At 71.4% G+C, this 113,021-nt stretch carries 107 protein-coding genes and 1 pseudogene (2 of these 108 only partly in view); 56 read left to right on the top strand and 52 right to left on the bottom strand.

The window, feature by feature from the left end:
* Both ABGA98_RS32045 and ABGA98_RS32040 read right to left on the bottom strand, forming a co-directional pair.
* Positions 1–946 carry the 5' portion of a sensor histidine kinase gene (locus tag ABGA98_RS32045; protein ID WP_347622142.1) on the bottom strand. It extends 230 nt beyond the left edge of the window, so 946 of the gene's 1,176 nt are visible here — the first part of the coding sequence; the start codon lies at positions 944–946; its stop codon lies off the left edge, out of view.
* A gap of 187 nt (positions 947–1,133) precedes the next feature.
* Positions 1,134–1,994 carry a RecB family exonuclease gene (locus tag ABGA98_RS32040; RefSeq protein ID WP_347622141.1) on the bottom strand — a complete coding sequence of 287 codons (861 nt, stop codon included), beginning with the start codon at positions 1,992–1,994 and terminating at the stop codon, positions 1,134–1,136.
* A gap of 184 nt (positions 1,995–2,178) precedes the next feature.
* On the opposite strand from ABGA98_RS32040, the gene ABGA98_RS32035 reads away from it, so the two are divergent.
* The gene (locus ABGA98_RS32035) at positions 2,179–3,315 is read left to right on the top strand and encodes a site-2 protease family protein (RefSeq protein ID WP_347622140.1); all 1,137 of its coding nucleotides are present in this window, start codon (positions 2,179–2,181) and stop codon (positions 3,313–3,315) included.
* Positions 3,316–3,655: 340 nt separating this feature from the next.
* The gene (locus ABGA98_RS32030; RefSeq protein WP_347622139.1) at positions 3,656–5,170 is read left to right on the top strand and encodes an FHA domain-containing protein; all 1,515 of its coding nucleotides are present in this window, start codon (positions 3,656–3,658) and stop codon (positions 5,168–5,170) included.
* 381 nt (positions 5,171–5,551) lie between these two features.
* Here the strand turns inward: ABGA98_RS32030 and ABGA98_RS32025 are convergent, their stop codons facing one another.
* The gene (locus ABGA98_RS32025) at positions 5,552–6,049 is read right to left on the bottom strand and encodes a hypothetical protein (RefSeq protein WP_347622138.1); all 498 of its coding nucleotides are present in this window, start codon (positions 6,047–6,049) and stop codon (positions 5,552–5,554) included.
* Positions 6,050–6,166: 117 nt separating this feature from the next.
* The gene (locus ABGA98_RS32020; protein ID WP_347622137.1) at positions 6,167–7,279 is read right to left on the bottom strand and encodes a GNAT family protein; all 1,113 of its coding nucleotides are present in this window, start codon (positions 7,277–7,279) and stop codon (positions 6,167–6,169) included.
* A gap of 55 nt (positions 7,280–7,334) precedes the next feature.
* Here ABGA98_RS32020 and ABGA98_RS32015 point away from each other — a divergent pair, with 55 nt between their 5' ends.
* From ABGA98_RS32015 to dop, 5 genes are all read left to right on the top strand, one after another.
* Positions 7,335–8,186, top strand: a complete 852-nt coding sequence (locus ABGA98_RS32015; protein WP_347622136.1) for a tRNA (adenine-N1)-methyltransferase — start codon at positions 7,335–7,337, stop codon at positions 8,184–8,186.
* Between the two features lie 204 nt (positions 8,187–8,390).
* A complete protein-coding gene (arc, locus tag ABGA98_RS32010) occupies positions 8,391–10,154 on the top strand; it encodes a proteasome ATPase (protein ID WP_347622135.1) in 1,764 nt (587 codons plus the stop codon).
* A 194-nt stretch (positions 10,155–10,348) separates the two neighbouring features.
* Positions 10,349–11,428: a pyridoxal-phosphate dependent enzyme gene (locus tag ABGA98_RS32005; RefSeq protein ID WP_347622134.1), complete on the top strand. Its 1,080-nt coding sequence runs from the start codon at positions 10,349–10,351 to the stop codon at positions 11,426–11,428.
* A gap of 67 nt (positions 11,429–11,495) precedes the next feature.
* Positions 11,496–12,575 carry an acyltransferase gene (locus ABGA98_RS32000; RefSeq protein ID WP_347622133.1) on the top strand — a complete coding sequence of 360 codons (1,080 nt, stop codon included), beginning with the start codon at positions 11,496–11,498 and terminating at the stop codon, positions 12,573–12,575.
* Between the two features lie 86 nt (positions 12,576–12,661).
* Complete coding sequence (gene dop, locus ABGA98_RS31995; protein WP_347622132.1) at positions 12,662–14,176, top strand: depupylase/deamidase Dop; 1,515 nt, start codon at positions 12,662–12,664, stop codon at positions 14,174–14,176.
* Positions 14,177–14,271: 95 nt separating this feature from the next.
* On the opposite strand, the gene ABGA98_RS31990 is transcribed toward dop, so the two are convergent.
* Positions 14,272–14,676 carry a hypothetical protein gene (locus ABGA98_RS31990; protein ID WP_347622131.1) on the bottom strand — a complete coding sequence of 135 codons (405 nt, stop codon included), beginning with the start codon at positions 14,674–14,676 and terminating at the stop codon, positions 14,272–14,274.
* Between the two features lie 147 nt (positions 14,677–14,823).
* On the opposite strand from ABGA98_RS31990, the gene ABGA98_RS31985 reads away from it, so the two are divergent.
* Entirely contained in the window at positions 14,824–15,033 is a 210-nt protein-coding gene (locus tag ABGA98_RS31985; protein WP_347622130.1) for a ubiquitin-like protein Pup, read from the top strand.
* Between the two features lie 280 nt (positions 15,034–15,313).
* Here the strand turns inward: ABGA98_RS31985 and ABGA98_RS31980 are convergent, their stop codons facing one another.
* The gene (locus ABGA98_RS31980) at positions 15,314–16,387 is read right to left on the bottom strand and encodes a DNA polymerase IV (RefSeq protein WP_347622129.1); all 1,074 of its coding nucleotides are present in this window, start codon (positions 16,385–16,387) and stop codon (positions 15,314–15,316) included.
* A gap of 308 nt (positions 16,388–16,695) precedes the next feature.
* On the opposite strand from ABGA98_RS31980, the gene prcB reads away from it, so the two are divergent.
* From prcB to ABGA98_RS31955, 5 genes are all read left to right on the top strand, one after another.
* On the top strand, positions 16,696–17,442 hold the full coding sequence (gene prcB / locus ABGA98_RS31975; RefSeq protein ID WP_347622128.1) for a proteasome subunit beta: 747 nt from the start codon (positions 16,696–16,698) through the stop codon (positions 17,440–17,442).
* A 21-nt stretch (positions 17,443–17,463) separates the two neighbouring features.
* Entirely contained in the window at positions 17,464–18,252 is a 789-nt protein-coding gene (gene prcA / locus ABGA98_RS31970) for a proteasome subunit alpha (RefSeq protein ID WP_347622315.1), read from the top strand.
* Positions 18,253–18,528: 276 nt separating this feature from the next.
* A complete protein-coding gene (locus ABGA98_RS31965) occupies positions 18,529–19,050 on the top strand; it encodes a hypothetical protein (protein ID WP_347622127.1) in 522 nt (173 codons plus the stop codon).
* Positions 19,051–19,199: 149 nt separating this feature from the next.
* Positions 19,200–20,558 (top strand): Pup--protein ligase, encoded by a 1,359-nt coding sequence (gene pafA / locus ABGA98_RS31960; protein ID WP_103962987.1) that lies wholly within the window; start codon positions 19,200–19,202, stop codon positions 20,556–20,558.
* Positions 20,559–20,680: 122 nt separating this feature from the next.
* Positions 20,681–21,610 carry an FKBP-type peptidyl-prolyl cis-trans isomerase gene (locus tag ABGA98_RS31955; protein ID WP_347622126.1) on the top strand — a complete coding sequence of 310 codons (930 nt, stop codon included), beginning with the start codon at positions 20,681–20,683 and terminating at the stop codon, positions 21,608–21,610.
* A gap of 70 nt (positions 21,611–21,680) precedes the next feature.
* Here the strand turns inward: ABGA98_RS31955 and ABGA98_RS31950 are convergent, their stop codons facing one another.
* Both ABGA98_RS31950 and ABGA98_RS31945 read right to left on the bottom strand, forming a co-directional pair.
* Positions 21,681–23,147, bottom strand: a complete 1,467-nt coding sequence (locus ABGA98_RS31950; protein WP_347622125.1) for a sulfatase-like hydrolase/transferase — start codon at positions 23,145–23,147, stop codon at positions 21,681–21,683.
* A gap of 17 nt (positions 23,148–23,164) precedes the next feature.
* The gene (locus ABGA98_RS31945) at positions 23,165–24,616 is read right to left on the bottom strand and encodes an extracellular solute-binding protein (protein ID WP_347622124.1); all 1,452 of its coding nucleotides are present in this window, start codon (positions 24,614–24,616) and stop codon (positions 23,165–23,167) included.
* A gap of 139 nt (positions 24,617–24,755) precedes the next feature.
* On the opposite strand from ABGA98_RS31945, the gene ABGA98_RS31940 reads away from it, so the two are divergent.
* The 5 genes from ABGA98_RS31940 to ABGA98_RS31920 all read left to right on the top strand — a co-directional run bounded on the left by ABGA98_RS31940 (position 24,756) and on the right by ABGA98_RS31920 (position 33,467).
* Positions 24,756–25,763 (top strand): LacI family DNA-binding transcriptional regulator, encoded by a 1,008-nt coding sequence (locus tag ABGA98_RS31940; RefSeq protein ID WP_347622123.1) that lies wholly within the window; start codon positions 24,756–24,758, stop codon positions 25,761–25,763.
* Complete coding sequence (locus tag ABGA98_RS31935; RefSeq protein ID WP_347622122.1) at positions 25,760–26,695, top strand: sugar ABC transporter permease; 936 nt, start codon at positions 25,760–25,762, stop codon at positions 26,693–26,695. Before ABGA98_RS31940 ends, ABGA98_RS31935 begins: the two co-directional genes overlap by 4 nt.
* Positions 26,692–27,534 (top strand): carbohydrate ABC transporter permease, encoded by an 843-nt coding sequence (locus ABGA98_RS31930; protein ID WP_347622121.1) that lies wholly within the window; start codon positions 26,692–26,694, stop codon positions 27,532–27,534. The genes ABGA98_RS31935 and ABGA98_RS31930 overlap by 4 nt, the downstream gene beginning before the upstream one ends.
* A gap of 19 nt (positions 27,535–27,553) precedes the next feature.
* Positions 27,554–29,389: a sugar-binding domain-containing protein gene (locus tag ABGA98_RS31925; RefSeq protein WP_347622120.1), complete on the top strand. Its 1,836-nt coding sequence runs from the start codon at positions 27,554–27,556 to the stop codon at positions 29,387–29,389.
* Positions 29,390–29,462: 73 nt separating this feature from the next.
* Positions 29,463–33,467 (top strand): sugar-binding domain-containing protein, encoded by a 4,005-nt coding sequence (locus tag ABGA98_RS31920; protein WP_347622119.1) that lies wholly within the window; start codon positions 29,463–29,465, stop codon positions 33,465–33,467.
* Between the two features lie 61 nt (positions 33,468–33,528).
* On the opposite strand, the gene ABGA98_RS31915 is transcribed toward ABGA98_RS31920, so the two are convergent.
* Positions 33,529–34,674, bottom strand: coding sequence for a DUF6596 domain-containing protein (locus ABGA98_RS31915; protein WP_347622118.1), 1,146 nt, complete (start codon positions 34,672–34,674; stop codon positions 33,529–33,531).
* Positions 34,671–35,078 (bottom strand): YciI family protein, encoded by a 408-nt coding sequence (locus tag ABGA98_RS31910; protein WP_347622117.1) that lies wholly within the window; start codon positions 35,076–35,078, stop codon positions 34,671–34,673. The genes ABGA98_RS31915 and ABGA98_RS31910 overlap by 4 nt, the downstream gene beginning before the upstream one ends.
* A 355-nt stretch (positions 35,079–35,433) precedes the next feature.
* On the opposite strand from ABGA98_RS31910, the gene ABGA98_RS31905 reads away from it, so the two are divergent.
* The 3 genes from ABGA98_RS31905 to ABGA98_RS31895 are packed head-to-tail and all read left to right on the top strand — an operon-like array spanning position 35,434 to position 37,569.
* Positions 35,434–36,345: an FKBP-type peptidyl-prolyl cis-trans isomerase gene (locus tag ABGA98_RS31905; protein WP_347622116.1), complete on the top strand. Its 912-nt coding sequence runs from the start codon at positions 35,434–35,436 to the stop codon at positions 36,343–36,345.
* Positions 36,346–36,405: 60 nt separating this feature from the next.
* Positions 36,406–37,056 (top strand): transcriptional regulator, encoded by a 651-nt coding sequence (locus ABGA98_RS31900; protein ID WP_347622115.1) that lies wholly within the window; start codon positions 36,406–36,408, stop codon positions 37,054–37,056.
* Positions 37,057–37,089: 33 nt separating this feature from the next.
* Positions 37,090–37,569 carry a DUF3291 domain-containing protein gene (locus tag ABGA98_RS31895; protein ID WP_347622114.1) on the top strand — a complete coding sequence of 160 codons (480 nt, stop codon included), beginning with the start codon at positions 37,090–37,092 and terminating at the stop codon, positions 37,567–37,569.
* Here ABGA98_RS31895 and ABGA98_RS31890 read toward each other — a convergent pair.
* On the bottom strand, positions 37,515–38,588 hold the full coding sequence (locus ABGA98_RS31890) for a DUF3866 family protein (protein WP_347622113.1): 1,074 nt from the start codon (positions 38,586–38,588) through the stop codon (positions 37,515–37,517). The genes ABGA98_RS31895 and ABGA98_RS31890 overlap by 55 nt on opposite strands.
* 39 nt (positions 38,589–38,627) lie before the next feature.
* Here ABGA98_RS31890 and ABGA98_RS31885 point away from each other — a divergent pair, with 39 nt between their 5' ends.
* The 7 genes from ABGA98_RS31885 to ABGA98_RS31855 all read left to right on the top strand — a co-directional run bounded on the left by ABGA98_RS31885 (position 38,628) and on the right by ABGA98_RS31855 (position 45,769).
* Positions 38,628–39,590 carry a WYL domain-containing protein gene (locus ABGA98_RS31885; protein ID WP_347622112.1) on the top strand — a complete coding sequence of 321 codons (963 nt, stop codon included), beginning with the start codon at positions 38,628–38,630 and terminating at the stop codon, positions 39,588–39,590.
* Positions 39,587–40,558, top strand: a complete 972-nt coding sequence (locus tag ABGA98_RS31880) for a WYL domain-containing protein (protein ID WP_347622111.1) — start codon at positions 39,587–39,589, stop codon at positions 40,556–40,558. Before ABGA98_RS31885 ends, ABGA98_RS31880 begins: the two co-directional genes overlap by 4 nt.
* Entirely contained in the window at positions 40,555–40,710 is a 156-nt protein-coding gene (locus tag ABGA98_RS31875) for a hypothetical protein (RefSeq protein ID WP_347622110.1), read from the top strand. The genes ABGA98_RS31880 and ABGA98_RS31875 overlap by 4 nt, the downstream gene beginning before the upstream one ends.
* 67 nt (positions 40,711–40,777) lie before the next feature.
* Entirely contained in the window at positions 40,778–41,101 is a 324-nt protein-coding gene (gene tatA / locus ABGA98_RS31870; RefSeq protein WP_347622109.1) for a Sec-independent protein translocase subunit TatA, read from the top strand.
* A gap of 30 nt (positions 41,102–41,131) precedes the next feature.
* Positions 41,132–42,031 (top strand): twin-arginine translocase subunit TatC, encoded by a 900-nt coding sequence (gene tatC / locus ABGA98_RS31865; RefSeq protein WP_347622108.1) that lies wholly within the window; start codon positions 41,132–41,134, stop codon positions 42,029–42,031.
* Positions 42,032–42,047: 16 nt separating this feature from the next.
* Positions 42,048–42,935, top strand: coding sequence for a YegS/Rv2252/BmrU family lipid kinase (locus ABGA98_RS31860; RefSeq protein WP_347622107.1), 888 nt, complete (start codon positions 42,048–42,050; stop codon positions 42,933–42,935).
* Positions 42,936–43,033: 98 nt separating this feature from the next.
* Positions 43,034–45,769 carry a DEAD/DEAH box helicase gene (locus ABGA98_RS31855; RefSeq protein ID WP_347622106.1) on the top strand — a complete coding sequence of 912 codons (2,736 nt, stop codon included), beginning with the start codon at positions 43,034–43,036 and terminating at the stop codon, positions 45,767–45,769.
* 104 nt (positions 45,770–45,873) lie between these two features.
* Here the strand turns inward: ABGA98_RS31855 and ABGA98_RS31850 are convergent, their stop codons facing one another.
* A complete protein-coding gene (locus ABGA98_RS31850) occupies positions 45,874–46,059 on the bottom strand; it encodes a hypothetical protein (RefSeq protein ID WP_347622105.1) in 186 nt (61 codons plus the stop codon).
* 514 nt (positions 46,060–46,573) lie between these two features.
* Between ABGA98_RS31850 and ABGA98_RS31845 the strand changes: the two genes are divergently transcribed.
* Positions 46,574–48,241, top strand: coding sequence for an ABC transporter ATP-binding protein (locus ABGA98_RS31845; RefSeq protein ID WP_347622104.1), 1,668 nt, complete (start codon positions 46,574–46,576; stop codon positions 48,239–48,241).
* Positions 48,242–48,570: 329 nt separating this feature from the next.
* Positions 48,571–49,149 carry a TetR/AcrR family transcriptional regulator gene (locus ABGA98_RS31840; protein WP_347622103.1) on the top strand — a complete coding sequence of 193 codons (579 nt, stop codon included), beginning with the start codon at positions 48,571–48,573 and terminating at the stop codon, positions 49,147–49,149.
* A gap of 19 nt (positions 49,150–49,168) precedes the next feature.
* Here the strand turns inward: ABGA98_RS31840 and ABGA98_RS31835 are convergent, their stop codons facing one another.
* Positions 49,169–49,498 (bottom strand): STAS domain-containing protein, encoded by a 330-nt coding sequence (locus ABGA98_RS31835; protein WP_347622102.1) that lies wholly within the window; start codon positions 49,496–49,498, stop codon positions 49,169–49,171.
* A gap of 587 nt (positions 49,499–50,085) precedes the next feature.
* Between ABGA98_RS31835 and ABGA98_RS31830 the strand changes: the two genes are divergently transcribed.
* Positions 50,086–51,024, top strand: coding sequence for a hypothetical protein (locus ABGA98_RS31830; RefSeq protein WP_347622101.1), 939 nt, complete (start codon positions 50,086–50,088; stop codon positions 51,022–51,024).
* Positions 51,025–51,183: 159 nt separating this feature from the next.
* Here ABGA98_RS31830 and ABGA98_RS31825 read toward each other — a convergent pair whose 3' ends face one another.
* Positions 51,184–52,074: a siderophore-interacting protein gene (locus ABGA98_RS31825; RefSeq protein WP_347622100.1), complete on the bottom strand. Its 891-nt coding sequence runs from the start codon at positions 52,072–52,074 to the stop codon at positions 51,184–51,186.
* Between the two features lie 238 nt (positions 52,075–52,312).
* On the opposite strand from ABGA98_RS31825, the gene ABGA98_RS31820 reads away from it, so the two are divergent.
* Complete coding sequence (locus ABGA98_RS31820) at positions 52,313–54,385, top strand: alpha-galactosidase (RefSeq protein ID WP_347622099.1); 2,073 nt, start codon at positions 52,313–52,315, stop codon at positions 54,383–54,385.
* A gap of 129 nt (positions 54,386–54,514) precedes the next feature.
* Here the strand turns inward: ABGA98_RS31820 and ABGA98_RS31815 are convergent, their stop codons facing one another.
* The 5 genes from ABGA98_RS31815 to ABGA98_RS31795 all read right to left on the bottom strand — a co-directional run bounded on the left by ABGA98_RS31815 (position 54,515) and on the right by ABGA98_RS31795 (position 58,878).
* On the bottom strand, positions 54,515–55,876 hold the full coding sequence (locus tag ABGA98_RS31815) for a DUF2254 domain-containing protein (protein WP_347622098.1): 1,362 nt from the start codon (positions 55,874–55,876) through the stop codon (positions 54,515–54,517).
* A 265-nt stretch (positions 55,877–56,141) separates the two neighbouring features.
* Positions 56,142–57,032, bottom strand: a complete 891-nt coding sequence (locus ABGA98_RS31810; RefSeq protein ID WP_347622097.1) for a dihydrodipicolinate synthase family protein — start codon at positions 57,030–57,032, stop codon at positions 56,142–56,144.
* Entirely contained in the window at positions 57,029–57,313 is a 285-nt protein-coding gene (locus ABGA98_RS31805; RefSeq protein ID WP_347622314.1) for a M24 family metallopeptidase, read from the bottom strand. Before ABGA98_RS31805 ends, ABGA98_RS31810 begins: the two co-directional genes overlap by 4 nt.
* 389 nt (positions 57,314–57,702) lie before the next feature.
* The gene (locus ABGA98_RS31800) at positions 57,703–57,990 is read right to left on the bottom strand and encodes a hypothetical protein (RefSeq protein ID WP_347622096.1); all 288 of its coding nucleotides are present in this window, start codon (positions 57,988–57,990) and stop codon (positions 57,703–57,705) included.
* 147 nt (positions 57,991–58,137) lie between these two features.
* Positions 58,138–58,878: a GntR family transcriptional regulator gene (locus ABGA98_RS31795; protein WP_347622095.1), complete on the bottom strand. Its 741-nt coding sequence runs from the start codon at positions 58,876–58,878 to the stop codon at positions 58,138–58,140.
* Positions 58,879–59,000: 122 nt separating this feature from the next.
* On the opposite strand from ABGA98_RS31795, the gene ABGA98_RS31790 reads away from it, so the two are divergent.
* On the top strand, positions 59,001–59,792 hold the full coding sequence (locus ABGA98_RS31790; protein ID WP_347622094.1) for an inositol monophosphatase family protein: 792 nt from the start codon (positions 59,001–59,003) through the stop codon (positions 59,790–59,792).
* Here ABGA98_RS31790 and ABGA98_RS31785 read toward each other — a convergent pair.
* Positions 59,736–60,449 carry an HAD family hydrolase gene (locus tag ABGA98_RS31785; RefSeq protein WP_347622093.1) on the bottom strand — a complete coding sequence of 238 codons (714 nt, stop codon included), beginning with the start codon at positions 60,447–60,449 and terminating at the stop codon, positions 59,736–59,738. The two genes, ABGA98_RS31790 and ABGA98_RS31785, sit on opposite strands and share 57 nt — an antisense overlap.
* Positions 60,446–61,120 (bottom strand): GntR family transcriptional regulator, encoded by a 675-nt coding sequence (locus ABGA98_RS31780; RefSeq protein ID WP_347622092.1) that lies wholly within the window; start codon positions 61,118–61,120, stop codon positions 60,446–60,448. Before ABGA98_RS31780 ends, ABGA98_RS31785 begins: the two co-directional genes overlap by 4 nt.
* 75 nt (positions 61,121–61,195) lie before the next feature.
* Here ABGA98_RS31780 and ABGA98_RS31775 point away from each other — a divergent pair, with 75 nt between their 5' ends.
* The 4 genes from ABGA98_RS31775 (at position 61,196) to ABGA98_RS31760 (ending at position 64,887) form a co-directional block, all read left to right on the top strand.
* A complete protein-coding gene (locus ABGA98_RS31775; RefSeq protein ID WP_347622091.1) occupies positions 61,196–62,383 on the top strand; it encodes a CoA transferase in 1,188 nt (395 codons plus the stop codon).
* Positions 62,380–63,219 (top strand): CoA ester lyase, encoded by an 840-nt coding sequence (locus ABGA98_RS31770; protein ID WP_347622090.1) that lies wholly within the window; start codon positions 62,380–62,382, stop codon positions 63,217–63,219. The genes ABGA98_RS31775 and ABGA98_RS31770 overlap by 4 nt, the downstream gene beginning before the upstream one ends.
* Before the next feature lie 79 nt (positions 63,220–63,298).
* Positions 63,299–64,636, top strand: a complete 1,338-nt coding sequence (locus ABGA98_RS31765; RefSeq protein WP_347622089.1) for a TRAP transporter large permease subunit — start codon at positions 63,299–63,301, stop codon at positions 64,634–64,636.
* A gap of 14 nt (positions 64,637–64,650) precedes the next feature.
* Positions 64,651–64,887, top strand: coding sequence for a hypothetical protein (locus ABGA98_RS31760; protein WP_347622088.1), 237 nt, complete (start codon positions 64,651–64,653; stop codon positions 64,885–64,887).
* On the opposite strand, the gene ABGA98_RS31755 is transcribed toward ABGA98_RS31760, so the two are convergent.
* Complete coding sequence (locus ABGA98_RS31755) at positions 64,884–65,522, bottom strand: TetR/AcrR family transcriptional regulator (protein ID WP_347622087.1); 639 nt, start codon at positions 65,520–65,522, stop codon at positions 64,884–64,886. The genes ABGA98_RS31760 and ABGA98_RS31755 overlap by 4 nt on opposite strands.
* A 197-nt stretch (positions 65,523–65,719) precedes the next feature.
* On the opposite strand from ABGA98_RS31755, the gene ABGA98_RS31750 reads away from it, so the two are divergent.
* The 4 genes from ABGA98_RS31750 to ABGA98_RS31735 all read left to right on the top strand — a co-directional run bounded on the left by ABGA98_RS31750 (position 65,720) and on the right by ABGA98_RS31735 (position 69,398).
* A complete protein-coding gene (locus ABGA98_RS31750) occupies positions 65,720–66,700 on the top strand; it encodes a sugar ABC transporter substrate-binding protein (RefSeq protein ID WP_347622086.1) in 981 nt (326 codons plus the stop codon).
* A 22-nt stretch (positions 66,701–66,722) separates the two neighbouring features.
* Positions 66,723–67,763, top strand: a complete 1,041-nt coding sequence (locus tag ABGA98_RS31745) for an ABC transporter permease (RefSeq protein WP_347622085.1) — start codon at positions 66,723–66,725, stop codon at positions 67,761–67,763.
* Positions 67,760–68,515, top strand: coding sequence for an ATP-binding cassette domain-containing protein (locus ABGA98_RS31740; protein WP_347622084.1), 756 nt, complete (start codon positions 67,760–67,762; stop codon positions 68,513–68,515). The genes ABGA98_RS31745 and ABGA98_RS31740 overlap by 4 nt, the downstream gene beginning before the upstream one ends.
* Positions 68,516–68,768: 253 nt before the next feature.
* Positions 68,769–69,398, top strand: a complete 630-nt coding sequence (locus tag ABGA98_RS31735; RefSeq protein WP_347622083.1) for a YigZ family protein — start codon at positions 68,769–68,771, stop codon at positions 69,396–69,398.
* A 228-nt stretch (positions 69,399–69,626) separates the two neighbouring features.
* Here ABGA98_RS31735 and ABGA98_RS31730 read toward each other — a convergent pair whose 3' ends face one another.
* From ABGA98_RS31730 to ABGA98_RS31715, 4 genes are all read right to left on the bottom strand, one after another.
* Entirely contained in the window at positions 69,627–70,610 is a 984-nt protein-coding gene (locus ABGA98_RS31730) for a hypothetical protein (protein ID WP_347622082.1), read from the bottom strand.
* 21 nt (positions 70,611–70,631) lie between these two features.
* Complete coding sequence (locus tag ABGA98_RS31725; protein WP_347622081.1) at positions 70,632–73,151, bottom strand: excinuclease ABC subunit UvrA; 2,520 nt, start codon at positions 73,149–73,151, stop codon at positions 70,632–70,634.
* Positions 73,152–73,316: 165 nt separating this feature from the next.
* Positions 73,317–73,844: a pyridoxamine 5'-phosphate oxidase family protein gene (locus ABGA98_RS31720; protein WP_347622080.1), complete on the bottom strand. Its 528-nt coding sequence runs from the start codon at positions 73,842–73,844 to the stop codon at positions 73,317–73,319.
* Positions 73,845–74,818: 974 nt separating this feature from the next.
* On the bottom strand, positions 74,819–76,048 hold the full coding sequence (locus ABGA98_RS31715; RefSeq protein WP_347622079.1) for an isochorismate synthase: 1,230 nt from the start codon (positions 76,046–76,048) through the stop codon (positions 74,819–74,821).
* A 218-nt stretch (positions 76,049–76,266) separates the two neighbouring features.
* Between ABGA98_RS31715 and ABGA98_RS31710 the strand changes: the two genes are divergently transcribed.
* Positions 76,267–77,103 (top strand): SGNH/GDSL hydrolase family protein, encoded by an 837-nt coding sequence (locus ABGA98_RS31710; RefSeq protein ID WP_347622078.1) that lies wholly within the window; start codon positions 76,267–76,269, stop codon positions 77,101–77,103.
* Between the two features lie 3 nt (positions 77,104–77,106).
* Here ABGA98_RS31710 and ABGA98_RS31705 read toward each other — a convergent pair whose 3' ends face one another.
* Complete coding sequence (locus tag ABGA98_RS31705; protein ID WP_347622077.1) at positions 77,107–77,820, bottom strand: HNH endonuclease family protein; 714 nt, start codon at positions 77,818–77,820, stop codon at positions 77,107–77,109.
* A gap of 75 nt (positions 77,821–77,895) precedes the next feature.
* On the opposite strand from ABGA98_RS31705, the gene ABGA98_RS31700 reads away from it, so the two are divergent.
* Both ABGA98_RS31700 and crcB read left to right on the top strand, forming a co-directional pair.
* Positions 77,896–78,360 (top strand): CrcB family protein, encoded by a 465-nt coding sequence (locus tag ABGA98_RS31700; RefSeq protein ID WP_347622076.1) that lies wholly within the window; start codon positions 77,896–77,898, stop codon positions 78,358–78,360.
* 94 nt (positions 78,361–78,454) lie between these two features.
* Entirely contained in the window at positions 78,455–78,814 is a 360-nt protein-coding gene (gene crcB, locus ABGA98_RS31695; protein ID WP_347622075.1) for a fluoride efflux transporter CrcB, read from the top strand.
* Between the two features lie 128 nt (positions 78,815–78,942).
* Here crcB and ABGA98_RS31690 read toward each other — a convergent pair whose 3' ends face one another.
* The 5 genes from ABGA98_RS31690 to ABGA98_RS31670 form a co-directional block, all read right to left on the bottom strand.
* Positions 78,943–80,391, bottom strand: coding sequence for a glycosyltransferase family 4 protein (locus tag ABGA98_RS31690; protein ID WP_347622074.1), 1,449 nt, complete (start codon positions 80,389–80,391; stop codon positions 78,943–78,945).
* A 357-nt stretch (positions 80,392–80,748) separates the two neighbouring features.
* The gene (locus ABGA98_RS31685) at positions 80,749–80,871 is read right to left on the bottom strand and encodes a hypothetical protein (protein ID WP_347622073.1); all 123 of its coding nucleotides are present in this window, start codon (positions 80,869–80,871) and stop codon (positions 80,749–80,751) included.
* A 90-nt stretch (positions 80,872–80,961) separates the two neighbouring features.
* Positions 80,962–81,201, bottom strand: coding sequence for a hypothetical protein (locus ABGA98_RS31680; RefSeq protein ID WP_347622072.1), 240 nt, complete (start codon positions 81,199–81,201; stop codon positions 80,962–80,964).
* Positions 81,202–81,456: 255 nt separating this feature from the next.
* The gene (locus tag ABGA98_RS31675) at positions 81,457–81,957 is read right to left on the bottom strand and encodes a DinB family protein (RefSeq protein WP_347622071.1); all 501 of its coding nucleotides are present in this window, start codon (positions 81,955–81,957) and stop codon (positions 81,457–81,459) included.
* A gap of 4 nt (positions 81,958–81,961) precedes the next feature.
* Positions 81,962–82,648: a class I SAM-dependent methyltransferase gene (locus ABGA98_RS31670; RefSeq protein ID WP_347622070.1), complete on the bottom strand. Its 687-nt coding sequence runs from the start codon at positions 82,646–82,648 to the stop codon at positions 81,962–81,964.
* A 133-nt stretch (positions 82,649–82,781) separates the two neighbouring features.
* Here ABGA98_RS31670 and ABGA98_RS31665 point away from each other — a divergent pair, with 133 nt between their 5' ends.
* Positions 82,782–83,360 (top strand): XRE family transcriptional regulator, encoded by a 579-nt coding sequence (locus tag ABGA98_RS31665; RefSeq protein ID WP_347622069.1) that lies wholly within the window; start codon positions 82,782–82,784, stop codon positions 83,358–83,360.
* A 50-nt stretch (positions 83,361–83,410) separates the two neighbouring features.
* Here ABGA98_RS31665 and ABGA98_RS31660 read toward each other — a convergent pair whose 3' ends face one another.
* Complete coding sequence (locus tag ABGA98_RS31660; RefSeq protein ID WP_347622068.1) at positions 83,411–84,442, bottom strand: Rv2578c family radical SAM protein; 1,032 nt, start codon at positions 84,440–84,442, stop codon at positions 83,411–83,413.
* A gap of 134 nt (positions 84,443–84,576) precedes the next feature.
* On the opposite strand from ABGA98_RS31660, the gene ABGA98_RS31655 reads away from it, so the two are divergent.
* The 3 genes from ABGA98_RS31655 (at position 84,577) to ABGA98_RS31645 (ending at position 86,772) form a co-directional block, all read left to right on the top strand.
* Complete coding sequence (locus ABGA98_RS31655; protein WP_347622067.1) at positions 84,577–84,858, top strand: DUF3040 domain-containing protein; 282 nt, start codon at positions 84,577–84,579, stop codon at positions 84,856–84,858.
* 187 nt (positions 84,859–85,045) lie between these two features.
* Positions 85,046–85,690: a PadR family transcriptional regulator gene (locus ABGA98_RS31650; RefSeq protein WP_347622066.1), complete on the top strand. Its 645-nt coding sequence runs from the start codon at positions 85,046–85,048 to the stop codon at positions 85,688–85,690.
* A gap of 218 nt (positions 85,691–85,908) precedes the next feature.
* Positions 85,909–86,772, top strand: a complete 864-nt coding sequence (locus ABGA98_RS31645) for an alpha/beta hydrolase (RefSeq protein WP_347622065.1) — start codon at positions 85,909–85,911, stop codon at positions 86,770–86,772.
* 7 nt (positions 86,773–86,779) lie between these two features.
* Here ABGA98_RS31645 and ABGA98_RS31640 read toward each other — a convergent pair whose 3' ends face one another.
* The 5 genes from ABGA98_RS31640 to ABGA98_RS31620 form a co-directional block, all read right to left on the bottom strand.
* Positions 86,780–88,354 carry a penicillin-binding transpeptidase domain-containing protein gene (locus ABGA98_RS31640; RefSeq protein WP_347622064.1) on the bottom strand — a complete coding sequence of 525 codons (1,575 nt, stop codon included), beginning with the start codon at positions 88,352–88,354 and terminating at the stop codon, positions 86,780–86,782.
* A 65-nt stretch (positions 88,355–88,419) separates the two neighbouring features.
* Entirely contained in the window at positions 88,420–89,082 is a 663-nt protein-coding gene (locus tag ABGA98_RS31635) for a lysophospholipid acyltransferase family protein (protein WP_347622063.1), read from the bottom strand.
* A gap of 252 nt (positions 89,083–89,334) precedes the next feature.
* Entirely contained in the window at positions 89,335–89,931 is a 597-nt protein-coding gene (locus ABGA98_RS31630) for a CoA pyrophosphatase (protein WP_347622062.1), read from the bottom strand.
* Between the two features lie 71 nt (positions 89,932–90,002).
* Positions 90,003–90,311, bottom strand: coding sequence for a hypothetical protein (locus ABGA98_RS31625; protein ID WP_347622061.1), 309 nt, complete (start codon positions 90,309–90,311; stop codon positions 90,003–90,005).
* 91 nt (positions 90,312–90,402) lie between these two features.
* The gene (locus ABGA98_RS31620) at positions 90,403–92,382 is read right to left on the bottom strand and encodes an ATP-binding domain-containing protein (protein ID WP_347622060.1); all 1,980 of its coding nucleotides are present in this window, start codon (positions 92,380–92,382) and stop codon (positions 90,403–90,405) included.
* Between the two features lie 64 nt (positions 92,383–92,446).
* Here ABGA98_RS31620 and ABGA98_RS31615 point away from each other — a divergent pair, with 64 nt between their 5' ends.
* A complete protein-coding gene (locus ABGA98_RS31615) occupies positions 92,447–93,049 on the top strand; it encodes a TetR family transcriptional regulator (protein WP_347622059.1) in 603 nt (200 codons plus the stop codon).
* A 13-nt stretch (positions 93,050–93,062) separates the two neighbouring features.
* Here the strand turns inward: ABGA98_RS31615 and ABGA98_RS31610 are convergent, their stop codons facing one another.
* Positions 93,063–93,485, bottom strand: a complete 423-nt coding sequence (locus ABGA98_RS31610) for a nuclear transport factor 2 family protein (RefSeq protein WP_347622058.1) — start codon at positions 93,483–93,485, stop codon at positions 93,063–93,065.
* The gene (locus ABGA98_RS31605; protein WP_347622057.1) at positions 93,482–94,327 is read right to left on the bottom strand and encodes an NmrA family NAD(P)-binding protein; all 846 of its coding nucleotides are present in this window, start codon (positions 94,325–94,327) and stop codon (positions 93,482–93,484) included. The genes ABGA98_RS31610 and ABGA98_RS31605 overlap by 4 nt, the downstream gene beginning before the upstream one ends.
* Before the next feature lie 71 nt (positions 94,328–94,398).
* On the opposite strand from ABGA98_RS31605, the gene ABGA98_RS31600 reads away from it, so the two are divergent.
* Positions 94,399–95,343 (top strand): AraC family transcriptional regulator, encoded by a 945-nt coding sequence (locus tag ABGA98_RS31600; protein ID WP_347622056.1) that lies wholly within the window; start codon positions 94,399–94,401, stop codon positions 95,341–95,343.
* Positions 95,344–95,366: 23 nt separating this feature from the next.
* Here ABGA98_RS31600 and ABGA98_RS31595 read toward each other — a convergent pair whose 3' ends face one another.
* The 3 genes from ABGA98_RS31595 to ABGA98_RS31585 all read right to left on the bottom strand — a co-directional run bounded on the left by ABGA98_RS31595 (position 95,367) and on the right by ABGA98_RS31585 (position 99,296).
* Positions 95,367–96,338 (bottom strand): tyrosine-type recombinase/integrase, encoded by a 972-nt coding sequence (locus ABGA98_RS31595; RefSeq protein ID WP_347622055.1) that lies wholly within the window; start codon positions 96,336–96,338, stop codon positions 95,367–95,369.
* Between the two features lie 65 nt (positions 96,339–96,403).
* Complete coding sequence (locus tag ABGA98_RS31590) at positions 96,404–98,059, bottom strand: acetolactate synthase large subunit (RefSeq protein ID WP_347622054.1); 1,656 nt, start codon at positions 98,057–98,059, stop codon at positions 96,404–96,406.
* 58 nt (positions 98,060–98,117) lie between these two features.
* Positions 98,118–99,296: a cysteine desulfurase-like protein gene (locus ABGA98_RS31585; protein ID WP_347622053.1), complete on the bottom strand. Its 1,179-nt coding sequence runs from the start codon at positions 99,294–99,296 to the stop codon at positions 98,118–98,120.
* A gap of 218 nt (positions 99,297–99,514) precedes the next feature.
* On the opposite strand from ABGA98_RS31585, the gene ABGA98_RS31580 reads away from it, so the two are divergent.
* Positions 99,515–100,945 carry a wax ester/triacylglycerol synthase family O-acyltransferase gene (locus tag ABGA98_RS31580; protein ID WP_347622052.1) on the top strand — a complete coding sequence of 477 codons (1,431 nt, stop codon included), beginning with the start codon at positions 99,515–99,517 and terminating at the stop codon, positions 100,943–100,945.
* Between the two features lie 77 nt (positions 100,946–101,022).
* Here the strand turns inward: ABGA98_RS31580 and ABGA98_RS31575 are convergent, their stop codons facing one another.
* From ABGA98_RS31575 to ABGA98_RS31565, 3 genes are all read right to left on the bottom strand, one after another.
* Positions 101,023–101,523: a GNAT family N-acetyltransferase gene (locus ABGA98_RS31575; RefSeq protein WP_347622051.1), complete on the bottom strand. Its 501-nt coding sequence runs from the start codon at positions 101,521–101,523 to the stop codon at positions 101,023–101,025.
* A gap of 111 nt (positions 101,524–101,634) precedes the next feature.
* A complete protein-coding gene (locus ABGA98_RS31570; RefSeq protein WP_347622050.1) occupies positions 101,635–103,053 on the bottom strand; it encodes an MFS transporter in 1,419 nt (472 codons plus the stop codon).
* Between the two features lie 11 nt (positions 103,054–103,064).
* On the bottom strand, positions 103,065–103,280 hold the full coding sequence (locus ABGA98_RS31565) for a hypothetical protein (RefSeq protein ID WP_347622049.1): 216 nt from the start codon (positions 103,278–103,280) through the stop codon (positions 103,065–103,067).
* Positions 103,281–103,358: 78 nt separating this feature from the next.
* Here ABGA98_RS31565 and ABGA98_RS31560 point away from each other — a divergent pair, with 78 nt between their 5' ends.
* On the top strand, positions 103,359–103,820 hold the full coding sequence (locus ABGA98_RS31560) for a MarR family winged helix-turn-helix transcriptional regulator (protein WP_347622048.1): 462 nt from the start codon (positions 103,359–103,361) through the stop codon (positions 103,818–103,820).
* A 30-nt stretch (positions 103,821–103,850) separates the two neighbouring features.
* On the opposite strand, the gene ABGA98_RS31555 is transcribed toward ABGA98_RS31560, so the two are convergent.
* A complete protein-coding gene (locus tag ABGA98_RS31555) occupies positions 103,851–104,534 on the bottom strand; it encodes a TetR family transcriptional regulator (protein WP_347622047.1) in 684 nt (227 codons plus the stop codon).
* A gap of 196 nt (positions 104,535–104,730) precedes the next feature.
* Here ABGA98_RS31555 and ABGA98_RS31550 point away from each other — a divergent pair.
* The 4 genes and pseudogenes from ABGA98_RS31550 to ABGA98_RS31535 all read left to right on the top strand — a co-directional run.
* Positions 104,731–105,636, top strand: a pseudogene (locus ABGA98_RS31550) (RNA polymerase sigma factor); the annotation flags it as partial.
* Between the two features lie 109 nt (positions 105,637–105,745).
* Positions 105,746–106,516 (top strand): class I SAM-dependent methyltransferase, encoded by a 771-nt coding sequence (locus tag ABGA98_RS31545; RefSeq protein ID WP_347622046.1) that lies wholly within the window; start codon positions 105,746–105,748, stop codon positions 106,514–106,516.
* A 57-nt stretch (positions 106,517–106,573) separates the two neighbouring features.
* Positions 106,574–107,521 carry an adenosine deaminase gene (gene add, locus ABGA98_RS31540; RefSeq protein WP_347622045.1) on the top strand — a complete coding sequence of 316 codons (948 nt, stop codon included), beginning with the start codon at positions 106,574–106,576 and terminating at the stop codon, positions 107,519–107,521.
* A 255-nt stretch (positions 107,522–107,776) separates the two neighbouring features.
* Positions 107,777–108,208, top strand: coding sequence for a VOC family protein (locus tag ABGA98_RS31535; RefSeq protein WP_347622044.1), 432 nt, complete (start codon positions 107,777–107,779; stop codon positions 108,206–108,208).
* Between the two features lie 10 nt (positions 108,209–108,218).
* On the opposite strand, the gene ABGA98_RS31530 is transcribed toward ABGA98_RS31535, so the two are convergent.
* The 5 genes from ABGA98_RS31530 to ABGA98_RS31510 form a co-directional block, all read right to left on the bottom strand.
* Positions 108,219–108,674 carry an NUDIX hydrolase gene (locus ABGA98_RS31530; protein WP_347622313.1) on the bottom strand — a complete coding sequence of 152 codons (456 nt, stop codon included), beginning with the start codon at positions 108,672–108,674 and terminating at the stop codon, positions 108,219–108,221.
* 147 nt (positions 108,675–108,821) lie between these two features.
* Positions 108,822–110,834: a beta-galactosidase gene (locus ABGA98_RS31525; RefSeq protein ID WP_347622043.1), complete on the bottom strand. Its 2,013-nt coding sequence runs from the start codon at positions 110,832–110,834 to the stop codon at positions 108,822–108,824.
* Positions 110,835–110,857: 23 nt separating this feature from the next.
* The gene (locus tag ABGA98_RS31520; RefSeq protein WP_347622042.1) at positions 110,858–111,817 is read right to left on the bottom strand and encodes a PmoA family protein; all 960 of its coding nucleotides are present in this window, start codon (positions 111,815–111,817) and stop codon (positions 110,858–110,860) included.
* A complete protein-coding gene (locus tag ABGA98_RS31515) occupies positions 111,817–112,905 on the bottom strand; it encodes a Gfo/Idh/MocA family oxidoreductase (protein WP_347622041.1) in 1,089 nt (362 codons plus the stop codon). The genes ABGA98_RS31520 and ABGA98_RS31515 overlap by 1 nt, the downstream gene beginning before the upstream one ends.
* Positions 112,902–113,021 carry the end of a glycoside hydrolase family 3 N-terminal domain-containing protein gene (locus ABGA98_RS31510; RefSeq protein ID WP_347622040.1) on the bottom strand. The gene runs 2,190 nt beyond the window's last position, so the window shows 120 of its 2,310 coding nt (coding positions 2,191–2,310); its start codon lies beyond the right edge, outside the window; its stop codon occupies positions 112,902–112,904. Before ABGA98_RS31510 ends, ABGA98_RS31515 begins: the two co-directional genes overlap by 4 nt.

Below are 113,021 nucleotides of genomic sequence, written 5' to 3'. Positions count from 1 at the left end.
CGTGCCGCATGCTGTTCGTCAGCCCTTCCTGGACCAGCCGGTAGGCGGCCAGGTCGACCCCCGCTGGCAGCGGCGGCGGCTCGCCCTCGACGATCAGCCGCGTGGGCAGCCCGGCCTCACGCATCTGCTCGACCAGCGCGGGCAGGTCGTCCATGCCCGGCTGCGGGCCCAGCTCGGCGCGGGCGTCGGTGCGCAGCACGCCGACGATGTTGCGCATCTCGGACATGGCCATCCGGCCGGTGTGCTCGATCGCCGTCAGCGCCTCGCGGGCCAGGGCGGGATCGGAGGACAGCACCTTGCGCGCCGCGGCCGCCTGCACGGTCATCACGCTGACGTGGTGGGCGACGACGTCGTGGAGCTCGCGGGCGATCCTCGACCGCTCTTCGGCCCGTGCGGCCCGCGTGTCGGCCGCGCGCGCCCGCTCCAGCCGCGCCGCACGGCCTCTCAGCTCCTCCCTGTAGGCCCGGCGCAACCGCAGGCTCCGGCCCGCGCCCCACACCGAGACCAGCACCATGGCCACCACCACGTGGTCGCTCAGGCTCGTGGCCATGGGCGGGCCCGCCGCGGCGCCCAGGGTGTAACCCAGCGCCGAGATGAGCAGCCCGCCCAGCGCCATCGCCAGGCCCCGGTTGGAGGCCACGGAATAGAGCAGCACCAGCCCGGACAGGCCCGGCACCCCGGTGCTGTAGCCGAACGCGGTCAGCAGCGTCTCCGGCACCAGCCCTCCGCACAACGCCGCCAGCGGCCACCGCCTGCGCACGGTCACGGGGGCGCACGCCAGCAGCACCAGCAGCACACCGAACGGATCGGGCTCGCGCATGCCGTCGACCGCCAGGCCCCCGGACGGCAGCCGTCCGGGGTCGTAGAGAACGAACAGCGCCACCGAGGCCGCGGCCACCACCCCGGCGAGCACCGTGTCGTGGAGCCTGGTCCGGTCTATCCGCACCGCTTCACTGTAGGCCCAGGCCAGAGCACGCAACCTCCTCCCTCGGGAGGATTAGCGCGCACGCCCCGGCCACGCCGCGCCCCAGGACGCGCGCTCAGAGCCCGCCGGCGACCGAGCGCGGTGTCGTGGTGGCTCGCGCGTCCACAGCTCGCCGGCGGCCGAGCGGCGGTGTCGTGGACCCGCGCGCTCAGAGCTCGTCGGTGGCCGAGCGGCGGCTGCTGCGGACCGTGTCGCCGGGCTTGCGCTCGGGAACCGGCGGCGGGGTGCCGCCGAACTCCGGGCACAGCGCCTGGTGGTCGCACCAGTCGCACAACCGGCTCCTGCGCGCTCGCCACTCGCCCGACTGCAGGGACCGCTCGATCGCCGCCCACAACGCCATGACCTTGCGCTCGGTGGCCAGCAGGTCGGCCTCGTCGGGCGCGTAGCGCAGCACCTCGCCCTTGCCCCCCAGGTAGACCAGCTGCAGCAGCCGCGGCACCTGCCCGCGCAGCCGCCACAGCACCAGGGCGTAGAACTTCATCTGAAATAACGCCTTGGCCTCGAAATCGGGCCCCGGCGCGCTGCCCGTCTTGTAGTCGACCACCCTGACCTCGCCGGTCGGCGCCACGTCGAGCCGGTCGACGTAGCCCCGCAGCATCAGCCCGCCGTCGAGCACCGCCTCGACGTAGAGCTCCCGCTCGGCGGGCTCCAGCCGCGTAGGGTCCTCCAGCGTGAAATAGCGCTCCAGCATGCCGCGCGCCTGCGCCAGCCACTCGCCCTGCTCGGCCTCGTCGGCGAACATCTCGCCGTATTGCGGGTCGTCGTCGAGCAGCCGGCGCCACTGCGGCTCCAGCAGCTCCAGCGCCGCGCTGACCGAACGCCGCGGCGCCGGCAGGTCGTAGAGGCGCTCGAGGACGGCGTGCACCACCGTGCCCCGCACCGCGGCCTGCGACGGCTTCTCGGGCAGCTGGTCGATCACCCGGAAACGGTAGAGCAGCGGACATGTCATGAAATCGCCCGCCCGGGACGGGGAGAGAGCTCCGATGATCGCCGGCTCGGTCAAGGTCATGCACCGCACTCTAGGTCAAGAGCCCGACAGAATAACGCCCGCGGAACGAGGATCACGTGATCCGGCGCGTAGCATCAAGGCAGCAACAGCACGTGCCAACGGGAAATCCGCGACACGGACCGTCGCCCGGCCCCCGGCCGGGCGCGGCGACGGGTTCCCCGCGGCGAGGATGTCAAGGAGTGCGGTGAGCGAGCAGAGCCCGCGACAGGAGTTCTCCGGCCTTCGGATGGGAAAGCCGTTCGGCATTCCGGTTTACGTCTCGTGGACATGGTTCATCGTGGCGGCCTTCATCACCATGCTCGTCGGGCCGAGAATGCAGATCATGCTGCCCGACCTGAACAGCACGGCCGCGTACGCCGTCGCGTTCGTGTTCGCGGTGCTGCTGTACGTCTCGGTGCTGCTGCACGAGCTCGCGCACAGCGTGCTGGCCAAGGCCTACGGCCTGCCGGTCCGGCGGATCACCCTCTACTTCCTCGGCGGCGTGTCGGAGATCGAGAAGGAGCCGCCGACGCCGGGCAAGGAGTTCCTGGTGGCCGCCGCGGGCCCCGCGCTCTCGCTGGGCCTGGGCGGGCTCGGACTGGCCGCCGACATCTACGTGATCAACGACGGCGGCATCCCCGAGGCGCTCGTCTGGCAGCTGTGGGTGGCCAACCTCATCGTCGGCGTGTTCAACCTGCTGCCCGGCCTGCCGCTCGACGGCGGCAGGATGTTGCGTGCCGGCGTCTGGAAGCTCACCAAGAACCCCGGCTCCGGCACCATCGTGGCCGCGTGGGGCGGCCGGGTGCTGGCCGTGCTCCTCGTCGTCGTGCCGGTCGCGACGGCGCTGTCCGACGGGCGCGAGCTCGATCTCACCGACCTGCTGTGGCCGATCGTGCTGGCCATGTTCATCTGGCTCGGCGCCAGCCAGTCTCTGCGCGTGGCCAAGATCCGGGCCAGGATCCCGCAGGTCAACGCCCGCACCCTGGCGCGCAGGGCCGTTCCCGTGGTCGCCGAGACGCCGCTGGCCGAGGCGCTGCGGCAGGCGGGCGAACGCCGGGCCGGGGCCATCGTCGTGGTCGACCACGACGGCCAACCCGTCGCCATCGTCAGTGAGGCCGCCGTCCAGGCCACGCCCGAGCACCGCCGCCCCTGGGTGAACGTCGCCTCCCTCGCCAAGTCGCTCGAGCCCGACATGGTGCTCGCCGCCGACCTGGAGGGCGAGCCCCTCATCGACGCCATGCGCGAGGCCCCGGGCAGCGAATATCTGCTCGTGGAGCGCGGCGGCGAGATCTACGGCGTGCTGGCCACGGCCGACGTGAACCGGGTCTTCTCCGGCGTCTGATTTGTCCCACTCGTTTAAGCGGCAGCCCCCGGCTAGGGTCGTGTCCAGCAGTTTCGGGGTGGGCCGGAGCCGACTCTGGCGATTTCTGCGATGTGACGACTGGCCGATAGTGTGCTGGTTGGCCAGACTTGCACAGTTGAGGGGTTTGCCGCGGTCGACCGGTTCACCGAATCGAGACGAGGTGGCCGCGACGTGGCCTCGTCGTCGGGGTACGTATGGCTGGTGACCAGCACGGCAGTGCGGGTGTCGTAACACCGCCGGCTTCCGGGGAGGAGAGTTGAGTGACCGAGCGCAGCGAGGGCACCAATGAGCGCAGCACGGTCGGCATGAGGGAGGACGCATGACCGGCCAAGGCTTCGGAGTGGTGCGTCCGCTTCCTGGAAATGGGCTGGTCGCCTACGAGGGCGGGCTGCTGCTCGTGTGCGACGCCGGCGAGTCCGCGGCCGACGACCTGCTCGAGGCGCTGCGCGCGACGGCCTCGTCCGGCGGGGACGGCCGGGCGCTGGCCCGGCGCGCCGCCCAGGTGCTGGCGGCCAACATGGCGGGCGACCCGGCCACCTGCGCGGTGGCGGGCTCCGTCGGCGACGGCGTGGCGGTCCTGGTCAGCGGCTCCGCGGCGGCCACCATCGCCACCCCATCAGGAGAGACGCGGCTGGCCGGGAGCGACTCCCTGACGTGGGCCGACCGGCTCGTCACCGGCACCGTCGAGCGCGTCGAGCTGAGCCTGCCCGGCGCCGGCAGCCCGCACCCCGCGGTCCGCTTCGACGGAGGCGTCGTGCACGGCGGCGGTCTGGTGGGCGACTTCTCCGAGCAGTCCTCGGCGCCCGCCGTGTCCAGGCCGCTCACCAGCGAGATGCCCGCCACCGGCCTCCACGTCGAGCCCGACCTCATCCAGCCGCCCCCGCAGCAGCCCGTCGAGCGCCCTCCCTACCCGCTGGCCGACCAGCCGTCGGCCGCCTCCGGCCCGCAGCCGGGCCCCCACTCGGGTCCGCAGCCGGTCGAGCAGCCGTCCTACCTGACGCCCCCGGACCAGCAGTCGCCCTACGGCCCGCCGCAGGACCAGCCCCCCTACGGCCCGCCCCCGGAGCAACATCCCCCTTACGGCCCGCCGCAGGACCAGCCTCCCTACGGCCCGCCCCACGAGCAGCAGTCGCCCTACGGCCCGCCGCAGGAGCAGCCGCCGCCCCTGCCCGAGCCGCAGCAGCAGTTCTCCTCCTTCGACGAGCCCGCGCACTCGGGCAACGGAGAGCAGCAGGCCCAGCAGCACATGGGGCCGCCCGACCACTATGACCAGCCCGGTCCGCCCGGGCCCGGCCCGCAGGAGCACTACGACCAGCCCGGCCCGCCCCAGCAGCAGGATCAGCAGGCCGACCACGGCGACCGGCCGCTGGTCTACGGGGTCGACTGCAAGAACGACCACTTCAACGATCCCCGCGTCCCCTACTGCGCCGTCTGCGGCATCGCCCTGGTCCAGCGCACCCTCGTGCCCTACAAAGGGCCGCGTCCCCCGCTCGGGGTCCTCGTCCTCGACGACGGCACGGCACTGCCGCTGGAGGCCGACTACCTCCTCGGCCGTGACCCGGAGCGTGCGCCCGAGGTGGCCGGCGGCAGCGCGAGGCCGGCCAAGGTGACCAGCCCCGACGGCTCGGTCTCGCGCCGCCACCTGCGCGTGGCGCTGGACGGCTGGGACGTCAACCTGGTGGATCTGGGCTCGGTCAACGGCACCCAGATCCAGCCGCCCGGCGACCCCAACTTCTACGACATCCCGCCCAACGAGCCGGTCACCATCGCCCCGGGCACGACCGTCCGGGTGGGCGTGTCCCGCACGCTCCGCTTCGAAGCCCACAGGGGCTGACACCGCGCCGCCCGACGCTCGCGCCCTCGCCGGGGGCGCGAGCGTCCACGCGTTCTCGCACAAGGGCCGTACGCCCTTCAGAGGGTGGCCTCCGGCGCGTGGAACGACACCGCGTGTGGCTCGCCTCGCGCGGCTGGATTCCGGGGGCGCGCACGACGGGATCGGCGGCCACGCCGGGGATCCCGGCCGCGGAGCGCAGAATTTCTAGAGCTATATCCCGAAAAATCGTCAGTCTGGATAAGAGTCGCGAAATAGGCGAAGGATCTTCATGAGTGACGGGCCGGAGAAGCCGCCGGGGCACGCTTTCCCGCCTCATTCGGGCCCGCTACCGGTCGTCCGCAACCCCGGATTCCACCCGCGCGAAAGCGGGGCCCACCCCCGCTAGACGGGACGGAAGGACCGCACTCCGCGCAACATGCGCACCGCGGCCTCCAGGCCCCCGGCGGCCTCCAGCGCCCGCCCCGCCACCGCGGCGAACCGGCTCACCAGGTGCTCGTCACCGTCGCCGAACCCGCGCCCCGCCACCCACAGGTGCGTGGAGTCCCGCGTCGCCATCGGCACGGGCATGGAAAGGAAACCCGGCTCGCCCACCGACACGTCGCGCGCCAGCCGTACCGTCGCCTGCGACGCCACGAGTTCCTTCATCACCCCCGACTCCGCCAGCCACCGCCGCACGTTCAGCGGATCGCCTGGCGGCGTGTGCACGTGGATCGAGCACGCGTGCCGGCGCAGGACGTCCACCCGGACGAATCCGGCGTTCCCGGTGCCCGCCACGGCCGCGGCGGCACGAGCGAGCCGGTCGATCAGGTTCGCCGCCTCCAGGCAGGAGAACACGGCGATGAGTTCGCGCATGGCGACGTCGGCACGGTCGTATGGCATCGCGGCACCCCTCAGGGGGGAGAGGGTGAGATCGCGTACCCCGATCACGCGACGCTTACGTGCGGGTGCCCCGACTATCGTCCTGGACGGCGCCCTTGACCAGCCCTCAACAGGAAATCAGGATTTCCGGCCCGCGGGCTGGTCCTGCCGCAGGCGCGCCCACGCCACGTCGTCGGCCCAGGTGCCGTCCGGCTGCGGGAACAGCTCGCGGTGCACGCCCTCCCGGCTGAACCCCGCCCGTTCCAGCACCGTCTGCGAGGCCGTGTTGCGCGCGTCGGTGCCCGCCACGATCCGGTGCAGGGGCGTGCTCGCGAACGCCCAGTCGACCAGCAGCCGCACCGCCCGCGTCATGAGCCCCTTCCCCCGGTGCGGCGGCACCAGCGAGTAGCCGATCATCGCCTGCCCCAGGGTCGGGACCACCTGTGTCAGCTGCAGGTGCCCCGCGAACGCCCGCGAGGCCGCGTCCCTGATCGCCAGCTCGACGCGCTGGCCCGACGCCCACCAGTAGCCGGTGTAGCGGCAGCGCCGCTCGTTGTCCTCCAGCGTGGCCGGCGGCCCCACGGAGTAGACCGCCACGCTCGGCTCGGCCATCATCCGGTGGAAGTCCATGGCGTCCTCGGCGGCCAGCGGCTCCAGCACCACGACTCCGTCGGTGAGCTCCCCGCCCTTGAAGAACGGGAGGTACGGCTCCGCCACCGCCACGGCGTCGCCCGCCAGCCGGCCGAACGTGACGAAGTCGGCGTACCGGCCGTCGCGCACCTGCTTGGCGTCCCGCCTGCGCCCCTCCTCGCGGAAACCCGCCTTGTACGCCGCGCGCAGGCTCGCCACGTTCTCCACCTCGGTCTGCAGCTCGACCCGGCGCACCCCGTGGTCGAACAGCCAGTCGGTGACCGCCCTGGCCGCCGTGGCCGCGACGTTCTTGCCCCGGGCCCACGGCGCCACCAGGTAGCCGATCTCGGTCACGCCCCAGCGGTCCGGCGGCCTGACGCCGATGGAGCCGGCGTAGCGGCCGTTCTCGGTGATCGAGAACTCCGCCCCGCCGTCCCGCCACCTGGCCGCGGACCTGCCGAGGTAATCGAGCGCGTCGCCGGCCCCGTACGGCGACGGCAGGAGCGGCAGGAATCTGGCCGACACCGGGTCGTCGCAGGTCGTGACGATCGCCTCGGCGTCGGACTCCACGGGTGGCCGCAGGATGAGGGAGCCGGTGGCGATCACGTCGTGCGGGAGCATCACCCATACTTATCGCGCGTCCTGACCCGCTCGAAAGCCCTATAACCTTGCCGCCATGGGTTTCCGCAGGCATGGGCCTTTCCAGGCGGGGGATCAGGTGCAGCTCACCGACCCCAAGAACAAGCGCCACACGATCACGCTCAAGGAGGACGGCGTCTTCCACACCCACAAGGGCGCCATCCCGCACAGCGATCTGATCGGGCAGCCTGAAGGCTCCGTCGTGCGTTCCTCGGGCGGCACCGCCTACCTCGCCTTCCGCCACCTGCTGCAGGACTACACGCTGGCCATGCCGCGCGGCGCGGCCGTCATCTACCCGAAAGACGCTTCCATGATCGTCGGCATGGCCGACATCTTTCCCGGCGCCCGGGTCGTCGAGGCGGGTGTCGGCTCCGGCGCGCTGACCTGCTTCCTGCTGCGCGCGGTCGGCCCGGAGGGGCACGTCACGTCCTACGAGCGGCGCCAGGAGTTCGCCGACGTGGCGCGCAAGAACGTGGAGAAGTTCTACGGCGGTCCCATGGAGGGCAACTGGCGCCTGGTCACCGGCGACCTGGTGTCCTCGATCGACGAGGTCGACGTCGACCGCGTCATCCTCGACATGCTCGCCCCCTGGGAGTGCGTCGACGCGGTCGCCAAGGCGCTGACGCCGGGGGGCGTGATCTGCTGTTACGTGGCCACGACGACCCAGCTGTCCAAGACGGTCGAGGTCATTCGCGATCATGGGTGTTTCACCGAGCCGCATGCGTGGGAGACCCTGGTTCGCGACTGGCACGTCGAAGGACTCGCGGTGAGACCGGATCATCGGATGATCGGCCACACCGGGTTCCTCGTCACCGCCCGCCGCATGGCCGACGGCGTGACTCCGCCGCCGCGCCGTCGACGACCGAAGGGGACGACCGAAGAACTATGACAATTTGGCCACGAGGGTGCGTTGGTGCGTGACACGGGAACAGATGGCCGTGTTCATATGCTGGGAGTATTAAACGCACTATTAGGGATTAATCACCGAATACTGAATGTCACACGACGAACACTGCCCGGCCAGGTTACGGAGGGGCCCGAGATAGGTAAGGTCCTTAGTAGTCGCCCTCGACTGGGAAGGAGGTGACGGGGCGTGGCAGCTCGCGATGATGCTGAGGCTCGAGCCGCGCAGCGCGAACGGGAGGTCGCTGATCTTTCAACACAGGTCTCCTTCCTCCAGGAGGAGATCACCGCGCTGAGGAGGAAGCTGGCCGAGTCACCCCGTCAGGCCAGGGTCCTCGAAGAGCGTCTCCATGAGGCACAGGCCAATCTGGCGGCCGTGACCGGCCAGAACGAACGCCTGGTGGCCACACTCAAGGAGGCCAGGGACCAGATCGTCGCCCTCAAGGAGGAGGTCGACCGGCTGGCGCAGCCGCCATCCGGCTTCGGCACCTTCCTGGAGGCCCGAGAAGACGGCACGATCGAGGTGTTCACCGGAGGTCGCAAGCTCCGGGTGAACGTGAGCCCCGCCGTCGACGTCGCTTCGCTGCGGCGTGGCCAGGAGGTCATGCTCAACGAGGCGCTCAACGTGGTCGAAGCCCTCGGCTACGAAGAGGTCGGCGAGATCGTGATGCTCAAAGAACTGCTCGACGAGGGACGGCGGGCCCTGGTCATCTCGCACGCCGACGAAGAGCGCGTCGTGCGACTGGCCGAGTCGCTGGTCGGCCAGCCCATCAGGGCGGGCGACTCGCTCCTGCTCGAACCTCGCTCCGGCTACGTCTACGAGCGCATACCCAAGTCCGAAGTCGAAGAGCTCGTGCTCGAAGAGGTCCCCGACATCTCCTACGAGGAGATCGGCGGTCTCATGCGGCAGATCGAGCAGATCAGGGACGCGATCGAGCTGCCCTACCTGCACGCCGACCTGTTCCGCGAGCACAAACTCCGTCCCCCGAAGGGCGTGCTGCTGTACGGCCCGCCCGGTTGCGGCAAGACGCTCATCGCCAAGGCCGTCGCCAACTCCCTGGCCAAGCAGGTCGCGGAGAAGACCGGCCAGTCCGGCAAGAGCTTCTTCCTCAACATCAAGGGCCCGGAGCTGCTCAACAAGTACGTCGGTGAGACCGAGCGGCACATCCGCCTCGTCTTCCAGCGAGCCCGCGAGAAGGCCTCAGAGGGCACCCCGGTGATCGTGTTCTTCGACGAGATGGACTCGATCTTCCGCACCCGAGGCTCGGGCGTGTCCTCCGACGTCGAGAACACCATCGTCCCTCAGCTGCTGTCGGAGATCGACGGCGTCGAGGGGCTCGAAAACGTCATCGTCATCGGCGCCTCCAACCGCGAGGACATGATCGACCCGGCGATCCTGCGGCCCGGCCGCCTGGACGTCAAGATCAAGATCGAGCGGCCGGACGCCGAGGCGGCCAAGGACATCTTCTCGAAATACCTCATCTCTGACCTGCCCCTGCATCCCGATGACCTGACGGAGCACTCCGGCTCCCGTGAGGCCACCATCCAGGGCATGATCCAGAGCGTCGTCGAGCGCATGTACACCGAGAGCGAGGAGAACCGCTTCCTCGAGGTGACCTACGCCAACGGCGACAAGGAGGTCCTCTACTTCAAGGACTTCAACTCCGGCGCGATGATCCAGAACATCGTCGACCGGGGCAAGAAGATGGCCATCAAGCAGTTCCTCGAATCCGGCCAGAAGGGCCTGCGGGTGCAGCACCTGCTCACGGCCTGCGTGGACGAGTTCTCCGAGAACGAAGACCTGCCCAACACCACCAACCCCGACGACTGGGCCCGCATCTCCGGCAAGAAGGGCGAGCGGATCGTCTACATCCGCACGCTCGTCTCCGGCAAGCAGGGCACCGAAGCCGGCCGGTCCATCGACACCGTCGCCAACACCGGCCAGTACCTGTAACACCCCTTGATCGGGAGGGCCGCGCGGGAGACCGCGCGGCCCTCCCGCATCTGGAAGGCGTCCCTGGAAGGGCCGTCCAGGCCGTCGTCCAGGACCGCCGCCTGGGGTCGCCGCCGGGGGGCACGGCATGCCGGGGCGCGTCCGTGGCGGGTCGCCCGCCGGGGAAGGCGGCGGCCGCGCCTAGCATGGCGATCGTGGAGTACCTCAACCCCGGCCGCGGCCCGTACACCGCGCAGGACCGCGCGCTCATCGGAGTCGAGCACGCCCGCCAGGCCCGCGCCCGCTTCGCCGGGCACCGCGGCTACCGGCCCACGCCCGTCCACACCCTCCGCGGGTTCGCGGGCACGTACGCCGTGCACATCAAGGACGAGAGCCTGCGCATGGGGCTGGGCAGCTTCAAGGCGCTCGGCGGCGCCTACGCCGTGCGCCTGATGGCCGAACGCGAGCCAGGAGGCCCGCCCTTCGTGTGCGCCAGCGCCGGCAACCACGGCATCTCCGTCGCCGCGGGAGCCGCGGAGGCAGGTGTGCCGTGCGTGGTATATCTGAGCGAGGACGTTCCCGAGGCGTTCGAGCGGCGGCTGCGCGCCCTCGGCGCGGAGGTGCGGCGCAGCGGCCGGCACTACGACGACAGTATGGCCGCCGCGCTCCGCACGGCCGAGGAGCGGGGGTGGCGGCTGGTCTCCGACAGTTCGTGGGAGGGCTACACCGCCGTCCCGCTCGACGTCATGCGCGGCTACACGGTCCTGTTCGACGAAGTCTCCGGCCTCGGTGAGTCCTCTTCCGCGGCTGAGCCCGCCGGAGACGGCCCGGACGAGGGCCCCGGCGCGCCCACGCACGTGTTCGTGCAGGCGGGGGTCGGCGGGCTGGCCGCGGCGGCGGCCGGATACGTACGGGACCGCTGGGGTGAGCAGCCCAAGATGATCGTCGTCGAGCCCGAGGGCGCGCCCTGCCTGCTCGAAAGCGCCCGCGCCGGCAAGCCCGTCCGCATCAGAGGCGGACACACCACGCTCGGCCGGCTCGACTGCCTCGAACCCTCCCTCATCGCCCATCGCCTCCTGTCCCACCTCGCCGACCTCTACATGACGATCACCGACGAGGAGGCGGACGCCGCGGTCCGGCTCCTGTCCGGGCACGGCGTGGCGCTGTCACCGTGCGGAGCCGCCGGAGCCGCCGGGCTGCTCGAACTGAGCGACGCCTCCCGGCGTGCGCTCGGCGTTGACGAGCGTTCACGCGTGTTGCTCGTGGGAACAGAGGGACCGGTGGAACCAAAATGATCGACGTCTACGTCAAAGGGGCGTGCATTCACCCAACCGGCCGAAGCATGTCCGGGGGGACGGCCGGTTGGCCGAGCTCGACCTCCTGCGATTCATCGCCGCCCTCGCCGTCGTCGCCTTCCACTATCTGGTCGCGTACGCCTCCGTCTGGGGGGACAGGCCCGCCGAGCTGTTCCCGGTGCTGGCGCCCATCGCGGGGTTAGGCATCCTCGGCGTGGAGCTGTTCTTCATCATCAGCGGGTTCGTCATCCTGATGACCGTCTGGGGCCGAGGGCTCGGCGGCTTCGCCCGGTCCCGGTTCGTGCGTCTCTATCCCGCGTACTGGCTCAGCCTCGGCGCGGTCGCCGCCCTCTACGCGATCACGGGCGCCAAGGCGCTCAACCCAAAACTTTCACCAGGCGAATACCTGGTGAACGCCACCATGCTCCAGCGGCTGTTCAAGGTCACCGACGCCAGCGGCGTCTACTGGTCGCTCTGGGCAGAGCTCCGCTTCTACCTGCTGATGGCCGTCCTCGTGATCATCGGCGTGACGTACCGGCGCGTGCTGGTCTTCGCGGGCGTCTGGCTGGTCGCCGCGCTCGGCGCGGAGCTGCTCGGCAACGACCTGCTCGACGAGATCGTCATGCCGCGGTACGCCCCCTATTTCGTGGCCGGCATGTCCCTGTACCTCATCCACAAACACGGCAGCGCCTGGCTGCCCTGGTTGTACGTGGCCGGCGGGTACGGCCTGTCGATCAACGCCGCGCTCGGCCGGGTGCACAGCCGTGTCGAGGCCGCGGGCTTCAAGAACATGCCCGTCACCGACGTCAGCGTCATCATCACCATCACCCTGATCTTCACCGTGATGGCCCTGGTCGCCCTCGGCCTGCTCAGGCTCAGGGCGTCGAAGACGCTCACCGCGCTCGGCGGGGTCACGTACCCGCTTTACCTGTTCCATGGCGTGGTCGCGGTGGCGCTCATCCCCGTGCTCGTCGAGGACCTGCCCGCTTGGGCGGTCGCCGTCACCGCGACGCTGGTCGCGATTCTGCTGTCCTATCTTGTCCATGCCTTTGCTGAACGTCCTATCCAGCGACTTCTCAAGCCGCGCAAGGCACCGCAAAGCACGTCAGGTCCCGCCGTACAGGTTGAAAAGGCGTCGGTGCCATAACCTTGTGGCCTTGGGGCACTGTGAAGGGCATAGGCTCGGGCATATAAACGGCGGATAGACAGACCCGGACGAACAGAGGGTGTTGCATGACGGTGCGTCGGGTGGTGGGCATTGAGACCGAGTACGGCATCTCCGTACCTGGTCAGCCAGGCGCCAACGCGATGGTGACCTCCTCGCAGGTCGTGAACGCCTACCTGGCCGCCTCGGCGGCCCGCGCGCGCAGGGCACGGTGGGACTTCGAGGAGGAAAACCCGCTGCGCGACGCGCGCGGGTTCGACCTTGCCCGGGAGGTGGCCGACCCCACCCAGCTCACCGACGAGGACCTCGGCCTCGCCAACGTCATCCTCACCAACGGCGCCCGGCTCTACGTCGACCACGCCCACCCCGAGTACAGCGCGCCCGAGTGCACCAACCCCCGGGCCGCCGTCATCTGGGACAAAGCGGGCGAGCGAGTCATGTACGACGCGGCAACCCGAGCCTCCGCCATCCCGTCCAACGCCCCCATCCAGCTCTACAAGAACAACACCGACGCCAAAGGCGCCTCCTACGGTTGCCACGAGAACTACCTGATGCGGCGCGCCACCCCCTTCGCCGACATCGTCCGGCACCTCACCCCGTTCTTCGTCTCCCGTCAGGTCGTCGTCGGCGCCGGCAAGGTCGGCATCGGCCAGGACTCCCGCGGCGAAGGGTTCCAGATCAGCCAGCGGGCCGACTTCTTCGAGGTCGAGGTCGGGCTCGAGACCACGCTCAAGCGGCCCATCATCAACACCCGTGACGAACCGCACGCCGACCCCGAGAAATACCGCAGGCTGCACGTCATCATCGGCGACGCCAACATGTCGGAGATCTCGACCTATCTCAAGCTCGGGTCCACCGCGCTCGTCCTCGCCATGATCGAGGACGGCTTCCTCACCCGCGACCTCGCCGTCGACAACCCCGTGCAGGCCCTGCGGGCCGTCTCCCACGACCCCTCCTGCCGCTACGAGATCCCCATGCGCGACGGGCGCAAGCTCACCGCCGTCCAGCTCCAGATGGAATATCTCGAGCAGGCCCGCAAATACGTCGAGGAGCGCGGCACAGCCCACGACGAGATGAACAAGGACATCCTCGACCGCTGGGAGTCCGTGCTCACCCGCCTCGCGGAAGATCCGATGCAGCTCGCCCGCGAGCTCGACTGGGTCGCCAAGCTCGAACTGCTCGAGGGCTATCGCAGCCGTGACGGCCTGGCCTGGTCCCACCCCCGGCTCCAGCTCGTCGACCTGCAATATTCCGACATCCGCCCCGACCGGGGCCTCTACAACCGCCTCGTCGCCCGCGGACGCATGCAGCGCCTCGTCAGCGAGGAAGAGGTCCAGCGTGCCGTCGAACACCCGCCCACCGACACCCGCGCCTACTTCCGCGGCCGTTGCCTGAGCCAGTACAGCGAGGCCGTCGCAGCGGCCTCCTGGGATTCCGTCATCTTCGACATCCCCGGCAGGGAGTCCCTGCAGCGCGTGCCGACCCTCGAGCCGCTGCGCGGCACCAAGGCCCACGTCGGGGAGCTCTTCGACCGCTGCCGCACCGCCGCGGACCTGGTGGCCGCGCTCACCGGCGGCGACTGACCACACGCCGGTGGCCGCGTCCACCGCGGCGACCGGCCACGTGCCGGAGGCCGCGCGTACGGCGGCGACCGGCACACGCCGCGCGCGGCCCCGCCTCACAGCAGGCTCACGCCGAGCGTCAGCGTGCCCGCCGCCAGGCTCACACCGCCCGCCACGGTCAGCCAGATCAGCCTGCTCGGCTTGGTGTCGCTCGGGCGCACCACCGACAGGAAGAACCCCAGCGGCATCAGGATCGGCGCGGCCACGATCAGCGTGCGCACCACGGCCTTGGCGCCTTCCGGCAGGCTCGCCTGATCCACGTACACCATCGCCACCAGGGCGAAGAGCACCAGCACGCCCGCGTGCGCGTGACCCGCCCGCCACAGGCCGCGGCGCACCGGATTGTCGAGGTAGCCTGGAACGTTCCGCATCAGGAACGACAACAACGAGACACCGCCGAAGGCGACCAGGGGAACTGTGATGAGGAGCACACCGGCAGTGCTCAGGGACGAAGGGGACATCGCGACCTCCTGTGTGTTCAGGGGTCCCATTATTGGATAGCTCTACTATCTGGTCAACCCCGCAAGATCACTGGGTGATCGGCGCGCAATGTCGCCCGGTTCGGGGAAGATATGCAGGAGAGGCAGTCCCCCAGACGGAGGTAGGACATGGCAACCAAGGACACCGGCGGCCAGAAGCAGACCGGTCGGCGCGAGTCCGAAGTCGAGGAGACCGAGGCCTCGGCGGCGCCGGACGTTCAGGAGCGGCAGGAGAAGCTCACGGACGATGTCGACTCGATTCTGGATGAGATAGACGAAGTTCTCGAGGAGAACGCAGAGGAGTTCGTGCGCAGCTATGTCCAAAAGGGCGGAGAGTAGGGCAAAAACCAACTAAAGGGATGATTCGGGTGGGAACGCCGGGCCGACTGACCTGCCCGGACCGCGGTGAGGCCACGGCCATCACCCGGTCCGGGCCCATCTAGCGCACGCCCGATGGGCGAGCGCGCGTCGGCGGGGTCTTCCTCCAGACCATCCGTTCGCCTGCCGTTACGGCATCACCAGGACGACGTCGCGCGCATGCTCGCCCACGAGGGCGGGCTCAGGCGCCTTTTCTGCGGGGCATGGGGAGCCGGCGAAGGGCCGGGCTCCCGGCTGATCTCTAGTCCAGGTGGTCGAGGGCGGGTTGGTCGTCGGGCATGGCATAGTCGACCGCGACGCCGAGAAGGCGCACGGGGCGGTCGAGATCGAAGCGGCCGAGGACGGTGAGGGCCGTCCGGATGATGGCCGCCGGGTCGGCCGTGGCGGCGGGGAGCCTGGCCTGGCGGGTGCGGGTGAGGAAAGGCGTGTAGCGCACCTTGACGGTGACGCGGGTCGCCTCGCGGCCGGCGTCGATGGTGTCCTGCGCCACGCGCCCGGCGAGTTTCGTGACGTGGCGGGCGATGCCGTCCTTGTCGGTGAGATCGTGCTCGAAGGTCGTCTCGCGGCTGTGGCCGCGGGCGATCCAGGGTGTGGTGACGACCTCGGCCTCGCCCTTGCCGAGGGCGAGATACCGATACCACGGGCCGTTGGTGGGGCCGAAATGGCGGGCGAGATCGGCGGGGTCGGCGGCCGCGAGCTGGGCGACGGTGTGCAGGCCGTGGGCGGCGAGCTTTCTCGCGGTCTTGGCGCCGATGCCCCAGAGCGCGTCGGTGGGGCGGTGGTTCATGGTCTCGGCCCAGTTGTCGCCGGTGAGCCGGTGCACGCCCCCCGGTTTGGCGAAGTCCGAGGCGAGCTTGGCCTGGTGCTTGTTGTCGCCGATGCCGACGGAGCAGGTCAGCCCGGTGCGGGCGCGTACGGCCCGCTGGAGGCCGGCGGCGAGTGCCTCAGGGTCGTCGGTGGTGGCGCCGACGAAGGCCTCGTCCCAGCCCCAGATCTCCACGCGCACGGGAAACTCGCGGAGGACGGCCATGACCTCTTGCGAGGCGGCCTCGTAGGCGGGCGGGTCGCTGGGCAGGAAGACCGCTTCCGGGCATCGTTTGTACGCCGTGCGCAGCGGCATGCCGGAATGGATGCCGTGGGCGCGGGCTTCGTAGGTCGCGGTGGCGGCCACGGTGCGGGGGCGGGTGGGATCGCCGGTGCCGCCCACGACGACGGGTCTGCCGCGGAGCTCGGGGCGGCGGAGCAGCTCGACCGCGGCGATGAACTGATCGAGGTCGACGTGCAGGATCCAGTCCCGGGCGGACCTGGTGGCCATGGTGTCCAGTATGGCCGGTGGGCTCGTGACGGGCCCCGCACAGGGAGCGCGCAGTTCGCGGGCGTGGTGTCTGGTTCGGGGGTTTCAACGGGTGCGGCGGTGGAGCCGTGCACAATGGTTCGCCGTGAGCTGATCGTGGGAAGTGCAGACAGCAACCCAACATGAGTAGGGTCGCCCTAGGAACACTGACGTTTGGAGGGAGTCGCGTGGCATCGCACAGGGATCTGCCCGTCGGCTTGGTGAACCATCTTTTCCGGAACACGGGAAACTCGTCGTTCTCGGAGTTTGTCAGTTCATATGCGCCCGAGTTGCTGCCACAGCGGGATGAGGTTCTGGCCACCCCGATCGGCGATCAGGTCCCGCACGCGACCACGATCGTGGCCGCCACCTTCGCCGGTGGCGTGATCATGGCCGGCGACCGGCGGGCGACGTCGGGCAACATCATCTCCCAGCGCGACGTGGAGAAGGTGTTCCGCGCCGACGACTACTCGTGCATGGGCATCGCCGGCACGGCCAGCACGGGCCTCGAGTTCGCCCGCCTCTACCGCGTCGAGCTGGAGCACTACGAGAAGCTCGAGGGCCGCACGATGTCGGTGGCCGGCAAGGCCAACCGGCTGGCGACCATGATCAGGGGCAACCTCGCCATGGCGATGCAGGGGCTGGTGGTGGTGCCGCTGTTCGCCGCCTACGACCCCGACAAGGACGAAGGCCGCATCTTCAGCTACGACGTCGCGGGCGGCCCCTACGAGCGGGAGCGGTTCGACGCGATCGGGTCGGGTTCGATCTTCGCTCGCGGGTCGCTGAAGAAGCTCTACCGCGACGGCGCCTCCTCCGACGACATGGTGATGACCCTCATCCAGGCCCTCTACGACGCGGCCGACGACGACTCGGCCACCGGCGGGCCCGACGTGAGCAGGAAGATCTGGCCGGTCGTCGCGGTGATCGACGCCGACGGTTTCCGCCGGCTGACCGACGAGCAGGTCTCCTCCTACGTGGAGCAGATGCTCGAAGCCCGCCTGATCTCGCCCGACGGCCCCATCGCCCCGCTGCGCTAGAAAGGACCACCGCACGTGTCCATGCCTTTTGGATATGCGTCCCCTGAGCAGATCATGCGGGACAAGGCCGACTACGCGCGCAAGGGCATCGCGCGGGGCCGGTCCGTCGTCGTGCTCCAGTACGTCGACGGCATCCTGTTCGTGGCGCCCAACCCGTCGCGGGCGCTGCACAAGATCAGCGAGATCTACGACCGCATCGGGTTCGCCGCCGTCGGGCGCTACAACGAGTTCGAGGAGCTGCGGCTCGGCGGCATCCGCTACGCCGACATCAACGGCTACACCTACGACCGCTCCGACGTGACCGGACGCGGCCTGGCCAACCTCTACGCCTCCAACCTGGGCCGCATCTTCACCGAGTCGATCAAGTCGCTCGAGGTGGAGGTCGTCGTCGCCGAGGTGGGCGAGACCAAGGACGGCGACGCGATCTACCGGCTGACGTTCGACGGGTCGGTCTTCGACGAGCACGGCTTCGCGGCGATGGGCGGCCAGGCCGAGGCGGTGGCGACCCGGCTGAAGGAGCGCTACCGCGAGTCGATGTCGCTGGCCGACGCGCTGGAGGTGGCGCTGACGGCGCTCACCGAGCCGGGCGGCGAGCGGCCGCCGGTGGCGCAGCTGGAGGTGGCGGTGCTCGACCGCAACCGCGAGCACCGCAAGTTCCTCCGGCTGACGGGGGCGCGGCTGGAGCGGCTGCTCGCCCAGACGACCACCCCACCGGCCTCCCAGTCCACGCCTCCCGCCGGCGAGGGCAAGGACACACCGCCGCCCACGGGTCCGGACGGCGACGTGGACGACGGCTCCTCGCCGCTGTAGCCGAGGTTTCCGCGGGGACCTGCCCACGGGCGGTCCCCGCGGCCGCAGCCGGGCATCCGGTGGTTTCCTGTGCGGCCTGATGCCTGTGGCGCGGGACGGCGCCTGTAGTACGGCTCGATGTCCGTGGTGGTGGAGACGCCGGTGCGGCCGGCGTTTGTGGTGGGCCGATGTCCGTGGTGCGGGGTGGCGTCCGTGGCTCGGGTGGCCCTCCGGAGTGTGACCTGTTTCACAATGGTTCGGGCGAACTTCGGAGGGCCGTCGAAGATCTCAGGTTCCATGAACACTTCCCTGCGCGGCATCCTCGCGGCCGGAGCGGCCGGGGCCGTGGTGCTGATATCCGGCGGCGCCGCCGACGCGGCCGCCTACCCGAAGTACAACGCGCCCAAGACCTTCGGTACGACCTTCCAGGCCGACCCGGGGCACGATTTCACCAAGGGGATCCACTCCCGCCACAACGGCATTCTGCGCGGCCGGATCACCCACGTGCGCGGCGGCGTGGCCGAGTACGAGCCCATCAAGTGGAAGAAGGGCGCCCACACCGAAGGGCGGTTCGTCGGCCCGCGCGAGGGGAACCTCGGCGCGTACGCCTCGCCGATCGCGAAGAACGTGGTGTTCCTGTCGGCGTACGGGTGCAGGTCCACGCTGTCGGATATGACGGTCAGCAGGAAGACCGGGCTCGGCGCGAAGCGCTGTTCCAGGGCCGCACTCATCAAGCGGCACGGCGCTCGCCCGTACCCCGCGTTGATCACCGTCTACAAGGGGCGCATCGTCAAGGTGCAGGAGATCTACACCCCTTGACCCGCGCCGTGTGACCCGCGCCCCGAGGGGGCGGGCGCGGGACGAACGCCCGTAAACGCCCGGTCAACGGGACGCCCGATGGTGCGGGTGCGGGAAAACACCTGCGAAGATCTCTCCCGCATGCCGATCCGTGGGCATAGTGTGAGGTGATGGATCGTCGCATCTTCGGGCTGGAGAACGAGTACGGCGTGACCTGCACGTTCAGGGGGCAGCGCAGGTTGTCGCCCGACGAGGTCGCGCGCTACTTGTTCCGGCGGGTCGTGTCCTGGGGCCGATCGAGCAACGTCTTCCTCCGCAACGGCGCACGTCTCTACCTCGACGTGGGCAGCCACCCTGAATACGCAACACCTGAGTGTGACAACGTCATCGAGCTCGTCACCCACGACAAGGCGGGCGAGCGCATTCTCGAGGGCCTGCTCGTGGACGCCGAGAAGCGGCTGCGCGAAGAGGGCATCGCCGGTGACATCTATCTGTTCAAGAACAACACCGACTCGGCCGGCAACTCCTACGGCTGCCACGAGAACTATCTCGTGGGCAGGCACGGGGAGTTCGGGCGGCTGGCCGACGTGCTGATCCCGTTCCTGGTGACGCGGCAGATCGTGTGCGGGGCCGGCAAGGTGCTGCAGACGCCACGCGGCGCCGTCTACTGCGTCTCGCAGCGGGCCGAGCACATCTGGGAGGGCGTCTCCAGCGCCACCACCCGGTCGAGGCCCATCATCAACACCCGCGACGAGCCGCACGCCGACGCCGAGCGGTTCCGCCGCCTGCACGTCATCGTGGGCGACTCCAACATGAGCGAGACCACGATGTTGCTCAAGGTCGGCGCCACCGACCTGGTGCTGCGCATGATCGAGTCGGGCACGGTGATGCGTGACCTGTCGCTGGAAAACCCGATCAGGGCGATCCGCGAGGTCTCTCACGACATGACGGGCAGGCGCAGGGTGCGCCTGGCCAACGGCCGCGAGGCCTCCAGCCTGGAGATCCAGCAGGAATACCTGTCGAAGGCGAAGGACTTCGTCGACCGCCGCGGCGGCGACGCCATCGCCCACCGGGTGCTGGAGCTGTGGGAGCGCACGCTGCACGCGGTCGACACGGGCAACCTCGACCTGGTTTCGCGGGAGATCGACTGGGTGACGAAATACCAGCTGATCGAGCGCTACAGGAAGAAGTACGACCTGCCGCTGTCCTCGCCGCGGGTGGCCCAGCTCGACCTGGCCTATCACGACGTGCACCGCAAGCGCGGCCTGTTCTACCTGCTGCAGAAGCGCGGGTCGGTGGAGCGGGTGGCGTCCGACCTGAAGATCTTCGAGGCCAAGTCGGTGCCGCCGCAGACGACGCGGGCGCGGCTGCGCGGTGAGTTCATCCGCAAGGCGCAGGAGAAGCGGCGCGACTTCACCGTCGACTGGGTGCATCTCAAGCTCAACGATCAGGCGCAGCGCACGGTGTTGTGCAAGGACCCGTTCCGCAGCGTGGACGAGCGGGTCGACAAGCTCATCGCCGGCATGTGACCCGTGCCAGAGCGTGGTGTCGCGTTTACCCCGGCCCTACCTGAATGTCGGGTAGTGTGACGCGAATCTGACGTCTTTTCCGAGGGACATTCATGCGCCGCGCTCTGGCCGTTTCGGCCGCTGTGCCTTTGCTCTTGTTCGCCGCCGCGTGCGGTTCCGATGACGGCGCGAACCCGGGCGCCACGTCCAGCGCCGGCGCCACCTCCGGCGCCGCGCCGGCCGACGGAACCAAGGTGGGGGTCGCGGGCAACGTGGGGGCCAAGCCCACGGTGACCTTCCCGTCCGGCTCGCCCGCCACCACGTCGTCGTACAAGGTGATCCATCCCGGCGACGGCGACGCCATCAAGGCGGGCGACCGGGTGGTCGTCAACCTGACCGTCTACAACTGGGACGGCCAGGGCAACGCCGTGCAGGGCTCCTCCTACGACACCAAGGCGCCCGAGGCCATCCCGGTCAACGAGCAGCTGCCGAAGGTGCTGCAGGAGGGCTTCACCAAGGTCAAGAAGGGCGGCCGGCTGCTGGCCGTGCTGGCCAACGACGCCGCTCCCCAGCAGCAGACGGCGCCCGCCCAGCCGACCAAGGTGTTCGTGTTCGACGTGGTCGGCACCCAGCCGCCGGCGCTCAAGGTGGCCGAGGGCAAGGAGACCGGCGACAGCATCAAGGGCGTCAAGGTCGACAACCCCGGCGGCGAGAAGGCTCCCGGGCTGACCACGAAGACCGACGCCAAGCCGCCGGCGAAGCTCGAGGTCAAGACGGTCATCAAGGGCACCGGTGAGAAGGTGAAGGCCAACCAGACGCTCACCGTCCACTACACGGGCAAGATCTGGGGCACCGACAAGAAGTTCGACTCCAGCTGGGATCGCGGCCAGCCGGCCGAGTTCCCGCTCGGCCAGGTGATTAAGGGCTGGCAGCAGGGCCTGGCCGGGGTGCCGGTCGGCAGCCGGGTCGTGATGAGCATCCCGCCCGACCTCGGCTACGGCGACCAGGAGCAGCAGGGCATCCCCGCGAAGAGCACCCTGGTGTTCGTGGTGGACGTCCTGGGCGCCTACTGATCAGCGCCACGGCGCCGGACGGACCCGCGTGATCGGCAGGCGTTCGTCCGGCGCCAGGACGGGAGGCCGGCTACGCCTGACTCCAGTTGTGCGGTGCGCGTTTGAGCGTGTAGACCGCCTGGGGCAGGTCGTCCCTGACGCGGATCATCCAGCGTGCGAGATCGGTGGTGAGGTCGGCGCGGACCCCGGCGAGCGCGGGGTCGTCGTAGCGGTTGTCCAGCTCGGCGGGGTCGGCGTCCAGGTCGTAGAGCTCGCCGGCCCCGCGCTCGTCCAGCAGCAGCTTCCACCGCGCGCGCCGGAGCATCACCGTCGTCCCGGACTGGGTGACGGTGTTGAGTTCGTCGAAGGTGCGCCCTTCGTAGGGGAAGTGCAACGGGGGGCGCTCGTCGACGGTGTACGACAGCCCGCCGAACCCGCGTTCCCCGTAGCCGCTCGCGAACTCCTCGGCCGGGTAGGGCTCCCCGGTGAGCATGGGCCACAGGCTGCGGCCCTGGACACCGGGGGGGATCTCGGCGCCGAGGGTGTCGCAGACGGTCGGGAACAGGTCGGCGAGCGAGACGAAGTCGGTGCCGTTGACCATGGGCCGCACGCCCGGCCCCGCCACGGCGAACGGGATGCGCATCAGGCACTCCGGCATGCCCGCGCCCTTGCGCTGCAGGCCGTAGTCGCCGGTGTAGTCGCCGTGGTCGGCGACGAAGAACACCAGCGTGTCCGCGTCCCGCCCGGTCTCGCGCAGGTGCGTGAAGAACCGGCGCAGCTGGTCGTCGATGAGCCGGAGCATGCCGCAGTAGTTGGCGCGGTAGCGCCGCCATTCGGCGTCGTAGCCGGGCCGTTTCTCCTCGGTCAGCCGGCGCAGCCACGTGTACATGCCGCCCTTGCGTTCGGCGCCTTCGGGTCCGGCCTGCCGGTCGGGCACCTCGTCCGCTGCGAACATGCTGAAGTACGGCTCGGGGACCTGGTAGGGGTTGTGCGGCTCCGGGAACGACAGCCAGGTGAAGAACGGCCGGTCGGCGGGCGTCTCGTCGATCGCGCTGATCGCGTCGGTGACGATCCGGTGCGGGAACTGGCACTCCAGCGGGAACGGCGCCGGCTCGTGGCTGACCGAGTGGTCGAGCGAGACGAGCCACTCCTCGAACGCCCCCTGCTCGGGCGTCGCCGCGTCGGCCGGGCCGCGCTCGTGCCAGTAGGGCGCGGCGAACGTGTCGAAATCGGCGGGCTTGCGGTGGAAGTGCGTCTTGCCCGCCAGGTGCAGCGCGTAGCCGGACTCGCGCAGCACGTCCACCAGGTCGTCGCCGCGGAGCACGTGATGGGCGGCGCTGTTCTGCCTGACCCGGTGCGCGGACGGATACCGCCCGGTGAGCAGGCTGATCCGGGCGGGCACGCACAGCGGGGAGGTGGTGTACGCCCGCCTGAACTGCACGCCGGTGCCCATCAGCCCGTCGAGGAACGGCATGGTGTCCAGGGGGAATCCGCTCGCGGCCGTCCAGTCGGCACGCTGCTGGTCGGTCATGATCAGCACGATGTTCGGTCGCTTCACAGGAACGTTCTCCATCGTCAGCGCTCGTCGTACATCGGCCTGGTGTAGTCCTTGCCCGGTTTCCAGTTGGGGAAGGCGTAGTCGTCCAGGCCGACCTTCGCGCCCTTCTTCTTGGCCTCCGCGATCGCCCGGTCCCGGTCCTTGGCGCTGTCGCTGGACAGCTTGGTCAGCGCCGCGCGGACGTCGGTGACGTCGCCGGTGAGCGCGCCCTGCACGATGTCGCCGAGGGTGGGCCGCACCGGCTTGGACGCGATCTGCACCTGCTGGATGTCCGCGTTGCCGGCGATCGGGTCGGGGGCGAGGTGGACGCTCTCCCGGAACCAGCCGATGAGCTTCTTGTAGGCGGGGTGCGCTTTGGACTGCTCGACGACGTCGATGTCGCGCGGGGGCTGCGACATGGTCTCGGCGACCAGGCGGGAGTAGCCGGGGGTGGCGAAGTAGTCGCTCAACAGGGTGTTGGCCGCCTGGGCGTGCTTGGTCGTCGGTGACAACCAGTAGTCTCCCGGCTGTGGCACGTGGTAGGTGGCCACGGCGGTGCCCGCGTCGGGCACGAGCATCGGACCGACGCCCAGCTTCTCCCCGAACTCCGGCGTGTCCTGCAGCGCCACGCCGGGGCACCACGGGCCGTCGAAATAGTACGCCGCCAGCCCCGCGGTCCACCGGGCCCGCGCCACGTCGTCGACCCAGGAGTTGGCCCCCGGCACCAGCACCTTGTCCTGGCGCAGCGAGACCAGGAACTCGATCACGTGAAGATATTCGTCGGCGTGGAACGCGTACTCGCCGCTCTCGTACAACCTTCCCTGCCCGCCGGCGAACCCGGCCGCCTGCGCCAGGTCGTGGACCTGCTCGCCGAGCCGGTCCGGCATGCCGATGTTCCACACCCAGCCGTAGGTGCCCTCGCCGGCCGACTGCTGCACCGCGCGGGCCGCCGCGCGGAACTCGTCGTAGGTCTTCGGCGGCGCCTGCGGGTCCAGCCCGGCGCGCCCGACCAGCTCGGTGTTGAACCAGTTGACGGCGACGTAGACCTGGTGGCTGAAGATGGGAAAGGCGTAGATCTTGCCGTCGAAGACGTGCACGCCCTCGACGAGCGAGTCCTTGACCCGGGCCGTCGCCTCCTCGCTGAGGTTCAGCGGCTGCGACCATCCGGCGGCCACGAGCGCGGCGGCGGGCAGGTTGAGGCCGGCGTTGGAGCGGATGTCCGGCAGCTGGTTACTCTGCTTGGCCAGCTGCAGCGCCTGGCCCATCTTCGCCGGGTTGTAGTACGTGTACTGGACGGGGACGCCGCCGGGGCTCTCGGCATACGTGGCGAAGATCTCCGCCTTCGCCTTCTGCAGCTGGTTCTGGTGGTCCCACCAGGTCAGCGAGGCGCCGCCACCGCTGCCCCCGCCTCCGCCGCACGCACTGGTCGCCGCCGCGGCGGCCAGGGTGCCCGCCGCGGTGAGGAACCTTCGCCGAGTCATCGCGCTCATCGGTCCTGCCTTCCACCCCGCGGCGGTTCAAGGTCTTGTGAAGCAGTGTTGCCGCGTGGCAAAGTCATTCTTGCCACGCGGCATGCCGCGCGGCAAGACTCTCTTGAAAGTCGGCTCCCGATCTGGAGGTTGGACGGTTGTGGTGACACAACGTGACGTGGCGCGGCTGGCGGGAGTCTCCGTACGGACCGTCTCCAACGTCGTGAACAACTTCGCCTACGTGTCCGAGGAGACCCGTGCCCAGGTGCAGCGGGCTCTGGAGGAGCTCGACTACCGGCCCAACCTCGCGGCCCGCAGCCTGAACCGGGGGCGCTCCAACCTGCTGGCCCTCGTGCTGCCGCTGGACGTGCCCTACTTCACCGAGCTGGCCGCCCACGTGGTGGACCAGGCCGAGGAGCGCGGCTACACGGTGCTTCTCGACCGCACCGAGGGCGTGGCGGAACGCGAGCGGCAGATCATGATGCGGCGCGACCGGTCGGCGCTGTTCGACGGGATCATCTTCAGCCCGCTCGGCCTGACCGAGGACGAGCTGCGCCGCTGGGCGGGCAACTGCCCGGCGGTGATGCTGGGGGAGATACGGGTGGAGGGCTTCGACCACGTCGCCATCGACGACACCGCCGCGGCGCGGGCCGCCACGGCGCACCTGGTCGCGCTGGGCCGGACCCGCATCGCCGCCATCGGGCACGTGGAACGTCCGGTGGGCAACACGGCGGCGCACCGGTCGGCCGGATACCGGCAGGCACTGGAGGAGGCCGGGTTGCCCGAGATCCCGGCGACGGTGCGCCGCTACCAGCGCCAGGACGGGCGGGAGGCGATGGAGCGCCTGCTCGACCTGGCCGAGCCGCCGGACGCGGTGTTCTGCTACAACGACCTGCTCGCGATCGGGGCGGTGCGAGCCGTGCTGTCCCGGGGGCTGCGGGTGCCGCAGGACGTAGCCGTCGTCGGGTTCGACGGCATCGAGGAAGGCCGGTTCGTCACCCCGCCCCTGACCACCGTCGTGCCTGACAAGAAGAAGATCGCCGAGCTCGCCGTGACCCGCCTGCTGCAGCGCGTCGAGGGTGGCCAGGAGCCGGCGGCCGAGCTGGAGGCGCCCTGGCGGCTGATGGTCGACCAGAGCACCACGGGCGTCGCCGGAGCGGGCGCATGACGTTCGCCATCCCGTCCGCCGGTTCGCGGAAACCGCGCGGCGCCCGCACCACCACGTACGTGTGGTTGTTCCTGGCCCCGACCGTGCTGCTGTACGGCGCGTTCACCGTCTACCCGATCGTCGGCAGCTACGTCTACTCGCTCACCGACTGGAACGGGTTCGACGCCAGCCCGTCGTTCATCGGCGTGGCCAACTACCGCGAGGTCCTCGCCGACCCGATGTTCTGGAGCTCGTTCCGGCTGACCTTGACGTTCATGCTCGTCGCGGTGCCGCTCCAGGTGCTGACCACCCTGCTGGTCGCGATCGTCCTCAACTCGCCCCGCATGCCGCTGCGCAAGCTGTTCCGCACCGCCCTGTTCCTGCCGGTGGTCACCACGACGGCGATCGTCGGCGTGGTCATGCAGTTCGTCTTCGACCCCGCGAGCGGCCCGGTGAACCTCGCGTTGCGCGAGGCCGGCCTGGTGACGGACGGCGTCGACTTCCTCGGCCAGTCGTCCACGGCGCTGGGCACGACGATCGCCGTCTACGTGTGGAAGTGGTTCGGGATCACCCTGGTCTACTGGCTGGCCGCGCTGCAGACCGTGCCCGACGAGGTCTACGAGGCGGCGCGCCTCGACGGGGCCGGCGCGCTGGCCACCCTGCGGCACATCACCACGCCCCTGCTCAAACCGTTCCTGGTCATCATCACCCTGCTGTCGATCGAGGCCTCGCTGCAGGTCTTCGACCTCGTCCTGACCATGACCGGGGGAGGCCCGTTCTACTCGACCGAGGTGATCGAGGTCTACATCTACCGGTGGGCCTTCGCCGCGACGGTGCCCCGGCTCGGATACGCCTCCGCGGCCGCCGTCCTGTTCGGCCTGTTCGTCTGCGTCATCGGGCTGCTGCAGCTCCTCGCGGTCCGCGCCACCCGCAAGGCCAGGGGGGCGGCATGACCGTGTCCAAGGCGCTGCGCCGGCTGCCCTGGTGGCTGGCCGCCGCCGCGCTCGCCATCGGCTGCCTGATCTGGATCTACCCGTTCCTGTGGATGGTCGCCGCGTCGCTGAAGACGTCGGCCGAGGTGTTCACCCAGGGGCTCGACCTGCTGCCGGGCAACCCGCGGTGGGAGAACTACGAGCGCGCGTGGGGGGACGCCCAGTTCGGGAAATACCTGCTCAACACCGTGATCGTCACGGTGGCCACGGTCGTGGTCGTGGTCGTCAGGTGCGCCATGGCGGGCTATGTCCTCGCCCGCCACGAGTTCCGCGGACGCAAGATCGTCATGGGCACCCTGATCGCCACCCTGTTCGTGCCGGCCGGCTACACCATCATCCCGCTGGTCGACCTCGCCCAGCGGCTGGGCATGCTGAACTCGCTGACCGGCATGATCCTGGCGATGTCGGGCGCCGCGCACGTGGCGGCGATCCTGCTCTACATCGGCTACTTCCGCGGCATCCCCAAGGAGCTCACCGAGGCCGCGCTCATGGACGGCGCCGGGTTCGCGACCGTCTTCTTCCGCATCATGCTGCCGCTGGCCAAGCCGGTGACGGCCACGGTGACCGTGCTCACCTTCCTGACCACCTGGAACGCGTTCTTCCTGCCGCTGGTCTTCACCTTCTCCCGGCCCGACCTGCGCACCGTGAGCGTCGGCATGCTCGCGTTCGTGGGCGAGAACGCCACCGACTGGTCGGGCATGGCCGCCGCGGCGACCATCTCGCTGCTGCCGGTCGTCGCGCTGTTCATCGCCCTGCAGCGCTACTTCGTCGAAGGCATCGCCGGCGCCGTCAAGTCCTGAGCACATCCCCATCGAGAAAGTGAGCATCGTGCCCGAGAACCCCGCGGTTCCCCGCCCGGAGTATCCCCGCCCGCAGTTCGTCCGCGCCGCATGGCAGTGCCTGAACGGAACCTGGCAGTTCGAGAGGGACCCCGGCGATTCCGGGCTGGAGCGCGGCCTGCTCGACCGCGACCTGACCGGCGAGATCGTCGTGCCGTTCTGCCCGGAGGCGCCCCTGTCCGGCGTCGGCGACCCCGACTTCCACCCGGCCGTCTGGTACCGCCGCACCGTCGAGGTGCCGGAGGAGTGGGCGGGGCAGCGGGTGCTGCTGCACTTCCAGGCGGTGGACCACGACGCCACGGTGTGGGTCGACGGCGTCGAAGCCGGCCGGCACCGGGGCGGGTTCACCCCGTTCACCTGCGACCTGGCCGCCGCGGCCGACCCGGCGCACACGTACACCGTGGTCGTGCGCGCCCGCGATCCCCGCACCGGGCCGCAGGCGCGCGGCAAGCAGGCGACCACCTACGAGGGGCGCGGAGCGCGCTACGGACGCACCACCGGCATCTGGCAGACGGTGTGGTGCGAGCCCGTGCCCGGCCCGCACCTCGGCCGGCCGCGGATCACGCCCAACGTCGCCGCGTCCGCGTTCCGCGTCACGGTGCCGGTGTCGGCCAACCGCGCCGGGCACCAGGTGCGGGTGACGGTGTCGGACCAGGCCGGCGAGCTCGCGCGGGCGCGGGCGCGCGCCGACCTCGACCTGTCCGCCGAGGTGTGGCTGCCGCTGCCGGACGACCGGGTACGGCTGTGGCGCCCCGAGGACCCGCACCTGTACGACCTGCGCATCGACCTGCTCGACGGCGACGGCGCCGTGGTCGACACGGCGGCGAGTTACTCCGGGCTCCGCTCGGTCGCCATCGACGGGCACGCCGTCCTGCTCAACGGCGAGGCGTGCTTCCAGCGGCTCGTGCTCGACCAGGGCTACTATCCCGACGGCCTCATGACCGCGCCGACGGACGAGGCCCTGCGCCGCGACATCGAGCTGGCCGTGGCCGCGGGGTTCAACGGCGCCCGGCTGCACCAGAAGGTGTTCGAGGAGCGCTACCTGTACCACGCCGACCGGGCGGGCTTCCTGGTCTGGGGCGAGTTCGGCGACTGGGGCGCGAACACCGGCGGGCCGCCCGGCGACAACCAGCAGCCCACCGCGACGTTCGTGACCCAGTGGCTGGAGGCGGTCGAACGCGACTACTCCCACCCGAGCATCGTCGGCTGGTGCCCGCTCAACGAGACCTGGCAGCGGCTGCACGACCGGATCACCGTCCTCGACGACGTCACCCTGGGCATGTACCTCGCCACCAAGGCGGCCGACCCCACCCGCCCGGTGCTCGACGCGTCCGGCTACGCGCACCGGGTTCCCGGCGCCGACGTCTACGACTCGCACTGCTACGAGCAGGATCCCGAGGTGTTCGGCACGCTGATGGCCGGCCTGGCCGAGGGGGAGCCGTACGTCAACGCCGACCGCGACGGCACGGCCTGGTCGGTGCCGTACCGCGGGCAGCCGTACTTCTGCAGCGAGTTCGGGGGCATCTGGTGGAACCCGGACGTGCGTCCCGGGGAGAGCTCCTGGGGGTACGGCGAACGGCCCACGAGCGAGGAGGAACTCCAGCGGCGCTTCGCCGGGCTGGTCGGGGTTCTGCTGGACGACCCCCGGATGTTCGGCTACTGCTACACCCAGCTCACGGACGTCTTCCAGGAACAGAACGGCGTCTACCGCTTCGACCGTACGAGCAAGCTGGACGTCTCGCGGATCCGCGCGGCGCAGCAACGTCCGGCCGCCATCGAGCGGGCCTCCACGTCCTCCTCTTCCCCCACCACGTGAATCGGTGACCTCGATGTCTGGAGCCACAGGCGGGCGGGGCGTGCGTGCCCCGGCCGCGACGACACGCCGGAACTTGACCATCGCCCTGATCAGCGTTCTGGCGCTGCTGTGCCCGGGGATCCCGGCCCTCGCCGAGCCGGACCCCGCCGGCGGCCCGGCCGCCGAAGCCTCGGCGGGGAAGACGATCGAAGTGCGCGGCCGGGTGGTGGAGGCCCGCGGCGGCGCGCCGGTCGAAGGCGCCACCGTGCACGCCTCCAGGTCGGAGGCGTTCGCCACGACCGCGAAGGACGGCGCCTTCACCCTGACCGGCGTGCCGGACGGCAGCGCCCTCGTGGTCGCGGCCAAGGAGGGGTACGCCTTCGCCTCCACGACCACGGACCGTACGGTCACCCTCGAGCTCGAGCGCGACACCGCGCCGGCCAGGGCGGAATATCCGCGTCCCGACGCCGACCGGCGCCCGTTCACCGGCGGCGCCTGGATGTCGCTGAACGGCACCTGGTCGTTCGACTTCGATCCCGGCGACGCCGGGGAGCGGGAGCGCTGGTTCGACCCCGGGCACACGTTCGGCAGGGCGATCCGGGTGCCGTTCGGCTACCAGTCGATGGCGGCCTGGGGCGAGGAGACGCTGGCGACCAAGGAGATCTTCCGCAGCGCCTTCGCCTCCTACCGCGGAACGGTGTGGTACCGGCGCTCCTTCACCGTCCCGCAGGACTTCTCCGGCAGGCAGACCAGGCTCCGCATCGGGGCCGCCGACTGGGGCGCGGCGGTCTGGCTCGACGGCGAGCCGGTGCTGCCCTACTCCGGCGACGGCTACACCGAGATCAGCGCGGGGCTGGGCGAACTGGCTCCCGGATCGACCCACACGCTGACGATCCGGGTGGTCGCGCCCCCGACGACGCCCGGTTCGCCGTACCCCCAGGGCAAGCAGACGGGCGTCCCCGACGGCGAGAACACCGGCTGGTTCAGCGACGTCGGCGGCATCTGGCAGTCGGTGTGGATCGAACCCTACGACGGCGCCCGGCTCACCGGGACCCGGATCACCCCCGAGCTGACCTTCGAGGCGGAGTCACGCACGCCGTCCGAGGCCGCCGCGAAGATCGACCTCGCGGCCGACGGCGCGGCGGACAGCGCGACCGTACGGGTGAAGGACCCCGGCGGCGAGGTCGTCGGCACCGCCACCGTGCCGCTGGACGACGGCCGGGGCACGGCGCGGATCCCGATCGAGCGCCCGCGCCTGTGGGAGCCGGACGACCCGGCGCTGTACACCGCCGACGTCCGGCTGGGAGACGACGACGGGGTCAGGACGACCTTCGGGCTGCGGACGATCGAGCGCAAATGGGCCCCCGGCCACACCGGCGAGTACCAGTACATCCACCTCAACAACCGGCCGATCTACGTGCGCGGCGTCCTCGACCAGGGCTACAACCCGTGGGGCCTGTACACCTACACCGGGGTGACCGCCGGCCCCGACCTGCGCACCGGCAGCGAGGCCGAGCCGGGCCGCGGATCGATCCTGCTCGACCTGAAGAACGCCAAGAAGCTCGGCTTCAACGTCATCAGGAACCACCTCAAGGTCAACGAACCGGCCTACTACCACTGGGCGGACAAGCTCGGGCTGATGATCTGGTACGACCTGCCCAACGCGGGCTGGCACTCCCTGGGCGAGGAGGCGGAACGGCTCTTCGAAGGGCTGCTGCGCACCACGTTCCAGCGCGATCACAACCACCCGTCGATCGTGATCTGGACGATGTTCAACGAGTCGTGGGGGATCAACAAGGAGCCGTGGCAGCAGCCGATCCCGGCGGAGGCGTTCCCGTACGTCCGCAGGATGGTGCGGATCGCGCACGACCTCGACCCGTCCCGGCTGGTCGTCGACAACTCCGCCTGCTGCCGGAACGGCCACCTCGACACCGACCTCAACGACTGGCACTACTACCTGGCCACGTACGACGAGTGGAAGAAGCTCCTCGACGGGTTCGACGCCCAGGTCAAGCCGGGTTCCACCTGGAATTTCGAGGACGGGGCGCAGAGCGGGCAACCCTGGCTCAACTCCGAGTTCGCCATCAGGGGCGGTCAGTTCCCCCACACGGCGAGCCTCTTCCGCGCCTACCCCAAGCTCAACGGCTACGTCGGCGTGCAGCTGGCCGAGACCGAGCAGGAGGTCCACAGCCCGGTCACCTTCGACCGGCAGCCGAACCAGCCGGAGTTCACCGACCATCGGGGCAGGGCCCGCGGCATCGAGATGTTCCAGGGCGACGACGCGATCTCCTTGATGGGCAGGTCGGCGCGGACCGTCGAACGCGGCGCCACGATCGACGTCCCGGTCAAGGTCAGCCACTTCAGTGACCACGACCTCTCCAGGGCGAGGCTGCGCTGGAAGATCGGCGGGTACGACGACGAGGGCCGCTGGATCGCCGACGCCGGCGGCGGCTCGCGCGAGGTCGCACCCGCGCGGTACACCGTCACCGACGTCGGCACCGTGTCGGTCACCGCACCCGCCGGGCTGCGGGCCGGGCACCTGTGGATCTGGCTCGAGGCCGGCGGCAGGACCCTCGCCGAGAACTACCTCACCTTTGACACCCCCGGCGGCGAGACCGGCTTCCCCGCCGGCGAGGTGACGGCGCAGGAGTGGACCGGCGGGGCCCAGGCCCACACCACCGGCGGATCGGACTGGGTCACCGGTCACGGCCGCGGCTACTTCGAGTACGAGGTCAAGGTGCCCGAGAACCTGCGCGGAGCGCGCGGCGCGACCCTCGTCGCGGAGGTCGCCTCCGCCCAGGCACGCGGCTGGTACGACCCCAACAACAAGACCAGCGCGCGCCGCCACCCCACCCGCCTCACCGTGTCCGTCAACGGCAGCCCGCTGCCGCCGATCGAGCTGCCCGACGACCCCCACGGTCCGGCGGCGCTGGCCGGCCGATCGCGTGGTTCCCTCGCGGGGGACTTCGGCAACCGCTACGGCTACCGCGTCGCCGTCCCGATCACCGGGCGGCAACTCGGCGACGCGGGCGCCGTCACGCTGCGCTTCGCCTCCGACGGCGGCGGGCTGTCGATCTTCGGCGCCCGTGCGGGCCGCCACGGCACGCCGCCCGCGCTGGCCGGCGGCCGGGTCTCCGTGCCCGACGAACGCCCGCGGTTCGAGGCCGTCGACTCGCGGCTCTCGGTGTACCAGGCTCCGGCCGCGATCGCACCCGGATCCGGCGCAGGGACGGCGATCGTCTCCGTGGTCAACGACACCGGCAAGACGGTGCGGAACGTGCGGGTGCGGCTGTCGGCCCCGGAGGGCTGGACCGCGACCGCCGCCGAGCCGGACACGATCGGCTCGCTCAAGCCCGGCCAGGCCCGTCACGTCGCGTTCACCGTACGGGCGGAGTCGGACGTGCTGACCGGCCAGACCGCGGACTTCACCGCCACGGCGAGCTGGGGTGAGCACGCGATCCAGGTGATCAGCAGATCGACGGTGGCGTTCGACCCCGAGGCCTACCCCGAGGTCGGCGTGGACGACACCTTCGACGCCGACTCCAGCGCCGGCTACACGGTCCACCAGCCGTCGGCGGGCGAGGCGCTGCCGCGGCTGACCTTCGGCGCGGGCAGCCTGCAGGCGCAGGGTCCCGGCGCCTACTACGGGCTGGTCGCCCATGGCTCAGGGCCGCAGAGCTCCCGGGCCGTGGTGATCGTCGACCACGGCAGGTGGGCGGGCACGGGGAAGGGGCAGGACGCCCTGTTCAACGGGCTGGTCAAGGACGAGCGCAACTACGTCATGGCCTGGACCGGGATCAAGGGCCAGCACGGCGTCGACATCAGGATCGACGGCAAGCTCACCAGCGCCTGCTGCGCCACGGCGCCGCTCGAACCCGGCGACCGCTGGGCGTACGTCCTGGACGGCAACACGATCAGCACCTGGGTCGACCGGGGGCGGGGCTGGGGCTGGTCCCAGGTCATGACGGCCACGACCCAGGGCCGGATCGACTTCACCCGGCCGGGCGCGCTGAACGGCTGGCACTACGCCGCGGGCCTGCGCGGCAACGCCGGCACCCAGGCGATCGGCCGCCTGGAGGCACGCAGCGCCCCCGGCTGACCGCGCCGGGCCGCCCGGCCCGGTCACCCGGTCACCCGCGCACCCCGTGAGCGCTCGCCGCTCAACCGCGCAGCCGGGCGTTGAGCCGTGCGGCCTGTCGCGTGAGGTGGTCGCGTTCGGGGACGCTGGGCGCCGATCGTGCGGCTTCGGCGTAGAGCCGTGCCGCGGTCACCGGGTCACCGTCACGCTCGTGCAGGTACGCCGCGACGGCGGTGTGGCGGGGCAGGGCGGGGTCGAGCTCCGCCAGGGCGGCCAGGCCGGCCCGCGGGCCGTCGGCCTCGCCGACCGCGACGGCCCGGTTGAGGCGGGCCACCGGGCTGCCGGTGAGGCGCACCAGCTCGTCGTACCACTCGACGATCTGCACCCAGTCGGTCTCCTCGGCCGTCCTGGCGTCGGCGTGGAGCGCGGCGATGGCGGCCTGGGCCTGGAACTCGCCCAGGCGGTCGCGGGCGAGGGCCGCCTGGAGCACGTCGACGCCCTCGGCGATCAGGCGGGTGTTCCACAGGCCGCGGTCCTGCTCGGCCAGCGGCACGAGCCTGCCGTCAGGGCCGGTCCGTGCCGGGCGCCGGGCGTGGTGGAGCAGCATGAGCGCGAGCAGGCCCGCGGCCTCCTCGTGGTGGGTCATGGCCGCCAGCTGGCGGGTGAGCCGGATCGCCTCGGCGGCGAGGTCGACGTCGCCGGAGTAGCCCTCGTTGAAGACGAGGTAGAGCACGCGCAGCACCGTGGCGACGTCACCGGGCTGGTCGAACCGGACGGACGAGACGGTCCGCTTGGCCCTGCTGATCCGCTGCGCCATGGTCGCCTCGGGCACCAGGTAGGCCTGCGCGATCTGCCGCGTGGTCAGGCCGCCGACCGCGCGCAGCGTCAGCGCGACGGCCGAAGCCGGCGTCAGGGACGGGTGCGCGCACAGGAAGTAGAGCTGGAGCGTGTCGTCCGCCACCTCGCTCGGGCCGGGCGCGGGCTCGCCCTCGACGCGCACCTCGCGGTTCCTCCGGGAGGAATCGGCGCGGGCGGCGTCGAGGAACTTGCGCCAGGCCGCGGTGACCAGCCAGCCCTTGGGGTCGTGCGGCGGGTCGTCCGGCCACACGCGCACGGCTTCGACGAGGGCGTCCTGCACGGCGTCCTCGGCCGCCGCGAAGTCTGCTCCGCGGCGGACGAGGACACCGATCACCGCGGGCACCAGCTCCCGCAGCAGCGACTCGTTCACTCGGTCACCGTGGGGGCCTCGTGCATGAAGGGGCGCACCTCCAGCCACTCGTGGATCGGCTTGCCACCCGCGCCCGGAGCCGCGGACAACTCGCCGGCCAGCTCCAGCGCCCGCTCGTAGGTCTCGACGTCGATCACCATCCAGCCGGCGATCAGGTCCTTGGTCTCCGCGAACGGGCCGTCGGTGACCGGCGGCCGGCCCTCGCCGTCGTAGCGGACGAACGTGCCCTCCGGGGAGAGCGCCTGGCCGTCGACGTACTCGCCGGTGCTCTCGAGCCGGGCGGCGAAGTCCTGCATGTACTGCAGGTGGGCCGTGACCTCCTCCGGCGTCCACTGATCCATCGGCACGTCGTTGACCGCTGCCGGCGCGCCGCGGTAGTGCTTGAGCAGCAGGTATTTGGCCATCATGTTCTCCTTTGTGCGGTACGGCCATTGTGGCCGGTGTTCACTGCGGGGACGGAGCCGCGCGCGGGTTCTCGACATCCCACCGCGACATTTTTTCCGCTCAGGCACGTTGCCGCTCGTCCCGCCGCCGGATCAGCTCCTCGACCGCGCTCGGCAGCGTCGTCCCGAAGTCCGGCCGCGGATGAGCAGGATCTTGGGCGGGTGCACCTCGGTGTCGCGCCGCGACGCGCGCCCGCCCTCCCGCGTCGCCGTGCGGCCGCGGCGCACCTCTCGGCTTTCGGCGTGCGCGGCGTGGCGGCGCGGTAGCATCGCCTGGCCCGGCAGCCCCCCGCCGGGGCCACGCGGGAGGTCACCTATGCGCCGCCGTACCGTCGCGCTGCTGCTCGCGGCGCTGCTCGCGCCGGCCGGGTGCACGGGCGAGGCCGCGGACGGCATGGAGCTGAAGGTGGGCGGCGCGTTCGGCGCCCGGCCCACGATCGTCTTCCCCGCCGGCAAGCCGGTGGACGAGCTGCAGGTCGACGAGCCGGCCGCGGGCAAGGGCGAGCGGCTGCGCCCCGGCGACGTGGCGATCGTCCAGTACACCGCGCACGTCTGGAACGGCAGGGACAACCGCCTGGTCGACTCCAGCTTCACCCGGGGCACCCCCGCCGCTTTCCCGGTGGGGCACCTGCTGCCGGGGCTGGAGCGGGCTCTCCAGGGGCGCAGGGTGGGCAGCAGGGTGATCGCCGCCATCCCGCCGGGCGACGGCTTCGGCGCCAACCCGCCACGGGGGATCGCCGCGGACGAGGAACTGCTCTACGTCGTCGACATCCTCGGCGCCCACCCCAAGGGAGTGTCCCTCGAGGCACGCGGCGGCTCGCTGGCCGGCGTGCGCGTCTCCGGCGGAGCCCGGAACGGCGGCCCGCCGGCGCTGTCGGTGCCGGCGACCGCGCCGCCCGCCCGGTTCGCGGCCAAGGTGCTGCACCGCGGCAAGGGGCCCAGGATCCAGGCGGGGCAGCTCGTGGTCACCCAGTACGAAGGCGCGATCTGGGGCCGGCGCCGCGTCTTCGACACGACCTGGACGACCGGCGGGCCCAGAGCGTTCAAGCTCGGCGACGGCAGCGTGATCAGGGCGTGGGACAGGGCGCTCGTCGGCGTGCCCACCGGCAGCCGGGTCGTGATGGTCGTCCCGCCCTCCTACGGGTACGGCCGCTCCGGCAACCCCGCGTACGGCGTCAAGGGCTCCGACACGCTCGTCTTCGTCGTGGACGTCATCGCGGCCTACTGACGCCGACGGGCCCCGCAGGGGCCCGTCCGTGCCGGTGCGAGGCTTTCGTAGACTCCCGCTGTGAGTAGCGACGACCTCGACGCGCTGGCCCTGCTGCACGACCCCGTACGCCGCAGCCTGTACGACGTGGTGGCGGGCAGCGGCGGCGACGTCGGCAGGGGAGAGGCGGCCGAGGCCGCGGGCGTGTCCAGGACCCTCGCGGGCCACCACCTCGACCGGCTGGTCGAGGCCGGGCTGCTGGAGAGCGGCCTGCGGCGGCCGGAGAAGAAGGGGCCGGGCAGCGGCCGGCCCGCCAAGGTCTACCGCAGGGCCGGAGGCGAGCGGTCGGTGAGCCTGCCGCCGCGCGACTACACCACCCTCGCGTCCGTCCTGGCGGGCGTGGTCGACCTGCTCGGCGCCGAGGAGCAGGCCGAGCTGGCGGCGCGCGAGGCGGGCGCGAGGATGGCGGGGCGGCACCGGGGCGAGCCGGTGGAGCGGGTGCTGAGCGAGCGCGGTTACGAGCCCTACGAGGAGGACGGCCTGCTGCGGCTGCGCAACTGCCCGTTCCACGTGCTGGCGAAGGAGCGGCCGCTGCTGGTGTGCTCGGTCAACCTGGCCCTGTGCCAGGGGCTGCTGGAAGGGCTGGGCGACGACCCGGGCAGGGCGCGGCTCGACCCCCGGCCGGAGGAGTGCTGCGTGGCGTTCGCCGCTTCTAAAACAAATGAAGATTGACATAGAAGGCGAAGGGGTGATGTGCTGAGCGGCATGCATCTGGCCCAGCTCAACATCGCGCACATGCGCGCGCCCGTCGACAGCCCCGAACTCGCCGAGTTCGTCGCCCTGCTCGAACCCATCAACACCATCGCCGACGCGGCGCCGGGGTTCGTGTGGCGGCTGAAGGAGAGCGAGACCGACCCCACCGCCACCGTCGTGCACGACTACGGCGGCCACCTGCTGATCAACTTCTCGGTGTGGGAGTCGCTCGACACGCTGTGGAACTACGTCTACCGCAGCGCCCACCTGGGCGTCCTGCGCCGGCGCAGGGAGTGGTTCCTGCGCGTGGCGGAGCCGTACACCGTCATGTGGTGGATCCCGGAAGGGCACATCCCGCCGCTGGCTGAGGGCATGCGGCGGCTGGAACGCCTCAAGACCGAGGGGCCGAGCCCCGAGGCCTTCACCTTCAAGGACTCCTACACCAGCAGCGAGGCCGCCAGCCTGCCGGCCGCCGCCGAGGCCAGGAAATAGGGCAGGTCCTCCTCAAGGCCCCTGCCCATCGTCGACAACCGCACCGGAGACCCGCGTAGCGCCTCGTGCAGGCCGTCCACCGGCACCGGGACGAGGCGGTGGCGCACCGCCAGCAGCTCCGCCTGGTCCCTGACCCGCTCGCCGAACTCGCCCGGCAACTCGGGCACCGGCACGTCGGCGGGCGACAGGGCGACCCGGCCGTAGGCGGTCAGCGAGTGGTGCGAGACGCCGTAGTGGCGCTCGCGCCTGTCGCCCTCGCTGACCCGCAGCGCGGCCACCGGCCGCCCCAGCAGCACGCCGGCCGCGTTCACCGCCTCACCCGCCGACACCCCCGAGAAGCCCCACCGGGTGCCCGTGCCCAGGTTGCCCGGCCCCTGCGTGACGATCGCCAGGTCGGCCTCCAGCACGTGCCTGGCCGCCAGCAGCCCGGTGTGGACGGTGACCGCCTCCACGTCACCGCCGAACGACTGCCCGACCGTGACCACGCCCGCCAGCCAGCCGGCCGCACGCAGCCGGGCCGCCGCCATCGAGAACCACGCGGGCAGCGCGCCGCCGTCCAGCATCACGTACGCGACGCGGATCCCGGGTCGTGCGGCCGAGGCGTACAGGCCGCACAGGATCGGCGGCAGCGCCGAATGCAGATCCGCCACGATCACCGGCATGCCGTCCAGCGAGTCGGCCTCGCGCAACAGCTCATGATGGGGGGAGTCCTGCTCGTCGGCGCCCAGCACCGTGGCCTGCAACGGTGTGTACCGGGCCTTCACCAGGTGCCCGGGACCGTCGGGATCTTGCGGCAAACGGTTAGGGACGGCCACCACCATGGCGTAACCTCCCGTACCGAGACCCATCGCGAGCGCGGTCGTGTTGAGCAGCACCTCGTCGCCGGGTTCCGGGCGCCCGACCAACGGCGGATACGCCAGCGCCCGGCACTCCCCCTCGGGGACGGCGACATCCAGCTCCACCGCTCCCGGCCACTCGCGTCGGATCCGGACAACCTCGCCCTTGCGCCATCTGATCACGGGGGCAGGGTAGCGTCGATCGAAGGAGGAGTGAGGCAGATGTCGCGCCGGAAGACAGAACGGCTGCTCAATCTGGTGATCTGCCTGCTCGCCACCCGGCGCCCGCTGTCGGCCGAGCAGATCCGCCACGCCGTCCCCGGCTACGACCGCGACGGCGACGAGGCGTTCCAGCGCATGTTCGAGCGCGACAAGAACGAGCTGCGCGAGCTCGGCATCCCCATCGACGTGGTGCGCGACCCGTGGGAGGACGAGCCCGGCTACCGGATCGAGCGGCAGTCGTACGAGCTGCCCGAGATCACCCTGGAGCCCGACGAGGCCGCCGTGCTGGGGCTGGCCGCCCAGGTGTGGCAGCGCGCCAGCCTGGCCGAGGCCGCCTCGGGGGCGCTGCTGAAGCTGCGCGCCGGAGGCGTGGCCACCGACCAGCCCGTCGGAGCGGCGATGGGCGGGGGAGCGCTGGAGCTGCGCGTCGACACCCGCGACCCGGCGTTCCCCGCACTGTGGGACGCCGTACGCGACCGGCGGGTGGTGCGCTTCGACTACCGCGGCGCCGGCAGCGAGGAGATCCGCACCCGCACCGTGGAGCCGTGGGGCGTGGTCAGCAGGCGCGGCCGCTGGTATCTCGCCGGGTTCGACCGCGGCAGGGACGCCCCGCGCGCCTTCCGCCTCAGCCGCATCACCGGGCAGGTCGCGACGGTCGGCAAGCCGGGCGCCGTCGAGGTGCCGGAAGGCGTCGACGTGCGGTCCATGGTCGGCTACCCCGACGAGGCGATGGACGAGCGGGTCGCCGTGATCCGCGTGCGCCAGGGGACGTGCGAAGGGCTGCGCCAGCTGGCCAGGGCCGTGCACCCCGGCGCGGACGGGTGGGACGACGCCGAGCTGACCTTCTCCGACCCCGAGCGGCTGGCCGGCTGGATGGCCAGCCTCGGCGCCGACGTCGAGGTCGTCGAGCCCCCCGACGCCCGCGAGGCCGTCATCCGCCGACTGAAAGGGGCACTCGCATGAGCGGGTCCGCCGACCGGTTGCCGCGACTGCTGTCGCTGGTGCCGTATCTGATGTCCCACCCCGGGGCGCAGGTCGGCGAGGTGGCCGCGATGTTCGGGCTGAGCGAGAAGCAGCTCATCGACGACCTGCAGCTCGTGTGGATGTGCGGGCTGCCCGGCCACACCCCCGGCGACCTCATCGACGTGTCCTGGGACGGCGGCGAGATCCTCATCGACAACGCCGACACCATCGCCAGGCCGCTGCGGCTGGGCATCGACGAGGCCAGCGCGCTGCTGGTCGCGCTGCGCATGCTGGCCGCCACCCCGCAACTGGCCGACATGCAGGGGGCGGGCGACGCGCTGCCCCGCGTGATGGCCAAGCTGGAGCAGGCGGCCGGCGAGGGCGCGGCCACCGTCAGCAGCCAGGTCGCCGTCGACGTCGAGGCCGCCCCCGACGCCCTGCCGCGCGTGCGCGAGGGCCTCACCAAGGGGCGCAGGTTGTCGCTGCGCTACTACGTGCCGGGCCGCGACGAGGTGACGCCGCGCGAGGTCGACCCCATGCGCATCGTGGTCGTCGACGGCCGCGCCTACCTGGAGGGCTGGTGCTACCGCGCCGAGGCGATGCGGCTGTTCCGGCTCGACCGGATGCTCGGCGTCGACGTCCTCGACGTGCCCGCCGACCCGCCGGCCGAGGCCGAGCCCATCGACCTCGCCCAGGGGGTCTTCCGGCCCTCGCCCACCGACGAGCTGGTCGAGCTGGAGGTCAGCGCCGCCGGCCGGTGGATCGCCGAGTACTACCCGTGCGAGCAGGTCACCGAGCTGGGCGAAGGGCGGCTGCGGGTGGCGCTGCGCGCCCGCGACCAGGACTGGATCCTGAAGCTGGCGCTGCGCCTCGGCGACACCGGCAGGGTCGTCGCGCCGCCCGCGATGGCCGAGGCCGTGCGCCAGGAGGCCGAGCGGGCCCTGGCGCTGTACGCTCACCGGTCATGACGTGGATACTCCTGGCCGCCGGGCTGTGCCTGGCCGGGCTGGCCGTGCTCGGGGTCGCGGGCGCCCGGGTCGTGGCCGCCGCACGTGACCTGAACAGGGAGATCGCTCAGGTTCATGAGCAATTCAGGGATAAACAGGACGCCAAGGGATGAGGCAGCGGCCCCGGCAGCGTACGATCGGTCGTGAAGGACAGCACTCTTTAACCATGAAGGACGTCACATGAACTTGGGAGCTCCGGAGATCATCCTGATCTTGGTGGCCTTGGTCCTGCTCTTCGGCGCCAAGAAGCTGCCGGACCTCGCCCGTGGCGTCGGACGGTCCCTGCGCATCTTCAAGGCTGAGACCAGCAAGATGAACGATGACGACGACGACAAGCCGACCGTCGTGCAGGCACAGCCCGAGGCCCAGCAGCAGCCGGCCGCGCCGCAGCAGCTCCAGGCCGCGGCCCCCGCGCCGGAGCCGTCGGCCGAGGAGCAGGCGCGCCGGCTCGAGGAGCAGGCCGCCAAGCTGCGTGCGAGTGCCCAGGCCGACAAGCGCCCCTGACCCCTCTCCTCCTCACTCCCTGGACTGGTGATGGCGCTGCTGAAACGGTCGGGGCCCAAGCGCAAGCCTGAGCCCGATCCCGAAGGCCGGATGCCGCTCATGGAGCACCTGCGCGAGCTGCGCAACCGGCTGCTCATCGCGTTCGCCGCCGTCGTGGTGGGCCTGATCATCGGGTGGATCGTCTTCGACCCGATGTGGGCGGTGCTCAAGGATCCCTACTGCTCGACCGCCCAGTCGCGTCAGCTCACGGGCGAGTGCAGCCTGACCTACACCGGCATCTTCTCGTCGTTCTTCATCACGTTGAAGGTCTCGCTGATGGTCGGCCTGGTGCTGGCATCGCCGGTCTGGCTCTACCAGATCTGGGCGTTCGTCACCCCGGCCCTCTACCGCACCGAGAAGCGCTACACGGTGTTCTTCCTGGCGATGGCCATCCCGCTGTTCGTGCTGGGCGCCGGGCTGTCCTACTTCATCATGGACACCGCGTTGGGCTTCCTGCTCAGTTTCTCGGTCGACGGCTCGGTCGCCACCATCTCGATCGACGACTACCTCGACTATGTCCTGATCATGTTGCTGATCTTCGGGGTGTCGTTCGAGCTGCCGCTGCTGCTGGTCTTCCTCAACATCATCGGGGTGCTGTCCCACGAGGCGGTGGCCAAGCACCGGCGGCTGGTCATCTTCCTGATGTTCGTCTTCGGCGCCATCGTCACGCCCGGCGGCGACCCCATCACCATGATGGCGCTGGCCGCGCCGATGATCGTGTTGTTCGCGGCGGCCGAGCTGTTCATGTACCTGCGGGAGAAGCGCAACCCGGCCAGCGAGTTCGGTCACCTGGACGACGACGAGGCCTCGCCGCTGGCGGCGGACGACACGCCGCTCGACGACGGTCCCGGCACCCCCCGCGCCGAAGAGGATTCCGGTTCCGGGCGATAGGCGATAAGTTCCGGGCGTGTCCCCTCAACTCGCCCTGCTCGTCAACCCCGCCGCACGCGGCGGCCGCACCCTGCGCCTGCTGGAGCCGGTGGCGCGCCGCCTGCGCGCCGGCGGGGCCGAGCTGTCGGTGATCGTCGGCGACGACGCCGGCGACGCCCTCGACCGTGCCTGCACCGCCGTCGCCGAGCGCCCGGACGCGCTCGTGGCCTTCGGCGGCGACGGCCTGGTGCACCTCGCCGTGCAGGCCGTGGCGGGCACGGACGTGCCGCTCGGCATCATCCCCGCCGGCACCGGCAACGACATCGCGGCGGCGCTCGGAGTGCCGTGCGGCGATCTCCTCGCCGCCGCCAGGACCGTGCTGCGGATGAGAGCGCGGCGCGTCGACGCCGCCCGCGTCGTGGCGGGGCCGGCGGACGAGCTGTTCGCCGGGGTGATGTGCTGCGGGTTCGACTCGCGGGTCAACGAGCGCGCCAACCGGCTCACCTGGCCGCCGGGGATGGCGCGCTATGTCGTGGCGATGGTGGACGAACTGCGGTCTTTCCGCCCCATCCCGTTCCGCGTCACGCTCGACGAGGACGAGGTGATCGAGCGGGAGGCCATGCTGGTGGCCGTCGCCAACACGCGTTCGTACGGCGCCGGGATGCGGGTGTCGCCGGACGCCAGCCCCGATGACGGGCTGCTGGACGTGGTGACGCTGGGCGCCGTGTCGAAGGCCGAGTTCCTGCGGGTCTTCCCGAGCGTCTACCGGGGCACGCACGTGGGTCATCGTGCCGTGTCGATCCGGCGGGTGCGCAGCGTGCGGCTGGAGGCGGCGGATGTCGTCGCCTACGCCGACGGCGAACGGGTGGGGCCGGTGCCGGCGCACTGCGAGGTCCGGCCTGGGGCGTTACGCGTCCTCGTATGAGATCTACATTGTAAAGCCGCCTGGTCGAGGGGCCCGCGCGCCCGGCTCGCGAGCCCGGCGGGACGGACCGGAATGGCGATTTCGGTAGGCTGGCCGGTATGACAACGCCAGCGGAACGCTATGCGGCCTTCCGTCAGAAGCACGGAGACGACGGGGCCGCTCTCAGATCGTTCCGAGGCCTCTACGACTTCGCGCTGGACGACTTCCAACTGGACGCCTGCCGGGCCCTGGAGGCCGGTGACGGCGTCCTGGTGGCGGCCCCGACGGGGTCGGGCAAGACGGTCGTCGGCGAGTTCGCCGTCCATCTGGCGCTGGAGCAGGGCCTCAAGTGCTTCTACACCACCCCCATCAAGGCGCTGTCCAACCAGAAGTACAACGACCTGGTCAAGCGCTACGGCACCGCCAAGGTGGGGCTGCTGACCGGCGACAACAGCGTCAACGGCGAGGCCCCCATCGTGGTCATGACCACCGAGGTGCTGCGCAACATGCTCTACGCCGGCTCGGCGACGCTGGCCGGGCTCGGGTTCGCCGTGATGGACGAGGTCCACTACCTCGCCGACCGCTTCCGCGGCGCGGTGTGGGAAGAAGTCATCATCCACCTGCCCGAGTCGGTCCGGCTGGTGGCGCTGTCGGCGACCGTCAGCAACGCCGAGGAGTTCGGCGAGTGGCTGGGCGAAGTGCGCGGAGACACCACGGTGATCGTCGACGAGCACCGCCCGGTGCCGCTGTGGCAGCACATGATGGTCGGCAACCGCGTCTACGACATGTTCGTCAGCGACGACCTTACGCCGCGCATCAACCCCACGCTGATGCGGGTGACGCGCGACGCCGAGCGGCTGACCGCGGGCCGGGGCAGGCGCGGCTACGGCAGGCCGCAGCGCTCCCGCCCGCCCGACCGGGTGCAGGTGATCGAGAAGCTCGACGCCGAGGGGCTGCTGCCGGCCATCACGTTCATCTTCTCCCGCGCCGGCTGCGACGCGGCCGTGCAGCAGTGCCTGTACGCCGGCATCCGGCTCACCACCGAGCGCGAGCGGCACGAGATCAGGCAGCTCGTCGACGAGCGCACCGCCCACCTGCCCGACGAGGATCTCGCGGTGCTCGGCTACCTCGAGTGGCGCGACTGCCTGGAGCGGGGCCTGGCCGCGCACCACGCGGGCATGCTGCCGGCCTTCAAGGAGGTCGTGGAGGAGCTGTTCACGCGCGGGCTGGTAAAGGCCGTGTTCGCCACCGAGACGCTGGCCCTGGGCATCAACATGCCGGCCCGCAGCGTGGTGATCGAAAAGCTCGACAAGTGGAACGGCGAGACCCACGCCGACCTCACCCCCGGCGAATACACCCAGCTCACCGGGCGGGCCGGGCGGCGCGGCATCGACGTCGAGGGCCACGCCGTGGTGTTGTGGCAGCCCGGCATGGACCCGCTGTCGGTGGCGGGCCTGGCCGGCACCCGCACCTACCCCCTGCGCTCCAGCTTCCAGCCCTCCTACAACATGGCGGTCAACCTCGTCGGCCAGTTCGGCAGAGAGCGTGCCCGCACGCTGCTGGAGGAGTCGTTCGCGCAGTTCCAGGCCGACCGGGCGGTCGTGGGGCTGGCCAAGCAGCTGCGCAAGCACGAGGAGGCGCTGGAGGGCTACCAGGAGGCCATGACGTGCCACCTGGGCGACTTCCCCGAATACGCCGCGCTGCGCCGCCGCCTGTCCGACCGCGAGGCCGAGCTGTCCCGGCAGCGCGGCGCCGCCCGCCGCGCCGCCGCCGTGCGGTCGCTGGAGGCGCTGCAGCCCGGCGACGTGATCCGGGTGCCCGGCGGGCGCAGGGCGGGCCTGGCGATCGTGCTCGACCCCGGCCGCAACCCGCGCGGCCGCGCCGCCGGCGCCGGGCCCAGCCCACTGGTGCTGACGATCGGCAAGCAGGTCAAGAAGCTCGACCCGGCCGACTTCCCCGTGCCGGTCGAGCCGCTGGAGAAGCTGCGCATCCCGAAGAACTTCAACGGGCGCTCACCCAAGGAGCGCGCCAACCTGGTCTCCACGCTGCTGGCCAAGATCGGCGACCGCGACCTGGGCAAGCCGCCCAGGGTCCGCGACCACGCGGTGGAGGACGACGAGGTCAACGAGCTGCGCCGGCGCATCCGGCAACACCCCTGCCACGGCTGCGACGAGCGCGAAGACCACGCGCGCTGGGCCGAGCGCTACCACAAGCTGCTGCGCGAGACCGAAGGGTTGCGCCGCCGGGTCGAAGGCCGCTCCCACGTCATCTCCCGCACGTTCGACCGCATCTGCACGGTGCTGGAGCAGCTGGGCTATCTCGACGGCGAGGCCGTCACCGACGAGGGCCGCCGGCTGGGCCGCATCTACACCGAGCTCGACCTGCTCACCGCCGAGTGCCTGCGGATGGGGCTGTGGGAGGAGCTCGACCCGAGCGAACTGGCCGCGTGCGTGTCGGCCCTCGTGTTCGAGTCGCGGGCGGCCGACGACGCCCGCAGGCCCAAGATCCCGGCAGGACGGGCCCAGGACGCCCTGACCTCGATGACGCGGCTGTGGGGCGAGCTGGAGGCCATCGAGTCCGACCACGGGCTGTCCACGATCAGGGAACCCGACATGGGCTTCGCCTGGGCGGCGTTCCGCTGGGCCAAGGGGCACAGCCTCGACGCGGTGCTCCTGGACGGCGTCAACGGCAACGAACTGGCGGCCGGCGACTTCGTACGGTGGGTCAAGCAGCTGATGGACCTGCTCGGCCAGCTGGGGAGCGCGGCGCCGCAGGGCAGCAAGATCAAGCAGACGTCGGTCAAGGCCATGGACGCCATGCGGCGCGGCGTGGTGGCCTACTCCTCGCTCACCTGAGCACCCGCCCGCGCGCGAGCCCCGTACGGGCCGGCGCGCGGGCGTTCCGGGGATGCTTCGCAGCGCTGCTTCCTTGGGCTGCTTCTTCGGGCTGTTTGTTCGGGCTACTTCCCGGCGCGGCCGCCGAACACGGTCAGTGCCAGGCCGAGCAGTCCGGCGACGACGCTGGCGGCCGTCAGCGCGGAGCCGTCGAGCACCAGGTGCAGCAGGCCGAAGTGACGGTCGAAGACGAAGTCGGCGATGAGGCCGCCGAAGCCCTGGATCATGAGGAGCACACCGAGGATTGCCATGCCTCGACGATCGCAGGCCGAGGCGGCCGGATCATCGAACCAAAGTATCGGCACCCCTGTTCCTTGGAACCAGTTCTCAGAAGCATCTTTGACGTTCGGCTGACTCCTACTAGGAAATTATCCCGTTTACACGAGATTTAACGGCGATGCGAAGTGCCGTTCTCGCCGGGATTCTCCGGTCAAGTCTCTTTTAAATGGCGAATATGCCGTGCTATATCGCAATTAGGGTGCTAGTGTCCGTTTTGTGCAAGTTAGCCAACGGGGGAGGAATCATGGCTAGCACGCAGTTCACACAGGTCGGCCACCAGCTCGGATGGGGATGCCGTAGGCGTCGTCGTCGCCGCTGGTGCGGCGGATGCCGTCGTCGCCGCTGGTGGGGCTGGGGGTGGTAAACCGCCCCGCTGAGAGCCGGCGGCACAGCCGCCGGCTCTCATTCTCTGTCTCCGGCCGAGAGCTCGCTCCGGCGATTTCCATTCGCCGCACATTCCGCGAGTTCTGGCCGGACACTCGCGGATTGCGCCGCCTATTCGCGGCCGGTGTCGTCCTCGCCATCGTCGCCGCGCTCTGCGAGGTCGCCGCGATCCGCCTGTTCGGTCACATCACCGATGAAGTGCTCACCACCAAGGAACTCGGGGCGTTCTGGACTCCGGCGTTCATCTGGCTCGGCCTCGCCGCGATCGCGGGGGCGGCGTCCTTCGGCGGGACGTACATCACCGCGCTCGGCGCCGAACGGTTCCTGCTGATGTTGCGCGACCGGGTCTACGCCCACCTGCAGACGCTCGCGCCGGAGTTCTCGGAGAAGCGGCGGCTGGGCGACCTGATGGCGCGCCTGACCGACGACGTCGAGGCCATCGAGGAGCTCGTCGGATCCGGTGTGGTCAAAGCCATCACCACGGTCGCCAGTGTGATCTTCTTCGCGGGAGCCGCCTTCTTCATCCGGTGGGACCTCGCGCTGATCACGATGGCCCTGATCCCGGCGTTCCTGGTGGTCTCCAAGGTGTTCGCCGCCAAGTTCAGGATCGCCGCGGCGCGCGAGCGCCAGAGCAACGGCGTCATGAACAGCGTCCTGGAGGAAGGGCTGGCCAACCAGCCGCTCGTGCAGGCGTACAACCGGCAGGGCGCCGAGTCGCGGCGCCTGCACGGGGAGGGCCGCAACTGGCTGCGCGCCAACATGACGCAGGCCTGGCTGTCCGGCCTGTACGGCCCCGCCGTGCAGGTCATCGAGACCGTCTGCCTGATCGTCATCCTCGGGTTCGGCGCGTGGGAGATCGCCGCCGGCCGGCTGACCATCGGCGGCCTGCTCGCCTTCGCCGCCTACCTGGCCATGTTGTACCCGGCCGTGCAGGGGCTGGGAGAGCTGGCCCTGACGGTGTCGGAGGCGGCGGCCGGGTCCGACCGGGTCATCGAGATCCTGCGGACCGGGGCCACCGTCACCGACGCTCCCGACGCCGTGCCCGCGGGCAGGAGCAGCGGGCGGATCGCGTTCGAGCGGGTGGGCTTCGCCTATCCGGGACGAGGGCGGCCGGTCCTGCGGGACGTGTCGTTCACCGCCGAGCCGGGCGACGTCGTCGTCATCGCCGGACCCAGCGGGTCGGGCAAGTCCACGCTGGCCAAGCTGCTGCTGCGCTTCTACGACCCGGACGCCGGACGCATCCTGCTGGACGGCGCCGACATCCGGGGCCTGACGCGCCGGTCGCTGCGCGAGAACGTCACGATCCTGCACCAGGAGACGCTGATGTTCTCGGGGTCGGTCCGCGACAACATCGCCTACGGGCGGCCCGGCGCCTCGCTCGACGAGGTCATCAGGGCCGCCGAGGCGGCGGGCGTGCACGACTTCGTCAAGGTGCTGCCCCAGGGCTACGACACGCCGGTGGGGCAGCGGGGACGGCTCCTGTCCGGCGGGCAGCGGCAGCGGATCGCGATCGCCAGGGCCATCCTGCGCGACGCGCCCGTGCTGGTGCTCGACGAGCCCATGACCGCACTGGACGCCGCCACGGCCGCGCAGATCATGCAGCCGCTGCGGCGGCTCATGGCAGGTCGTACGACGCTGATGATCACGCATGACCCGCGGCACGTGCCGGAAGGCGCGCGCAGGGTGGAACTGGAGCCGGTACGAGTGCCGGAGCGCATCCGGCTCAAGCGCGTCGGCGTCCGCGGCACCCGCTCCCCGGTGCGCTGCTGACCCCCTCCCTGACCCGCCGGATGGTTGCCCCGGCCCGCGACACCCGCCCTACGGGGCGGGTGTCGTGGTTCCGGGCCCGGCTCGCCGCCGGAGCGGCCGCCCGCTAGAATCGCGAGGTTCTCTCCGCTTGCGCCCGACCGCGTGGAGAGACTCTCCCCGTGTTGAAGGCAGGTTCCCCTCGTGACTCCTCCAGTGCCTGGTGGGAGCGGTTTCTCGCGTCCCCAAGCCGAGGCCGGCGACACCCGAGCCCTGCCCGCCGCGTGCACAGGAGCTCTGCCAGGGAGACGGCGTCCCCGCCGGGTCGCGCGGCAGTCCTCACGCCGGGTCTGATGGGCGACGACCACAGCTCGGTCCGGCCGCTGCGCGCCGACGCCCGGCGCAACCGGGAGCGGGTGCTGCAGATCGCGCAGGAGGCCCTGGCCGGCGACGGGCTGACGATCTCCTTCGACGAGATCGCCCGGCGGGCCGGGTTCGGGGTCGGCACCGTCTACCGGCACTTCCCCACCGAGGAGGCGCTGTTCGAGGCGGTGCTGCTGGGGCGGATCGAGAGGTTCCTGGCCGACGCCCGCGGGCTGGCCACCGCCGAAGACCCGGGCAAGGCGTTCTTCGGCTGGTTCGCGAAGGTCGTCGATGAGGCCGCGGCCAACCAGGCGCTCTGCGACCTGCTGGAGAGCGGCTCGCGGACGGCCTTACGGCCGGGCTCCACGCCGGAGGACGACGTCGCCGCGGCGATCGACCGGCTGCTGGTCAGGGCCCAGCGGGCCGGCGCGGTACGCCCGGGCCTGACCGGCCAGGACGTGGCCGACCTGCTGAGAGGCTGCCTGGTCGCCGAGCGGAGGGCGCGGTCCAGGCGCGGCAGGGTGCGGATGGCGGACGTGGTCTGCGACGGCATGCGGCCCTCCGGCTGACCTGCCGGCCAGGGGCGCATCAAGGTGACGTGAGGTGCGTGTCCAGGCCGGTGATGCGCAGGAGCCGTCTCATGGAGGGCGGCGCGCCCGTGACGCGCAGCGGGGTGTCCTGGCTCATGGCCTGATTCTGGGCGGAGACGAGGGCGCCGAGCCCGGCGGCGTCGATGAAGGACAGGCCGCTCACCTCGACGACCAGGCTGAACGTGCCGTTGCGGACACGATCGGCCTCCCGCAGCAGCCGGGTCAGCCGCCCGCGGAGCACCTCGGCGGTGGCGATGTCGAGCTCGCCGGAGACGCTGACGGTCACCGTGCCGTCGTGGCGGCTGGTGGTCAGGTGCAGTGGGTCCATCCGCGTTCTTTCCAGGGCTGGAATCGTCCCGTAGGTGGCGCGAACCCCGCCCTTGCCGTACACGCCGGATGCTGTATTCGTGTTACACATAGTTTCGCGCGCGTTTCTGGTGGAGTGTACAGGTTCAGCGCCGCATGTTCAGGCGACTTGCGGGGTTTCGAGGGAAAAGAGAAATCCCGAGGAAAACAATTCCGGTTACCAGATGCAGGGTTCCCTGCCCTTCAGCGTCGTTCGGCCCGGAGAAGGAGGACCGGCGAAGTCTCGCGGGTCGCCGGGCAGCTCAGGGCGCCGGGATGGTGGCGGGCGGCCATCGCGCCGGCGTCCGTGCGGGCCGCGCGCGGGCGAGCTCGCCGGAGGCGGCAGACCGCGGGCGGGCGTGTGGCGAACGGTGTCGCGCGGGGGCCTGTCGCCGTGGAACGGCGCCACCACCCGGTGCTGTTCTCGTGCCGGAGACGACCAGCCGAATTTTAGGGAAATTGTATGATTTGACAGGCATGATCACACTACGCTGCTACTCGGTAAGGTACGAGGGAAAGTACAGAACAGTGTGGATCGCAATCGCAGTGCCGGCCGCCATCGTCGTGGGCATGGTGATCTGGTGGCTCCGCAGGGACGCGGTCGGTGGCGATGCCGCCGGTCAGTTCGAGGTGGAGCGAAAGTGGGGCTGGGAGCTCCGGCTCACGCCGGAGGCCCAGGCGGCGTTCATGGAAGGCCTGCGGGCCTACAACGACGCGGGCAACCGCCTGGCCGTCGCCGGCGAGCAGGGAGTGCTCACGACGTACGACCCGCCGCGGCTCATCTCGCTGCACCTCGTCGCCGACGTGTTCGCGGCCCGGGGGGACGCCGCGCTGCACGACCCGCAGGAGACGGTGGCGGCGCTGATGGACCGGCTGGCGGGGGCCGAGCGGCCGGGAGTGCTGCACCTGCGTCCCGGCTGGCTGAGCGGTGAGGTCGACGGCATGGACCCGGCGCGCTTCACCGAGGCGGTGCGTGACATCGTGTGCGGCGCGCGGGCCGAGGGCGTCGTGAGCCGGTCGGCCGACGAGACGATGGGAGCGCTCCAGGTGGCCGTGCTCGGCAAGCCGTCCGCCGCGCAGGCCGGGGAACCGGCGCACGTCAACGGCAGGCCGCTGCCCGCGGCGGCCGGGCCCGCCACGACGGCGGTCAAGGACCGCGCAGACGAAGCCCCCGTCTCGGACGCTCCGCCCGTGTCAGACCCTCCGCTCGGGCAGCACGCTTCGTCCGTGCCGGACACTCCGTCCGTGCTCGACGCTCTGCCCGTGCTGGACGCTTCACCCGTGCCGGGCGGGCGCGTCAACACGATGATGCTGGATCTGGCCCGGGTGCTCGACCGCTACCGGGAGGCTCGCGGCAAGCAGCCGGACGCCACCCCCGAGGCGCTGCTGCGCGGGGTCCTGCCGCGCCTGATCGCCTCCGGCGGGCCCGGGGTGACCTGGACCCGGCCGCCCTCACAGGACGACCTGCGCATCGTGCTCGCCGGTACGGGCTCGCCCGGGCTGGCCTGATCCGGCCGTACGGGGTTCGCGCGGGTCCCACTGATCTCGCCCGTGCGGGCTCGTCCGGGCGTCGCCGGCACCGGTGGCCCCATCGTGCGAGCCTGCGGCAGAGGGCTCGGGCATGAGCCCGGCCATGCGGCGCGTCGCACGAGGCGGGACGGTGTGCCGTCAGTTCTCGGCGCGGCCCTGGCGCCAGTAGCCCATGAAGGCCACCGCGCGGCGGTCCATGCCGCGTTCGGCGACCAGGTGCCGCCGCAGGGTCCTGATGACGGACGCCTCGCCGGCCAGCCACGCGTACAGCGGCCCGTACGGCGGCGGCTCCTCCTGCGGCACCCCCCACAGCTCCTCGGCGTCCACGTCGACGTCGTCGAAGGTGTCGGGCACGGGCAGCGGGGGCAGCAGCCGCCCGGCGGCGGCCCGTAGGGCGGGGACGAGGTCCGCGCCGCGCTCGCCTCCGTTCCTGGCCAGCCAGGTCACCTTGACGGAGGCGGCCGTCTCGACCGGGAGGACGTCGTCCTCGCCCGGCACCTCCATCAGCACCTCGCCCGCCAGCTCGGCGGGCAGCCGCTCCAGCACGCCGCAGATCGCCGGCACCGCGGTCTCGTCCCCGGCCAGCAGCACGCAGCCGGTGCCGGGCGGCGGGCGGAACTCCAGGCCTCCGTGCGTGCCCTCGTAGCGCGCGTCGGGGCCGAAGAGCGCCGCGATGTCGCCGGGGCGCGCCTTCTCCGCCCACCGCGCGGCCGGGCCGCCGTCGGGGTGCATGACCACGTCCACGTCGACCTCGCCGGCCTCGGGGCGCACCAGCCTGGCGGTGTACGTGCGCATTGGGTTGCGCTTGTCGTCGTCGAGTTCCCGCCAGCGCATGTACCAGTCGGGGCCGGTCGGCAGGTACGCCAATCCGTGCTCCGGCACCGGCAGGATCAGCTTGAGCCGCTGGTCGTAGCCGTTGTCGGCGAACACGCGCAGATCGTCGCCCTGGAAGGTGACCCGCAGGAACGACGGGCTCAACCGCTCGAGCCGGTCCACCCGTACGTCGAACATGCGATACGGCTCGGTCATCCCCGTGCACTCTCCGATCTTAATTAGGTGAGGCTAACCTAATCGATCGGAAGCGGTATGGCCAGCCGGGGGAGGTGGGCGCAAGGCTGCCGGATATTTCCGCATATTTCGACAGACGTGCAACCCCCGCGCCAGGCCCCTCGGTCCCGGTGCGGCAAAAGGCGGTCCGGTAGCGTCGTACCGCTGAACCCCCCCAGGCGCCGGCCCGCGCCTGCCCCCCCGAGCCGAGGAGGCCGACGTGTCCCCCCACATCCTTTCCGCCGCGGGCGCCGCCCTGGTGCTCGACGGCTCCGGTCCAGGTCTGCCGCGCGTGCTCCACTTCGGCGCCGGCCTGGGGCCGGTCGCCGGATCCGCGCTGGAGCCGGTGCTGGCGTCCCTGACTCCCGCGCCGACGCTGCTGCCCGCCCAGGGAGACGGCTGGTACGGCAGGCCGGGCCTGTCGGGCGGCCGGGCCGGCGAGCACTGGCCGGTCCGCTGGAGCCTCGACCGGCTCGACGTGACGGCCACCCCCGGAGCGGGCGGCACGGTGACCGTCGCGGCCTCCGACGCCAGGGCCGGGCTCGCGCTGGAGAGCGAGCTGGCCATGGACGCCCGCGGCCTGGTGACGATGCGGCACACGGTGACCAACACCGCCGCCTCCCCCTACCGGCTGGAGGGGCTGACCTGCTCGCTGCCGGTGCCGCCGCGGGCGGGGGAACTGCTCGACTTCACCGGCCGGTGGGCGATGGAGAAGGCGCCGCAGCGCCGGGCGTTCGGGTTCGGCGTGTGGTCGAGGGAGAGCCGGCGGGGCCGCACCGGGCACGACGGCACCGGGCTGCTGGTGGCCGGGACCGAAGGGTTCGGCTTCCGTTCCGGCGAGGTGTGGGGGGTGCACGCGGGCTGGAGCGGCAACCACCTGCACCACGCCGAGCGCCTGCCCGAGGGTCCGGCGCTGCTGGCCGCGGGCGAACTGCTCGAGCCCGGCGAGGTCGTGCTGGCGCAGGGAGAGAGCTACCGCACGCCGCGGGTGTTCTTCACCTGGTCGGCCGGCGGGCTCGACGAGGCGAGCGGACGGCTGCACGACCACCTGCGCGCGCGGGGCCCGCTGCAGGTGCGGCCCGTCACCCTCAACAACTGGGAGGCCACCTACTTCGACCACGGCCTCGACCGGCTGCTCGAACTGGCCGAGCGGGCCGCGGCGGCCGGGATCGAGCGGTTCGTGCTCGACGACGGCTGGTTCCGCCACCGCCGCGACGACCGGGCCGGGCTCGGCGACTGGTACGTCGACGAGGGCGTGTGGCCGGACGGCCTGCACCCGCTGGCCGACCGGGTGCGCAAACTCGGCATGCAGTTCGGGCTCTGGTTCGAGCCCGAGATGGTCAACCCCGACTCCGACCTGGCCCGCGAGCATCCCGACTGGATCCTCGGCCACGCCGAACGCCTGCCGCCGCCGCAGCGTAACCAGCAGGTCCTCGACGTGGCCAGGCCGCAGGCGTACGCGTACCTGCTGGAGCGGCTGGACACCCTGGTCGGCGAGTACGCGCTCGACTACATCAAGTGGGACCACAACCGCGACATCGCCGAGCCGGTGCACGACGGGGCGCCGGGTGTGCACGCGCAGACCGAGGCCGCCTACCGGCTGATCGACGAGCTGCGCCGCCGCCACCCGGGGCTGGAGATCGAGTCGTGCTCGTCCGGCGGCGCGCGCGTCGACTACGGCATCCTGGCCCGCACCGACCGGGTGTGGACCTCCGACAGCAACGACGCGCTCGACCGGCAGGCCATCCAGCGCTGGACCGGGCTGCTGGTGCCGCCGGAGCGGCTGGGCTGCCACGTCGGCGCGCCGAAGGACCACGGCTCCGGCCGGCGGCTGCCGCTGGCCTTCCGGGCCGCCACCGCGCTGTTCGGGCACATGGGCGTCGAGTGGGACCTGACCTCGGCGAGCGAGGCCGAACTCCAGGAGCTGGCCACGTGGATCGCCCTGCACAAGCGGCTGCGCCCGGTGCTGCACGCGGGCCGGGTGGTGCGGGCCGACCACCCCGACCCGTCGGCGCTGCTGCACGGCGTGGTGACGCCCGAGCGCGGCGTGTTCGCGTTCGTGCAGCTCACCACCCGGCTCACCATCGGGCCCGGCCCGCTGCGGCTGCCCGGCCTCGACCCCGCGGCCGCCTACGACGTGCGGGTGGCCGGGCCGCTCCCCGAGGGGGCCGGGCTGCCTGGATGGACCGCCGCCCCGGTGCGGCTGCCGGGCTCGGTGCTCGGCGAGCTCGGGCTGCCGGCGCCGACGCTGCGGCCGGCGTCGGCGCTGCTCTTCGAGGTGGAGCGGGTCTGAGCCGAGGTCCAGCCCGAATCCGCCGAACCTGTTACGCAGGAGCCGAGCCCGGCCTCGCCCGTACGCCGGCGGGTGCGGGACCGGTGCCGGTGTGTCGGCCCACGGGTACGAGAACCCGTCTTTGTCAGGTCAATGAGGGCCGCTCTCCCACTGGCCCTCCATCGCCTTCCACACCGATCTGGCCAGGATGTCGGCCCGCGCCCGCTCGGCGGGGCTCACCACGGCTCCCAACCGTACGAGCTGCTCAGCCACGGCGGCACGCTGTTCGGGCTCCCGCGCCGACCAGGCCACCTCGCGCAGCACCATGAACAACCGGGTCAGCACGTCGGGATCGCCGGCGGCGTAGTGGCGGGGCTGGGCCATCACCAGTTCCAGCAGCATGGGGAAGTCCGGGCCCCGGAGCACGACGCGCACCTGGCCGGAGCCGTCCCGCAGCAGGCGAGGACCCAGGGCGCGGCCGGCGAGCTCGCACAGCAACGCGGAGGCGTGGCTGAGGGCGTGCACGGCGGTGGTCGGGTCGTTGATGCCCGGCGACAGCGCCCTGAGCGCGATGTCGACGATCTGACGCAGGCCGAACGCGACGTCCTGCGTCGCGGTGCGCTCGTACCCGGTCCTCACGGCGGCGGCGAGCCGTTCCTCCAGGACGCTGACGGTGTCCGGGGCGAGCCGCCGCTCACCGTCGAGGGCCCAGGCGGCCGCGACCGGGATGCCGGCGATCAGGGAGTCGCCGGGAAGACGATGGACGAACACCACGGCGCCGGCGTCGACGGCGGCGGCCATCAGGCCCTTGTCGTCCAGCGCGGTGAGAAAGCCCGACGAGCGGGCACACAGGGGCACCACCCCGTCCGCTGGGAGCGACGGGATCTGCGCGGAGTCGACAGGCCCGCCGACTTCGGTGTTCTCCCGAATCGTCACCCGGGTCTCCGAGTGCACCGTGCGCAGCAGCGACTCCACCCTGATCTGCCTGGCCAGGTGCGCGAGGAAGACCACGAGCGTGATCACGCTGACCACCACGAGCGCGTACGCGACGGTCACCGACAGGTGGGGGACGAAGGCGGACTGCTCTTCGAGCGAGGCGCGGACCGTACGCAGTACGGTCACGGAGTAGACGAACGTCGAAAGCAGTATCGTGAGCGCGATGTGAACGACCCGGTCGCTCGTGAAGGTCCGCAGCAGCCGCGGGGAGTACTGGCTGCTGGCGAGCTGTAGCGTCACCACGGTCAGCGAGAAGGTCAACGACGTGACAGTGATCAGCGAACTCGCGATGGCCGACAGCACTGCACGGGCGGCCTCCGGCCCGCCGCCGAACAGGTAGGCGGTCAGGTCAACGGGAAGCTCGTCCGCCACGTCGGCGTCGAAACGGGGCAGTACTGTCCCGAGGCCGATCGCCGCGAGCACGCCCGCCGCGGGAAGCGGCCACAGCTCGGCGCTCCAGACGTCACCGAAAACGCTCCGGAGCTGCCAGAGCCGGCGTTTTCCGCCCGCGTTCACCGGAATCTTCTCACCGCGTTCACCGGGAGCCTCCGATCGCATGGGACACGCGACCGAGAAACCACCCCACGGAGGCCGCGTGCCCGATGGCCGGCGCCGGCTTCCCCGGCGCCGTCCCGTCGATTCCAGCATCGCAGAAGCCGGCGAACGCCTGAACAGCGCGGTACGCGCGGCAGTCCCCGGGCCCCTCGGCCCGGGGAACACGTCAGAGCGCTACCGGCATCGTCGGCAGTGCTCCGGCCTTCGGTTCACGCCGGGGAGCGCGTCAACGGTAACCCTTCGCCAGCACCTCCCGCGTGTCATGGGTGATCCGGGCCGCCAGCTCGGAGGGGAGCGCGGTGCGCGGCGGGCGGCAGACGCCGCCCTTGCGCCCCGCCAGGTCCATCGACAGCTTGATGGACTGCACGAACTCCGTCTTGGAGTCCCAGCGCAGCAGCGGGTGCAGGTCGCGGTAGACGGGCAGCGCCTTGTCCAGGTCGCCGGCGGTGGCCAGGCGATAGAGCTCGACCGTGGAGCGCGGGATCATGTTGGGGTAGCCGGCGATCCAGCCGACCGCCCCGGCGATGCCCAGCTCCAGCAGCACGTCGTCCGACCCGATGAGCAGGTCGAGCCCGGGCGCCAGCTCGGCCAGCTCGTACGCCCTGCGCACGTCGCCGGTGAACTCCTTGACGGCGACGATCAGCCCTTCCTGGTGCAGCTCGGCCAGCAGGTCGGGGGTGAGGTCGACCTTCGTGTCCAGCGGGTTGTTGTAGGCCACGACCGGCAGCCCTGCCTTGGCGACCTCCCGGTAGTGGCCGACCACGGCCCGCCGGTCGGCGCGGTAGGCGTTCGGCGGCAGCAGCAGCACGGACGCGGCGCCCGCCTCGGCCGCCTGCTCGGCCCAGCGCCGCGCCTCGGCCGCGCCGTAGGCGGCCACGCCGGGCATGACGTGGAAGCCGCCGGGGGCGGCCTCGATGGCGGTGCGCACCACGCGGGCACGCTCCTCGGACGTGAGCGTCTGGTACTCGCCGAGCGAGCCGTTGGGGCAGACGCCGTCGCAGCCGTTCTCGGCCAGGAACCGCACGTGCTCGGCGTAACCGTCGTAGTCGACGGACAGGTCGTCGTTGAAGGGCAGCGCGGTCGCGACGTGCACGCCGTGCCAGACGGGGGCGTTCATGATCTCTCCTTGCTCCGGTTCTCCAGCCCGCTCGCGTCGATGGGCAGGGCGGCGGAGAGGTTCTCCGCGCCGCCCGCCGTGACCAGCAGGTCGTCCTCGATCCGCACGCCGATCCCGCGCAGCTCCGGGGGGAGCGTGCGGTCGTGGGCGTGGAAGTACAGTCCGGGCTCGACGGTGGACACCATCCCCGGCGCCATCTCCGCCCCGTGGTACGCCTCGGGGCGGGATCGTGCGCAGTCGCGCACGTCGAGGCCCAGGTGGTGGCCGATGCCGCAGACCAGGTAGCGGCGGTGTCGTTGCTGCGCACCGGCGCCCGGCCGACCGCCACGACGGCGGTCGTGCCGGGCAGCGCGGCGGCGTGTGCGGGATCGTGGCCGTGCTGTTCCGGCGCCGCCAGTCGTGGAGCAGGCCGCCGGTCACGCGCACCCCGGAGACGGGCCGCACCGCTCCGGCGGCCGTAACGCACGGCGCCCGCCGGGGGCTTGACCTGCTTAGACGTCATGAGCCATCCCAGTAATGTGTGGCATTGTACTGCACCATAAATGTCGGGAAGGTCTGTTGCCAAGGGCTGGGAGAGCACTGGTGACAAGAAGATGACCCGTCCGGAAATTTCCGGACGGGTCGGGATTCATGGCGTCAGGCCGGCACCGGGGTACGCGGCCAGCGGGTCTCAGCAGCTCACGAGCCCGTCGAAGCGGCGCGGCCAGTTCCACCACCACTTGTCGTAGCCGCTGCCGGGCTTCTTGTACTTACAGGGCATGTCCTGGCCGTTGGCGAGCCTGACCTTGTAGCTCTGCGCCCCCTTGCAGGTGTTCCAGACCCACAGTTCGTCCTTGCCGCCGTCGTCGTCGAGCTTGTACGTGAGGCAGGACGGCGCCGCCGCCTGCGCGGGGAGGGGGGAGACGGCTATGGCGGCGGCCGCGAAGGCGCCCGCGGCGATGATCGTTCTGATGCGCATCTTTCCTCTTCCGTCGGTGTCAGTCCCCATGGCCGGGCCGATGACAGGACGGTAGGCGGCGCCGTGTTGAGAACCTGTTGAGTCTCCGTCAACCCGAGCGGTGCCGCGCTCGCTCGCGGAGTGCCGCTGACGGGAGCCCGTCGGCCCTCAGCGCTCGATGAGGGTGACCTCCAGGGAGTAGTGCGAGGCCCGGTAGACGTGCGAGCCGTGCTCGACGGCCCGGCCCTGGTCGTCGTACGTCGTGCGGATCATGGTGAGCAGGGGGGCGCCGCGGCGCTCGTCCAGCAGCTTCGCCTCGGACTGGCTGGCGGCGCGCGCGCCGATGCGCTGGTTGGCCACCCGCATCCGCACGCCCGCGCCGCGCAGCAACTCGTACAGGCCGCGGCCCTCGAGGTCGGCGGCGGTGAGCGGGGCCAGCCCGAGCGGCAGCCAGTTGTGCAGCACGGCCAGCGGCTCGCCGGCCGCGAAGCGCAGGCGTTCGAGATAGAGGATCTCCGTGCCGGCCTCCACGCCCAGGATGGCGGCGATGTCCTCGTCGACCGGGCGCGGCTCCAGGGCCAGCACCTGCGTGGCCGGCTCCTGGCCGGCCCGGCGCAGGTCGTCGTAGAGGCTCGTCAGCTCCACCGAGCGTTTGACCTGCCCGTGCACCACCTGCGTGCCGACGCCGCGCTTGCGCACGAGCAGGCCCTTGTCCACGAGATACTGGATCGCCTGGCGGATCGTGGGCCGCGACAGACCCAGCTTGTCGGCCAGCAGGATCTCGTTGTCCAGCCGCGAGCCCGGCGCCAGGTCACCCCGCCGGATCGCCTCGGCGATCTGCTCGGCCACCTGGAAATAGAGCGGCACGGGGCTGGATCGATCCAGGTCGATGGCGAGATCGCGGCTCATGCTGATCAGCTTAACCGAGGTCATAATGTCCTGACAAACAGGTCATGAAAGGGCGTGCGTGCCGCTCGGGATTGGGCATGACGGTTGGCGATGACCTCGATCGACTGACGTTGGAGCACCGGATGGACGTGACCCCTCTGCTGGACACCGCCACCGAGGCGGCCAGGGCCGTCGGCCCCAGGCTGCGCAAGGCCTTCAGGTCCCGGCCCGCCGTGACCACGAAACGCGACTTCCACGATCCCGTGACCGAGCATGACCGGGCGGCCGAGGAGACCATCCGCGCGGTCATCGGCGCCCGTTTCCCCGGCGGCGTGATCGTGGGGGAGGAGGGCGGCACGACCGGTTCCGGCGACCTCGTCTGGTACGTCGACCCCATCGACGGCACCGCCAACTTCGCCGCCGGGCTGCCGTTCTTCTGCGTGTCCATCGCCGCCGCCGTCGAAGGAGAGCTGGTGGCGGGGGTGGTGTACGACCCGGTGCGCGAGGACGAGTTCACCGCCTCCGCCGACGGCGCCTGGTGTAACGGCACCCTCCTGCGCAGCGCAGGCGCCGCCACCGACCGCGAGGCGATGGTGCTGACGAGCTACCCCTCACCTCACGACCTGGACGCGGAGGGCGACGAGGCGCTGCGGCGCTACCGGCGTTTCCTCGAGTCCTTCGCCGCCGTGCGCAGGCCGGGCAGCGCCGCGCTGAACCTGGCCCACGTGGCCGCCGGATGGTCCGACGCCGCGTACGGCACCCGGTCCAACCCGTGGGACGTGGCGGCGGGAGCGCTGCTCGTGCGCCGGGCCGGCGGCGTCTACCTGGGAGATCCCCTGGCCCCCGGCGACTACCTGGCGCACGTGGGCGGCTTCGCCTTAGAGGACTCCGTGCTGGCCGAGGTCGCCGAGGAACCGCGCCAGGCCGGCCAGTGAGGTGATGCGGGGGAACCCGGCGGGCGGCCGCTCCACGCCGAGCCGGTCGAGCCAGACCGAGCGCATCCCGGCCGCCGCCGGCCCCGTCACGTCGTTCACCACGTCGTCGCCCACCAGCACGACCTCCTCCGGCGCCAGGCCGAGCGCCGCGGCGGCCCCCGTGTACGACGCGGACGACGGTTTGAAGTGCCCTCCCAGCACCTCGCCCGTCAGCACCGGGCCGACCAGCCCGCCGAGGCCGATCACCCGGACCTTCTCCTCCTGCACCGGTTGCGCGCCGTTCGTCAGCACGCCGAGCGCGAACCCGCCCAGCTCCTTCACCGCCTCCGCCGCGTCGGGGAAGGCCGCCCAGCCGCGCCGGTAGCGGCCGGTGAAGTCGGCGTAGGCCGCGTCGAGGTCGCCGGGCTCGGGCACGGCCAGTTCCGCGCAGAGCGCGCGCAGCCGCAGCCGCCGCTGCTCCTGCACCGAGCATTCGCCGCGCTGCCACATCGCGAGGTAAGGGCCCTCCAGCTCGGCCCAGAGCGCGGCCGCCTCGCCCAGCCGGGGATGGCCGGGCGCCCGGGCGGACACCCAGGAGACGATGGCGCCGTCGGCGGCGCCCCGGTGGTCGAGCAGCGTGCCGTCCAGGTCGAACAGGACGCCCCTGACGCCGGTCATGCCAGGCCGCCCGTCAGCGGGCCCGGGGTTTCCTGGCGGAACTCGCCGGCGCGGTTGACGTGGTCGACCATGATGCGTTCCGCGGCCGCCCCGTCGCCGGCCGCGAGCGCCGCGAGGATGCCCTCGTGTGCCTCCATCTGGGCCTTGACCTGGGCCTCGTCCAGCCAGAGCGACGCCTCGGCGGGCACGGGAAAGCTGTTGCGCACCGATCGGGCGTGCGCGCCCAGGAAGGCGGGGCCGCCGATGTCGACGATGCCCAGGTGGAAGCGCCTGCTCTGCTCGCCGAGCAGGTCGTACCGGCCGTGTTCGGCGTCCTCGGCCATCGCGGCGTGCAGCTCGCGCAGCGAGGCCAGCTGCTCCGGAGTGATCCTGGCCGCCGCCAGTCGCGCCCCCAGGCCCTCGACGACCGCGCGCAGGCCGTAGTATTCCGCGAGCGCCTCGTCGCCCAGGTCGACCACGGTCGCGCCGTGGTGCGCCTCATAGCTGATCAGCCGGTCCTTCTCCAGCCTGCGCAGGGCCTCGCGTACGGGCGTGACCGACACCCCGAGCCGCTTGGCCACCTCTCCGGCCCGCAACGCCGTGCCGCCGGGGATCCGCGCGCTGCGGATCTCGTCGAGGAGCACGCTGTAGACGTACTCGGCCTTGCTCATGGGAGGTCGTGGGGTCGGCATGCGTCAAGTGTCTCCCAGATTCACGATCAGGCGAACGTCTTGACCTATGACATATTTCTTATAAGTTACATTCCCATGACGAGCCTCGCTGACCTGCGGGTCATCGACGCGGCGACGCTGTTCGCCGGTCCCTCCGCCGCGATGATGCTGGGCGACTTCGGCGCCGATGTGATCAAGATCGAGCATCCCCGCCGCGGCGACCCCTCACGCGGGCACGGTGCCTCCGTGGACGGTGTGGGGCTGTGGTGGAAGACGTTGTCGCGCAACAAGCGCAACGCGGCCGTCGACCTGTCGCGGGCCGAGGGGCAGGAGATCCTGCGCCGCCTGGCCGAGCGGTCCGACGTGCTGATCGAGAACTTCCGACCCGGCACCCTGGAGCGCTGGAACCTGGCCCCCGAGGACCTCCTGCGGCTCAACCCGCGGCTGATCGTCGCACGGATGACCGGCTTCGGGCAGTTCGGGCCGATGTCCGCGCGGCCGGGGTTCGGGACGCTGGCCGAGGCCATGAGCGGGTTCGCGGCCATGACCGGCCAGCCCGACGGCCCGCCGACGCTGCCGCCGCTGGCCCTCGCCGACGGCATCGCCGGCCTGGCCATGTCGTACGCGATCATGGTGGCGCTGCGCGCCCGCGAGAGCACCGGGCGCGGGCAGGTCATCGACCTGGCCATCATCGAGCCCATTCTCGGACTGCTGGGGCCGCAGGTGAGCGCGTACAAGGCGCTCGGGATCGTGCCCGAGCGCACCGGCAACCGCTCCGCCAGCAACGCCCCCCGCAACACCTACCGCACCCGCGACGGCCGCTGGCTGGCCATCTCCACCAGCGCGCAGCCGATCGCCGAGCGGGTGGTGACCCTCGTGGGGCGGCCCGACCTCGTCGAGCAGCCGTGGTTCGCCAGCGGGCACGGGCGGGTCCAGCACGTCGACGAGCTGGACGAGGCGGTCGCCTCGTGGATCGCCGAGCGGGACGCCGACGAGGTCATCGCCCGCTTCGAGGAGGTGCAGGCCGCGGTCGCGCCCATCTACGACGTCTCCGACGTCGCGAGCGACCCGCAGTACGCGGCGCTGAACACGTTCGTGGACGTGCCCGACGAGGAGCTCGGCTCGGTCACCATGCAGAACGTGCTGTTCCGCATGTCGGACACGCCCGGCGAGATCCGCTGGCCGGGCCGGCCCCTGGGCAGGGACACCGACGAGGTGCTCGCCGGACTGGACTACCCGGACGAGCGGATCGCGGCGCTGCGCGAAGCCGGAGTGATCGCGTGAACCCGCCCGTGACCTGGCTGTACGTGCCCGGCGACCGGCCCGAGCGGTTCGGCAAGGCGATCGCGTCCGGAGCCGACGTGGTGATCCTCGACCTCGAGGACGCGGTCGCCCCCGCCCGCAAGGACGAGGCCCGCGCCAACGCCGTCGCCTACCTGCGCTCCCGCGCGGACGAGCCGTCCGGCACACAGGTGCACGTCCGGGTCAACGACCTGGCGACCGGGCGCGGCCGGGCCGATCTGGAGGCGGTCGCCGGCCTCGCCGACGGTGTGCGGCTGCCCAAGGTCGAATCGCCCGTCTCGCTGGACACGATCGCCGGGGCGCCCGCGTACGCGCTGCTGGAGTCGGCGGCGGGGATCGTCGCCGCCCGCGAGATCGCCGCCCACCCGGGCGTCGCCGGGGTCGCGCTCGGCGAGCAGGACCTGGCCGCCGAGCTGGCCATCACCGACGAGCACGCCATGAACCACCTCAGGCTCCAGGTCGTGCTGGCCGCCGCCGCGGCGGGCCTGCCGCCGGTGCCCATGTCCGTCTACCCGGACGTCAAGGACGAGGCCGGCCTGCTGGCCTCGTGCCGGGCCGGCCGCGCCCTCGGCCTGTTCGGCAGAACCGCGATCCACCCCCGGCAGATCCCCGTGATCCGGCGGGCCTTCCGCCCGGACGACGAGGAGGTGGCCAGAGCCGCCGAGATCGTCGAGGCCGCCGAACGGGCCGAGCGGACCGACACGGGCGCGCTCGCGCTGCCCGACGGCCGTTTCGTGGACGCCCCCATCGTCGCCAGGGCCCGCCGCACCGTGGAGCTGGCCCGCAGGCTCGCCGACCCGCCGTCCTCGGACGGCTGACCCCGGCCCCCCCGGCCCCCCGTCCGCCGCCCGCCGTCCGGAGCGCGTGGAACCGTCCCCCACTGGAGGAATTCTCGCCATGGGAATCGCCGTATGGGCGCTCGTCGCCTACATCGCCATCATCGTCGTCTGGAACGGTGTGCTGAAACGCGGCATCGGTGAGGCGATGCTCCTCGGGTTCGTCGCCATCTGCCTGTTCGGCGGCACCGAGTTCTTCGGCCTGGCCTGGGCGGGCATCACCGAGGCGCTGGCCGAGGAGGTCGTCTTCGCCGCGCTGGCGTTCGTGTTCATGGGGTACCTGCTCACCAAACTGGGGCTCATCCAGGAGCAGGTCACCGTGCTGAACTCCGTCTTCGGCCGGTTGCGCGGCGGCGCGGGATACGTCTCCACCTCGGCGGCCGCCCTGCTCGGCGGGCCGTCGGGCTCGGGGTCCGGCATCGCCGCGTCCGTGGGGTCGGTGACCATCCCGTGGATGACCAGGTCGGGCTGGCGGCCCGACCTGGCCGCCTCGCTGGTGGCGGGCAACGCCGGGCTCGGCATCTCGATCCCGCCGAGCTCGTCGATCTTCCTGCTGCTCGGCTCCGCCGCCGTGGCGCCCGTGCTGACCGCCGACCAGCTGTTCGTTCCCGCGCTGGTGGGCGGGTTGTGGACGGTGGCGTACCGGTTCGTCCTGGTGTTTCTCTGGGTGCGGCGGCACAAGATCGCCGCCACCGACGCGGCCGACATCGTTCCCCTGCGGGCCGCGCTGCGGGCCGGGTGGACGTCGTTGCTGGTGTACGCCGGCATCGTCGTCCCGGTGCTGATGACCCTGGACTTCGGCGTCAAGCTCATGGAGTCGCGGGTGGGGGAGGCAGCCGACGACGTCAGCATCGTCGTGTGGATCCCGGTGCTGACCGTGCTGGTCACCCTCGCGGTGGCGTGGAGGCGTCTGCCGCGCACCGGCCGCGCCTGGAGCGAGCTGCTCGCCGACATGGGCCCCAGGTACGCGGTCATCGGCGCGACGTTGTTCTTCGCCTTCGCGGCCGCCGCCACCCTCGGCGAGCTGGGCCTGGTCGAGCAGCTGACCGCGATCATGCAGGCGCTCGACGCCCCCGCCGTGGTCATCGCCACCCTGGTCGGCCTGCTGATCGTGGTCGTCGCCGCGCCGCTGACCTCCACCGCGACGATCGCCGCGGTCGGCGGGGTGGCCTTCAGCGCGCTGACCGCGGCCGGGATGGACCCCGCGGCCGCGGCCACCGCCGTCATGATCTTCGCCTCGACGGAGGGGGCGTCCCCGCCGGGCGCGGCCCCCATCTACATCGCCTGCGGCATCGCCCAGGTGGACCCGGCCAGGACGTTCGTCCGGCTGATCGTCTGGTTCGTCATCCCGACCCTGGTCATCGGCGTGCTGGTGGCGACCGGCGCGCTGCCGATCTGAGAGGAAGTCACATCGTGAACGCCGTCAAGACCGTGACCATGGTCCTGTTCAAGATCGGCCTGGTGCTGTTCCTCGCCCTCGGGGTCGTCGTCGTGCTCACCCAGGCGGCCGGCCTCGTCGCCGGAAGCCCGGGCCTGGTCTCCGGCGTGGTGTCCGCGCTGGGCCTGGCGATGACCGTGGCGGCGGGCGCGACCGGCCTGCTCGCCTTCGTGATGGCCTACATGTTCGGCTGGAAGCCCGGCGAGGACTAGCCGGCCGGGCTCCAGCGGGCCTTGAGCTCGTCGTCCTCAGGTGGCGGGCCGGGCAGCTCGCGGTGGCCGGGCGGCACCCTCAGCGCGTCCGTCGCCAGCGCCAGGAAGCGGTGGCGCAGCTGCGCGGTGCGCTTCTCGTCGCCCAGCTTGATCGAGGCGATCTGCTCCAGCAGCAGCGCGATGTCGGCGACCGTCACGTCGGGCCGCAGCGCGCCCGCCTCGACCGTGCGGCGATGGATCTCCGTGGCCAGGCCGTCGGCCCTGACGGCGTCGCGATAGAGCTCCTCCGTCGGGCGGAAGGTGCCCGCCAGCCTGATCGTCAGCGAGTTGGTGTCGGCGTCGACGATGCCGCGCAGGTAGCCGGCGAACGCCTCCCACGCGTCGCCCTCCTCGGCCAGCGCCCGCTCGGTCACCTCGATGTAGAGCTTCAGCCCGTCGCCGCAGAGCTTCTGCAGCAGGGCCTCCTTGCTGGGATAACGGCGGTAGAGTGCGCTGATCCCGACCCCCGCCTTCTCGGCCACGGCCGCTATGGGGGCGCCGGGGTCGGCGGTGAACACCGCCCTGGCAGCCTGGAGGATCAGCTCGTCGTTGCGTGCGGCCTGGGCTTTGCGGCCGCTCATGGGTGCGCTGGTCATATCGCCATCATATGGGAACGTACGGTTCCGTTCTATTCATTCCCTCAACCGGTCCCGGAACCGGGGTGTCGGGGCGCCGGCTTCCGAGCCGTGCCCGCCTCGAAGGGAAGAAGATCGCCGCATTAGTCCGCATGTCTATACATGGTGTTGACATTGAGGTAGAACCGTGGCTAGCCCGTTGGTCTTGGAGGTGTCCTGTGAGACGTACCCCGATCGTGCTGGCCCTGGTGGGCGTGCTGGCCATGACAGGTTGTTCCTCGGGAGGGGAGAGCGCGCAGAGCGCCCCGCCCGCCTCCTCCACCGGCGCGGCCGGGGGCGGTGACGCGAGTTTCGCGGTCATCACCCACGGAGCGCCCGGCGACTCCTTCTGGGACGTGGTCAAGAACGGCGCCGAGGCCGCGGGCGAGCAGTACGGCGTGCAGGTGACCTACCAGGGCGACGGCGACCCCGCAAAGCAGTCGCAGCTCATCGACCAGGCCGTCTCCGGGAAGGTGGACGGCATCGTGGTCTCCATGGCCAACCCCGACGCGCTCAAGGAGTCCATCGGCAAGGCGGTCGCGGCGAAGATCCCGGTGGTGACGATCAACTCGGGCGCCGAGTCGTCCAAGACGTTCGGCGCCCTCACGCACGTCGGCCAGTCGGAGGACGTTGCCGGGCGCGGCGCGGGCGAGCAGCTCAAGGCGGCCGGCGTCACCAAGCTGGTCTGCGTCGTCCACGAGGCCGGCAACGTCGGCCTCGACCAGCGCTGCAAGGGCGCGGAGGAGACGCTGGGCGGCACGGTCGAGCGGCTGCAGGTGGACATCAGCAACCTGGCCGACGTGACGTCCAAGGTCACCGCGAAACTCCAGTCGGACCAGCAGGTCAACGGCGTGCTGGCGCTCAACCCGGCCATCGCGGTCGCCGCCAGGGACGCGATCGGCGACTCGGGCTCGCAGGCCAAGCTGGCCACGTTCGACCTGTCGGCCGACGTGGTCGACGCGATCAAGGCGGACGAGATCCTGTTCGCCGTGGACCAGCAGCAGTACCTGCAGGGCTACCTGCCGATCACGTTCCTGAACCTGTACAGGACCAACCTCAACACCGTCGGCGGCGGCCTGCCGGTCAACACCGGGCCGGGCTTCGTCACCAAGGACAACGCCGAGCAGGTGTCCAAGCTGGCCGAGGCGGGCACCCGATGACGCCGTCCGCCGGGGAGGTCGCATGACGGGCGCGCAGGCCGCGGCCGACGACCGCACGGCCGACGTCGGGCTGGTCCGGCGGCTGCTGATCAGGCCCGAGCTGGGTGCGGTGGTCGGCCTGGTCGTGGTGTTCGTGTTCTTCGCCACCCAGTCGCCGGTGTTCCGGTCGCCGGCCGGCATCGCCAACTGGCTCGACCCGGCCGCCACGCTCGGCATCATGGCGGTTGCGGTGGCGCTGCTGATGATCGGTGGCGAGTTCGATCTGTCGGCCGGCGTGCTGACCGGCACCAGCGGGCTGATCCTGGTCACGCTGGCCACCCGGTTCGGCCTCAACGTGTGGCCGGCCATGCTCGTCGGTCTCGTCGTGGCGCTGGCCGTCGGGTACGCCAACGGCCTGATCGTCACCAGGACGCGGCTGCCCAGCTTCATCGTCACCCTGGGCACGTTCCTCATGCTGCAGGGGATCAACCTCGGCGTCACCAAGGCCATCACCGGGACCGTCCAGGTCAGCGGGCTGCGCCGGGCGGAGGGGTTCGAGGGCGCGAACGCCGTCTTCGCGGGCACGATCGAGATCGGCGGCACCTCGTTCCGGGTGGCGATCCTGTGGTGGATCCTCGTGACCGCACTGGCCACCTGGGTGCTCATGCGTTCCAGGGCCGGCAACTGGATCTTCGCGGTGGGGGGCAACGAGCAGGCCGCCCGCGCCGTGGGCGTGCCGGCCGCGCGGACGAAGATCGCGTTGTTCATGACCACGGCGTTCGCGGCCTGGCTGGTGGGCTCGATCATGGCGCTGCGCTACACGTCCGTGCAGGCCAACATCGGCATCGGTCAGGAGTTCATCTACATCATCGCGGCCGTGATCGGCGGCTGCCTGCTCACGGGCGGCTACGGCTCGGCCGTCGGGGCCGCCATCGGCGCGGTCATCTTCGGCATGGCCGACAAGGGCATCGTGTTCCTGGGCTGGGACGCCGACTGGTTCACGTTCTTCCTCGGCGCGATGCTGCTGCTGGCGACGCTGGCCAACCGCCTGGTCCGGCGGTACGCCGAGGAGGTGCGGCATTGATTCTCGAGACCCGCGGCATCGGCAAGACGTTCGGCTCCGTGCTGGCGCTGCGCGACGTGTCGATGAGCGTGGCGGCCGGCCAGGTCACCTGCGTGCTCGGTGACAACGGCGCGGGCAAGTCGACGCTCATCAAGATCCTTGCCGGGGTGCACCGGCATGACTCGGGCACGCTGCTCGTGGACGGCGCGGAGGTGAGCTTCGCCGGCCCGCGCGAGGCGCTCGACCGCGGCATCGCCACCGTCTACCAGGATCTGGCCATGATCCCCCTCATGTCGGTGTGGCGGAACTTCTTCCTCGGCTCCGAACCGCGCAAGGGCCTGGCCTTCGACGTGGCCAGGGCCCGGCGGGTGGCCCGCGACGAGCTCCGCGCCATGGGCATCGACATCCGCGACGTGGACCAGCCGGTCGGCACGCTGTCCGGGGGCGAGCGGCAGTCGGTGGCCATCGCCAGGGCCGTGTACTTCGGCGCCCGCGTCCTCATCCTCGACGAGCCCACCTCGGCGCTGGGCGTCAAGCAGGCGGGCGTGGTGCTGCGCTACATCGCCAGGGCCCGCGACCGGGGGCTCGGCGTGGTCTTCATCACCCACAACCCGCACCACGCCTACCCGGTGGGCGACCGGTTCCTGCTGCTCAACCGGGGCACGAGCCTCGGCGAGTACGGCAAGGGCGAGATCACCACGCAGGAGCTGACCGCGCTCATGTCCGGCGGGGCGGAACTGGAGGAACTGGCGCACGAGCTGGAACGGGAGTGAATTTGGGCGACATTTGACCGATTCCGGCGGTGCCCTGGGCGGATGGACGGGGCAAAGACCCCATAGGTACGCCTAGTGCTACCGGAGGGTCATTTGATCTACAACGTAAAGGCGCCCGGCGTCGTACGGTGGCGCTCACTCCTGTACGGCCCCTTATTACCCAGCGCGACGGCCGCCCGCCCTCAATGGCCGGGCGGCCGTCGCATGCCGTGCCCGAGCGTGGTCGAGGCAGGAAGGCAATACGCTGTCGGATGTGCCCGCGCCGTACCTGACCATCACCACCCCCGTCGAGCACGAGACCGAGGCGCGGCGATCGCGGTTCATCTGCGCGCTGGCGCCGGCGCGCACGGTCGAGCAGGCGGTGGCCTTCATCGGCGAGCGCCGGCAGCGGCATCCGTCCGCCACCCACAACTGCACCGCCTACGTCATCGGCGAGCGCGTCCAGAAGGGCGACGACGACGGCGAGCCGGGCGGCACCGCGGGCACGCCCATGGTGCAGGCGCTGGTGGGCAGGGGGTTCAGCGACGTGGTGGCGGTGGTGACCCGCTATTTCGGCGGCACCCTGCTGGGCGCGGGCGGGCTGGTGCGGGCCTACGGTTCGGCGGTGACCGAGACCCTCGACCGGGTCGAGCCGGTGCGGATGGTGCCGGCCAGGCTGGTGCGCGTGGTGGTCGCCCACGACCAGGCCGGCCGGGTGGAGAACGACCTGCGCGCCTCCCGCCACACGGTGCGGGACGTGACGTACGCGGGCGAGGTCTGCTTCGACGTGGCGGTGGGCGCCGACGAGGTGGCGGCGTTCACCGGCTGGGTGGCCGGGCTGACGGCCGGCCGGGCCCGCGTGTCGGTGGGCGAGGACCTGCACGTCCCGGAGTGGGTGGTCTGAGAGATTTGGAACGGAATCCGGCGTTAACGGGGTTTCTGCTGGTCAGCGGGCCCCTGTCGTCTCCCGCTTGCAGAGGACGCTTGCGCCGGATTCCAGTCGATCTCACAGCGCGACTTTAATCTACGTTGTGTGACGATAGGTGGCTTTTGGTAACGGTTGTGTTGCTCTGATGACGCTGTGTCCGTTGGTTCATACGTTGCGTGCATGTCTGTCGACTTCCTGAGCGACTCAGAAGCGGCGAAGTACGGCCGTTACGACGGTCCGCCCTCCCGGGCCGAGATGGAGAAGATCTTCTTCCTCGACAACGAGGACATGGCCCTCATCAAGGGGCATCGGGGCCGGCACATCCGATGCGGCTTCGCTCTCCAGCTCGTGACCGTTCGCTACCTGGGATGCTTTCTGGCCGATCCGCTGGAGGTGCCGAACGAGGTCCTGGACGTCGTCGATGGCCAGCTGGGGATCGAGGATCCGTCCTGCGTGAAGCGTTACACCGAGCGGGACAAGACGCGGCTCGAGCACACCTGGGAGATCGCCAAGGCGTTTGGGCTGAAGGACTTCGCCTCGGCCGAGACTGAGCTGGCGGGCAAGGTGCGGGCGCACGCGTGGAACACCGGCGACGGCCCGACCGCGTTGTTCCAGTACGCGGTGCGGTGGCTGCGTCAGAACGACGTGTTGCTGCCGGGGATCAGCACGCTGACCCGGCTGGTTGCGCGCGAGCGGGAACGGGCCACGCGGGACCTGCACGATACCCTGGCCGCGCTGCTCAGCGCGCAGCAGCGGGCGGCGCTGGACCTGCTGCTGGAGGTGCTGCCGGGTAAGAAGGTCTCGGATCTGGAGCGCTGGCGGACCGGCCCGTCGAAGGCGTCCGGGCCGCAGATGGTCAAGTCGTTGGATTTGGTGGCCGAGATCGGCGGCACCGAGCTCGGCCGGCCGGAGCTGGACGCCGCGGTGCCGCAGCGGCGGCTGGACGAGCTTGCCCCTTACGGCCTGACCGCGCACTCCTCCCAGTTGAAGAAGCATCCCGCCTCGCGGCGGCTGGCCACGCTGCTGGCCACCGCGCAGCGGCTGGAGACCAAGACCATCGACGACACGCTGGAGCTGCTGGACCTGCTCATGGTGACCGAGCTGCTCGGCAAGGCGCAGCGGCGTCGGCGGTGGGGCCCGGCCCAGGAAGCCGTCGATGCGGCACACCCGTTCGGGGATCTGCCACATAGCAAGACGCGCCCCGCCCTCTCAGCAGCGCGCGTCTTCTCGCACTTCCAGGAGCGGCAGACCCGCCGCGTACCGCCGGAAGAAACCGGCGGTCGGAGTGTCCGCGGTCGCGACGGCGTCCGGGGTTCCCTCCGCGATCACCGCGCCCCCGTCCGGACCGGCCCCCGGCCCCAGGTCAATCACCCAGTCCGCGGACGCGGCGACGGGGATGTCATGTTCGGCCACGACGACGGTGTTGCCCGAGTCGAGCAACACATCGAGCGCATCCACCACACGCTGGATGTCAGACGGGTGCAGGCCCGAAACGGGTTCGTCGAGAACGACAAGGCCGGCCTTGCGGCCCGCGGCACCGCGCTGGATCGCGGACGCCAGCTTCAGCCGTTGCGCCTCGCCGCCGGACAACTCTGTGGCGCTCTGGCCGAGCTGGAGATAGCCAAGCCCGACCTGGTTCAAGGCTCCCAGGATTTCCGCGAGTTGCCGGGGCTCGGCGAACCGCTCCACAGCCTCGGCGACGGTCAGCTCCAGCACCTGATCGATAGCCAACCCCTGATACCTGATCTCCAAAGCCTCCGGCCTGTAGCGCCGGCCCTCGCACGCGTCGCAGACCACCCACACATCCGGCAGGAAGTGCATGTCGACCAGCTTGCGGCCATAACCCGTGCAGACCTCGCAGCGGCCACCACCCGCGGTGTTGAAGCTGAACCAGGAGGCATTGACCCCGTATCCGCGCGCCACGTCAGTTTCGGCGAACAGCTTGCGGACAATGTCGAACGCCTTGCTGTAGGTGGCCGGGTTGGACCGCGGTGTGCGCCCGAGCGGTTCCTGATCGACGACGGCGACCCAATCGAACCCCTCCAGGCCGGTCACCTGTCGCACCGTGTCGGTCATCGTCCCGTTCAGGGCGGCCTCCACGCTCGCCGCGAGCGCGCCGAGCAGACTGCTCTTGCCGCTGCCGCTCACCCCGGTCAGGCAGGTGAGCCGACCGGCGGGGAATCGCACCAGGTTCGCGGTCACATTGTGCGCACGCAAGCCGTGCAGCTCCACCCAGCCAGTGTCCTCCCCGGCCGGACGGCGGGTCCGGCGCAGCCGCGGCCCCTCACCGGCCAGATAGCGGCCGGTCAGTGACGTCGGGTGGGCGGCCGCGTCGGCGGGAGGCCCCGACACCAGAACTTCACCGCCGAGGCGGCCCGCGCCGGGCCCCATATCGATCACCCAATCGGCCCGGGCGATCAGTTCAGGGTCGTGCTCGACCAGGAGCACCGTATTGCCGGCCTTGCGTAGCTCCAGGGCGATGTCGAGCAGATGCGCCTTGTCCGCCGGATGCAGCCCGGTCCCGGGCTCATCCAGGACGAAGACGATGCCGCTCAGCTCGGTGCTGAGCTGCGCGGCGAGCCGGGTTCGCTGCAACTCACCCCCGGACAGCGTCGCCGCGCTTCGCGACAGCTGGAGATGGGCCAGGCCGAGCCGGTCGAGTATCCCGAGCCTGCGGCCCAGGTCTTGCAGCAGCGGCTCGCCCACCTCGCGCTGCCGGGCTCCCAGGTCACCGGCCACCCGCTCCGCCCAGCTGCGTACCTTTTGTACGTCCACCTCGAGCAGGTCGGGATAGGTCAGCCCGCCGAGCCGCACCGACCGGGCCACCTGGTCGTACCCGCTGCCGCCGCAGGTGCCGCACGGCTGCTTGCGCATGTACGGCAGGTAGCGCTGCTTGGCGCTGGAGGTCTGGGCGTTCACGAACACCCGCTCCACCTCGGCGAGCGCGCCCCGCAGCGGCTGGCTGGAGGTGTAGGTCACCTGGGCCGTCTCGTTCTTGTTCGTCATGTTGACGGTCGCCTCGATCTTCTCCTCACCCGTGCCGTACAGCACACAGTGACGGAACTCCTCCGGCAGCGACTGCCACGGCCGGCCGAGGTCCACGCCGCGTTTCTCGGCGAGCGCCGGCACGAACGCGTGCTCCCCCGACCGCCACTTCGCGTACCAGGGCGAGGCCCCCTCGAAGAGCGGAAGCTCCGGATGGGTGATGACCAGGTCCTCCTGCGCCTGCCATCGCCCGCCCACCCCGTGGCAGTCCGCACAGCTCCCTTCCGGCGTGTTGCGGTCGAAATGAGCGGTCGTCAGATGCCCATCCCCGCTCTCGGCTGCCGGGTCCGCGCCGATTCCCGGAAGGCGCGAGTACAACAGCCCCAGATGCCCGTCGATGCCGGTGATCGTCGCGACCGTGGAGCGGGGGTTGCGGTTCAGACGGCGCTGGTCGACCGCGAGCGTCGCGCCGAGTCCCCGGATGCGGTCGACCTTCGGCCGGTTGCGCTGGGTGATGTACTGCCGCACGAATGGCGAAAGCCCCTCCAGATACCGCAGCTGCGCCTCATTGTGCAGGGTATCGACGGCCAGCGAGGTCTTGCCGCTGCCGCTCACTCCGGTGAACGCGACAAGCTGCCCTTTGGGGATGCTCACCGACACGTCCCGCAGATTGTTGGTACGAGCCCTCACCACCTCGATGGTCTCGCACTCGATACCCGCGACGTCCCGTACGAACGCAGTCAACCTTCCTCCACCCTCTCGCGACACAGCAGAACATGGGCAGGCAGACACCCCCCATGCCGAACAAACCGATCACGCCACCACGCGGCCGCTCGTCACGATGGCGAGCGGCCGCTTCACCAAACGCCTCAGCACGTGGCCGGTTTTCGATGCGGCCCGTGCTGCAGATCAGGGCCGGAGCACCGAAGTGAGCTTGTCGACGCCGGGGGCGTAGGCGGTCATCCAGTGCGGATGCAGCCGGTAGTAGACCACGTCGTTGTCCCAGTCGAAGAGGTCGTCGCCGTAGAAGTCCTTGAAGTAGGCGAGCAGGTCCGGCCAGTCCGCGGCCGGTTCGCCGTGCTGGGGGTTGAGGATCTCCACCGTGCCGTGGGTGAACACGCCCAGGTCCTCACCGCGCATGTGCGCGGCGCTGACGGCGGGGCGGGCGGCGAGGTGGCGGGCCTTGGCGGCACCGCGTGCCGTGCCGAAGTGCCACTTGCCGTGCAGGAAGTGCCCGTCCACACCGCTGATCCGCGGCTCGCCCTTCGCCGTCACGGTGGACAGGGCGAGGGTGCACATGCCGGTCAGGATCCGGGTGACCTGCTCCGCAGTCAGGGTGTTCTCGGTGACGATCGAGCGGAGGTGCGAGGTGGAGCGGGAAAGGGAGGCTTCGAGGAGAGCCTGAAGTTCCTTGAGCTCCTCGGGGGTTTCGCGCATTGAGGTCCTTGTCTATCTGTGAGGCCCCGGTCCACGCTCCATCTGCGCTGACCGGTGAACCGATGATCGCTCTAAAACCCGACGTCTTGTGTCATGTTTTTCGGCCGTCCTGCGAACACCGCCGGGGCGCCCGGCCGGCGTCCTTCCTTCGGACTTGTGCCAGCCGCCCGGATTGGCGAGCGGTCAAGTCGTCTCGATGACGACCCCCAGTCGTGTGGCTGGAGTTGTGGCCGTTCGTGGGTGTTCGTGGGTGTTCCGTTTGGGAGTCCCCCATCGGAACACCGGCGGCCCGGATGGCCGTCTGTCCGCTGCACTCAACACCGCCACCGACAGGATGATCGGCAAACTGTCGGCCCATCACCGCGCCGTCGACTTCCTGGACGAGATCGACCGCCAGGTCGAGCCGGGCCTGGCGGCCCATCTCCTCTGCGACAACCTTGCCCCGCATAAGGCGCCGGTGGTGCATGCCTGGCTGCTGGCCCACCCGCGTTTCGTGCTGTACTTCACCCCGATCTACTCCTCCTGGATCGGCCAGGTCGAACGCGGGTTCGCCGAGCTGGAGCGACGCAGAACTACAGTCTGGAGCGAGGCAACTTCTGCTCCTTGCATGCTCTCAAGACCGCTGTGGAGGAATAGATCAAGACCTGCAACGACAACGCCAGGCCGTTCAGGTGGACCAAGACCGCGGATTAGATCATCGACCGCATCTGCCGCTACTGCGACCGCATCTCAAGACCGGCTCACTTGGCGCGAAGGCGGCCAGGGCCGATGCGAAGGGTTCGCCCACACCCTGGCGGTCGGGCTGGTGAGGTGTTTCACAAGCGAGCACCTATGAAACAGCGCCAACCGTCTGTGCGATGGAACGGAATCCGGCGTCAACCACATCCGGAAGACCCCAGCGGCAGGGGGTCACTGACCTGGGAGAACCCCGTTAACGCCGGATTCCGTTCCACATCTCTCCGACCCCCGAGTGATCAGCCCTCCAGGGCGTACTGCATGACGCGGAACTTCGCCTGGGCCTCGGCCAGCTCGGCGGCCGGGTCGGAGTCGCCCATGATGCCGCCGCCGGCGAACAACCGGGCGCGCCGCCCCTGCACCAGCCCCGAGCGCAGCGCGATGCCCCACTCGCCGTCGCCGTTGGCGTCGATCCACCCGACGGGGCCGGCGTAGCCCGCGCGGTCCATGCCCTCCAGCTCGCGGATGACCTCGATGGCGGTGCCGGTGGGGGTGCCGCCGACGGCCGCCGTCGGGTGCATCGCGGCGACCACGTCGAGCACCGACGCCCCATCGGCCAGCCGGCCGGTGACGTGGCTGGCCAGGTGCTGGACGTTGGGCAACATCAGCAGCTCGGGCTCGTCGGGCGTCATCAGCGCGGAGCACAGCGGCGCCAGCGTGTCGCGTACGGAGGCGATCGCGCACTCGTGCTCGTGGCGGTCCTTCGCCGAGGCGAGCAGAGCGGCGCCCCTGGCGAGGTCGTCGGCGGGGCCGGTGCCGCGCGGGGTCGTGCCGGCCAGCACGAGCGACTCGATCTCCTGGCCCGTGCGCCGGATCAGCAGCTCGGGCGTGGCCCCCACCAGCCCCGCCACGGAGAACGTGTAGCACTCGGGGTAGCGCCGCGCCAGCCGGGTGAGCAGCAGGCGCACGTCGATGGGCCGTTCGGTGGTGGCGAGCAGGTCGCGGGCCAGCACCACCTTCTCCAGCTCGCCGTCGCGGATGCGCCGCGCGGCGCGGGCGACGACGTGCTCCCACTCGGGGGCGCTCAGGCTGCCGTCGCCGTAGCTGATGCGGCCCGGCGCGCGTACGGGGGAGAACGTCTCCAGCGGCGCCTCGCCGATCGTGGTGAGCCAGGCGTGCCCGTCGCGCCGGGCGAGCACGGCCCGGGGCACGACCAGGACGGAGCCGTGGGCGTCCTCGTCGAAGGTGAAGCTGCCGAAGGCGACGGGGCCCGAGGCGGGGGCGCGCACGGCGTCGTCGACGTGGGCGTCGCCGAGGACGGTGGCCAGCCACTGGCGGGCCCAGGCGAACCGGCCGGGGCCGGGGGGCACGGCGACCCGGGCGGCCTCGCCCCAGCCGACCAGGCCCTCGCCGTTTCTGACCCAGGCGTAAGGTGTCGTCCTGGGCAGGGAAGCCAGCAGGTCACCGGGGTCGCCGACAGGGGTGGTGCGAACCGGTAGCGGGCGGGTTGTTCCGAGCGCGACACTCACCCGAGACACTCTATGCGGGAACTGAACATGTTCGACTCGGACCCCCGTGAATGTGAGGTTGCGGACATCGAACCCGGATATGACCGCACGCGCGGGGGTATCGGCCACACCCTCAGCGGCTGCGGCCCTGTCAAGCGGCGATATGAAGTCGGTCCTGAAATGGCAGACCTTGCCCTGACGTCATAGGACGCCCGTGATCGGCTCCCTACCTTAGGGCCATGATCGCTCGTCTGGGCTCCGCCTCCCTCGCCGCCGTGGTCGTCCTCTCCGGCTCCGGCGTCGCGCGCGCCGCCGCCGTCCAGCCCGTTCCCGAGATCATGGCCGCGCTCGGCGACTCGATCTCCACCGGGTTCAACGCCTGCGGCTGGTACGTCTCCTGCCCCTCACGCTCCTGGTCCTCGGGCGACCACGGCGAGGTGTCCAGTCACTACCTGCGCCTGTCGCAGCTCTCTGGAACGCTCCACAAGAACAACCTCAACTTCGCCGCGCCCGGCTCGACCAGCGCAGACCTGCTCGGCCAGGTGAAGAAGGCGGTCGCGGCCAAGGCCGACTACGTGACGATCCTCATCGGCGCCCAGGACGCCTGCGTGCGCACCGAGCAGGCGATGACCCCCGTGTCGACCTACCGGGCCCGGCTGGACCGGGCGCTGCACGAGCTGCGGGCAGGGATGCCCGGCGCCAGGGTGTTCATCGCCAGCATTCCCGACCTGCGGCGGTTGTGGCGCGTGGGCAAGGACCAGGCGCTCGCCCGGTCGTTCTGGACGCTGGGCCGCATCTGCCAGACGATGCTGGCCAGGCCCACGTCGGCCAAGCGGGCCGACAAGGAGCGCAGGTCCAGGGTGCGGGAGCGGGTGATGGCCTACAACCGCGAGGCGGCCCGGGCGTGCGCCGCGTACGGGCCGGCCTGCCGCACAGACGGCGGCGCGGTGTTCTCCTTCCCCTTCACCCTCGAGCACGTCAGCAGGTGGGACTACTTCCATCCGAGCGCGGCCGGGCAGCGGGCGCTGGCGGAGCAGACGTTCGAGCGCGGTTTCGACTGGCTCGACCCGCGGTAGCCGTCATCGGCACTGGGCGAGCATGGCCTTCTTGTCGGCGCGGGTGACCGGCACGCCGTACTTGAGCGCGACCTGCGCGAAGCGGGTGACGTAGGCGCAGCGGATGACCCGGCGCGGCGGCAGCCAGCGTGACGGGCCGGAGGCGTCCTTGGCCTCGTTGGTGTCGCCGTCCACGGGCAGCAGGTTGAGCGGGTCGTTGGCGAAGTCGAGCCGTTTGGTCATCGGCCAGCGCGGCGCGCCCATGCGCCAGCCGTAGTTGAGCGGCACCACGTGGTCGACCTGCACCTCGTCGGCGCGGGACTTGCGCCAGCGGATGATCCGGCCGGTGTAGGGGTCGGTCAGCTCCATCGCGACGACCTCGCAGCTGGAGCCCGCCCGGTAGGTCACGTCGCGGCCGTCGCGGGCCAGGAGGTCGTCACGGGTGCGGCAGCCGTTGCGCGCGTACGGCACCCCCACGGCGTCGTCGGCCCAGTTGTCTCCGTACCTCGTGCGCCGGTATCCGGTGTTGGGGCCGAGCGGTTCGACCCGCAGCCGTCGGATGAGGGCGCGCGCGTCGGCCTTCTCCGCGTCGGAGATGATAGGTGCCAGGCCGGGCAGCGTCCCGCTGACGTTGCCCAGTGGGCCGGCCGCGGTGGCCGGTCCGGTCTTGGCGCTGTTGATGAGAGAAACGACGATGACGGCTCCTGCGAGGAAGGCGATCGCGTCCTTCGTGCTCAACCGGTCCTCCGTACGGCTCCCCAGGTTGTCTAGAGAGGTGCCCGGCATCCAGTGTGCCGACACGGGGAGTGTTTCGTGACTGATCGCCCGATCGATCCGGATTCCGATCTCCACGTGCCCGCGCAACGCGCCGAGGTGAGCGGCCACGTGCTCGCGGTGATCGCGGCCGGCGGCGCGCTGGGAGCGCTGGCGCGGCACGGCGTGCAGACCGCCATGCCCGCCGGTCCCGCGGACTTCCCGTGGGCGACGTTCTGGATCAACGTGTCGGGCTGCCTGCTGATCGGGGTGCTCATGGTGGTGATCACCGAGGTCCGTCGGGCCCACCGGCTCGTGCGGCCGTTCCTGGGAGTGGGGGTGCTGGGCGGCTACACGACGTTCTCGACGTACGCGGACGGCGTGCGGCAGACGGTGGAGGCGGGCGCGCCGGTGACGGGGCTGGCCTACCTGGCGGGCACCCTGCTGGCGGCGCTCGCGGCGGTGGTCGCGGGAATGTGGCTGACCCGGCGGATCGCCGGTGTCGCCCGGGCGGGGGCGAAATGACGGCGGCGCTCGCCAGGCGGGCCGATGACGGCGCACGCGCGGCGAGGGGCCGGTCGGTGATGACGGTGCACGCGTGGCGAGGGGCCGGTGCGCCATGACGGTGCTGCTGATCGTGCTGGGCGCGGCCGTAGGGGCGCCGCTGCGGTATCTGGTGGACCGGGCGGTGCAGGCACGCCACGACACGGCCTTCCCGTGGGGGACGCTGACGGTCAACGTGGCCGGGTCGGCGCTGCTCGGGTTCCTGGCCGGGCTGCCCGCGGGCGACGGGGTGATGGCGCTGGCGGGCACGGGGTTCTGCGGGGCGCTGACGACGTACTCCACCTTCGGGTACGAGACGGTCCGGCTGGTGGAGGAGGGCGCCCGCTTCCACGCGGTGGCCAACGCGGTGGCCAGTGTGCTGGCCGGGCTGGGCGCGGCCTACTGCGGCGTGGCGCTGGCACAGGCCGTGGCCTGAGCGTCAGCCGCCGGGCACCTTGGGGAGCCTGCGGCGGCTGATGTTCGCCGACACGATCGCAAGGCCGCTGCCGATCACCGTCTACCGTAACGGCGCGCTGGTGGACGTCATCGCCGAGCCGGTGGAGCTCACGGGCTCTGGGGTTCGACCTCGACCGGCGCCAGGACCAGCCGGGCGTTCACCGGCTCCGCCCCGCCCCCGGCCGCGACGGCGGCGTCCGCGCCGTGCCGCGGTTCGGGCGGCAGGTCGTGGGCGGTGTTCGTGTCGTGCTGGGGTTCCCGCGGTGGTTCCTGGGCGGCGTTCGCGGCCGCTCTGCGCCGGCGCGCGCGCGTGCCGGCGCGGCGGGCCAGCAGATCGGCCAGCAGCTTGTCCCACTTCTGGCCGATGACGTCGGGGTCGTAGCCGCGGGCCGTCTCCAGCGCACGCGCGGCCAGGTCCCTGCGCAGCCCTTCGTCCTCGATGACGCGGATGATCGAGGACGCCAGGTTGGCGTTGGTACGCGGCTTGACCAGCAGCCCGTCCACCTCGTGCGTGATCATCTCCTTGGGGCCGTGCGGGCTGTTGAAGCTCACGATGGACAGCCCCTTGGCCATCGCCTCCAGGATGGTCATCGGGAAGCCCTCGTGGCGGGAGCTGAGCACGTAGATCGACGCCTTCTCCAGCGCCGCCCCCACGTCGGAGGTGGGCCCCGGCAGCTCCACCGTCTCCTGCAGACCCAGCTCCACGACCTGCTGGGCCAGGCTCTCCTCCTGCGGCCCGGCACCGTAGATGCGCAGCTTCCAGTCGGGGTGGGCCGCCGAGACGGTCTGCCAGGCGGTGATGAGCCTGTGGAAGCCCTTGATGCGGGTCATCCTGCCGACCGCCACGGCCACCTTGGCGTCGAGCTTGGCCGGCTCGCCCGTCATGGGGGGTACGGCGTTGGGGATGCGGACCAGCTTGTGCGGCTGCTTCGGCAACAGTTCCCGGTAGTCGCGCAGGTCGGCCTTGGTCAGGGTGACCAGAGCGTCGAGGCGGCGGTACCGCCATTTGATCAGTTCCTGGATCGGCTCGGCCTGGGTGCGCAGAGCCACGTGCTCCTGCCCGATGGTGATGACACCGGGCCTGGCTAACTGGGCCATCACGAGGTTGAGCCCTGGACGGGTGCCCATCAGCACGCCGGTGTCGAGCGAGCGGAGGTAACGGGTGAGCTGGAGGTCGGTCCACAGGGAGAACCGGTGGTGGGCCGTCTCTCCCTTCGGGATGAGCTTGCTCGGCAGCTTGGACAACATCGCGCGCAACGGGTTGGCGCCGGGCTTGAGCCGGTCGTCCAGATAGCGGAACTTCACGCGCGGATCAATGGGAAAGAACGGGTGCTCGGCCTCCTTCAGGATGCTCACGATCTCGACGTCGTGCTCCTTGGCGAGGTAGCTCGCCAGGTTGAACACCGTCCTGATGGTGCCGCCCATCCCGTTGGCGTGCAGCAACAGGATGCGGACCTGCCGCGTCGTGGGTGGCGGGGCCTTCCTGCCCCGGCGCCGGTCGTACCCCCGATACAGCCTGACCACGGCCGACTTACCCTTGCGAGCCAGTGCGCGCACCTGACGTAATCCCCTCTGGGCCGGAAGAACTCTGAACACACATGGCCGGTGGCGCGGGCTTCCGCCCTGCCACCGGCCTTTTTCATCGCCTCGGCGGAGTGCACGTGTTCATCCCCTGTGCGCTTTCCCCACCTATGATCTTTAGACGCCATATATGTGGCTAAGGTTGCACGCGCGGCTTATGCCGGATGATCTCCCAGGTGACGCTGATACTTTTTGATGCGCCCGCCCGCGGCGCCGTCGCGGTCCCGCGGCGTCCGGTCGACGGGACAGCCGAGGCGCGGCTCCCTCGGCTGTCCGGTCATGGTGTCCGGCTCGGCGGGCGGGTGCCCCAGACCGCCCGCCGTCCGGTCAGGGTCACCCCTCGTCCGGAGCCTTCCTGGTCTCCTTCTTCGTCTCCTTGGTTTGCCTGCTCGTCTTGATGGCCTGCTTCTTCGACTTGCCGGTCTTGGCCGCGGGTTTCTTCTTCGTGTCAGCCATGGGAATCCCCCCGTGTACGGACGTGGTGCACCCCTATTGGTGCACCACGTGCGTTAATACCCAACTAACGAAGAAATCCGACATAACCTCCTATCGGGTGGGACGGTCGCCCGACGGCTCCGACCACCACACGCCCTCACCGTGCGTCAGGCCGGGCAACCGCTGCTCGGCCTGCACGGCGGCCGCCGGGATCTCTCCCGCCGGCACCCACGTGTCGGCCTGCCGTCGGGTGTCGCGCAGCACGCCGCCCAGCACCGCCGGCTCCCCCGTGACCGCGCCGAACGACTCCAGCGGCACCTCCGCCTCGAAGCGGTGGCACGGCTCGTACACCGTGGTGCCTGCAGGTCGTCCAGGGTGAAGGCGGCGACGGCCGTGCGGATGGTGATGCCGCGACGGCGCTCGATCGCGCCGGTGTCGGTCTGGGTACTGCCACCGGGCACGGCGCCCGAGCCAGCCGTTTTCCGGCCGGGCCGCGGGACGAGGGCGAGCCATCCGGCCCGGTGGCCGCGCGGTCCCGCACCCGCCGGCCGCTCGCGGTGCGGGCACCAGGCCGCCGAGCGCGCCGCGCACCGGCCGGCAGGCAGGTCAGCGGCCGGTGGATCCGTCGATCTGCTCGCGCAGGATGTCGGCGTGGCCGGCGTGCCTGCCGGTCTCTTCGATCATGTGCACCAGGACCCATCGCATCGAGGGCGCCGGCCCCGGGCGGGTGGGCCGCGGGACGGGAAGGTCCAGATCAGGGCAGGCGTCGATGGCCTGGTTCGCTCGCTCGACGGTCTTCCGGTAGCCGGCGAGCACGCCGTCCACGGTCTCCTCCGGCGACGGCCGCATGGTCGCGCGCCAGTCGCGGACGTCCTCGCCGAGGAAGTAGAACCGTTCGACGAACGTCAGGTGCTTGAGCAGCCCGAGAAGGTTGGTGCCCGAAGGCACTCCGGCCGTCCGTACCTGCGGTTCCGGCACCCCCGCGACCTTGTCCGCGATCGCGTCGCGCAGGTAGTCGAGAAAACCCCGCAGGGTGGCCTTCTCGTCGGAGCCGGTCCGCGGAGGCATGGTGTCCTTCGCCCGCGTGCTGAAGCCTCTTGCCGGCATGGGGTCACTCCGTTCCGTCGGCACGCTGGACGAGCAGGATGTTGTCGATGACGGTGGCGCTCTCACCGGCGGGTCCGGTCGCCCGGCGGCTGGGCATGTCGGCGCGCAGCACGGACCAGCGCGCGGGGTCGAGGACGAGTTCCGCGGCGACCTCGGCGGGCGTGGGGTAGTGGATGCCGGGATCCTGGTTCCACGACCAGGGCGCGGTGGAGCCGTGGTCGACGACCAGCAGCAGCCCGCCGGGACCCAGGGCCCCCGCGGCGGTGCGCAGGACCTGGCTGCGCTGCAAGGGGAACGGGGTGTGGAAGTACTGGGCGGAGACGAGATCGAACGCGCCGGCCGGGAAACTCCTGCCCAGATCGTGTTGTTCGGTGACGACCCGGTCCGCGACGCCGAGATCGCGGGCGCGTTCCCGCACCCGTTCGACGGCGGTGGCCGAGATGTCCACGGCGGTGACGTGCCAGCCCTGGCGGGCGAGCCAGATGGCGTCGCCCCCGGCGCCGCAGCCCAGGTCCAGGGCGGCGCCGGGGCGCAGCGGCGCGGCGGTCTCGGCGAGCAGCGGGTTGACGCGCGCGTCCCAGGAGCGCCGGGCACGGTAGTGCCGCTCCCAGAACAGCTCGGCGTCCTGCTCGGCCGTGCCCTGGCCGCCCCGGGCGTCGGCGGTGGACCGTCGTTGTCGGGTGGAATCCATGAGAGATGTCCCTTCGCCGGTCGGCGTGCCGAGCGTGATCCGATACGCGCCCGCGACGCCGACGATGTACCGACAGCATCGCCACCGCCGTTTCCTTCTTGCAAGAAAAGTTGCGGATCGGCATTATCAAGTGATGGACAACCCTGTAGGAGACGTTCTGGCGGGAGTTGGGCCACGTCTGCGTGCCCTGCGCCGGGAGCGCGGCACCACGCTGGCGGCGCTGGCCGGCGAGACCGGCCTCACGGCGAGCACCCTGTCCCGTCTCGAGAACGGCAGGCTCCGCCCCACCCTGGAACAGCTGCTGCCGCTGGCCCGGGCGCACGGCGTGCCGCTCGACGACCTGGTCGCGGCCCCGCCCACCGGCGATCCGCGCATCCACCTGCGACCGGTGCGGCGATCAGGGCTGGTGCTGGTGCCGCTGACCAGGCGGCCAGGCGGGATCCAGGCCTACAAGGTGATCTATCCCCCCGCGGGCCCGACGCCCACGACGAAACTGCAGACCCACGAGGGATACGAGTGGTTCTACGTCCTCGACGGGCAGGTCAGGTTCGTGCTCGGCGAGCAGGAGTTCCTGCTCGGTGTCGGGGAGGCCGCGGAGTTCGACACCCGCATACCGCACAGCATCGGCAGCGCCGGCAGCCGGCCCGCGGAACTGCTCACCCTGTTCGGGGCGCAGGGAGAGCGCGCCCATCTGGGACCGTCCAGACACTGACCACCTCACCGTGTACGACCCCTCCGCCCCGGGCCAGGGTGGTGCGGTGGTCACAGGAGGCGGAGCTGCTCGGGCTCGGGCGGCGCCGGTGGGCGGCGGGGCGGGACGCGGCGGGCCATGGCCGGGGTGGCCCGGCCGACGCCATGGCGCTCGGCCAGCTCCTTGACCAGCCCGGTCACGCGCGCCTGATAGGTCTTGGGCGCGTACGCACCTCTGCCGTAGAGCTCCCGATAGCGCGGCACCAGCCGCGGGTGCTCGCGCGAGAGCCACCCCAGCCACCACTCGCGCGCCCCCGGCCGCAGGTGCAGCACGATGGGCGCGAGGTGGGTGGCGCCCGACTCGGCGATCTCCTTGACCGTGCGCTCCAGCTGGGCGGGGGAGTCGGTGAGGTAGGGCAGGATCGGCGCCATCAGCACGCCGCACGCGATGCCGTTGTCGTTGAGAGTGGCGCACGTCTCCAGCCGTCGCCGCGGGTGGGGCGTGCCCGCCTCGACCGCGCGCCACATCCCGGCGTCGAGGAAGCCGACCGAGACGTTGGCGCTCACGTCGGTCACGCCGGCGGCCTCGGTCAGCAGGTCGAGGTCGCGCAGGATGAGCGTGCCCTTGGTGAGGACGGAGAACGGGTTGGCGGCGTCGCGCAGCGCGGTCAGGATGCCGCGCATCAACCGGTAGCGGCCCTCGGCGCGCTGGTAGCAGTCGACGTTGGTGCCCATCGCGATGTGGTGACCGCCCCAGCGGGCTGCGGCCAGCTCCTTGCGGGCCAGCTCGGCGGCGTTGACCTTGACCACGATCCTCGAGTCGAAGTCCGCTCCGGCGTCCATGTCCAGATATTCGTGCGTCTTTCGGGCGAAGCAGTAGACGCAGCGATGGCTGCAGCCACGGTAAGGGTTGATCGTGTACTCGAACGGCACCCGGCTGGCTCCCGGCACCTTGTTGATGATCGACCGAGCCTGGATCTCGTAGAAGGTCATCCCCTTGAACTCGGGCGTGTCGAACGTGCGGGTGACCGCGCCGCGGGCGAACAGCGGCACGGCCGGATCGTCCTGACCGGGCGCGGCCAGGCGCAGGTTGTCCCAGCGCATCCCATGATTAGAACAAGAATTCGAGCGTGATCGCAAATGAAAAGAGGCGGCAATTACCTGGTCGGGCGGGGGCTAATGATCTTCATGGTTGGGCAGAAACACGCCTGAAGAGCTTGCGTTCGGGAGGTGCACCCATGGCCTGGTCGCAGGACGAGGAGCGGATGCTGGCGGAGATCGAGCAGCACCTCGTCGACGACGACCCGCGACTCGTGGCTCGGCTCGAGTCGTTCAACGAGCGGGTCCGTCGCAGTGAGGCGAAGACCCGGCGGTCACCGGGCGCCCCGCGCAGCCCACGCCGCTCGACCGTGATCATTCTGATCAGCTGGCTGCTCATCGCGACCCTCATCGCCACCCTCCTGATCATGGTGCTCCGCCTCGACGCCGCCGCCGCGCTGGCTCTGACCACGGCCTTCTGAATCCCGGCCTGAACCCGGCCTCCCGTTCCCCTCCCGACCGCGCGTAGCCGGGCCCGCGCCGGGGGCTGCATCCGTCCATCGCGCCCAAGCCCGGCCTCGACCACGACGAAGCGACCTCGTCCCGGTGACGGTCTTCACGCCTGCTACTCGTGCGCGTATATTCGTAGACGAGTAGGAGGTGGGCGGGATGCCGAAGCGGCGACGGGTCGGAAACCTGATGGCGCTCGCCGTGCTGACCGCGGTCGTCCAGCGGCCGATGCACCCCTACGAGATGGCCTCGGTCCTGCGGGCACGCGGCAAGGACCAGGACATGCCGATCAAATGGGGTTCCCTCTACACCGTGGTCCGCAACCTGGAGAAACACGGCCTGCTGGAGGTCGTGGAGAGCGGGCGGCAGGGCGCCAGGCCGGAGCGCACGGTCTACCGCGTCACCGACGCCGGCCGCCAGGAGGCCGACGACTGGACCCGCGAGCTGCTGTCGGTTCCCGAGCGGGAGCCGACGGCGTTCGAGGCCGGGCTGTCGGTGATGGGCGGTCTCGGTCCCGACGAGGTCGCGGCGCTGCTGCGGCAGCGGCTCGACGAGCTGCGACGCCAGATCGAAGACGACCGCCGCGCTCTGGAACATCAGCGTGGCGAGCTGCCCCGGCTCTTCCTCCTGGAGTCGGAGTACGCGCTGGCGATGCGGGAGGCCCAGGCCCGCTGGGTGAGCTCGCTGCTGGCGGAGTTCGGCGGAGGCGCGTTCCCCGGCCTGGAGGAGTGGCGCGCCTATCACTGGACGGGCCGGATGCCTCCTGACGTGGCGGACCTCGCCGAGAGGGGGCGCACCGACTGACCAGCCCAGGCCGCCGAAAGGCCCGGCCGCACCAGCCGGCCCCGGGGCCGCGCTGAGCGGACCTCGGGCCGTACCACGAAGAACCGGCGGCGGTGTTGCAGCACCGCCGCCGGGAGACCTCGCACCGCAGACCCGCGAAGCGGACCCCGGCCACGAGATGGCACTCGCAACAATAGCCGGGCTCCCTTCACGGGCGGAAACCACTATGGGAGCCAAGCATGACGACCACCACCTCGGGCGACGTGACATCGAAGGACGGCACCACGATCGGCTACCACCGGCTCGGCCGCGGCCCCGGCCTCGTCCTCCTGCACGGAACCATGCAGGTCGGCCGGAGCCAGATCGAGCTGGCCCAGGCGCTGTCGGACGACTTCACCTGCTACCTGCCCGACCGCAGGGGCCGCGGCATGAGCGGCCCGTACGGCCCCGCCTACGGCGTCGAGCGGGAGACCGAGGACCTCCACGCCCTGCTCGCGGCGACCGGCGCCCGCTACGCCGTCGGCATCAGCTCGGGCGCCATCATCGCGCTGCGCACCGCCCTCACCCCGTCGGTCCTCGACAAGATGGTGCTCTTCGAACCACCGCTGGACATCGCCGGCTCGAACCCGACGGACTGGCTGCCCCGCTTCGACCGTGAGATCGCCGCGGGCGACACCACGGCGGCGCTGGTCACCGGCATGCGGGCCACCCGCATGGGCCCGGCGATCTTCACGATGATGCCGCGCGTCCTGCTGGAATGGCTCACCGTCCTCGCGCAGAAGGGGCAGGAGAAGGCCGGGGCGAACGGGGAGCCGACGTTCGACGAGCTCGCCCCGACGCTGCACTACGACGTGCGGGTGGTGGCCGAGACGGCCACGGCCGGCGATCCGGTGGCCTACCGGTCGGTGGACGCCGACGTGCTGCTGCTCGGCGGCTCCAGGAGCCCGGCCTACCTGCGTACGGCGCTCGACGCGCTGGAGCGCGTGCTGCCGCGCGCCCGCCGGGTGGAGATGGCGGGTCTCGGTCACAGCGCCACCTGCAACGCCGCCCGGCGCGGGCGGCCGGAACGGGTGGCCGCCGAGATCCGCGAGTTCCTCGCCTGAGCCCGGCTCAGAGGCCCTTGAGGAAGGTGGCCGCCACGGGGGCGGCCACCGACCCGCCGCCGCCACCGCCCTCCACCACCACCGCGAACGCCACGTCGTCCTTGAACCCGATGAACCAGGCGTGGCTGTCGAGCTTCTCCCCGGTGCCGTATTCGGCGGTGCCGGTCTTGCCGTAGGTGCCGGCGGGCAGCCCGGCCGCCTTGGCGGTGCCCTTGGTCACCACGGCCGACATCATCGCGTGCAGGCCGTCCTTGACCCCGTCGGGCAGCTTCTGCTCCGAAGCCTTCTGCTTGAGCTCGGGCACCAGCATCGGCGGCCGCCACGTGCCGTCGGCGATGGCGGCGGCCACCGACGCCATCGACAGCGGGCTCGCGGTGATCCTGGCCTGCCCGAACGACTCCGCGGCCAGCTCGGCGTCGGACTCGGCCTTGGGGAAGCCGGCCTCGGTGGCCGGCACGCCGATGTTGAGCGGCTGGTTGAAGCCGACGGACTCGGCCGCCTCCAGCAGCTTGTCGGCGCCCAGCTCCCGCTGGGCCAGCGGCGCGAACGTCGTGTTGCACGAGTGGGCGAACGCGTCGAGGAACGACAGCGACCCGAACTCCGCCTTGTCGGAGTTACGGATCTTCAGCCCGCCGACGGTGGCGTACTGCGGGCACGTCACCGTGTCCTCCTCCGACACCCCTGCCGCCAGCAGCCCGATCGCGGTGACCGCCTTGAAGGTCGAGCCGGGCGGGTAGCGGCCGTCCAGCGCCCGGTTGAAGCCGCCCTTGTTGTTGACCACGGACAGGATCTCGCCGGTCGACGCCCTGATCGCCACCATCGACGCGGGCTTCTCGATGTCCTTGACCGCGTCGACCGCGGCGGCCTGCACCTTCGGGTCGAGCGTCGTGCGCAGGGGCTCGCCGTCCTTGCCCTCGATGGTCTCCAGGGTCTTGCCACCGAGCATGATCTCCGTGGACGGCGTGCCGGCCAGCTGCTTCTGGAACGTCCGCTGCAGCCCGTGGTGCCCGATGGTCTGCCCGGGTTCGTAGGCGGAGCCGAGCTTGGCGGCGTCTTTCTTGGAGGCCTTGTCGAGATAGCCGACGAGCTGCTGCACGGAACCGCCGACCGTGCCGGTGTCGATGCGCCCGCCCTCGGCGTCGGTGATCTCGGCGCGTTCGGGCCAGCGGGTCTTCACCGCGAACGACGCCCCCTCGGTCATCGACGGGTGCAGCGTCGTGAGCTTCCAGTCGACCTTCCAGGTGCGGTCGGCCACCTTGAGGTCGATCTCGCCCTCGTAGACCCAGGTGCCGATGTCCTTCAGCGTCAGGGTCGCGGTGTAGGGGGCGCTGGCCCGGTCGTCGCCCTCGGTGACCTGGCCCAGCCGGATCATGGTCGACTCCACCGCGAGCGCCTCGCGTTGCTGGTCGTACGCGCTGAACTGCTGCGGTGCGGCCAGCTCGGCCGCCATGGCGGCCTTGTCGCCCGCCTGCCAGGCGGCGGCGAAGCGCTGCGCCGTCTCGGCGGGCGTGCCCCTGGTGTGCAGCACATAGTAGGCGCCGCCGCCCGCGGCCCCCACCGCGAGCACGGCGGCGACGGACACGATCGCGATCGTACGACCCCGCGCCACTGATCAGCCCCCTCGTCATCGACGCCGGACGGCCCGGCTCATGGTGTGCCGTTGGCGGCGGCCTTGAGGCTCGACGCGTAGGCCGGCACGTATTCCTGCCCCGACAACTCCTGGATGGCCGCCATGATCTCGTCGGTCACCCGGCGGCGGTCACGGGCCTTGGTGTGGTCGCCGTCGAAGCGCATGGGCGCCCCGATGGCGATGCCGATCCGCGCGGGCCTCGGCACCGACGTCCCGGGCGGCAGCACCTTCTCGGTGCCGCTGAGCGCCACGGGCAGCACGGGGGCGCCCGTCCTGAGCGTCAGCCAGGCCACGCCGACCTTGCCGCGGTAGAGGCGGCCGTCGGGGGAGCGGGTGCCCTCGGGATGGATGCCGAACAGCTCGCCCCGCCCCAGCAGCGCGGCGGCCTCGTCGAGCATGACCTGGGCGGCGTGCGCGCTCTCGCGGTCGATCGGCAGGCTCCCGCCCAGCCGCATGAAGAACCCGGAGATCGGGTTGCCGTCGAAGTATTCGTTCTTGGCGGTGAACGTCACGTGCCGCGGCAGCAGCGCGGGCAGCAGGAACGAGTCGAGCACCGACAGGTGGTTGGCGGCCAGGATCGCGGGCCCGCTCCTCGGCACGTGGGCCGCACCGGTGACATGCGGCCGGCACATGGCGTGTGCCAGTGGCGCGGCGGCGAACTTGACCACTTCGTACAGCAACGAGCACTCCTGCGATCATCGGGCGGTCGGCCACCCCACCATAAAGCAGGCGCCCCGCCGGTGGGCGGGACGCCTGAAAAGCTGTTAAGGCCGATGTGGCGGTCGCCTCCTCGGCGAGATGCACAACACGGCTCCAGCCGAACGGTATTCCGTGAAGGCGGTAATTTGCGGCCCGGGGGACACAGACCACATCGGCCTTTCGATGCTAACGGACATCCGGCGACGCGAATTCCATGCGCCCCCAAGAATCGGTCACGTTCTCGTCCAATGTGGTTGCGCTACGTCGAAGACCCGCTGCTCACGGCCACGCAGCGCCACTTCCGCGAACTGCCACAAAATCGCCCCGGTCGGCGCGTGGATCACGATCGAGGGGCCCAGCGGCATCTGCAGCAGCTTCCCCTTCCAGCGCGGCACCCCCGGCGCCAGGAACCGCTCCAGCGGCACCGCGTGCACCGAGGCCACCTCACGCGGGTCGGCCACCGGCTCCTGCCGGCCGCCGAACGCCACCACCGGCGTGATCACGAATCCGGAGTCGGTGACGAAGTCGTCGAGCAGCCCGGCCACCTCGACCCCGGTGACGCCGGTCTCCTCGGCCAGCTCGCGCAGCGCCGCGTCCACCGGCCGCTCCCCGTCGTCGAGCCGCCCTCCGGGCAGCGCCCACTGCCCGGGGTTGCGGCCGTGCGGAGCCCGCCTGATCAGGATCGTGTACGGGCGGCGCTCGGCGTCCTCCAGCACGCACACGGTGACGGCGGCCCTGCGCACCCCGCCGACCGGCGGCACCTGCCTGCGGTCGAAGGCGGCCAGGCGGGCGATGATCTGCTCGCGCAGCACGTCGATGGGCGACAGCACGCCACCAGGATCTCACGGCGCGTGTGACGCGCGCGGGACCATGACGACCCGGGCGCCGGCGACGCGCGGCGTCAGGCGTACATGCTGCTCATGACCACGATGCCGAGCACGAAGCCCAGGATCATCCCCACCCCGGCGGCGACGGCGGCCCACTTGCCCAGCGGCTCGCCGCGCGTGTGGCCGACGATGCCCAGCACGATGCCGGCCAGGCCGAACAGGATAGGGATGAACAGCACGGCCACCGCGGCGCAGACGAACCCGATGATCGACAGCACCTGGTTGGCCGGTCGAGGTTGATGGGGCGGTTGCGAGTAGGGCGGCGGTTGCGACCATGCGGCCGGAGGTTCGTCGCCGTGGGGCGGCTCGGAGGGCGTCGTCACTGCGCTGGCTCCTCTCGGAGGCGTGAACCACATCACACCTCGCCACGGCGGCCCTGTCGAGCCGGTGAGCCGGATCGGCATTCCCGCGGCTTCAGCGGGGCTGGGTGAGCTGGGGAGGCAGCGGACGCGCGTGCACGATGTCGAGCCGGGAGACGGCCCTGGTGAGGGCGACGTACAGGCGGTTCAGCCCGCGCCGCTCCGCCTCGGCGATGGCGGCGGGCTCGGCCACGATCACGTGGTCGTACTCCAGCCCCTTGGCCATGGCGGCGGGCAGCACCGTCAGCCGCTCGCCCGCGTCGACGCCCTCCTCCCGCAGCGCCGACGCGAGCTCCTCCACGTCCGCGCCGGCCGCGATCACCCCGATCGAGCCCTCGAACGCCAGCGCCTCGCGCACCGCCGCCACCACGCCCTTGGCCGGCGTCGCCACCCGGGTCACCCGCAGCCGGCCGTCGGCGCGGTACGAGCGGGTCGCGGGCACCTCCACGTCGAGCGCCGCCAGCAGCGTGTTGGCCAGGTCGACCACCGCCGCGGGCACCCTGAAGCCGGTGGTCAGGGCGACGATCCGGGCGTCCGGCTTGCCGAACAGCTCCATGCGCTCCCGCCACGAGGTGGCGGCCCACGGGGTGGTGCCCTGGGCGAGGTCGCCGAGCACGGTGAGCGAGCCGTGCTCGCTGCGCCTGGCCACCGCCCGGCACTCCATGGGCGACAGGTCCTGGGCCTCGTCCACGATGACGTGCCCGTAGCCGCGCGGGCGCTCGATGAGCGCGGCGAGCTCGTCGAGCAGCACCAGGTCGGCGGCCGACCACGGGGCGCTCCTGACGCCGCGGGGCGGCCTGTCCCAGGTGATGGCGGCGCGCTCGGCGGGCGACAGCACGCCGGCGGCCGGGTCCGGGCCGGATCCCGGGCCGCGCAGCAGCTCGTACAGGACCTCCGCGGGCTTGACGGCGGGCCAGAGCACGTCGAGCGACGGGGTGACGCCGCGGCCGATCTTGCGCAGCCAGGCCGCGTTCGGCGTCTGCCCGCGGGTCTCGGCCTGCCGCCGGATCGACTCGACCACCCTCGCGCGTACGCGTTCCCGCCCCACGGCGTACGGGAGCGACTCGCGCCGGGTGTCGTCGACGAAGCGGCGCAGTTCGTCCTCGTACACCCGCCACCGGTAGGAGCCGTCGGGCACCACGACCGGCTCGGCCGGCCTGCTGATCCGGCCGTACAGGGCCCTGCGCAGGACCTCCGCCATCCGGGCGTCATGCTTGACGGCGGCGGCCTCCTCGCTGTCGGTCGCGGTGACGGGCAGCGCGCCGAGCAGCCGCCCCAGCGTGGTCTGCTCGACGTCCACCTCGCCGAGCGCGGGCAGGACGGCGGAGATGTAGCCGAGGAAGGCCCGGTTGGGGCCGAGCACCAGCACACCCGAGCGTTCGAGGCGCTGGCGGTGCGCGTACAGCAGGAAGGCGGCCCGGTGCAGCCCGACCGCGGTCTTGCCGGTGCCGGGGGCGCCCTGGACGCAGATCGAGGTGTCCAGGGCGGCGCGTACGAGGTCGTCCTGCTCGGGCTGGATGGTGGCGACGATGTCGCGCATGGGGCCCACGCGGGGGCGTTCGATCTCGGCGGCGAGGATCTTGCTCCCACCCTCCTCGCCCTGTTCGAGCCGCTCGTCCTCGAAGCCCGTCAGGGTGGTGCCCGACCAGCCGAAGCGGCGGCGCACCGCGACGCCCTGGGGGTCGCGGGCGCCGGCCCGGTAGAAGGCCCTGGCGACGGGCGCGCGCCAGTCGATCACGAGGGGCGGGCCGCCGTGCTCGCCGGTGATGTGGCGCCTGCCGATGTGGTACGCGCGGCCGCGGTGCTCGGCCGAGCCCGGCCCGAAGTCGAGCCGGCCGAAGAAGGGCGGCCCTTCGGGCTCTTCGCCGAGCTCCTTGGCCAGGCTCTTGAGGTGACGCCCCAGGCGTTCCGCGCTGTAGCGGTCGCCGGCCACGGCCTCGCCGACGATCACGTTGTCACGCGCGCCCTGCACCATCCTGCGCAGTCCGGCCCTGCACTCTTCGACGTACTGTCTCTCGTCGTCGAGCGTTCCCATCGCACCCCCAAGTGTTAACTCGGTTAAAAGATTAACCAGGTTAACACTTTGGTAGGGTGTGCTCATGACGGGACTTCGGGAGCTTCAGCGGCAGCGGGTGCACGACGCCATCTCGACGGCGGCCATCGCGCTCTTCCTGGAGCGCGGGTTCGACGAGGTGCCCGTGACGGAGATCGCGGCGGCGGCCGGCGTGTCGAAGCCGACGCTGTTCAAATACTTCCCGACGAAGGAGGACCTCGCCCTCCACCGCATCGCCGACCACCGGGGGGAGTCGGCGCGCGTGGTGCGGCGGCGCGCGCCGGGCGAGGGGGCGGTGCGGGCGCTGCGCCGCCACTTCCTCGACGGGCTCGCCCGGCACGACCCCGTCACCGGGCTCAACGACGACCCCGAGGTGGTGGCCTACCACCGGATGGTGTTCTTCACTCCCGGCCTGGCGGCGCGGTTGTTGCAGCACATGGCGCAGGAAGAGCGGGCACTCGCCGAGGCGCTGGCCGAGACGGCCGACGACCTCACCGCGGGCCTGCTCGCGGGGCAGGTGCTGGCCACGCAGCGGGTGCTGGCCAGGCGCACCTGGGAGCAGCTGGCCGGCGGCCGCCCGCTCAGTGAGGTCGAACCCGAGGCGGTTCGCGCGGCCGAGCGGGCGTTCTCGCTGCTTCCCGCGCTGTGACCCGCGCGCGGGCTCAGCCGGTCCCGGCCGATGGCGGGGCCGGCAGCCAGGTCTCGTGCAGGTGCAGCCAGTCCAGGCCCGCGCCGCGCCGGAACACCACCGTCGCCCGGCGCCCCCGCGCGTCCGGTGGCGGCGCGGGGGCGCCGACGGCCGTCCCGTGCCATTCCTCGTAGGTCGCCACCACGAGATCGCCCGAGTCGGCCACCACGCGGACGTCGCGGATGGTGATCCTGAGATCCGGCGCGCTGCCGTGGGAGCCCTCCACCCAGGCCAGGACCTCCTTCTGCGCCATCGCCACCCCGTCGGGGCCGACCAGGGTGAAGTCCGGTGCGAGCGCCCCGGCGAAGGGCCCGAAGTCCGCCCGGTCGGCCGCTCCGGTCAGCCACCCCTCGATCACCTGGTGCAGGCGGATCACCTCGCGTTCGGCGTCCGTCATGACAGGCCCCTGGCGGCGATCCAGTCGCGCAGCGGCGTGAGGGAGATGCCCAGCCGCTCCCCGGCGTCGTGGGCGGGGGCGAAGAAGCCGTCCGTGTCGCGGATCCACCGGTAGGTGCCGGCGACCCCGGCGGCCGTCGGTGCGCCCGCCATCCGCGCCAGGTCCGCCTCGAACGCGTCCACGTCCTGCTCCTCGTAGCGCACCCGCGGCCCGAACGCCGCCGCCAGCTCCTGCCCCGTCAGCGCCTGCGGCCCGCCCACGTCCAGCGTGAGCCCGTCCAGCCCGTCGCGTGTGAGCGCGGCGGCCGTCGCCGCGCCCAGGTCGTCGTGCGTCAGCCACGGTACGGCGACCCGCGCGGGGACGGGGTAACGCAGCACGCCCGAGCTCGCCAGCGGGCCGGACACCCAGGGCGCCAGCAGGTTGTCGGCGTACAGGGGCGGGCGCAGCACCACCACCGGCAGCCCGCTGCCCAGCAGGGTCGCGGCCGCGCTCGCGCGCGTGTCGAACGCGGCCACGCCCGTCTCGCGGCCGGGCAGCCGGTTGCCCGTGTTGAACACCAGCCGCCGCACCCCGCCGGCCCGGGCGCCGCCGATCACGTGGCGCACGTACGCGGAGACCGTGGCGGGGCCGAACTCCATGGGCAGCACCACCGACGCGTGCGTCACCCCGTCGAACGCCTCCTTCACCCGCCCGGCGTCCCCGAGGTCGCCGGGGAAGGGCCGTACCCCTTCAGGGACGTTCGCGGTGCGGGAGAAGCCGCGGACCTCGTGCCCCGCGGCGACCAGCCGGCGGGCGACGGCGCCGCCCTGGGCGCCCGAGGCGCCGATCACCAGAAATCTCATGGGGTCCATCTTTCCGGCGTGCGGCAATACGCTCTATAAAGGAACATCTCGCGATACTTAAGGATCGTCTGGTGGATGGTGACCTGCTGAGCGAACTGCTGGGGCCGCTCCGCCTGCGCGGGGTGTTCCGCAGCCGCTGGACGGCCCGCGCGCCGTGGGGCGTGACGGGCGAGCGGGAAGACTGCGCGCTGCTGCACTACATCAGCGAAGGCGCGTGCACGGTGGAGCTGCCGGGGGCCGAGCCGGTGCTGCTGGGTGCGGGGGAGCTGGCCGTATTCCCCCACGGCGCGGGCCACCGGCTCGGAGACGCGCCCGGCAGCCCCGCCGTGCCGCTGGACAGCCTGCTCCCCGGGCGGGAGCCGGGCCTGGCGCGCAGGGTGTCGATCGACGGCCAGGGACCGCTGACCGCCGTGCTCTGCGGCGGGCTGCACTACGACGCCGCCGCCGCGGCCCCGCTCTACCGGGCGCTGCCGCAGATGCTCGTACTGGACCGGGCGGCGATCGCCGGCGAGCCGCTGCTCGGCGACGTGCTGGACCGGCTGGCCGGCGGCTGGGACGGCGGGGAGCCCGGTCTGGAGATCGTCGCGTTGCGCGCCTTCGAGCTGGCCTTCGTGCTGGCCCTGCGCGCGGCCCTCGCGAACCTGTCCGAGGGCGAGCCGATCCTGCGCGCCCTGCGGCATCCGGCTGTCGGGGCGGCGCTGCTGGCCGTGCAGACCAGGTTCGCCGAGCCCTGGACGGTGGAGTCGCTGGCCGAGGAGTCGGGGCTGTCGCGCTCGGCGTTCGCGGCGGCCTTCCGCGAGCTCGTCGGCGAGGCGCCGATGCGGCACCTGACCGCCCGCAGGATGCAGGAGGCCGCACGGCTTCTCGCCGGCAGCACCCTCCCGCACAGCCGGATCGCGCGGCGCGTCGGTTACCGGTCGGCGGTCGGATTTCACCTGGCTTTCAAGCAATGGCATGGTGTGACGCCCGGCGAATATCGCAAGAACGCCGACGTCCGCGCGGGTGGGAAGGGGTGACCGGCTCGGCCGGCCCGGGCCGGTCAGGTGAGCGGGCGGGGGGCGGGCAGGCGGAGGCGGTCGACGGCGTCGCGGCGGGTCTTCTCCGGCCGGCGGTCGTAGCGGGCCGTCGTGGCGGGGGAGGAGTGGCCCACCAGGGCCTGGGCCGTCGCCAGGTCCACCCCGGCGTCCAGCAGCTCGCCGATGAACGTGCGGCGGAAATCGTGCGCCGTCCGCCGCGACGCGCCCGCCTCCCCGAACCGGCGGGCCAGGATGTCGGCGATGCCCTGCCCGGTCAGCCGCACCGGCCGGCCGTCGCGCCGCCGCAGGGTGCCGTACTTGCTGATCGGGCTGAACAGCGCCCCCGGGCCGGTCCCGCGGACCGCCAGCCACCGCTCGACGAGCCCGATCGCCTCCGCCGTCAGATAGACGAGGCGCTCCTTGTCGCGCTTGCCGCGCACCCGCAGGGACCGGGCGCCGGGGTCGTAGTCGGCCAGCGCCAGACCCGAGAGCTCGGCCCGGCGGCAGCCGGTGGAGTAGAGGACGGCGATCAGCGCCGCGTCGCGCACCCCGGCGGGGGAGTCACCGCAGGCCGACAGGGCCGCGCCGACCACCTCGGGCGGAACGTGGTGCCCGGTGGGCAGCCGGCTCTGGCGTACGGGGGCGAGGTCCGAGGCGCGGGCGAGGTCTTCGGCGCTCGTCTGGCCGAGCCGCCACGCCTCCTTCAGCACCCGCCGCAGCGCCACCAGGTGCTTGTTGACGTACGCCGCCGACCAGCCCTGGTCGGTGAGCATCGTGCGGATGCGGACGGTGTGCTCGTAGCGCAGCAGGTGCCACGGCTGGCCCGCGCCCGTGGCGCTCTCGTCGCCGGTGAGCAGCCGGGCCAGCCGGTCGAGGCAGCCGCGCATGGTGCGGCGCGACTCGGGGCTGGTGAGCGAGTCGAGATAGACGTGGTAGGGGTCGCGCGCCGGCTCGACCGGCGGCGCCGCGGCATCGGGCACGGCAGGCAGGCTCACCGGGCCGATCTTACGGCCCCGCCGCCCGCGAGCCCATCCGGGCGGGCCGCCGGCCCGCGGCCCTGTCAGAAGGGGCCGGTCAGCTCGCCCAGCTTGTCGGTCAGCTGCAGGTTGGCCGCGTAGTCGACCGGGACCGCGATCACGGACACGACGTCGTCGGACAGCGCCCTGCGCAGTGTGGGCAGCAGCTCGCCGGCGCTGGTCACGCGGTGGCCGCGGGCTCCGAAGCTCTCGGCGTACGTGACGAAGTCGGGGTTGCCGAACGCGACGTGGGAGTCGCGCCCCAGCTCCAGGTCCATCTTCCACTCGATCAGCCCGTAGGCGTCGTCCACCCACACCAGCACCACGAAGGGGATGCGCTCGCGCACGGCGGTCTCCAGCTCCTGGGAGTTCATCAGGAACGCCCCGTCGCCGGTCGCCGCCAGCACCTTGCGCTCAGGGTGGGCCAGCTTGGCCGCCAGCGCGCCCGGCACCGCGAAGCCCATGGACGACAGCCCGTTGGAGACCAGCATCGTGTTCGGCTCGTAGGCCGGGTACATGCGGGCCATCCACATCTTCACCGCTCCGGTGTCGGCCAGCACGATGTCGTCGCGGCCCATGGCCTCACGGATGTCGGCGACGATCCGGCGCGGCGACAGCGGGAACGCGCCCTCGGCCCGCCCCTGCGCCAGCTCCTCGCCGATCATGCGGCGGATCTTCTCGCCGGTGCCGTTCATCTCGAACCGCCGGTGCACGGCGTCGCCGAGCGCGTCCAGCGAGCGCGAGACGTCGCCGTGCACCCCGACCGCCACGGGGTAGTGGTCGTCCACCTCGGCGGGGAACCGGTGGATGTGGATGATCTTCTTGTCGCGCAGCGGGTTGATCTTGACGGGGTCGAACTCCTGCAGCTCGTATCCGACGCTGATCAGCACGTCGGCCTCGTCGAAGCCGAAGTTCACGTAGTCGTGGCGCATGAAGCCCACCGCCCCCAGCGCGTGCCGGTGGTCGTCGGGGAAGACGCCCTTGCCGTTGAACGTGGTGGCCACCGGCAGCCCGAGCCGTTCGGAGAAGCGCACCAGGGCCCGCGAGGCGCCCGCCCTGGTCGCGCCGTGGCCGGCCAGCACGATGGGCCTGCGGGCGCCGTCGAGCACCTCGGCGGCGCGGGCGATCTGCGAGGCCGAGGGATCCTGCGGGCGTACGACGTTCACCGGGAGCGGGGCCAGGCCGTCGGGGAACGGCGCCGACTCGACGTCCTCGGGGATCGCCAGGTAGACGGCGCCGGGCCGCTCGGTCTGCGCGGTCTTGAACGCCTTGCGGATCATCTCGGGCAGCGCCTGCGGCGACGGCACCAGCTCCGCCCACTTGGTGATCGGCCTGAACAGCGAGACCAGGTCGACCACCTGATGAGACTCCTTGTAGATGCGGTCGAGCCCCACCTGGGCGGTGATCGCCACCACCGGCGTGCTGTTGGTGGTGGCGTCGGCCACGCCGAGCTGCAGGTTGATCGCGCCGGGGCCGAGCGTGGCCGACGCCACGCCGGGCCTGCCGGTCAGCCTGCCGTAGATCTCCGCCATGAACGCCGCGCCCTGCTCGTGACGTACGAGGACGTAACGGATGGAGGAGTCGTGGAGCGCGTCGACGAAGTGGATGTTCTCCTCACCGGGGATGCCGAAGACGTATTCGACGCCCTCCGCCTCCAGTGCCTGCACGATCAGCCGGGCGGCGACGGCCTGCCGGGACATGGGAAACGCCTCTTTTCATGAAAGACTGCGTTCCTCAACAGCACCGGGACACTCCGGTTCATTCCAGCCCGGCCACCCCTTCGAGCAGCCGGTCGACGTCGGAGCGGTCGTTGTAGTGCACCAGGCCCGCGCGCACCGCGCCGCCCGACTCGCGGATGCCGAGCGCGCCGGTCAGCTCCCAGGCGTAGTTGTGGCCGTTCCACACGTTCACGCCCAGCCTGGCCAGGTGCTCGGCCACCTGGCGCGGGGTGTGGCCGGCCACGTTGAAGTAGGCGGTGGCGGTGCGCCTGGCGGGCTTGCCGTACACGGTGACGTGCGGCATCGTCTCCAGCCCTTCGATCAGCACCTGGAACAGGGCCAGCTCGTGCTCCTCCGCCGCGGCCATCGAGGCGAGCAGGCGCTCGCGGCGGTTCCCCGTGCCGGGGACCATGGAGGCCAGGTGGTCCACGGCCGCCGTGACCCCGTCCAGGTCGGCGAACGCGGCCGTGCCCGTCTCGAACCGCTCGGGCACGGTGTCGGCCGAGGAGGCCAGCTTGTCCGGCCGGATGGTCTCCAGCAGCGCCGGGTCCGCCACCACCGCGCCGATGTGCGGTCCCGACCACTTGTACGCGCTCGTGGCGTAGAAGTCGGCGCCCAGCGCCCGCATGTCCACCGGGCCGTGCGGGGTGGCGTGCACGCCGTCCACGTACGTCAGCGCGCCCGCCCGGTGCGCCAGCTCCGCGATCGCGGGCACGTCGGGGCGGGTGCCGAGGATGTTGCTCGCCGCCGTCACCGCCACGACCCTGGTGCGCTCGCCGATCAGGCTCTCGTACTGCTCGACCGGCAGTTCCCCGGTGACCGGGTCCACCTCGGCCCAGCGCACGGTGGCGCCGGTCTGGGTCCAGGGGCGCACGTTGGCGTCGTGGTCGAGCCTGGAGACCACGACCTCGTCGCCGGGGCCGGCGATGGCCCTGGCCAGGCGGTAGGTGAGCGTGGTCATGTTCGGGCCGAGGATGACGCCGTCCGGATGGCCGCCGACCAGGTCGGCGACGGCGGCGCGGCAGGCGGCGACGATGGCGTCGGAGCGGTGGCTGGCGGGGAAGGCGCCGCCGACGTTGCCGATCCCGGTCCGGTATGCGGTGGAGATGGCGTCGATCACCGACTGCGGCGTCTGCGTGCCGGCGGCTCCGTCAAGATAGGCGTAGCCGTCGGAGAGTGCGGGATAGGTGGCGCGTACCGTTTTGATAGGGAAAGGCATGGTATGTAGATGCTCAGCCTCGGAGACCTCAATCGTGCCACGCCGACGCGTCAGCACCTTCTTGTGCTGTCATGCGAAGAACTCGGCGTCGTACGGACCTGGCCGCCGCCGGGCAGGAAGCCGAAGAGGTCTGCGGATCTCGCGGGAAGGGAGCTGGACGACGTGCCGAACGCGCCCTTGACGTGGGCGGCCGGCCTGTCCGGGCGGAGGTTCGACGGATGCCCCAGCTGACCGCCCTGGACGCGCAGTTCCTGTACTTCGAGACGGCCACGAACATCGCCAACATCGCGGGCCTGGCCATCCTCGACGGCGACCTCCACCGCGCCGACCTGCAGGCCCTCCTCGAACAGCGGCTCCCGTACGTGCCCGCGCTGCGCCGCAAGCTGGCCCCGGTGCCGCTCGGGCTCGACCACCCGTACTGGATGCAGGAGGACGATCTCGACCTCGACTACCACGTGCGCGAGATCGGCCTGCCGCCGCCCGGCGACGAGCGGCAACTCGCCGAGCAGGTCTCGCGGCTGCACGCCCGCCGGCTCGACCGGCGCCGGCCGCTGTGGGAGATCTACCTCATTCACGGGCTGTCCGGCGGCCGCATGGGCCTCTACACGAAGATCCATCACGCGGCCGTGGACGGGGTGGGCGGCGCCGACGTACTGGCCGCGCTGCTCGACACCGGCCCCCGGCCCGCGCCGCCGCCGGAGGAGGAGCCCGAACGCGACGCCCCGCCTCCCGGGGAGGCGGAGATGCTGGCGCGCGGCCTGGCCCGGCTGGCCGGCAACCCCGCGCACGCCGTGCGGTTCGCGTCCATGGCCGTCCCCTACCTGGACGAGATCCCCATCGTGTCCTCACTGCCCGGCGCCCGGTTCGTCTCCGGGCTGGCCCGCAGGCTGGCCGGCGCCGGGCAGGTTCCCGACCTGCCGACGCTGCCCGCGCCCAGGACGCCCTTCAGCGGTCCCGTGTCGGAGCACCGGCGCTTCGCGTACGTGTCGCTGCCGCTGGACGAGCTCAAGCAGGTGCGCAAGGCGTTCGGCGTCACCGTCAACGACGTGGTCATGGCCGTGTGCGCGGGAGCGCTGCGCGGATGGCTGGCCGCGCACGGGGGCGTCCCGAGCCAGCCGCTGGTGGCGGGCGTGCCGTTCTCGCTGCGGGACGCCGGGGAGGAGGGGCCCGGCAACCACGTGACGATCATGACGGCCCCGCTGGCCGTGCACGTCGCCGACCCCGTCGACCGGCTGCAGCACGTGCGGCAGGCCATGCGGCGGCTCAAGGACCGGTTCTCGCCGGCGTCCGCGCGGTGGTTGCGCGAGTTCAGCGAGTCGATGCCCGCCGCCCTCATGGGCCTGGCCTCCCGCTCGGCGTTCGCCCTGCTCGGGCAGGCCGCCCCGCCGATCAACCTGATCGTCTCGAACGTGCCGGGCCCCCAGTTCCCCCTGTACGTGTGCGGGGCCCGGCTGCTGCACCACTATCCGGTCTCCGTGATCTCGGACGTGAGCGGCGGCGTCAACATCACGGCCTTCTCCTACGACGGCTCGCTCGACATCGGCGTCATCACCGACCGCGCGATGGTGCCCGACGCCTGGGAACTCGCCGGACACCTGCGCGAGGCCCTCAGCGAGCTGCGCAACGCGGAAGCAGACGTGCCGCGATAGAGCCTACGGTCAGCCCGTGATCCTGAACCGCCGGGTGCTCGACCGGACGGTCGCTTCAAGGGAGTGCGTCGTGCCGGTCAGGCGGTGGTGAAGGAGATCCACACGTCAGGGCGGACGTCGGGCCGGTTCGGGACGTGCCGGCGTTCCTCGGTCCACGCGTCGCCGGCGAAGTGGGTGGCGACGCTCCGCCAGAACGCGACGGCCGCCGCGTTGGCGTCCTGGAAGGCGATCTCCCAGGGGCCGGGGTGCCGCGAGATCACCTCGCGTACGACGGTCGTCCCGATCCCGGACCGGCGCGCGCCGCGTACCACGAAGAAGGCGTTCAGCACGCGCGCGGGGCCGGACAGCGCCCGCACGAAGGAGAACCCGAGCGGCCGGTCGCCGCTGGTGAACAGGTAGGCCGCCCAGTCGTCGTCCTCGAGCGCCGAGCGCAGCCGTTCGCTGTGGTAGGTGGCGTCGGGGCTGGGCAGCCCGCCCTGGAACTCCGCCATGTCGTGGCGGAACATGAGCCAGAGGCGTTCGACGGTGGGGTGGTCCGCGGCGGTCACGGGCCGCACGGTTGCCTGAAAAGTGGTCATACAAGCATTTTCCGGCTGGGAGCAACCTTCAGCCGGAAAGCTAAATCTAGCAGACCCATCTTCGGTCGACGGCGGCATGAGTCAGGGTGCGGCCAGAGCCGTGAGCGGCCGTCAGACCCGCCCGTGCCGCGGCAGCAGCAGGCTGACCAGCGCGATGGCCAGGCCGAGCCCGGCCGCGATGAGGAAGACCAGGTCGTAGCCGGCGGCGAGGGCGGCCGGGGTGCTCCCCGCGGCTTCCGTCGCTGTCGTGGCGCCGGCGGCCGTCGCGAGCACGGCCAGGCCCGCCGACCCGCCCACCTGGCCGGCGGTCTGGGCCAGGCCGCCGACGATCCCCGCATCGCCCTCGGGAGCGTCGGCGGTCGCCGCGGCCATGAGGATGGGGAAGGTCAGCCCGATGCCGACCGCGACGAGCAGCGTGGGCCCGAGCACGCTGGTGACGTAGCCGCTGTCGGCGTGGGCTTGGGAGAGCCAGCCGAAACCGGCCAGCAAGCAGGCGGAGCCGGCCGGCACCAAGGCCCGTGCACCGGCACGCGGCAGCAGCAGGGCGGCCCATCGCGCGATCACCATGAACGTCACCGCCGCGGGTGTCTGCCCGAGCCCGGCCTCGAGCGCGCTGAAGCCGAGGACGTTCTGCAGAAACAGCGACGAGAAGTACCACATCGCGATGGCGATCCCGCCGAACAGCAGCAACATGCCGCTGCCGACGGCGATCCCCCGGATTCTGAACAGCCGCATGGGCATGATCGGCTGGGTGGCGAATCGGGCCTCCACCACGGTGAAGGCGACGAGCAGCAGCACGCCCGCCACGGCCGGCCCGAGGACGGGCGCGGACGTCCAGCCATGGTCGACGCCCTGCATGACGCCGTAGATCAGGGCGGCCAGCCCTGCCGTCCCCGTGACCGCGCCCGTCAGGTCGAGGGGTCCCCGCCGCCCGGTTCGCACGCCGGCCAGCGACACCATGGCCACGACGATCAGCACGGCGCCGATCGGCACGTTGATGAGGAAGACCCACCGCCACGACACGCCCGTCGTGATGGCGCCGCCGGTGACCGCGCCGGCCATACCGCCCACGCCGCCCGACGCGGACCATGCGCCGAACGCCTTGGCCCGCGCCGCCGGCCCCGTGAAGGAGGTGTTGATCACGGCCAGCGTCGCCGGTGCCATCATGGCGGCCCCGATGCCCTGCGCCACGCGGGCCGCCACCAGGACCTCCGGAGCGGCGGCCAGGCCGCCGGCCAGGCTCGAGACGGAGAACGCCAACAGCCCGGCGACCAGCATCCGGCGCGGCCCGAACAGGTCCGCGGCGCGGCCGCCGAGCAGCATGAAGCCGCCGAAGGTCAGCAGGTAGCCGTTGACCACCCAGGCCAGGCCGGTGGGCGTGAAGCCCAGCTCCCCGCCGATGGAGGGCAGGGCGAGGTTCACGATGGACGAGTCCAGGATCACCATGAACTGGCACGCGCACGCCAGCGCCAGGGTCATCCGGGCAGGACCGGTGCGCTGCCGGCCCGGCGGGGTCGTGGTGCTGGTCACGACGCGCCCCTTCACGAGGTCCGGGAGGTCGTCGCGGCGATGGTTTCGCGGGCGTCGCCGCCGTCGGTGACGCGGCCGTCCTCCAGCAGCCGCATCGTGATGCGGGCCAGCCTCCGTCCCTGATACCTGGCCGCTTCCAGCGCCGTGGCGTCGGAGCCGTCCCCGTTCACCAATGACGTGCCGTACGGGTTGCCGCCGGCGGCGTACACGACGGGCTTCACGGTCATGTGCGGCTCCTCGATCTCGTGTAGAATTAGTTATCCGGATAACTATTATGCGCATAACTAATTTGTCAAGGAGAGCCGATGGACTTCGAGCAAGCCGACGCCCTCAACCAGGCCATCCGCCTGTTGAGCCTGCGCCACCGGGCCAGGGCCGCGGCGTTGCTGGCCCCGCTCGGCCTGCACCCCGGGCAGGAGGCGCTCCTGCTCGAACTCGCCAGGACCGGCCCGATGATCCAGGCCGAGCTCAGCGAGGCGCTCGGTTGCGAGCCGCCCAGTGTCACGCTCATGACCCGCAAGCTCGAAGCGGCCGGGCACGTCCGCCGCGCACCCGCCCCCTCGGACAGGCGCGCCAGCGTCGTCGAGCTCACCGACAGCGGCAGGGCGCTGGTCGGCCGGATCAAGCGGCTGTGGTGCGCTCTGGCGGACGAGACCGTGACCGGCCTGCCCCCACAGGCCGTGGCGGAGTTGCCCGGCATCCTCAGGGCGGTGGCCGGCAACGTGGACGCGAGAGCCCGCCGCCCGCACGGCTCCGGCGCGGCCTAGCAGCACGATCCGGGCGGCGGCCTGCGCCGTCTACGCCGGCGGGCGGACGGCGTAGGTGCTGATGGCGGGTTCGAGGAGGTCGAAGACGCGCCGCGCGGCCTGGGTGAGCGCTGCGGCGATCCCGTCCTCTTCATGCCCGGCCAGCACACGGCTCTGCAACTCGCGGAAGAGCAGCCGGTCGGCCGCCGCGAGCTGCGCCGCCACCGCGCGTGCTTCGATCACGCCCCCTTCGGCGGTGGCCTCGGCCATGCCGGATTCGCCGGGTGCCGTCGCGCACGTCTCCGCGACGAGCGCGTCGGCGAGGGCCTCTTCACGCTGGTCGTGCAGGTCGCGCAGCCGGGCGACCAAGGTGGGGCTGTCGGTGACCATCCGGGCGAAGTCGCGTCCGGTGAAGCCGATGACGGGGTCACGCTGTTCCAGCGCCTGCGCATATGCTCGACGTACCGCGCCCAGCGCCGACTCCCCAGGTGGGCGCCGGGCGACCGCCTCCGCCAGGCCCGCCACGAACACCTCGTGGTGGTCCAGGGCTAGATCCTCTTTACGGGGGAAGTAATTGGTGACGGTCATCTTGGCCACTCTGGCGGCGCCGGCGATGTCGGCGATCGTCGTGCGGTCGAAGCCACGTTGCAGGAACAGTTGGGTAGCGTGGTCGGAGATGGCCTGCCTGGTCTCGCGCTTCTTCTGTTCCCTCAATCCCAAGGTGTCGATGCTCATAGCCGCAGTCTCTCACAGAATTTTAGGTTCGACCTACATTTAGGTTGACTCAAGACCAGTGTGCACCTAATGTTAGGCGCGACCTAAGTTTGGGTTGCCGTCCACACTACCCAACGCGAGCGAGGAGAGTGTTTTGTCCCAAGCAGCAGAGGTTCTCGAGCTGGACGAAAGCGTCGCCGACAGTGGCAGCGCCATCAGCGCCGACTCGGTCAAGACCTACCTGAAAGAGATCGGGCGGGTGCCGCTGCTCACCGCCGAGCAGGAGATCGAGCTGGCCAAACGCATCGAGGCCGGGCTGTTCGCCAGAGAGCGGCTCGACACCGAGCCCGACCTTCCCGGCGAGCTCCGCGCCGACCTGGAGTGGATCGCCGCCGACGGCACGCGGGCCAAGCAGCGCATGCTGGAGGCCAACCTCCGGCTGGTCGTCTCCATCGCCAAGCGCTACACCGGTCGCGGCATGCTCTTCCTCGACCTGATCCAGGAGGGCAACCTCGGCCTGATCCGGACGATCGAGAAGTTCGACTACCGGCTCGGCTACAAGTTCTCCACCTACGCCACGTGGTGGATCAAGCAGGCGATCACCCGCGCCATGGCCGACCAGGCCCGTACGATCCGCATTCCCGTCCACATGGTGGAGCTGATCAACAAGGTGGCACGGGTGCAGCGGCGCCTGCAGAGCGACCTCGGCCGCGAGCCCACGCCGGAGGAGATCGCCAAGGAGAGCGAGCTCGAGGTGAGCCGCGTCATCGAGGTGCAGGGCTACGGTCGCGAGCCCATCTCGCTGCACACACCGCTCGGCGAGGAGGGCGACAGCGAGTTCGGCGACCTCATCGAGGACACCGAGGCGGTCTCCCCGGCCGACGCGGTGTCGTTCACGCTGCTCCAGCAGCAGTTGCACGCCCTGCTCGACCAGCTCTCGGAGCGCGAGGCGGGCGTGATCAGCATGCGCTACGGCCTGACCGACGGCAAGCCGCGCACGCTCGACGAGATCGGGCGCGTCTACGGCGTCACCAGGGAGCGGATCCGGCAGATCGAGGCCAAGACGATGTCCAAGCTCCGCCATCCCTCTCGCTCGCTGGCGCTGCGCGACTACCTGAGCTGACCGTTCACCTGGCACACGAGGTTCCGGAGAGAAAGGCTGCGCAAACGGGAACTCAAGACTGTCGCCACAGCCCCTTGGATGTTGCTGTGAGTGACCTAGATTCCCAGGCGTGAAACGCTCCCGTTCGAGCCTCGTCCACCAAGTGACGTACGCGTTCAAGAACCCGCGCAAGATCCTGCCCCACCTGAGGCGGCTCGCCCGCGACACCTGGTTCAGGCTGCGTACCCGCGACCACGTCGCCTACTACCGTGCCGTCATGAAGTCCGACACCGCGCGAGACCCCGAGGGCGCGGTCGGCTCCCACACGCACCGCCGGTGGCTGGCGCTGGGCCGTATGCAGTTCGACTACCTCGTCGAGCACGGGCTGAAGCCGGAATGCCGGATGCTGGAGATCGGCTGCGGCAACCTGCGGGCCGGTCACCTGTTCATCGACTACCTGCACACCGGCAACTACTACGGCATCGACATATCGCCCGACATCCTCATGGCGGCCCAGGACACCCTCGTCGAGCACGGGCTGGGCGACAAGCTTCCGCACCTCACCCCCGTACGCGACCTGCGCTTCGCCTTCCTGCCCGACGAGCACTTCGACGTCGTCCACGCGCACAGCGTCTTCTCCCACTCGCCGCTCGACGTGATCGAGGAGTGCTTCGCCCACGTCGGCCGCGTCATGAAACCCGGCGGATGGTTCGACTTCACCTTCGACCGCACCGAGGGCAAGGAGCACCAGGTGCTGCGGGAGGACTTCTACTACCGCACCCAGACCCTGATCGCGCTGGCCTCCAAGCACGGGCTGCAGGCGAGGTTCATGGACGACTGGGAACGCCTGCCGCACAAGCAGTCGAAGATCCGCGTCACCCGGCGGGCCGACGCCTCCTAGCCGCACGGCGGAAAAACGACCTGCGTGCGCGCGGCGGTCCGGCCTAACCTGGGACGCGTGAAAGACGTCCGGTCGCTGCCCAAAGCCCATCTGCACGTTCACCTGGAGAGCACCGTACGCCCCGAGACCGTGCGCGACCTGGGCGGCACACCCGGACACGGCGGCGTGTTCCGCGACTTCAGGGAGTTCGCCGACCAGCGGGCGCGGGTGCGCGCGCTGCTGCGCACGGCCGAGCACTTCCGGCGCGTCGCGGTGGAGTTCTGCGCGGACGAAGCCGCGCAGGGCACCCGCTACGCCGAGGTGACCTTCACCGCCGCCTCCCACGGGGAGCGGGTGGGGGACCCGGAGATGCCGCTGGAGGCGGTGCTCGACGGGCTGGACGAGGGCAGGGCCCGCTACGGCATCGAGTGCCGGGTGCTGCTCGACCACTCCAGGCGACGGCCGGTGGAGCGGCTGTGGAGCACGTACAAGCTGGCCACCCGCTACGACAACGTGATCGGCATGGGGCTGGCGGGCGACGAGAGCCATCCGCTGGCGCCGTTCGCCGGGGTGCTCGACGCGGCCAGGGACGCGGGGCTCCGTCTCGTCCACCACGCGGGCGAGGCGGCCGGCCCGGCCAGCATCCGCGAGGCCCTCCACCTGGGGCACGCCGAGCGCCTCGGGCACGGCATCCGGATCCTCGACGACGAGAGCCTGGTGGCGGAGGTGCGCGAGCGCGAGATCCCGCTGGAGGTCTGCCCCACGTCCAACGTCCTGCTCGGGCTCGTCCCGTCGCTGGCCGAGCACCCGCTGCCGCGGCTGCGGGCGGCTGGACTGGCCGTCACGATCAACACCGACGGGGAGACGGCGCTGGCGGACGAGTACGCCCGGCTGCGCGACGTCTTCGGCTGCACCGACGACGATCTGGCCGGGCTGGCACGCGCGTCGATCGACGCGTCGTTCGCCCCCGACGAGGTGAAGGCCGAGCTCAAGGCCGCCGTGCACGCCTGGGCCACGGCGCCGTGAGCGGCTGCGTTCCGGGCGGGGTGACGCCGGACGGCCCTCCTGAGGAGGTTCTCGACGCGTACGGAGCCGAGGGGCGGCCGGTCTGGATGGGCGGTGCGCCCGGTGACCGGTTGCCCGATACGGTGCTGGCGGCCGTGCTGGGACGGCCGGGCGGCAGGGTGCTCGGCTGTCACGCCGAGCCGATCGGCGGCGGCACCGGTGCGGCGACCGGCGCGGTGACCCGCCTCTCCGGGACGGCTCTGCTCGGGCCGGACGATGCCGGGGCAGGCGCGTGCGGCGAAGCCTCGTCCGGGGCGCACAACACCGACGGCGCACGACCCGGACACGTCCCTGGCCTTCTACCGCGACGTCCTCGGCTTCGAGGTGCGCGACGACGTCGGCTATGACGGGATGCGCTGGATCACGGTCGGCCCCGCCGGCCAGCCCGGCACGTCCATCGTCCTGCAGCCACCGGCCGCCGACCCCGGGATCACCGACGCCGAGCGCGTCACCATCGCCGAGATGATGGCCAAGGGCACCTATACCGGTATCCTGCTGGCCACCGACGACCTCGACGGCTTCTTCACGCGGGTGCGGGCCGGTGGCGCGGAGGTCATCCAGGAGCCGGTCGACCAGCCGTTCGGGGTCCGCGACTGCGCCTTCCGCGACCCCGCAGGCAACATGATCCGCGTCCAGGAGCTGCGCTGAGCGCCTGCGGTCAGGGGCCGCCGACCCGGCCGTCGGGCGGTCGTACGCGGTGGAGGGCGAGGCCGGCGTCCACGACCTCGGACCGCTCCAGGCCGGTGACGTCGGCCAGGGAGATCCACGCGGCCTGGTCGGTGCTGCCGCCGATCTCGTGGCGCAGCGTGCCGCCGGTGATGTGGCCTTCGTACATGACGCGCAGGGCGTGGAAGTCGGCCTGGCGCTGGTCGGCCCGCGGGTAGGGGCGGTGCAGGGTGCTGATGCCGAGCAGGGCGTCGATGGCGACGGTGTAGCCGGTCTCCTCCTCCACCTCGCGGATCGCGGCGTCGACAGGGTCCTCGCCGTGGTCGAGGCCGCCGCCGGGCAGCGTCCAGAGCCGCTCGCCGGCGGGGCCGACCCAGCGGGCCAGGAGGATCTGTCCGTCCTCCACGCAGATGGCGTACGCGGACACGCGCAGTTCCTTGGCGATCATCACCGGTCAGGGATATCACGTGACGTACGGGGATCTCGACGGTTTTACGCCGGCACGCGGACACCGGGGGACTCGTGACGCTGTGGGCGAAAGGTCTGGCCCTGGCGGTGACACGGCCGGCTCCGGCCCTGCCGGCTCGCCCGGAAGCTACGGCAGGGCCCGCTGGATCACCGCCGCGCCCAGCGGCCCCAACTCCACCTGCCCCGACACCGGCGTGCCCGTGAGCAGGTCCGTCCCCGGCCCTTCGAGGGGCACGGACGCGCTCAGCTCCGCGCTGTGGTTGAGCAGGAACACGTACTCGTACGTCTCGTCCCCCCGCACCGAGCACTCCACGTGCGCGGGCACGCCCTCGAACCGTGACCGCACGCCCGCCGACTCCACGGCCTCCAGCACCACCGCGTCGAGGGCAGCCTGCTCCAGCAGCGTCGCGACGTACACGACCCGCCCGGAGCCGTAGCGGTTCTCGACCACGGCGGCCCGCCCTTCGAGCAGCCCGTCGGCGTAGGTGGCCAGCGCCGTGCCGCTCTCCAGGTGGAGGTCGTCGCGCCACCAGGTCGACGTCGCCCGCCGCCCGTCAGTGAACTCCACGGCGAAGGTCTCGTGCGGGCGTGCCGGCCAGTACTCGTCGATCTTCGCGCCGATGAGGTCGCGGAACGCGCCGGGATACCCGTCGGGCCGTACCCGGTTGCAGTCGTCGACCACGCCCGAGAAGAAGGACATGACGACCGTGCCGCCGTCGCGGGCGAAGGCCCGGATGCGCTCCGCGCCCTCGTCGCCGATCAGGTACGCGTTGGGCACCACCAGCACCTTGTACCCGTCCAGCGACGACCCCGCCGGCACCACGTCGGCCGCGTGGTGCCGCTCCCACAGCGGCGTGTAGTGCCGCATGACCGTGTCGGTGTAGCTGAAGTCGCTGCGGGGCAGGCCGTGCGTCTCCTCCAGCCCCCACCAGCCGTCCCAGTCGAACAGCACGGCGATCTCCGCGCGCGAGGTCGTCCCGGCCACGGGCGCCAGCAGCTTCATCTCCCGGCCGAGGTCGACGATCTCCTTGAACGTGCGCGAGTCAGGGCCGGAGTGCGGCAACATCGCCGAGTGGAAACGCTCGTGCCCGCCCCGGCCGGCCCGCCACTGGAAGAACATCACCGAGTCGGCCGCCCGCGACACCGCCTGCAGCGAGCCCAGCCGCATCCGCCCCGGCTCCTTGACGACGTTGAGCTTCCACTGGCAGACCGCGCTGCTCGACTGCTCCATCAGCATCCACGGTTGCCCGCCCTTGAGCGAGCGGAACAGGTCGTAGTTGAAGGCCGCCGACACGTGCGAGTCGGCCTCGGCCGGGTCGGGGTAGATGTCGAGCGCGACCGCGTCCTCCTCCGGCGCCCACCGCCAGTAGTCGGCGTGCCGGAAGAAACGCATGAAGTTGGTCATCACCGGCACGTCATCGCGGAACGAGCGCACGATGTCCCGCTCGGCCAGATAACACTCCAGCAGCGCGTCGGAGGTGAAGCGTTTGAAGTCGAGCTTGCGGGCCGGGTTCATCCAGGTGCGCGGGATGTTCGGCACCTCGATCTGCTCCCAGTCGGTGTAGAGCTGGCCCCAGAAGCGGGTGGTCCACGCCTCGTTCAGGGTGTCCAGGTCGCCGTACCTGCGCCGCAGCCATCGGCGGAAGCCGGCCGAGGCGGCCTCGTTGTACGCCGTCGGGCCGTACTCGTTGCTGATGTGCCACATCGCCAGCGCGGGATGGAACGAGTACCGCTCCGCGAGCCTGGTCGTGATGCGGGCGGCGTACTCGCGGTAGATCGGCGACGACGGGTCGTAGTGCAGGCGGTTGCCGAAGCCGAACGGCTCCCCGTCGGCCATGATGGGGAACACCTCGGGGTGCAGGTGCGTGAGCCAGACGGGCGGCGCCGCCGTCGGGGTGGCCAGGTTGACGCTGATGCCGTGCTCGTGGAGCAGGTCCATGACGTCGTCCAGCCAGCCGAACTCGTACGTCCCCGGCTCGGGCTCCAGCGACGCCCACGCGAACACGCCCAGGCTGACGGTGTTGACGCCGGCCTCGCGCATGAGGCGGACGTCCTCCTGCCACACGGCGGGCTCCCACTGCTCGGGGTTGTAGTCGCCGCCGTAGGCGAATCCGCCGACGCGGGCCCGGAACGTGTCCATGCGAGCCATGTCAGGAACTCCGATCACAAGAGGCGCGAGGTGACGCCGGCCGTGTCCGCGGCGATGCGGGCCGCGCCGTCCGGGCCGGTGTCGCCGTCGGCGATGGTGACCGCGTAGCGGAAGGCCAGCGACGCGCCCGGCTCCACCGGCCGCACGACGTCGAAGAACGGCGCGGGGCAGACGCACGCGAAGATCCCCGTCCGCACGAACCACTGGACCGGCTCGGAGCCGGGCCCGTCACTGGGCTCATTACTGGGCTCATTACTGGGGTCGTCGTCGACGAACACCAGCGTCGAGCTCGCGTCCACCTCGTCGTGGTCGCCGGAGTAGGCCAGCCACGTGCCCCGCTCGCCCATCATCTCGTCGCCGCCGGTGCGCCCGTCCATGTAGACGCGGCCGTTGCTGAAGGAGCGCGGCCCGCGCCAGAACAGCCCGCCGTACCCGGCGTTGGGCCGTCCCTCAGTGGTGGGGCTGCCGATCGGCACGGTGGCGCCGGAGACGTTGGTGAACTCGGTCGCGTACGCCAGCGTCCACCCGTGCTCGCCGAGCAGCGCCCCGAAGGAACGGCGTTCGGTGAACCAGGGCTCGCCGGTGCTCGCCACCCAGGTCAGCGACTCCTTGACGGCCATCCGGTCAGCGCCGCTGCTGATCGAGTCGAAGCCGTCGTGCACGATGGCGCCGTTGTTGTCCGCCTGCACGTAGCCGCGGTCGCGGTAGTACGTGACGCCCCCCCAGAAGTTCTGCGTGCCCACGTTCGGCAGCGACCAGGCGATGCCCTTGTGCCAGACGTGGTCCCAGGGCCGGTAGAGCGACACCAGCCGGCCGGACCGGGTGCGCAGCGGGTGGAAGTAGGGTCGGGGCGACTCCAGCTGCCGGTCCCACGGGCCGTACACGTAGCGGAACAGGTCGACGCCGTCGCTGGTGAGCGTCAGCGCCCGCCCGCGCTCGTCGGTGAGCCGCAGCCCGTCCACGGGTTCGGTCATCAGGAGGTCCCTTCGGTAGTGAGCCATGGGGCCCGGTGGCCGCCCATGGAGGAGTAGAACGGGGAGCCTTCGGTCAGCTCGCCGCGCGCCACCTCCCGGCCGGTGAAGGCGGAGGCGTAGACGGCGGCGATGAGCTCGAGGGTCGGGCGGGCCTGCGCCGTCGTGACCGGCATGGGCGCGCCGGAGCGCAGGGCCTCGGCGGCGGCCGCGAACTGGGCCGAGTGGCCGGAGGGCGCGCCGGGAGGCAGCGCGTTCCAGCGGGACTCGGCGTCCGGGTCATCGGGGGCCGCGGTGAAGCGCCAGGAGCCGTCGCCGTAGCCGTAAAGGTGTTCCAGCTCGACCGTGCCGCCGGCGAGGTCGAAGCGCAGGTAGCTGGTCTCGCGGGCGGAGAGCAGGCTGTTGACGATCACCAGGGTGGCTCCCGAGGCGAGGGTGACCACCGCGGTCGAGAAGTCCTCCGTCCGGGTCGGCCGCGCCTTGCGGCCCGCCGTGGCCCGCACCGACTCCCACGGGCCGGCCAGCGACAGCATGAGGTCCATCTGGTGGATGCCGTGGCCCATGGTGGGCCCGCCGCCCTCCGACTCCCAGGTGCCGCGCCACGGCACCGCGAAGTAGGAGTCGGGACGGAACCACAGCGTGTTGCAGAGCGCCAGGTGCAGCGGCCCGAAGTCGTCCCGGGCGATCGCCTCGCGCAGCGCGACCGCGCGGGCGCCGAACCGGTGCTGCGAGACGGTGCCGAACGAGCCGGCGCTGCGCGCCTCGGCCGCGGCGATCTCGTCGAACTCCCGCAGCGACAACGCCGGCGGCTTCTCGCACATCACCGACCAGCCCCGCTCCAGCACCGCCACGGCCTGGTCGCGGTGCAGGCCTGGAGGGGAGCACAGGTGCACGACGTCGCACTCCGAGCGTTCGAGCAGGTCCTCGACGCGCGTGTAGCGCTCGGGCACGTCCCATTTGGCGGCGAACGCGTCCAGCCGGCCGGCGTCGATGTCCACGGCGGCGACGATCCGTGCCGGCCCGCCCAGCGCCGAAACGGCGGCGGCGTGGACGCCGGCGATGCCGCCTGCGCCGATGATCGCGATTCTCATGACGGCTGCTCCTTCTCGACCGACACGGCGGTCAGCCGCCGCTCGTTTCCGGTGATCTCGTGTACGGGCCCGGTCAGCAGCACGCTCGCCTCGGCCACCACGTCGGCGGCCGAGCG

The sequence above is a fragment of the Nonomuraea sp. B1E8 genome (genome assembly GCF_039871515.1).
Lineage (GTDB): Bacteria > Actinomycetota > Actinomycetes > Streptosporangiales > Streptosporangiaceae > Nonomuraea.
The sequence above is the reverse complement of the archived record's forward strand: the minus strand, read 5'-3'. Positions and strand labels throughout refer to the sequence as shown.

Bases quoted from the DNA above. Each gene is read 5' to 3' on its own strand.
- ABGA98_RS32040 (WP_347622141.1), bottom strand. From the start codon at position 1,994: ATGACCTTGACCGAGCCGGCGATCATCGGAGCTCTCTCCCCGTCCCGG.
- ABGA98_RS32030 (WP_347622139.1), top strand. From the start codon at position 3,656: ATGACCGGCCAAGGCTTCGGAGTGGTGCGTCCGCTTCCTGGAAATGGG.
- ABGA98_RS32025 (WP_347622138.1), bottom strand. From the start codon at position 6,049: ATGCCATACGACCGTGCCGACGTCGCCATGCGCGAACTCATCGCCGTG.
- ABGA98_RS32020 (WP_347622137.1), bottom strand. From the start codon at position 7,279: ATGCTCCCGCACGACGTGATCGCCACCGGCTCCCTCATCCTGCGGCCA.
- ABGA98_RS32015 (WP_347622136.1), top strand. From the start codon at position 7,335: ATGGGTTTCCGCAGGCATGGGCCTTTCCAGGCGGGGGATCAGGTGCAG.
- dop (WP_347622132.1), top strand. From the start codon at position 12,662: ATGACGGTGCGTCGGGTGGTGGGCATTGAGACCGAGTACGGCATCTCC.
- ABGA98_RS31990 (WP_347622131.1), bottom strand. From the start codon at position 14,676: ATGTCCCCTTCGTCCCTGAGCACTGCCGGTGTGCTCCTCATCACAGTT.
- ABGA98_RS31985 (WP_347622130.1), top strand. From the start codon at position 14,824: ATGGCAACCAAGGACACCGGCGGCCAGAAGCAGACCGGTCGGCGCGAG.
- ABGA98_RS31980 (WP_347622129.1), bottom strand. From the start codon at position 16,387: ATGGCCACCAGGTCCGCCCGGGACTGGATCCTGCACGTCGACCTCGAT.
- prcA (WP_347622315.1), top strand. From the start codon at position 17,464: ATGCCTTTTGGATATGCGTCCCCTGAGCAGATCATGCGGGACAAGGCC.
- ABGA98_RS31965 (WP_347622127.1), top strand. From the start codon at position 18,529: ATGAACACTTCCCTGCGCGGCATCCTCGCGGCCGGAGCGGCCGGGGCC.
- pafA (WP_103962987.1), top strand. From the start codon at position 19,200: ATGGATCGTCGCATCTTCGGGCTGGAGAACGAGTACGGCGTGACCTGC.
- ABGA98_RS31945 (WP_347622124.1), bottom strand. From the start codon at position 24,616: ATGAGCGCGATGACTCGGCGAAGGTTCCTCACCGCGGCGGGCACCCTG.
- ABGA98_RS31935 (WP_347622122.1), top strand. From the start codon at position 25,760: ATGACGTTCGCCATCCCGTCCGCCGGTTCGCGGAAACCGCGCGGCGCC.
- ABGA98_RS31930 (WP_347622121.1), top strand. From the start codon at position 26,692: ATGACCGTGTCCAAGGCGCTGCGCCGGCTGCCCTGGTGGCTGGCCGCC.
- ABGA98_RS31910 (WP_347622117.1), bottom strand. From the start codon at position 35,078: ATGGCCAAATACCTGCTGCTCAAGCACTACCGCGGCGCGCCGGCAGCG.
- ABGA98_RS31905 (WP_347622116.1), top strand. From the start codon at position 35,434: ATGCGCCGCCGTACCGTCGCGCTGCTGCTCGCGGCGCTGCTCGCGCCG.
- ABGA98_RS31895 (WP_347622114.1), top strand. From the start codon at position 37,090: ATGCATCTGGCCCAGCTCAACATCGCGCACATGCGCGCGCCCGTCGAC.
- ABGA98_RS31885 (WP_347622112.1), top strand. From the start codon at position 38,628: ATGTCGCGCCGGAAGACAGAACGGCTGCTCAATCTGGTGATCTGCCTG.
- ABGA98_RS31880 (WP_347622111.1), top strand. From the start codon at position 39,587: ATGAGCGGGTCCGCCGACCGGTTGCCGCGACTGCTGTCGCTGGTGCCG.
- ABGA98_RS31875 (WP_347622110.1), top strand. From the start codon at position 40,555: ATGACGTGGATACTCCTGGCCGCCGGGCTGTGCCTGGCCGGGCTGGCC.
- tatA (WP_347622109.1), top strand. From the start codon at position 40,778: ATGAACTTGGGAGCTCCGGAGATCATCCTGATCTTGGTGGCCTTGGTC.
- tatC (WP_347622108.1), top strand. From the start codon at position 41,132: ATGGCGCTGCTGAAACGGTCGGGGCCCAAGCGCAAGCCTGAGCCCGAT.
- ABGA98_RS31855 (WP_347622106.1), top strand. From the start codon at position 43,034: ATGACAACGCCAGCGGAACGCTATGCGGCCTTCCGTCAGAAGCACGGA.
- ABGA98_RS31850 (WP_347622105.1), bottom strand. From the start codon at position 46,059: ATGGCAATCCTCGGTGTGCTCCTCATGATCCAGGGCTTCGGCGGCCTC.
- ABGA98_RS31840 (WP_347622103.1), top strand. From the start codon at position 48,571: ATGGGCGACGACCACAGCTCGGTCCGGCCGCTGCGCGCCGACGCCCGG.
- ABGA98_RS31835 (WP_347622102.1), bottom strand. From the start codon at position 49,498: ATGGACCCACTGCACCTGACCACCAGCCGCCACGACGGCACGGTGACC.
- ABGA98_RS31830 (WP_347622101.1), top strand. From the start codon at position 50,086: ATGGTGATCTGGTGGCTCCGCAGGGACGCGGTCGGTGGCGATGCCGCC.
- ABGA98_RS31825 (WP_347622100.1), bottom strand. From the start codon at position 52,074: ATGACCGAGCCGTATCGCATGTTCGACGTACGGGTGGACCGGCTCGAG.
- ABGA98_RS31810 (WP_347622097.1), bottom strand. From the start codon at position 57,032: ATGAACGCCCCCGTCTGGCACGGCGTGCACGTCGCGACCGCGCTGCCC.
- ABGA98_RS31800 (WP_347622096.1), bottom strand. From the start codon at position 57,990: ATGCGCATCAGAACGATCATCGCCGCGGGCGCCTTCGCGGCCGCCGCC.
- ABGA98_RS31795 (WP_347622095.1), bottom strand. From the start codon at position 58,878: ATGAGCCGCGATCTCGCCATCGACCTGGATCGATCCAGCCCCGTGCCG.
- ABGA98_RS31790 (WP_347622094.1), top strand. From the start codon at position 59,001: ATGGACGTGACCCCTCTGCTGGACACCGCCACCGAGGCGGCCAGGGCC.
- ABGA98_RS31785 (WP_347622093.1), bottom strand. From the start codon at position 60,449: ATGACCGGCGTCAGGGGCGTCCTGTTCGACCTGGACGGCACGCTGCTC.
- ABGA98_RS31780 (WP_347622092.1), bottom strand. From the start codon at position 61,120: ATGCCGACCCCACGACCTCCCATGAGCAAGGCCGAGTACGTCTACAGC.
- ABGA98_RS31775 (WP_347622091.1), top strand. From the start codon at position 61,196: ATGACGAGCCTCGCTGACCTGCGGGTCATCGACGCGGCGACGCTGTTC.
- ABGA98_RS31765 (WP_347622089.1), top strand. From the start codon at position 63,299: ATGGGAATCGCCGTATGGGCGCTCGTCGCCTACATCGCCATCATCGTC.
- ABGA98_RS31755 (WP_347622087.1), bottom strand. From the start codon at position 65,522: ATGACCAGCGCACCCATGAGCGGCCGCAAAGCCCAGGCCGCACGCAAC.
- ABGA98_RS31745 (WP_347622085.1), top strand. From the start codon at position 66,723: ATGACGGGCGCGCAGGCCGCGGCCGACGACCGCACGGCCGACGTCGGG.
- ABGA98_RS31730 (WP_347622082.1), bottom strand. From the start codon at position 70,610: ATGTGGCAGATCCCCGAACGGGTGTGCCGCATCGACGGCTTCCTGGGC.
- ABGA98_RS31720 (WP_347622080.1), bottom strand. From the start codon at position 73,844: ATGCGCGAAACCCCCGAGGAGCTCAAGGAACTTCAGGCTCTCCTCGAA.
- ABGA98_RS31710 (WP_347622078.1), top strand. From the start codon at position 76,267: ATGATCGCTCGTCTGGGCTCCGCCTCCCTCGCCGCCGTGGTCGTCCTC.
- crcB (WP_347622075.1), top strand. From the start codon at position 78,455: ATGACGGTGCTGCTGATCGTGCTGGGCGCGGCCGTAGGGGCGCCGCTG.
- ABGA98_RS31685 (WP_347622073.1), bottom strand. From the start codon at position 80,871: ATGGCTGACACGAAGAAGAAACCCGCGGCCAAGACCGGCAAGTCGAAG.
- ABGA98_RS31675 (WP_347622071.1), bottom strand. From the start codon at position 81,957: ATGCCGGCAAGAGGCTTCAGCACGCGGGCGAAGGACACCATGCCTCCG.
- ABGA98_RS31670 (WP_347622070.1), bottom strand. From the start codon at position 82,648: ATGGATTCCACCCGACAACGACGGTCCACCGCCGACGCCCGGGGCGGC.
- ABGA98_RS31665 (WP_347622069.1), top strand. From the start codon at position 82,782: ATGGACAACCCTGTAGGAGACGTTCTGGCGGGAGTTGGGCCACGTCTG.
- ABGA98_RS31660 (WP_347622068.1), bottom strand. From the start codon at position 84,442: ATGCGCTGGGACAACCTGCGCCTGGCCGCGCCCGGTCAGGACGATCCG.
- ABGA98_RS31655 (WP_347622067.1), top strand. From the start codon at position 84,577: ATGGCCTGGTCGCAGGACGAGGAGCGGATGCTGGCGGAGATCGAGCAG.
- ABGA98_RS31650 (WP_347622066.1), top strand. From the start codon at position 85,046: ATGCCGAAGCGGCGACGGGTCGGAAACCTGATGGCGCTCGCCGTGCTG.
- ABGA98_RS31645 (WP_347622065.1), top strand. From the start codon at position 85,909: ATGACGACCACCACCTCGGGCGACGTGACATCGAAGGACGGCACCACG.
- ABGA98_RS31620 (WP_347622060.1), bottom strand. From the start codon at position 92,382: ATGGGAACGCTCGACGACGAGAGACAGTACGTCGAAGAGTGCAGGGCC.
- ABGA98_RS31615 (WP_347622059.1), top strand. From the start codon at position 92,447: ATGACGGGACTTCGGGAGCTTCAGCGGCAGCGGGTGCACGACGCCATC.
- ABGA98_RS31610 (WP_347622058.1), bottom strand. From the start codon at position 93,485: ATGACGGACGCCGAACGCGAGGTGATCCGCCTGCACCAGGTGATCGAG.
- ABGA98_RS31605 (WP_347622057.1), bottom strand. From the start codon at position 94,327: ATGAGATTTCTGGTGATCGGCGCCTCGGGCGCCCAGGGCGGCGCCGTC.
- ABGA98_RS31590 (WP_347622054.1), bottom strand. From the start codon at position 98,059: ATGTCCCGGCAGGCCGTCGCCGCCCGGCTGATCGTGCAGGCACTGGAG.
- ABGA98_RS31585 (WP_347622053.1), bottom strand. From the start codon at position 99,296: ATGCCTTTCCCTATCAAAACGGTACGCGCCACCTATCCCGCACTCTCC.
- ABGA98_RS31580 (WP_347622052.1), top strand. From the start codon at position 99,515: ATGCCCCAGCTGACCGCCCTGGACGCGCAGTTCCTGTACTTCGAGACG.
- ABGA98_RS31575 (WP_347622051.1), bottom strand. From the start codon at position 101,523: ATGACCACTTTTCAGGCAACCGTGCGGCCCGTGACCGCCGCGGACCAC.
- ABGA98_RS31565 (WP_347622049.1), bottom strand. From the start codon at position 103,280: ATGACCGTGAAGCCCGTCGTGTACGCCGCCGGCGGCAACCCGTACGGC.
- ABGA98_RS31560 (WP_347622048.1), top strand. From the start codon at position 103,359: ATGGACTTCGAGCAAGCCGACGCCCTCAACCAGGCCATCCGCCTGTTG.
- ABGA98_RS31555 (WP_347622047.1), bottom strand. From the start codon at position 104,534: ATGAGCATCGACACCTTGGGATTGAGGGAACAGAAGAAGCGCGAGACC.
- ABGA98_RS31535 (WP_347622044.1), top strand. From the start codon at position 107,777: ATGCCGGGGCAGGCGCGTGCGGCGAAGCCTCGTCCGGGGCGCACAACA.
- ABGA98_RS31530 (WP_347622313.1), bottom strand. From the start codon at position 108,674: ATGATCGCCAAGGAACTGCGCGTGTCCGCGTACGCCATCTGCGTGGAG.
- ABGA98_RS31525 (WP_347622043.1), bottom strand. From the start codon at position 110,834: ATGGACACGTTCCGGGCCCGCGTCGGCGGATTCGCCTACGGCGGCGAC.
- ABGA98_RS31520 (WP_347622042.1), bottom strand. From the start codon at position 111,817: ATGACCGAACCCGTGGACGGGCTGCGGCTCACCGACGAGCGCGGGCGG.
- ABGA98_RS31515 (WP_347622041.1), bottom strand. From the start codon at position 112,905: ATGAGAATCGCGATCATCGGCGCAGGCGGCATCGCCGGCGTCCACGCC.